97 protein-coding genes, 1 tRNA gene, 2 other RNA genes and 4 pseudogenes are annotated in these 114,025 nt (G+C 64.3%); 43 read left to right on the forward strand and 61 right to left on the reverse strand.

Features of this window, described 5'->3' with window-relative positions; genetic code table 11:
• Positions 1 to 694: pseudogene (locus NX05_RS23065) on the reverse strand (IS3 family transposase); the annotation flags it as partial.
• 116 nt (positions 695 to 810) lie between these two features.
• Here NX05_RS23065 and NX05_RS17575 point away from each other — a divergent pair.
• Entirely contained in the window at positions 811 to 1,410 is a 600-nt protein-coding gene (locus NX05_RS17575; protein WP_227480058.1) for a site-specific integrase, read from the forward strand.
• Positions 1,411 to 1,465: 55 nt separating this feature from the next.
• On the opposite strand, the gene NX05_RS17580 is transcribed toward NX05_RS17575, so the two are convergent.
• From NX05_RS17580 to dtd, 4 genes are all read right to left on the reverse strand, one after another.
• Positions 1,466 to 1,541: transfer RNA gene (locus NX05_RS17580), tRNA-Ile, on the reverse strand.
• A 521-nt stretch (positions 1,542 to 2,062) separates the two neighbouring features.
• The gene (locus tag NX05_RS17585) at positions 2,063 to 2,383 is read right to left on the reverse strand and encodes a hypothetical protein (protein WP_039432092.1); all 321 of its coding nucleotides are present in this window, start codon (positions 2,381 to 2,383) and stop codon (positions 2,063 to 2,065) included.
• A gap of 192 nt (positions 2,384 to 2,575) precedes the next feature.
• Complete coding sequence (gene rpoD / locus NX05_RS17590) at positions 2,576 to 4,450, reverse strand: RNA polymerase sigma factor RpoD (RefSeq protein ID WP_010376818.1); 1,875 nt, start codon at positions 4,448 to 4,450, stop codon at positions 2,576 to 2,578.
• A 108-nt stretch (positions 4,451 to 4,558) separates the two neighbouring features.
• On the reverse strand, positions 4,559 to 4,999 hold the full coding sequence (gene dtd / locus NX05_RS17595; RefSeq protein WP_017115097.1) for a D-aminoacyl-tRNA deacylase: 441 nt from the start codon (positions 4,997 to 4,999) through the stop codon (positions 4,559 to 4,561).
• Between dtd and NX05_RS17600 the strand changes: the two genes are divergently transcribed.
• Entirely contained in the window at positions 4,998 to 6,014 is a 1,017-nt protein-coding gene (locus tag NX05_RS17600; RefSeq protein ID WP_172645728.1) for a lauroyl acyltransferase, read from the forward strand. The two genes, dtd and NX05_RS17600, sit on opposite strands and share 2 nt — an antisense overlap.
• Positions 6,015 to 6,323: 309 nt before the next feature.
• Here the strand turns inward: NX05_RS17600 and NX05_RS17605 are convergent, their stop codons facing one another.
• Entirely contained in the window at positions 6,324 to 6,845 is a 522-nt protein-coding gene (locus NX05_RS17605) for a GNAT family N-acetyltransferase (protein WP_039431916.1), read from the reverse strand.
• 244 nt (positions 6,846 to 7,089) lie between these two features.
• Between NX05_RS17605 and ribA the strand changes: the two genes are divergently transcribed.
• From ribA to NX05_RS17620, 3 genes are all read left to right on the forward strand, one after another.
• On the forward strand, positions 7,090 to 8,223 hold the full coding sequence (gene ribA, locus NX05_RS17610) for a GTP cyclohydrolase II RibA (protein ID WP_039431917.1): 1,134 nt from the start codon (positions 7,090 to 7,092) through the stop codon (positions 8,221 to 8,223).
• Positions 8,224 to 8,361: 138 nt separating this feature from the next.
• Entirely contained in the window at positions 8,362 to 8,838 is a 477-nt protein-coding gene (locus NX05_RS17615) for a PH domain-containing protein (RefSeq protein WP_026112606.1), read from the forward strand.
• Positions 8,835 to 10,340, forward strand: coding sequence for a PH domain-containing protein (locus NX05_RS17620; RefSeq protein WP_039431919.1), 1,506 nt, complete (start codon positions 8,835 to 8,837; stop codon positions 10,338 to 10,340). The genes NX05_RS17615 and NX05_RS17620 overlap by 4 nt, the downstream gene beginning before the upstream one ends.
• A gap of 166 nt (positions 10,341 to 10,506) precedes the next feature.
• On the opposite strand, the gene NX05_RS23070 is transcribed toward NX05_RS17620, so the two are convergent.
• Together NX05_RS23070 and NX05_RS17625 are read right to left on the reverse strand one after the other, a co-directional pair.
• Positions 10,507 to 10,581, reverse strand: a non-coding RNA gene (locus tag NX05_RS23070) — sX9 sRNA.
• Positions 10,582 to 10,641: 60 nt separating this feature from the next.
• On the reverse strand, positions 10,642 to 11,700 hold the full coding sequence (locus NX05_RS17625) for a CDP-glycerol glycerophosphotransferase family protein (protein ID WP_017117662.1): 1,059 nt from the start codon (positions 11,698 to 11,700) through the stop codon (positions 10,642 to 10,644).
• Here NX05_RS17625 and NX05_RS17630 point away from each other — a divergent pair, their 5' ends adjacent.
• The gene (locus tag NX05_RS17630; RefSeq protein WP_039431924.1) at positions 11,701 to 12,525 is read left to right on the forward strand and encodes a glycosyltransferase family 2 protein; all 825 of its coding nucleotides are present in this window, start codon (positions 11,701 to 11,703) and stop codon (positions 12,523 to 12,525) included.
• 197 nt (positions 12,526 to 12,722) lie between these two features.
• On the opposite strand, the gene NX05_RS17635 is transcribed toward NX05_RS17630, so the two are convergent.
• From NX05_RS17635 to def, 5 genes are all read right to left on the reverse strand, one after another.
• Positions 12,723 to 14,000, reverse strand: coding sequence for an O-antigen ligase family protein (locus NX05_RS17635; RefSeq protein WP_010376841.1), 1,278 nt, complete (start codon positions 13,998 to 14,000; stop codon positions 12,723 to 12,725).
• Between the two features lie 302 nt (positions 14,001 to 14,302).
• The gene (locus NX05_RS17640; protein ID WP_039431926.1) at positions 14,303 to 16,024 is read right to left on the reverse strand and encodes an ArnT family glycosyltransferase; all 1,722 of its coding nucleotides are present in this window, start codon (positions 16,022 to 16,024) and stop codon (positions 14,303 to 14,305) included.
• Between the two features lie 50 nt (positions 16,025 to 16,074).
• The gene (gene rsmB / locus NX05_RS17645) at positions 16,075 to 17,385 is read right to left on the reverse strand and encodes a 16S rRNA (cytosine(967)-C(5))-methyltransferase RsmB (protein WP_039431928.1); all 1,311 of its coding nucleotides are present in this window, start codon (positions 17,383 to 17,385) and stop codon (positions 16,075 to 16,077) included.
• Positions 17,385 to 18,308, reverse strand: coding sequence for a methionyl-tRNA formyltransferase (gene fmt, locus NX05_RS17650; protein ID WP_039431930.1), 924 nt, complete (start codon positions 18,306 to 18,308; stop codon positions 17,385 to 17,387). The genes rsmB and fmt overlap by 1 nt, the downstream gene beginning before the upstream one ends.
• A gap of 382 nt (positions 18,309 to 18,690) precedes the next feature.
• Positions 18,691 to 19,203, reverse strand: coding sequence for a peptide deformylase (def, locus tag NX05_RS17655; RefSeq protein WP_010370045.1), 513 nt, complete (start codon positions 19,201 to 19,203; stop codon positions 18,691 to 18,693).
• A 131-nt stretch (positions 19,204 to 19,334) separates the two neighbouring features.
• Here def and NX05_RS17660 point away from each other — a divergent pair, with 131 nt between their 5' ends.
• The 9 genes from NX05_RS17660 (at position 19,335) to NX05_RS17700 (ending at position 29,209) form a co-directional block, all read left to right on the forward strand.
• Entirely contained in the window at positions 19,335 to 20,471 is a 1,137-nt protein-coding gene (locus NX05_RS17660; RefSeq protein WP_039431934.1) for a LysM peptidoglycan-binding domain-containing protein, read from the forward strand.
• Positions 20,472 to 20,542: 71 nt separating this feature from the next.
• Positions 20,543 to 21,688, forward strand: coding sequence for a DNA-processing protein DprA (gene dprA / locus NX05_RS17665; protein WP_039431935.1), 1,146 nt, complete (start codon positions 20,543 to 20,545; stop codon positions 21,686 to 21,688).
• 42 nt (positions 21,689 to 21,730) lie between these two features.
• Positions 21,731 to 22,204, forward strand: a complete 474-nt coding sequence (locus NX05_RS17670; protein WP_010370057.1) for a DUF494 family protein — start codon at positions 21,731 to 21,733, stop codon at positions 22,202 to 22,204.
• A 40-nt stretch (positions 22,205 to 22,244) separates the two neighbouring features.
• Positions 22,245 to 22,967, forward strand: coding sequence for a pilin (locus NX05_RS17675; RefSeq protein ID WP_039431937.1), 723 nt, complete (start codon positions 22,245 to 22,247; stop codon positions 22,965 to 22,967).
• 41 nt (positions 22,968 to 23,008) lie between these two features.
• On the forward strand, positions 23,009 to 24,289 hold the full coding sequence (locus NX05_RS17680) for an RDD family protein (RefSeq protein WP_039431938.1): 1,281 nt from the start codon (positions 23,009 to 23,011) through the stop codon (positions 24,287 to 24,289).
• A gap of 182 nt (positions 24,290 to 24,471) precedes the next feature.
• The gene (locus tag NX05_RS17685; RefSeq protein WP_039431940.1) at positions 24,472 to 26,964 is read left to right on the forward strand and encodes a DNA topoisomerase I; all 2,493 of its coding nucleotides are present in this window, start codon (positions 24,472 to 24,474) and stop codon (positions 26,962 to 26,964) included.
• A gap of 10 nt (positions 26,965 to 26,974) precedes the next feature.
• Positions 26,975 to 27,538, forward strand: a complete 564-nt coding sequence (tsaC, locus tag NX05_RS17690; RefSeq protein ID WP_039431942.1) for an L-threonylcarbamoyladenylate synthase type 1 TsaC — start codon at positions 26,975 to 26,977, stop codon at positions 27,536 to 27,538.
• 214 nt (positions 27,539 to 27,752) lie between these two features.
• Positions 27,753 to 28,538, forward strand: a complete 786-nt coding sequence (locus NX05_RS17695; protein WP_039431943.1) for a hypothetical protein — start codon at positions 27,753 to 27,755, stop codon at positions 28,536 to 28,538.
• Positions 28,539 to 28,561: 23 nt separating this feature from the next.
• On the forward strand, positions 28,562 to 29,209 hold the full coding sequence (locus tag NX05_RS17700) for a DUF4124 domain-containing protein (protein WP_172645780.1): 648 nt from the start codon (positions 28,562 to 28,564) through the stop codon (positions 29,207 to 29,209).
• A 226-nt stretch (positions 29,210 to 29,435) separates the two neighbouring features.
• Here NX05_RS17700 and NX05_RS17705 read toward each other — a convergent pair whose 3' ends face one another.
• Entirely contained in the window at positions 29,436 to 30,212 is a 777-nt protein-coding gene (locus NX05_RS17705; protein WP_010370081.1) for an SDR family oxidoreductase, read from the reverse strand.
• 105 nt (positions 30,213 to 30,317) lie between these two features.
• On the opposite strand from NX05_RS17705, the gene NX05_RS17710 reads away from it, so the two are divergent.
• Positions 30,318 to 30,533, forward strand: a complete 216-nt coding sequence (locus NX05_RS17710; RefSeq protein WP_010376871.1) for a hypothetical protein — start codon at positions 30,318 to 30,320, stop codon at positions 30,531 to 30,533.
• Between the two features lie 295 nt (positions 30,534 to 30,828).
• Here the strand turns inward: NX05_RS17710 and sppA are convergent, their stop codons facing one another.
• Together sppA and NX05_RS17720 are read right to left on the reverse strand one after the other, a co-directional pair.
• Positions 30,829 to 32,730 carry a signal peptide peptidase SppA gene (gene sppA, locus NX05_RS17715; RefSeq protein WP_039431947.1) on the reverse strand — a complete coding sequence of 634 codons (1,902 nt, stop codon included), beginning with the start codon at positions 32,728 to 32,730 and terminating at the stop codon, positions 30,829 to 30,831.
• Positions 32,731 to 32,814: 84 nt separating this feature from the next.
• Positions 32,815 to 34,191, reverse strand: coding sequence for an MATE family efflux transporter (locus NX05_RS17720; protein WP_039431948.1), 1,377 nt, complete (start codon positions 34,189 to 34,191; stop codon positions 32,815 to 32,817).
• Between the two features lie 185 nt (positions 34,192 to 34,376).
• On the opposite strand from NX05_RS17720, the pseudogene NX05_RS17725 reads away from it, so the two are divergent.
• Positions 34,377 to 35,595 (forward strand): annotated as a pseudogene (locus NX05_RS17725) (DUF3667 domain-containing protein).
• A gap of 188 nt (positions 35,596 to 35,783) precedes the next feature.
• Here the strand turns inward: NX05_RS17725 and NX05_RS17730 are convergent.
• Positions 35,784 to 36,386 carry a DUF3106 domain-containing protein gene (locus NX05_RS17730; protein WP_039431950.1) on the reverse strand — a complete coding sequence of 201 codons (603 nt, stop codon included), beginning with the start codon at positions 36,384 to 36,386 and terminating at the stop codon, positions 35,784 to 35,786.
• Positions 36,370 to 37,410 (reverse strand): hypothetical protein, encoded by a 1,041-nt coding sequence (locus NX05_RS17735; protein WP_039431952.1) that lies wholly within the window; start codon positions 37,408 to 37,410, stop codon positions 36,370 to 36,372. The genes NX05_RS17730 and NX05_RS17735 overlap by 17 nt, the downstream gene beginning before the upstream one ends.
• Positions 37,411 to 37,876: 466 nt before the next feature.
• On the opposite strand from NX05_RS17735, the gene NX05_RS17740 reads away from it, so the two are divergent.
• On the forward strand, positions 37,877 to 40,099 hold the full coding sequence (locus NX05_RS17740) for a primosomal protein N' (RefSeq protein ID WP_039431953.1): 2,223 nt from the start codon (positions 37,877 to 37,879) through the stop codon (positions 40,097 to 40,099).
• A 165-nt stretch (positions 40,100 to 40,264) separates the two neighbouring features.
• On the opposite strand, the gene NX05_RS17745 is transcribed toward NX05_RS17740, so the two are convergent.
• From NX05_RS17745 to NX05_RS25015, 3 genes are all read right to left on the reverse strand, one after another.
• Positions 40,265 to 40,888: a glutathione S-transferase family protein gene (locus NX05_RS17745; protein ID WP_017115183.1), complete on the reverse strand. Its 624-nt coding sequence runs from the start codon at positions 40,886 to 40,888 to the stop codon at positions 40,265 to 40,267.
• A gap of 35 nt (positions 40,889 to 40,923) precedes the next feature.
• Positions 40,924 to 41,754, reverse strand: a complete 831-nt coding sequence (locus tag NX05_RS17750; RefSeq protein WP_017117905.1) for an NYN domain-containing protein — start codon at positions 41,752 to 41,754, stop codon at positions 40,924 to 40,926.
• Positions 41,755 to 41,909: 155 nt separating this feature from the next.
• Complete coding sequence (locus tag NX05_RS25015) at positions 41,910 to 42,134, reverse strand: hypothetical protein (protein WP_236614360.1); 225 nt, start codon at positions 42,132 to 42,134, stop codon at positions 41,910 to 41,912.
• Positions 42,135 to 42,413: 279 nt separating this feature from the next.
• Here NX05_RS25015 and NX05_RS17760 point away from each other — a divergent pair, with 279 nt between their 5' ends.
• A complete protein-coding gene (locus tag NX05_RS17760) occupies positions 42,414 to 43,706 on the forward strand; it encodes an NAD(P)/FAD-dependent oxidoreductase (protein ID WP_026112204.1) in 1,293 nt (430 codons plus the stop codon).
• 52 nt (positions 43,707 to 43,758) lie between these two features.
• Complete coding sequence (locus NX05_RS17765; protein ID WP_017112674.1) at positions 43,759 to 44,373, forward strand: trimeric intracellular cation channel family protein; 615 nt, start codon at positions 43,759 to 43,761, stop codon at positions 44,371 to 44,373.
• Positions 44,374 to 44,450: 77 nt separating this feature from the next.
• Here NX05_RS17765 and rpoH read toward each other — a convergent pair whose 3' ends face one another.
• The 6 genes from rpoH to rhlB form a co-directional block, all read right to left on the reverse strand.
• The gene (rpoH, locus tag NX05_RS17770; protein WP_010370120.1) at positions 44,451 to 45,326 is read right to left on the reverse strand and encodes an RNA polymerase sigma factor RpoH; all 876 of its coding nucleotides are present in this window, start codon (positions 45,324 to 45,326) and stop codon (positions 44,451 to 44,453) included.
• Between the two features lie 200 nt (positions 45,327 to 45,526).
• Positions 45,527 to 46,252 carry a uracil-DNA glycosylase gene (gene ung, locus NX05_RS17775; protein WP_017117907.1) on the reverse strand — a complete coding sequence of 242 codons (726 nt, stop codon included), beginning with the start codon at positions 46,250 to 46,252 and terminating at the stop codon, positions 45,527 to 45,529.
• Positions 46,249 to 47,091 carry a response regulator gene (locus NX05_RS17780; protein ID WP_017117908.1) on the reverse strand — a complete coding sequence of 281 codons (843 nt, stop codon included), beginning with the start codon at positions 47,089 to 47,091 and terminating at the stop codon, positions 46,249 to 46,251. Before NX05_RS17780 ends, ung begins: the two co-directional genes overlap by 4 nt.
• A gap of 8 nt (positions 47,092 to 47,099) precedes the next feature.
• Positions 47,100 to 48,050 (reverse strand): permease-like cell division protein FtsX, encoded by a 951-nt coding sequence (ftsX, locus tag NX05_RS17785; RefSeq protein WP_010382514.1) that lies wholly within the window; start codon positions 48,048 to 48,050, stop codon positions 47,100 to 47,102.
• Positions 48,047 to 48,733: a cell division ATP-binding protein FtsE gene (ftsE, locus tag NX05_RS17790; RefSeq protein WP_010382511.1), complete on the reverse strand. Its 687-nt coding sequence runs from the start codon at positions 48,731 to 48,733 to the stop codon at positions 48,047 to 48,049. Before ftsE ends, ftsX begins: the two co-directional genes overlap by 4 nt.
• A gap of 75 nt (positions 48,734 to 48,808) precedes the next feature.
• A complete protein-coding gene (gene rhlB, locus NX05_RS17795) occupies positions 48,809 to 50,533 on the reverse strand; it encodes an ATP-dependent RNA helicase RhlB (RefSeq protein ID WP_039431957.1) in 1,725 nt (574 codons plus the stop codon).
• Positions 50,534 to 50,731: 198 nt separating this feature from the next.
• Here rhlB and trxA point away from each other — a divergent pair, with 198 nt between their 5' ends.
• Positions 50,732 to 51,073, forward strand: a complete 342-nt coding sequence (gene trxA / locus NX05_RS17800) for a thioredoxin TrxA (RefSeq protein ID WP_010370143.1) — start codon at positions 50,732 to 50,734, stop codon at positions 51,071 to 51,073.
• Between the two features lie 215 nt (positions 51,074 to 51,288).
• Complete coding sequence (rho, locus tag NX05_RS17805) at positions 51,289 to 53,178, forward strand: transcription termination factor Rho (RefSeq protein ID WP_026112593.1); 1,890 nt, start codon at positions 51,289 to 51,291, stop codon at positions 53,176 to 53,178.
• Positions 53,179 to 53,280: 102 nt separating this feature from the next.
• Here rho and NX05_RS17810 read toward each other — a convergent pair whose 3' ends face one another.
• The 3 genes from NX05_RS17810 to NX05_RS17820 are packed head-to-tail and all read right to left on the reverse strand — an operon-like array spanning position 53,281 to position 56,909.
• A complete protein-coding gene (locus tag NX05_RS17810; RefSeq protein ID WP_026112594.1) occupies positions 53,281 to 54,165 on the reverse strand; it encodes an energy transducer TonB in 885 nt (294 codons plus the stop codon).
• A gap of 60 nt (positions 54,166 to 54,225) precedes the next feature.
• Positions 54,226 to 55,965, reverse strand: a complete 1,740-nt coding sequence (gene aceK / locus NX05_RS17815) for a bifunctional isocitrate dehydrogenase kinase/phosphatase (protein ID WP_017119021.1) — start codon at positions 55,963 to 55,965, stop codon at positions 54,226 to 54,228.
• Positions 55,962 to 56,909: a LysR substrate-binding domain-containing protein gene (locus NX05_RS17820; RefSeq protein WP_039431960.1), complete on the reverse strand. Its 948-nt coding sequence runs from the start codon at positions 56,907 to 56,909 to the stop codon at positions 55,962 to 55,964. The genes aceK and NX05_RS17820 overlap by 4 nt, the downstream gene beginning before the upstream one ends.
• A 102-nt stretch (positions 56,910 to 57,011) precedes the next feature.
• Here NX05_RS17820 and NX05_RS17825 point away from each other — a divergent pair.
• A pseudogene (locus tag NX05_RS17825) lies at positions 57,012 to 57,264 on the forward strand (hypothetical protein).
• A 74-nt stretch (positions 57,265 to 57,338) separates the two neighbouring features.
• Here NX05_RS17825 and NX05_RS17830 read toward each other — a convergent pair.
• From NX05_RS17830 to NX05_RS17855, 5 genes are all read right to left on the reverse strand, one after another.
• Positions 57,339 to 59,570 carry an NADP-dependent isocitrate dehydrogenase gene (locus NX05_RS17830; protein WP_017123168.1) on the reverse strand — a complete coding sequence of 744 codons (2,232 nt, stop codon included), beginning with the start codon at positions 59,568 to 59,570 and terminating at the stop codon, positions 57,339 to 57,341.
• A gap of 361 nt (positions 59,571 to 59,931) precedes the next feature.
• Positions 59,932 to 60,486 carry a RodZ family helix-turn-helix domain-containing protein gene (locus NX05_RS17840; protein WP_039431967.1) on the reverse strand — a complete coding sequence of 185 codons (555 nt, stop codon included), beginning with the start codon at positions 60,484 to 60,486 and terminating at the stop codon, positions 59,932 to 59,934.
• A gap of 108 nt (positions 60,487 to 60,594) precedes the next feature.
• On the reverse strand, positions 60,595 to 60,888 hold the full coding sequence (locus tag NX05_RS17845; protein ID WP_039431968.1) for a LysM peptidoglycan-binding domain-containing protein: 294 nt from the start codon (positions 60,886 to 60,888) through the stop codon (positions 60,595 to 60,597).
• Between the two features lie 100 nt (positions 60,889 to 60,988).
• Positions 60,989 to 61,804, reverse strand: coding sequence for an NADPH-dependent 7-cyano-7-deazaguanine reductase QueF (gene queF, locus NX05_RS17850; RefSeq protein ID WP_039431970.1), 816 nt, complete (start codon positions 61,802 to 61,804; stop codon positions 60,989 to 60,991).
• A gap of 158 nt (positions 61,805 to 61,962) precedes the next feature.
• Entirely contained in the window at positions 61,963 to 63,279 is a 1,317-nt protein-coding gene (locus NX05_RS17855) for a M20 family metallopeptidase (RefSeq protein ID WP_039431972.1), read from the reverse strand.
• 258 nt (positions 63,280 to 63,537) lie between these two features.
• Between NX05_RS17855 and NX05_RS17860 the strand changes: the two genes are divergently transcribed.
• From NX05_RS17860 to NX05_RS17885, 5 genes are all read left to right on the forward strand, one after another.
• Positions 63,538 to 64,782: an efflux RND transporter periplasmic adaptor subunit gene (locus tag NX05_RS17860; RefSeq protein WP_039431974.1), complete on the forward strand. Its 1,245-nt coding sequence runs from the start codon at positions 63,538 to 63,540 to the stop codon at positions 64,780 to 64,782.
• Between the two features lie 93 nt (positions 64,783 to 64,875).
• A complete protein-coding gene (locus NX05_RS17865; protein ID WP_039431976.1) occupies positions 64,876 to 68,124 on the forward strand; it encodes an efflux RND transporter permease subunit in 3,249 nt (1,082 codons plus the stop codon).
• A 115-nt stretch (positions 68,125 to 68,239) separates the two neighbouring features.
• A complete protein-coding gene (locus NX05_RS17870) occupies positions 68,240 to 71,368 on the forward strand; it encodes an efflux RND transporter permease subunit (protein WP_039431978.1) in 3,129 nt (1,042 codons plus the stop codon).
• Between the two features lie 393 nt (positions 71,369 to 71,761).
• Entirely contained in the window at positions 71,762 to 72,190 is a 429-nt protein-coding gene (locus NX05_RS23075; protein ID WP_080764615.1) for a VOC family protein, read from the forward strand.
• Between the two features lie 83 nt (positions 72,191 to 72,273).
• On the forward strand, positions 72,274 to 72,603 hold the full coding sequence (locus NX05_RS17885; RefSeq protein WP_039431980.1) for a VOC family protein: 330 nt from the start codon (positions 72,274 to 72,276) through the stop codon (positions 72,601 to 72,603).
• A 46-nt stretch (positions 72,604 to 72,649) separates the two neighbouring features.
• On the opposite strand, the gene hglS is transcribed toward NX05_RS17885, so the two are convergent.
• From hglS to NX05_RS17935, 10 genes are all read right to left on the reverse strand, one after another.
• The gene (gene hglS, locus NX05_RS17890) at positions 72,650 to 74,017 is read right to left on the reverse strand and encodes a 2-oxoadipate dioxygenase/decarboxylase HglS (protein WP_039431981.1); all 1,368 of its coding nucleotides are present in this window, start codon (positions 74,015 to 74,017) and stop codon (positions 72,650 to 72,652) included.
• Positions 74,018 to 74,180: 163 nt separating this feature from the next.
• Complete coding sequence (locus NX05_RS17895; protein ID WP_039431983.1) at positions 74,181 to 74,780, reverse strand: hypothetical protein; 600 nt, start codon at positions 74,778 to 74,780, stop codon at positions 74,181 to 74,183.
• A 231-nt stretch (positions 74,781 to 75,011) separates the two neighbouring features.
• Positions 75,012 to 75,665, reverse strand: coding sequence for a hypothetical protein (locus NX05_RS17900; RefSeq protein WP_039431985.1), 654 nt, complete (start codon positions 75,663 to 75,665; stop codon positions 75,012 to 75,014).
• Positions 75,666 to 75,817: 152 nt separating this feature from the next.
• Positions 75,818 to 76,567 (reverse strand): HAD family hydrolase, encoded by a 750-nt coding sequence (locus tag NX05_RS17905; protein ID WP_010363742.1) that lies wholly within the window; start codon positions 76,565 to 76,567, stop codon positions 75,818 to 75,820.
• A gap of 37 nt (positions 76,568 to 76,604) precedes the next feature.
• Complete coding sequence (locus NX05_RS17910) at positions 76,605 to 77,012, reverse strand: EF-hand domain-containing protein (protein WP_026112116.1); 408 nt, start codon at positions 77,010 to 77,012, stop codon at positions 76,605 to 76,607.
• 244 nt (positions 77,013 to 77,256) lie between these two features.
• Positions 77,257 to 77,598 (reverse strand): EF-hand domain-containing protein, encoded by a 342-nt coding sequence (locus NX05_RS17915; RefSeq protein WP_010363744.1) that lies wholly within the window; start codon positions 77,596 to 77,598, stop codon positions 77,257 to 77,259.
• Between the two features lie 226 nt (positions 77,599 to 77,824).
• Entirely contained in the window at positions 77,825 to 78,202 is a 378-nt protein-coding gene (locus NX05_RS17920) for a membrane protein (RefSeq protein WP_010380034.1), read from the reverse strand.
• Between the two features lie 223 nt (positions 78,203 to 78,425).
• A complete protein-coding gene (locus NX05_RS17925) occupies positions 78,426 to 78,623 on the reverse strand; it encodes a CPXCG motif-containing cysteine-rich protein (protein ID WP_010380036.1) in 198 nt (65 codons plus the stop codon).
• 317 nt (positions 78,624 to 78,940) lie between these two features.
• Positions 78,941 to 79,687, reverse strand: coding sequence for a M15 family metallopeptidase (locus NX05_RS17930; protein ID WP_010380038.1), 747 nt, complete (start codon positions 79,685 to 79,687; stop codon positions 78,941 to 78,943).
• A 91-nt stretch (positions 79,688 to 79,778) separates the two neighbouring features.
• A complete protein-coding gene (locus NX05_RS17935) occupies positions 79,779 to 80,585 on the reverse strand; it encodes an N-acetylmuramoyl-L-alanine amidase (protein ID WP_039431989.1) in 807 nt (268 codons plus the stop codon).
• 348 nt (positions 80,586 to 80,933) lie between these two features.
• On the opposite strand from NX05_RS17935, the gene NX05_RS17940 reads away from it, so the two are divergent.
• A complete protein-coding gene (locus tag NX05_RS17940) occupies positions 80,934 to 82,346 on the forward strand; it encodes a C40 family peptidase (RefSeq protein ID WP_039431990.1) in 1,413 nt (470 codons plus the stop codon).
• Positions 82,343 to 83,440: a dipeptide epimerase gene (locus NX05_RS17945; protein ID WP_039431992.1), complete on the forward strand. Its 1,098-nt coding sequence runs from the start codon at positions 82,343 to 82,345 to the stop codon at positions 83,438 to 83,440. Before NX05_RS17940 ends, NX05_RS17945 begins: the two co-directional genes overlap by 4 nt.
• 4 nt (positions 83,441 to 83,444) lie before the next feature.
• Here NX05_RS17945 and NX05_RS23080 read toward each other — a convergent pair.
• A non-coding RNA gene (locus NX05_RS23080) (sX9 sRNA) lies at positions 83,445 to 83,518 on the reverse strand.
• Between the two features lie 634 nt (positions 83,519 to 84,152).
• Between NX05_RS23080 and NX05_RS17950 the strand changes: the two genes are divergently transcribed.
• The 4 genes from NX05_RS17950 to NX05_RS17965 all read left to right on the forward strand — a co-directional run bounded on the left by NX05_RS17950 (position 84,153) and on the right by NX05_RS17965 (position 87,450).
• Positions 84,153 to 84,929: a L,D-transpeptidase family protein gene (locus NX05_RS17950; RefSeq protein WP_039431994.1), complete on the forward strand. Its 777-nt coding sequence runs from the start codon at positions 84,153 to 84,155 to the stop codon at positions 84,927 to 84,929.
• Positions 84,926 to 86,242 carry an APC family permease gene (locus tag NX05_RS17955; protein WP_039431996.1) on the forward strand — a complete coding sequence of 439 codons (1,317 nt, stop codon included), beginning with the start codon at positions 84,926 to 84,928 and terminating at the stop codon, positions 86,240 to 86,242. The genes NX05_RS17950 and NX05_RS17955 overlap by 4 nt, the downstream gene beginning before the upstream one ends.
• A gap of 211 nt (positions 86,243 to 86,453) precedes the next feature.
• Complete coding sequence (locus NX05_RS17960; protein ID WP_010380047.1) at positions 86,454 to 86,951, forward strand: hypothetical protein; 498 nt, start codon at positions 86,454 to 86,456, stop codon at positions 86,949 to 86,951.
• 166 nt (positions 86,952 to 87,117) lie between these two features.
• Complete coding sequence (locus NX05_RS17965) at positions 87,118 to 87,450, forward strand: hypothetical protein (RefSeq protein WP_010363765.1); 333 nt, start codon at positions 87,118 to 87,120, stop codon at positions 87,448 to 87,450.
• Between the two features lie 54 nt (positions 87,451 to 87,504).
• Here NX05_RS17965 and yiaA read toward each other — a convergent pair whose 3' ends face one another.
• Positions 87,505 to 87,939 carry an inner membrane protein YiaA gene (gene yiaA / locus NX05_RS17970; RefSeq protein ID WP_039431998.1) on the reverse strand — a complete coding sequence of 145 codons (435 nt, stop codon included), beginning with the start codon at positions 87,937 to 87,939 and terminating at the stop codon, positions 87,505 to 87,507.
• A 182-nt stretch (positions 87,940 to 88,121) separates the two neighbouring features.
• Between yiaA and NX05_RS17975 the strand changes: the two genes are divergently transcribed.
• Positions 88,122 to 89,300, forward strand: coding sequence for a PQQ-dependent sugar dehydrogenase (locus NX05_RS17975; RefSeq protein ID WP_039432000.1), 1,179 nt, complete (start codon positions 88,122 to 88,124; stop codon positions 89,298 to 89,300).
• 393 nt (positions 89,301 to 89,693) lie between these two features.
• Here NX05_RS17975 and NX05_RS17980 read toward each other — a convergent pair whose 3' ends face one another.
• The 3 genes from NX05_RS17980 to tsaD form a co-directional block, all read right to left on the reverse strand.
• Positions 89,694 to 91,865: a glycoside hydrolase family 3 N-terminal domain-containing protein gene (locus NX05_RS17980; protein WP_039432002.1), complete on the reverse strand. Its 2,172-nt coding sequence runs from the start codon at positions 91,863 to 91,865 to the stop codon at positions 89,694 to 89,696.
• A 218-nt stretch (positions 91,866 to 92,083) separates the two neighbouring features.
• A complete protein-coding gene (gene folB / locus NX05_RS17985; protein ID WP_039432003.1) occupies positions 92,084 to 92,440 on the reverse strand; it encodes a dihydroneopterin aldolase in 357 nt (118 codons plus the stop codon).
• 63 nt (positions 92,441 to 92,503) lie between these two features.
• The gene (gene tsaD, locus NX05_RS17990; protein ID WP_039432005.1) at positions 92,504 to 93,568 is read right to left on the reverse strand and encodes a tRNA (adenosine(37)-N6)-threonylcarbamoyltransferase complex transferase subunit TsaD; all 1,065 of its coding nucleotides are present in this window, start codon (positions 93,566 to 93,568) and stop codon (positions 92,504 to 92,506) included.
• 279 nt (positions 93,569 to 93,847) lie between these two features.
• Here tsaD and rpsU point away from each other — a divergent pair, with 279 nt between their 5' ends.
• From rpsU to NX05_RS18020, 6 genes are all read left to right on the forward strand, one after another.
• Positions 93,848 to 94,063, forward strand: coding sequence for a 30S ribosomal protein S21 (gene rpsU / locus NX05_RS17995; RefSeq protein WP_002808376.1), 216 nt, complete (start codon positions 93,848 to 93,850; stop codon positions 94,061 to 94,063).
• Positions 94,064 to 94,332: 269 nt separating this feature from the next.
• Positions 94,333 to 94,779 (forward strand): GatB/YqeY domain-containing protein, encoded by a 447-nt coding sequence (locus NX05_RS18000; RefSeq protein WP_010380058.1) that lies wholly within the window; start codon positions 94,333 to 94,335, stop codon positions 94,777 to 94,779.
• Between the two features lie 591 nt (positions 94,780 to 95,370).
• Positions 95,371 to 96,333 (forward strand): YihY/virulence factor BrkB family protein, encoded by a 963-nt coding sequence (locus NX05_RS18005; RefSeq protein WP_039432007.1) that lies wholly within the window; start codon positions 95,371 to 95,373, stop codon positions 96,331 to 96,333.
• 84 nt (positions 96,334 to 96,417) lie between these two features.
• Positions 96,418 to 98,166 (forward strand): DNA primase, encoded by a 1,749-nt coding sequence (dnaG, locus tag NX05_RS18010; protein WP_039432008.1) that lies wholly within the window; start codon positions 96,418 to 96,420, stop codon positions 98,164 to 98,166.
• A gap of 109 nt (positions 98,167 to 98,275) precedes the next feature.
• Positions 98,276 to 99,325: a bile acid:sodium symporter family protein gene (locus tag NX05_RS18015; protein ID WP_039432010.1), complete on the forward strand. Its 1,050-nt coding sequence runs from the start codon at positions 98,276 to 98,278 to the stop codon at positions 99,323 to 99,325.
• Positions 99,326 to 99,487: 162 nt separating this feature from the next.
• Positions 99,488 to 101,068: a thioredoxin family protein gene (locus NX05_RS18020; RefSeq protein ID WP_039432012.1), complete on the forward strand. Its 1,581-nt coding sequence runs from the start codon at positions 99,488 to 99,490 to the stop codon at positions 101,066 to 101,068.
• A 312-nt stretch (positions 101,069 to 101,380) separates the two neighbouring features.
• Here NX05_RS18020 and cyoE read toward each other — a convergent pair whose 3' ends face one another.
• The 4 genes from cyoE to NX05_RS18040 are packed head-to-tail and all read right to left on the reverse strand — an operon-like array spanning position 101,381 to position 104,779.
• Positions 101,381 to 102,277 (reverse strand): heme o synthase, encoded by an 897-nt coding sequence (cyoE, locus tag NX05_RS18025; RefSeq protein WP_039432014.1) that lies wholly within the window; start codon positions 102,275 to 102,277, stop codon positions 101,381 to 101,383.
• Between the two features lie 2 nt (positions 102,278 to 102,279).
• The gene (locus NX05_RS18030) at positions 102,280 to 103,443 is read right to left on the reverse strand and encodes a COX15/CtaA family protein (protein ID WP_010374662.1); all 1,164 of its coding nucleotides are present in this window, start codon (positions 103,441 to 103,443) and stop codon (positions 102,280 to 102,282) included.
• Between the two features lie 10 nt (positions 103,444 to 103,453).
• Positions 103,454 to 104,029, reverse strand: a complete 576-nt coding sequence (locus tag NX05_RS18035; protein ID WP_039432015.1) for a hypothetical protein — start codon at positions 104,027 to 104,029, stop codon at positions 103,454 to 103,456.
• Between the two features lie 27 nt (positions 104,030 to 104,056).
• Positions 104,057 to 104,779, reverse strand: coding sequence for an SURF1 family protein (locus NX05_RS18040; RefSeq protein ID WP_039432017.1), 723 nt, complete (start codon positions 104,777 to 104,779; stop codon positions 104,057 to 104,059).
• A 60-nt stretch (positions 104,780 to 104,839) separates the two neighbouring features.
• On the opposite strand from NX05_RS18040, the gene NX05_RS18045 reads away from it, so the two are divergent.
• Positions 104,840 to 105,058, forward strand: coding sequence for a twin transmembrane helix small protein (locus NX05_RS18045; protein ID WP_010374668.1), 219 nt, complete (start codon positions 104,840 to 104,842; stop codon positions 105,056 to 105,058).
• Between the two features lie 95 nt (positions 105,059 to 105,153).
• Here NX05_RS18045 and NX05_RS18050 read toward each other — a convergent pair whose 3' ends face one another.
• Genes NX05_RS18050 through NX05_RS18070 form a run of 6 tightly spaced genes read right to left on the reverse strand, consistent with a single transcriptional unit; the run spans position 105,154 to position 109,916 of the window.
• Positions 105,154 to 106,029: a cytochrome c oxidase subunit 3 gene (locus NX05_RS18050; protein WP_039432018.1), complete on the reverse strand. Its 876-nt coding sequence runs from the start codon at positions 106,027 to 106,029 to the stop codon at positions 105,154 to 105,156.
• Between the two features lie 38 nt (positions 106,030 to 106,067).
• The gene (locus tag NX05_RS18055) at positions 106,068 to 106,664 is read right to left on the reverse strand and encodes a cytochrome c oxidase assembly protein (protein WP_010380069.1); all 597 of its coding nucleotides are present in this window, start codon (positions 106,662 to 106,664) and stop codon (positions 106,068 to 106,070) included.
• A complete protein-coding gene (locus NX05_RS24500) occupies positions 106,661 to 106,834 on the reverse strand; it encodes a hypothetical protein (RefSeq protein WP_010374673.1) in 174 nt (57 codons plus the stop codon). The genes NX05_RS18055 and NX05_RS24500 overlap by 4 nt, the downstream gene beginning before the upstream one ends.
• A complete protein-coding gene (gene ctaD / locus NX05_RS18060) occupies positions 106,815 to 108,419 on the reverse strand; it encodes a cytochrome c oxidase subunit I (RefSeq protein WP_039432020.1) in 1,605 nt (534 codons plus the stop codon). The genes NX05_RS24500 and ctaD overlap by 20 nt, the downstream gene beginning before the upstream one ends.
• Before the next feature lie 38 nt (positions 108,420 to 108,457).
• Positions 108,458 to 109,423, reverse strand: a complete 966-nt coding sequence (gene coxB, locus NX05_RS18065) for a cytochrome c oxidase subunit II (protein ID WP_039432022.1) — start codon at positions 109,421 to 109,423, stop codon at positions 108,458 to 108,460.
• Positions 109,424 to 109,439: 16 nt separating this feature from the next.
• A complete protein-coding gene (locus tag NX05_RS18070; protein WP_039432024.1) occupies positions 109,440 to 109,916 on the reverse strand; it encodes a DUF2244 domain-containing protein in 477 nt (158 codons plus the stop codon).
• A gap of 277 nt (positions 109,917 to 110,193) precedes the next feature.
• Here NX05_RS18070 and putA point away from each other — a divergent pair, with 277 nt between their 5' ends.
• On the forward strand, positions 110,194 to 113,394 hold the full coding sequence (gene putA, locus NX05_RS18075; protein ID WP_039432025.1) for a bifunctional proline dehydrogenase/L-glutamate gamma-semialdehyde dehydrogenase PutA: 3,201 nt from the start codon (positions 110,194 to 110,196) through the stop codon (positions 113,392 to 113,394).
• A gap of 427 nt (positions 113,395 to 113,821) precedes the next feature.
• On the opposite strand, the pseudogene NX05_RS25185 reads toward putA, so the two are convergent.
• A pseudogene (locus tag NX05_RS25185) lies at positions 113,822 to 113,899 on the reverse strand (DNA-formamidopyrimidine glycosylase family protein); the annotation flags it as partial.
• Positions 113,900 to 114,025: the final 126 nt, after the last annotated feature.

A 114,025-nucleotide genomic window follows, 5' to 3' on the forward strand; every position in this document is an offset into this window, starting at 1 on the left:
CGTGCGGATGAAGGTGAAATCGCTCGCCCAGGCCGTGTTCGGCTCAGCGACATCGAACTGCCGATCAAGCAGGTTGGCTGCGGCGACGTACTCAGTCCCGCAATGGAAGCGGGGTTTGCGCCCATAGTCCCCACATGCGCACGTAACCCTTCCGCACGCATCAACCGATGCACCCGATGGCGACTGCAGCGCTCCGCCAGATCGCGCAGATCCTTGGTGATCTTGCGATGCCCATAGACACTGCCGCTGGCCAGCCACTGGCGCTTGATTAACCCCAGCAGGCGTTCGTCTTCCTTGGCGCGCTCACTCTTGGGCGACTTTAGCCAAGCGTAGTCACCGGCCCGGTTCACCCGCAACACCCGGCACATCGCGCACAGCCTAAATTCCCCGCGATGGGTCTGCATGAAGGCGTACTTTGCCTTTACCCCTTGGCAAAGTACGCGGCGGCCTTTTTTAGGATGTCGCGCTCCTCGGTCACTCGGCGCAACTCGGCCTTCAGGCGCCGAACCTCGGCGCTCTGGTCCACCTCGGCGCGCTGCACGACGCCGCGCTTGCCGAACTTGCGCATCCAGGCGTACAGGCTGTGCGTGGTGACACCCAGGCGCTCGGCAACTTCTGCCACCTTGAACCTGTGATCGGTCACTTGCCGGACCGCTTCGATCTTGAACTCATCCGTATACCGCTTGCTGCTCATGGACACCTCCGAATTAGCCATTTTCCATGGCCTTGAGATGTCTAGAAAAGCCTGGGCGTATCAGATCGAATCCAGCCATCGGCGTGAGACAAGCACGCGAAGCAAAGAAACACCGGATGCCAACGCCGACCGCCTTCGAAAAGGTGCTGGCCTTCGCTAGAGAACGCGGCTCGCTTCCGCCGCATACAAAGGGAAGCTGCCCAAGCTATCTCGCGCCAGTCATGGTGCTGGCGTATAGCGCGCGCCTACGCGGCATCGAGGTGTGCACACTCAACGACACACATAAGCAGCCAACAGGCATCCATGCTCAACGGCGCAAGGGGTCACGCGACACGCTCACCGAGTGGGATCCAGAAATGATCGAAGCGTGGAATTTCCTCGTAGCACGACGCACCGCTATCTGGACTAAAAACGGTCGAAATTTTGCAGTGCCCATTAAGGCTGAGGATCGGCGCCTACTGGTTGAACAGTCAGGTAACCCGATGGCTAAGTCATCGCTGGATAGTGCCTGGCAGCGATTCATCACACTTGCAATGACAGACGGGATCATTTCGAAGCAGGAGCGCTTTTCGCTACACGGCCTCAAGCATCGCGGCATTACCGACACAGTGGGTAACCGGGGCGACAAACAAGACGCTGCAGGGCATGTGACAGCAGCAATGACAGGCCGCTATGACCATGCACTGCCGGTGGTAAAACCGCCAAAGCGCCGCTAATTTTCCCGGCAGCCTCGAATCAAGGCGCCTGGCGTGAGCTAAGCCTTTGATTTCATGGTGGGCCCACCAGGATTCGAACCTGGAACCAAAGGATTATGAGTCCTCTGCTCTAACCGTTGAGCTATAGGCCCGTGTGTCTGGCAGCGAGATGGCGAGCATGTCGGGCCGTGCAGCGGACGCGAAAGTTTACCTGTCTACGCGTCACCCTGTCTGCTGGGCGGCGTGTACCTACAACGATTCAAGCGTCTATAGCTGCAAGATCGTGTATCGGTAACCACAACGAAAAAGCCCAGCGGCGGCTGGGCTTTGAGAATCATATTTAAGAGTTACGTCCCGCCGCCGCTCTACAAACGCCTTTGACGGACCGATGCACCCGAGCAGATTACCGCATGGTGTGGAGCTTGGTGATGCCGAAGCTGGTTTAGTTAGCAGTCGATCGCAGCGCCATATGTGCGTCACCGTTAGCGCAAGCATGGCAATGAACACAATGTTGGCGGTCAATCGCAGCGTGACAATCAGCACGCTGTAGCAGCGGACGCGATGATCGCAACAAAGCGCGGGGTGGCCCTAGAAAGGCGGTACCTAGAAGCAACCAGCAGAACCTACCGATCCCGAATCACCAATCCCGCCCCCTACTCCCAATCCCAGCCCATTACGCATCGGCGGTCTCAAACTGCCCATCGATCAACTGCCGGCCCGCACGAAACCCGTGCGCGATCGCCTCCTGGTACGTCCCATAACCTGGCCCGTTACCGGCAATGCGCGGTTGGCGCTTGCCGCCGAGCGCGTACACATCCACCCACAGCGTCCACTTGGCATCCGGGGAAGCCTGCTCGACGCGTACGCGGACCTCGTGTTCGCGGTACGTGGTTGTTTCGAAGCGGCTTTGCCTACTCATAAGACGATCCCGTTTCCATTCGTCCGCCAACTTAGAAGTCACGGTCAGAACGCGACGTGAGGTTTGCAGAAACATCTGTTTAATGTTGCGTGGCCGTGTGGCTTCGTCGCCGCTGCGTGAACGCATCAGCGCGCCGTTCACAGCGCGCAGCGTCTTCCAAGCCTCATGCCGCCATAGGGCAAGCATAGCCAACTGCCCACGCCACAATGCAGCAGCCCCGCATGAGCGGGGCTGCTGTGTGATCACTGCACGGTTACGACTGAGGCATCAGTCGATATCCAGGAACGAGCGCAGCTGTTCCGAACGGCTCGGGTGACGCAGCTTGCGCAACGCCTTGGCCTCTATCTGACGGATCCGCTCGCGGGTGACGTCGAACTGCTTACCGACCTCTTCCAGCGTGTGATCGGTGTTCATGTCGATACCGAAGCGCATCCGCAGCACCTTCGCCTCGCGCGGGGTGAGGCCGGCCAACACGTCACGCACCGTCTCGGAGAGATTGATGTTGGTGGTGTTGTCGATCGGCGACTCCACATTGGTGTCCTCGATGAAGTCGCCCAGATGCGAATCCTCGTCGTCGCCGATCGGGGTTTCCATCGAGATCGGCTCCTTGGCGATTTTCATCACCTTGCGGATCTTGTCCTCGGGCATGTCCATTTCCTTGGCCAGTTCCTCCGGCGTCGCCTCGCGGCCGAACTGCTGAAGCATCTGGCGGGAAATGCGGTTCAACTTGTTGATCGTTTCGATCATGTGCACCGGAATACGGATGGTGCGCGCCTGATCGGCGATCGAACGGGTGATGGCCTGACGGATCCACCACGTTGCATATGTCGAGAACTTGTAACCGCGACGATATTCGAACTTGTCCACGGCCTTCATCAGGCCGATGTTGCCTTCCTGGATCAGATCGAGGAACTGCAGGCCGCGGTTGGTGTACTTCTTGGCAATCGAGATGACCAGACGCAGGTTGGCTTCGACCATTTCCTTCTTGGCCTTGCGCGCCTTGGCTTCGCCATAGGCCATCGCACGGCTGATCTCTTTGATCTCGCCCAGCGTCAGATAGCTGGACTTCTCCATTTCCATCGAGCCCTGCTGCTCGGAGATGATCTGATCCTTGACGTCGCGCAGCGCCGACGACCACTTCTGCTTGCGCTTGAGTGCGTCTTCCACCCATTCCAGGTTGGTCTGATTGCCTTCCCAGGAGCGGATGAAATCCTTGCGCGGCATACGGGCCACGGTGGTGGCCAGGTGCAGCACCTTGCGCTCGTGGTCCTTGATGCCGTTGACCACGCCACGCAGCTGGGTGACCAGCGCGTCGGTCAGCGGCAGCGGCAACTTGAGCGTGGTGAAAATGGCGGCCATGTCTTCGCGCGCCTTGACCACCAGCTTGTGCTCGGCGCCGTTCTTGGCATAGACCTTCTTGAACTTGGCGTATTCGTTGGCCAGGTTCTCCATGCGCGTGGCGACTTCCACCGGGTCCGGACCGGTCGGGCCGGCCTCTTCTTCGGCAGCGTCGTCATCGCCATCTTCGTCGTCGTCTTCATCCACCGCGTCCTCGTCGACAGCGACGGGGCCAGCGGCAGCCAGCGCGGCGGCAGCGGCGTCGGCTTCTTCGATCAGGTCGTTGAAGCCCACCACGATCTCGGCCAGACGCTTCTTGCCTTCCTTATGCGCTTCGTAATCGGCGAGCAGCATTTCGGTCGACAGCGGGAACACGCCCAGTGCTGCCTGGACCTGGCTCAGGCCTTCTTCGATGCGCTTGGCGATGGCGATTTCGCCTTCGCGGGTCAGCAGCTCGACCGTGCCCATTTCGCGCATATACATGCGCACCGGGTCGGTGGTACGGCCACCTTCGGTGTCGAGCGCAGTCAGCGCGGCGGCAGCTTCTTCGGCTGCGGTGTCGTCAACCTCGCGGTTGCCGGTGTTGCCATCGTTGAGCAACAGGGTTTCGGCATCGGGTGCAACTTCATGGACATCGATGCCCATGCCGTTGATCATGCTGATGATGTCTTCGATCTGCTCCGGGTCGACGAGGTCGTCGGGCAGATGGTCATTGACTTCGGCATAGGTCAGATAGCCCTGTTCCAGGCCCTTGCTGATCAGTAGCTTGATGTCGGATTGCTGGGCAGGACGTTCGTTGGCCATGAGTGCTCGCGCCACCGGCTTTGAGATTGGAAAGAGAACCTAGCATTATACCAGCGTGAAGCCCGGTCTGCCGGATTCAAGACGGGACCGCTGGTGGACGTGTTGTATCTAGGGTCTGAGAAGGAAAGTCACCGGGCCATCGTTGACCAGGTCGACAACCATATGGGCACCGAAGCGCCCCGTTTCCACCCCGCCGCGGTGTTTTTCGCGACAAATGCCCACTAATTGATTGAACGCCCGTTCAGCCTCTTCGGGCGGCGCCGCGGTGCTGAAGCCTGGGCGATTTCCGGAACTGGTGTCAGCGGCCAGGGTGAACTGGCTTACCAGCAGCAGGCCGCCGCCGGTATCGGTGAGTGAGTGATTCATCTTGCCGGCGTCGTCGCCGAAGACGCGGTAGCTGAGCAGGCGCTCGGCCAGGCGCCGGATCTGCGCATCGGTGTCGCCGGGCTCCACGCCGACCAGCGCCAGCAGCCCGGGGCCGATCTGCCCGACGATCTGGTCATCGACCGTGACGCTGGCGCGGATGACGCGCTGGATCAGTGCAAGCATGGGCATTCTCGGGCGGCAAACTGTGCCGCGCAGCATGCCCAGCGCTGCCGGCACTGTCACGCGCGGGCCTTCGCGGTCTGCGCTGTTTAGAATTGCGCCGATGACACCTGATGTTCGCGCTCGCCTGTTGTATGCCACCGCCGCCACCGTGGGACGTTTGCCGTGGCCGTTGCTCAAGCGCGTGGCCGACACGCTGGCCTGGAGCTGGGGCAAGCTCAACGCACGCGAGTCACGCGTGGCGCGCCGCAATCTGGAGCTGGCGTATCCGGAACTGAGCGCCGGGCAGCGCGCGCGCTTGCATGCGCAGGTCCTGCAATCGACCGCGCGGCAGACGCTGGAAGTGCTGCGCACCTGGACCCGCCCGCCGGCGGAGAATCTGGCCCGCCTGCAACGCAACGGCCAGGAACTCTACGACGCCGCGCTGGCCTCCGGGCGCGGGGTCATCGTGGCGGCGCCGCACTTCGGCAACTGGGAACTGCTCAACCAGTGGCTGTCCGAACGCGGGCCCATCGCCATTGTCTACCGGCCGCCGGAGTCCGAGGCGGTGGACGGTTTCCTGCAGTTGGCACGCGGCGGCGACAACGTGCGCCAGGTACGCGCCGAAGGGCCGGCGGTGCGGCAGTTGTTCAAGGTACTCAAGGACGGCGGCGCGGTCGGCATCCTGCCCGACCAGCAACCGAAGATGGGCGATGGCGTGTTCGCACCGTTCTTCGGCATTCCGGCCTTGACCATGACCTTGGTCAACCGGCTGGCCGAGCGGACCGGGGCGATCGTGCTGTACGGCTGGTGCGAGCGCGCCGGCGACGATCTGCAGTTCGCACTGCATGTGCAATCGGCCGACCCCGCGGTGGCCAATGCGGATCCGGCACGTGCGGCCAGCGCGCTCAACGCCGGCATCGAACAGATTGCCCGGCGCGACCCGGCGCAATATCAGTGGACCTACAAGCGCTACACCCTGCGCCCGCCGGGCAGCGGCGAGGCCAATCCGTATGCGACCGAGCGGCATCCGCATTAGCGACGGGCGGCATCTGCAGCGCGACCTGTCAAGCGAGCGCGGCGGCGGCTCGCAAGGCTGGTCCTTTGGTCCGCCAGGTGTTTCACGTTGCGGCTCGACCACTTGGTCGCTGCTGGCGTGGATGCCGGCAACGCAAGATGCAGCGCGCCCCAATCACGCCTGGTGCGTTTGCGTTCCACCCCTTCAGTACCTCCGTGCGACCGCGCAACCGCGCAACCGCACTGTTCGTCATGCCAGCGGACCATCCGGCCAGCGCAGTGCGACTGGCGCAGCGCAACCGAACCGTGTCGCGCGGTGCCCGCATCGCACTCAGTCGTCGTGCGGATCGGCAGGCGTGGCCAAAATGCGTTGATAAAACGCCAGATCCAGCCAGCGCCCGAACTTGAAACCGGCTTCGCGCACGGTGCCGGCATGGGTGAAGCCGAACTGTTCGTGCAAGGCGATGCTGACCTGATTGTTGGCATCGATGCCGCCCACCAGCACATGCACGCCGCGCGCTTGCGCCGCCGCGATCAAGGCTTGCAGCAGCAGGCGCCCCAGGCCTTTACCGCGATGGTCGCGGTGCACATAGATCGAGTGCTCGACGCTGTACTTGAACGCCGGCCAGGCGCGGAAGGTGCCGTAGCTGGCAAAGCCCATCAGGGTGCCGTCAACGTCCTCCACGCCAATCACCGGAAAGCCGCCCGCCTGCTTGGTGGCGAACCAGCCGACCATGCTCTCCGGTGGCCGTGGCCGGTAGTCGTACAGCGCAGTGGAATTGGCGATGGCTTCGTTGAAGATGTCCAGAATGGCGCTGGCGTGGCGCGCTTGGCTGCAATCGACAATGTGCATGGTGCCCGACGAACATGGAGGTCGCCCGATTAGAAAGCATTGCCAGGCGCTGAACAACGCGGGCCGCAGGCAACCAATCGGCACATGGCGCGCCACTCAATCGGCAGCGGCTGGATGCAGCGTTCTACCCGGTCGTGGCGACTGCCTGTTGCCAGGCGCGCGACAATGGACAGACGCGATCATGCAGTGACCGCGGCGGCGCCCGCCTTGAAGCGGCCGTGGCAATCCCCATCTGGAGTCGTGCATGAGCAGCCCCGTCCCCTCCCCCAGCGCACAGGCCTTCGGCGATCCGGCGGCGATCCGCTGTGAGCGCGCCGCTTCCGAGCTGCGTGCCGGGCGCCCGGTGCTGCTGACGGCGGCGCACGGTCAGGCGCGTGCGGTGCTGGCATTGGACAGCAGCACCGCGCAGTCGTACGCCGCCTTCGCCCGCGCCGCGCAGGGGCGCCACTATCTGTTCGTGACGCCCACCCGCGCCCAGGTGCTGGGCCTGAGCGCGCCGCAGGGTGCGCGCGTGGGCTTGGTCGATCACAGCTACGACCAGCTCGCCGCGCTGGCCTACCTGCGCGACACCCCGGTGCCCACGCAATGGACGGCCGGCGATGCGCTGGATGCCGGCGGCGCGGAGATCGCGCGGCTAGGCTTGCTGCTGCCGGCACTGCTGGCGGTAGAACTGCGCGATGTGCACGACCATGCTGCGTTCGCGGGCTGCCAGTCGCTGGCGCTGGACGATTTGAGCCGCGGCTGCGCCACCTCCGCAGCGGCCGGTTACGAGTTGGTGACCCGCACCCCGGTGCCGCTACGCGGCCTGGGCATGAGCGAATTTGTGGTGTTCCGCGGCGGAGTGGCGCAGCGCGACCAGGTAGCCATCGTGGTCGGCCAGCCAGACCTCACGAGTGCCGTGCCGGTGCGTGTGCATTCGTCGTGCCTCACCGGCGACCTGTTCGGCTCGCTCAAATGCGATTGCGGCGACCAGCTGCGACACGGCCTGGCCAAGCTGAAAGAACTCGGTGGCGGCGTGCTGCTGTACCTGGATCAGGAAGGCCGCGGCACCGGCATCGCCGCGAAGATGCGTGCCTACGGCTACCAGCATGCCGGCCTGGACACGATCGATGCCGACGCGCAGCTGGGCTTCGGCCCAGACGAGCGCCGCTACGGCAGTGCGGTGGCGATGCTGCGCGGGCTGGGCATTGGCCGGATCCGGCTGTTGACCAATAACCCGGCCAAGGCCGAGCGCCTGCGCGCAGCCGGCATTGCGGTCGAAGATCGCATCGCGATCACCGGCGACATTACCGCCGAAAACGAGCAGTACCTACGCACCAAGGCTGCACGCGCAGGCCATGCGCTGGATGTGGATGCGTTGATCCTGGCTGCGCAATAGCGCGCCCGGCGCCGGATGCGCCTGCACTCGGCGGCCGGCTATGCTTGCGAACCGCTTCTGCAGGCTCGCCTCGTGCACGACGCTCCACCGCCGCACCCCGACGTCATCGTCGCGCCTGCTTCGCCAGAAGCGCCAGCCGTGAACCACAGCCAGTGGCAGTCGCTGCCGCGCCGCGGTGCGTATGTGGCGGCGGTCAACGGTGCGCTCGGCGGCGGATGTGCGGGCCTGATCGCAGGCGGCGTGACGGTTGTCTGGCTGCACGCTTGGCATCAGTGGCCGGCGGTGCTGGGCGTAACCGTGGCCATCGCCCTGCTGGGTGCCTGGTTTGCTGTCAAACGGCATCGGCTAACGCATTGGAAACTCGATCAGTATGGCTTGGCGCTACAGCGCGGCCATCTGTGGCAAAGCGATACGCGCGTTCCGATCTCGCGCGTGCAGCACGTGGATCTGCGTCGCGGGCCGATCGAACGCGCGACCCGCCTGACCACGCTGGTGGTGCATACCGCCGGCAGCCGGCTCAATGCCGTGGCGCTGTCGGGGCTGGATCAGGACGATGCCGAACGCCTGCGTGATCGCCTGGCGCGACAGCTCGATCACGACGACGACGCGCTATGAGCGCCATCGAACATCCCGGCAACGACGAGCAGCGCCTGCATCCGTTGTCGTGGGTGTTCGTGTTGCTTCAGCAGATCCGTCAGTTCCTGATTCCGCTCGCCGCACTGGTGCTGTTTGGCAGCCGCGACGGCAGTAGCGATTTTGCCGACCAGATCGCCACTGGCGTGGTGATCGCGGTGCTGGTGGCGATTTCGGTGCTGCGTTACTTCACCTACCGCTACCGGATCGGCAGCGATGGCGTGGCGATTCGAAGTGGTCTGCTGGAACGCAGCCGGCGTGATATTCCGTTTGCGCGCATCCATAACGTGGTGGTGCATCAATCGCTGCTGCACCGCCTGGCCGGCGTGGCCGAGGTCCGCCTGGAATCGGCTGGCGGGCACAAGCCGGAAGCGGAAATGCGCGTGCTGCGGCTGGATCAGGCTCTGGCGCTGGAAGATCTGATCCGTCGCCGCGTGACGGACGCAGATGTCCAGGCAGCGCACATCGACGAAGACAGCGGCAGTCTGCTGCGCCTGTCGATGAACGAAGTGATCCGGCTGGGGCTGATCTCCAATCGCGGCATGGTGGTGGCGGCGGCCAGCTTCGGCGTGATTTACCTGATGATTCCGCGCCGCACGGTGTCCAACTTCGTCGAGCACAACGGCGAGCTGGCGTACCGCTACGTCAGCCAGACGCATCCCGGCGTCGCGGTCACGGCAACGCTGGTGCTGATCGCCACGCTTGCCGTGCTTGCGGCGATGCGCGCGCTGTCGGTGGCCCTGGCGGTGACGCAGTACCACGGCTTTCATCTAAGCGAATCCGAGCGCCGCCTCACCGTGGAGCGCGGGCTGCTGACGCGGATCCGCAGCAGCGTGGCCTTGCGGCGGATCCAGTCGTGGACGCTGTACGAAGGCCTGCTGCATCGTTTGTTCGGACGCCGCCAGTTGCGGGTGGACACCGCCGTGGCCGGCAGAGGCGATAACGAAGGCAGCGCACTGAAGGAACTCGCACCCATTGCCGACCCGCAGCACTGCGATGCCTTGCTGCAGCGCCTGCTGCCCGGTATCGCATGGCCGCCGGCGCAGTGGCAGTCGATCGCCACGCATTGCTGGTGGCGATTGAGTCTGCCCACGGCGCTCGTGCTGCTGCCGCTGGTGGGAGGCCTGGCATGGCAGTTCGGCAGCCAGGCCTTATGGTTGCTGGCATGGCTGCCGTGGAGCGCCTTCAAAGCGCAGCGCCAGGTGCAACGCATGGCGTATGCGATGGATGCGCGTTACGTTGCGGTGCGCGGTGGCTGGTGGAAGCGCTGGTGGCGACTGGCCGAGCTGGACAAGCTGCAGGCGCTGCAACTGCAACGCTCGCCGCTGGACCGGCTGTCCGGCACTGCCACGCTGTGGCTGGATACAGCCGGCGCGAGTGCAACCGGTCCGGCGCTGCGGCTGCGGTTTGTGCCGTTTGCCCAAGCGCAGGCGTTGCAGGCGCAACTCGGTGCCGCGTTGGCGCGGCGCAAGTTGCGCTGGTGATCAGCAACAGCGATCAGTCATGGCGCTGATCAGCACCGGCCATCAGCAGTTGTGCTGATTGACATTGGCACTCGGGTCGGTGACCTGATCAATGACGGCGATCAGCTGCGGCAATGCGTTGCCGGCAACCATCGCCGCGCTGGTTACGGCTGATGAAGCTTGGAGCGGCTCTCAACACGTAGCCAGCGATCGTCAGGCGGATGCGACGGCGCGGAGCAACCGCAGTGTACGCGTGGTATGTGCCGCACTGAGGACGGGCCGCACTCGCCTGGCGGCCGCGCAGTCGGTTGGGTAGCTGCGCTCAGCGTTGCGCCGGCCCCCAGTAGCCCAACTCACGACGGATCTGCAGCCCGCGCCACACCGCGCCCAGCGGTTTGCGCCGCAGTTCGCCGAGCTTGCCGACAATGAAATCCTCGGTGGCGGCAATCACCCGCTCGGAGGAATGCCCGTCGCGATACGGGTGGATCGCATCGGCGTAGCTGGCAAGTGCACTGCGCAATGCCGCATCCGGGGCCAGCGCGCGCGTCAGCTGTTGCGGCAACTGCTGGGCCTGTTGGAAGTCGAGCATGTGCGGCTGCGGCACGCGATTGCGAAAGGTCACCACCGGTTTGTGCTGCACCACGAACTCGGACACGATCGATGAGGTATCCGAGACCAACACGTCGGCCGCGCGCTGCGCCGCCATGACGTCTTCGGGCTCGATGAAGCGTGCGTTGGCTCCCGCCAGCGCGCGATAGCGATCGAACAACTCCGGCGCGCACTTCGGGTGCAAGGTCAGCAGCCAGTAATGCGCGCCGCGCGCGATATCGGCGGCAATCTCCTCATAGAGCGCAGGCGCCGCGCTCAGCCGCTCGGTAAAGGTGGAACCGAACAGGATCACCGGGCGGCCAGCGGCTCGAGCGCGCAAGCCGGCGCTGCGGCCACCATCGTCGCGAAACACCGGATCGAGCTTGGGCCAGCCGGTTTCCACCACCGCAAAATGCCCTTCGCGCTGCGCCAGTGCGCGGAACGGCGCGGTGGTGGCCGGACCTTGCGTGCAATACAGATCGAACAAACCGCGCACGCGGAAATGACCGCGATTGTCCTCGCGCTTTTGCACATTGAAGCCGTGGAACAGCTGCACTTTGGCGCCCGACACGAACGGCGGCACCCAGTTGGCCGCGCTGAATACCGCGCGCGGACGCAAGGCCAGCGCCTCGCGCAGGCCGACCTCGCGCACGCCCGGCAGCGCCAGCCCGCGCGCGCCACCTTCGAACCAAGCCGACACCGCGTGCCCGGAGGCCTGTAATGCCTGCGCCAATGGCGCCAGAATAGGCAACGCGTAACGCTCCGTTGCGAACAGCAGGTAATCGGCCATCACATGTCCTCTTCGACCGCACCCGACGAACGGCCTCGCATTTCGGCCTGCATTATCGCGTTCAACGAGGCCGATCGCCTACGCGACTGTTTGACCTCGCTGGCGTTCTGCGACGAGATCGTGGTGGTGGACTCCGGCTCCACCGATGCCACCGCTGCCATCGCCAGCGCACACGGCGCGCGCGTGCTGCAACGCGCTTTCGATGGCTACCGCAGCCAGAAAGCGTTCTGCGTGGCACAGGCCAGCCACGACTGGGTGTTGTGTCTGGACGCCGACGAACGCGTCAGCGATGACTTGCGCGCCTCGATCATCGCTACACGCGATGCTGGGTTCGTCACGGCGGCCGGCTACCGCTTCGCACGCTTGTCCGACTACTTCGGCCGCTTCCTGCGCCACGGCAACGCGTATCCGGACCGAGTGCTGCGCTTGTTCGATCGTCGCCGTGGTGGCTGGCGCGGCAAGCGCGAGATCCACGAAGCGGCCAGCGTGGATGGCGCGGTGGCGACGCTGGCGGGCGATCTGATCCATTACCCGTACCGATCGCTGATGCAGCAACTCGCCAAAACCCAGCGCTACGCGCAGATGATGGCCGAACACGAACACGCACGCGGCAAACGCGCCACCTGGAGCAAGCTGGTGCTGGCACCGGCCTGGCGCTTCTGGCGCGGCTATCTGTTGCGCGGCGGTTTTCGCGATGGCTGGCACGGGCTGATCTACGCCTACGTGCGCGCCAACTACGTGCGTCAGAAGACCATCATGCTGTGGTTGCTGCAGCACAACCAGCCGGTGCAGGATCCACCGCGCCCGCCGGATCATCGCAGCGAGTAAGTTCGGATAAAAACGTCGAAAGCAGCCGTAAAGCAACTACACATGGCGCGAACGCTGCTAGAAGCCGACATGTCCAAGTGACACGCGCCGATTCCAGCAACGGCTGCACATTCTGCTTCTGCGCAGGTATTTGATCGGCCACTCAATGCGCACGCTGCGGGCAAGTGCGCCACATGCAGCCGGTGGATCACCCGTCGCTACCGGGTGCTCGTCACACCTGACTCGGCCTGCTGCGCCTGACGCGCTGCCAGCCCCACCAACACGCCGACCATGGCCGTGTAAAAGCTCGCCGCCACTTGGTGCGCAAACATCGATTGAGTCAGCCCGCACAACGCATAACTGATCACGAGCATGACCCCGGCCGCAGCCGGGCCACGGAACTGCTTCTGCCCACTGCGCCGATGCAGCCGCACGAAGATCCACAGCGGCACACCATAGACGGCAAGCAGCAGCAACAGGCCGGGCACGCCCTGGGTAGCTGCCCATTCGGCCAAATCGTTGTGCGCATGTCCCAACTGGCAACGAAACAACGCCGGGTTGGCGGCACAGGCCGGCAGGTCGTGCATCGCATCGTCGAAACGACCAACGCCCACACCCGTCAACGGATGCGCCTTTACGGTATCCCAAGCCACATGCAGGCGTTCGATGCGGGCACCGGCCGACGAATCGGTGTCGCCCACTTCGTAACGTTGCAGGTCGCTCTGCAATTCGCCCAGGCGCATCTGGTCGGTCAGGGCCGGCACGCTGAGCGCAACGCCCACCGCCAGCACCGCGCCGCCGATGAAGGTCAGCAAGCGCGCACGCGCGCTATGCCAGGGTGCACCCCAGATCAGCACGCCCAGCGTCGCCAGCAGTGACAACAACACCCCACGGCTGCCGCTGAGCACGACCACCACCACGGTGGCCACCGCCGCGCTCACCAGCCAACGCACATTGCCGTCCGGGCGGCAGAACACCGCCACCACGAGCAACATCAGCGCGATGTCGGCAAACACAATGGCGTTGGTGAAGCCTTCGGCGCGGTCGGCACCGTTCATCACCTGCAGCAGCGCAATCAACATCGCCGCGAACACACCAGCCAGGGCACCGCGCCATAGCCAGACTTGGCGCGGCTGCAATGCATACGCCCACAGCGCCGCCCATGGCAGCACCAGGAAGCGTGATCGGTTGCCCACATCGCGCAGCCCGTGTTCGAACAAGGCGATCGACAGCAGCGACATTGCAATCACCGCCACCGTCAGCCAGCCCGCCACGCGCAACGACCACTCGCGCGCAGCAATGCCCTGACGCAGGCTGCGCCAGCCCACCAGCGAACCAAGCAACAGGCACAGGCCAAACGGCAGCAGCCCGCTCGGCATGCTGACAACCAGCGCGGTCAATGCGAACACGCCCAGCTCGGCAATACGCACGCCTGCCCGCGATGTGATCGGGGCAGACGGCGAAAGAGATGCGGGCTGGGTGTGCGAAGAATTCATCTAAAGATCGGTGGGAAAAGGGAGGCAACGCAGGGCCGGGCATGCGAACACTCCCAGCTCGGCAATACGCACGCCTGCCCGCGATGTGATCGGGGCAGACGGCGAAAGAGATGCGGGCTAGGTGTGCGAAGTATTCATCTAAAGATCGGTGGGAAAAGGGAGGCAACGCAGGGCCGGGCATCGGCAACGCCGGCCAAGCTAACGATGCGGCGCATGAATCCCTGCTAGACAGCCACTGACCGCTGCATGGTCACCGCGCCGCTGGCGCCTGGCACGTGCGCGTGCCTGTGGGGTCCGCTGGCTCATTCGGTGTCCAGGTTGCCCTGCTCTTTCGCTTCCACCGCACGCTCGCTGGAGCTGGCCACGCAGTCGCCGCGCACCGCATCGGCCGGCACCAGCCACCAGCGCCGGCGGTTAGCCACGCCCACCAACTGGCTGCGGCTGCGATCCACGCAGGCCAGCAATGCGGTCTCTTGCGCCATCAGCCAGCGCTGGCCGGGTTGTTCTGCCTGCCAGGCCACGCCGCGCTGCAATTGGGTTTCCCATGGCACCTTGAAGCCGAAGGTCTGCGCCGGGCGATCGGCCATCAGCAGGTTCTGCTCCTTCCACGCCACCAGCCCGAGTTGCGCATCCGGGCCGATGCGGCGCCCGGCCTCGCGCATCACCGCTCCGGCCGAACTGGAATCGTTGAAGATGGGGTAGCAGACCAGGCCGAACGCCACCCACCACGCGCCCAGCAGCGAGACCACCGCAAACGCGGAGCGACGCACGCGCATCAGCAGCAGGCTGGCGATGCCCCAGGTGCCTACCGCGAGCAGCAGCCAGCCGAGAGGGTCGGTGGCTTCGCTGCCGACCCCGCGGCTGTCCATGATCTTCTGCTCAAAACCCGGGTGCCCGATCAGCATCGCCGCGCCACCCGCACTGAACACCAGCGCCAGCAGCAACCCGAACCCGAACAGCAGCCGCTGCACACCAGCCCGGCGCAGCAGGCCTGGCACCAACGGCGCCAGCGCCAGGCAGAACATCGGCAGCGCCGGCAGGATGTACACATCGCGCTTGCCGCTGGGAATGGTGAAGAACACCAGCACCAGCAGCCACCAGGCCAGCGGCAGCAAATAGCGCGGATCGCGCCGCTTGAGCCGGCGCCTCCACGCTGGAATCGCCCACGGCAGCAGCAGGATGGTCGGCAACCACATCGTGGCCATGCTTTGCAGGTGGTACCAGACCGGCTGCGCATGATCCCAGGAGCTGGCGTAGCGCTTGGCGGTCTGGCGCAGCAGGATGTCGTTGAGATACACGCGGTATTCGGGCTGGCCGGCGGTGAGCGCGGTCACCATCATCGGCACGAACCACAGCAGGATCGCCACGAAGAAGAACAGCGGCCCCAACCAAAAGCGCCGGTCGCGCACATGCACGCGCACGCCCGGCCAGCCACGCGCTGCGGCAATCCCGGCCGGGATCAGCATCAGCAGCGCGATGATGCCCACGCCCTTGGTGATCACGCCCAAGCCGGCGGCGAACCAGCCCAGCGTCCACCAGCGCCAGGCCGGACCCATCAGCAGATGGCGCAGCAAGCCGTAATTGGCCAGGGTGATCCAGAACACCACCAGCGGATCGATCTGCGCTTTCTTGGCCTGAAAGGTGAAGTGCAGCGTAAACAGCAGCATCCAGGCCGCATAAACCCCGACGCGGCGTGTCCACAGCCGCCGGCCCAGATCGTAGACGCAGGCCAGCGTGCCCAACGCGGCGAGCAACGAGGGCAGCAAAAACGCCACCCGCCAGTTGCCCAGCAGCGTGTAGAACAACGCCTGCAGCCACATCAGCATCGGCGGCTTGTCCGAATACAGCTCGTTGCCGCGATGCGGGAACAACCAGTCGCCGCTCACCACCATCTGCTTGGCGACCAGCGCAAAGCGCGGCTCGTCCGCCGGCCACGGGTCACGCAAGCCCAAGCCCGCGCCGATCACCAGCACGGCGGTGATGGCCAGCAACCAGACATCGGTGGAAGCGCGGTTCTTGAGCATGTTGGGCCGCAGTCGGACGCAGAGGGTGGAGCGCTGAGCTCAGCGCGCGATCAGGGGGCTTTTAGCAAAAGCGCGTAGAAGAATCCGTCGCAGTGCTGCTCGCCTGGAAACCGCTGACGTCCGGGGCCGGCCGCATGCCCGAACTGCGCACCCAAGGGCTGCGCCTGTGCGTCGGCGGTGCGTTGCAGGAATGCCTCGACCTGGGTCTGGTTCTCGCGCGCCAACAGCGAGCAGGTGGTGTACAGCAACTGCCCACCTTGGCGCAGCGTGCGCCAAGTCGCATCCAGCAGCCGCGCCTGCAGCGCACACAACGCATCGATATCGTCGGCACGCCGGTGCAACAGCACATCCGGTTGACGGCGCACCACGCCGGTGGCCGAACACGGCGCGTCCAGCAGCACCGCATCGAACGGCTGGCCATCCCACCACGCATCCGTGTCTGCAGCATCGGCCGCATGCAAGGCGACCCGGGCGTTTGGCACGGTACGCTGCAAGGTCTGCTGCACGCGCTCCAGGCGGCGCGCGTCCACATCCAGCGCAGTAAGCTGCAACCCGGGATAACGCTCCAGCAGATGCGCCGCCTTGCCGCCTGGTGCGGCGCAAGCATCGAGCACGCGTGCCGACGGCGCCAACGTCAGCGCATCGGCCACCTGCTGCGCAGAGCCGTCTTGCACCGAAACATCGCCTTCGGCAAAGCCTGGCAACTGGCTCACCGGCACTGCGCTGTGCAAGCGCACCGCATCCGGCAACACCGCATCGGTGTGTGCACGAATGCCCAATTCGACAAGTCGTGCGACATAGGCAGCCGGGTCGATGCGCGAACGCTGCACGCGCAGCCACATCGGTGCCATCTGCGCACTCGCGGTAAAAATCCCTTCGGCACGATCGCTCCAGTCGGCGCGCAACTGCTTGCGCAGCCACGACGGCCAGCCGGCATCATCCGATACCGCCGGAAATCCTTCGCGCTGGGCGCGCCGCAAAATCGCATTGACCATGCCGGCCTGACGCGGCCGCCCCAGCGCGCGGCATGCATCCACGGTGGCCGACAACGCGGCGTGCGCGGGCAGTTGCAGCACATCGAGCTGGGCGAAGCCGACCATCAGCAGCGCCTTGAGTTCGGCATCGCGGGGCGGCAACGGGCGCTCCAGCCATTGCCGCAGCGCGACGTCATACGCCGGGCGGCAGCGGATGACCGCAAAGCAGATCGCCTCCACCAGTGCGCGGTCGCGCGGATCACCGATCCCGGGCAGCGTCGCGGCCAGCTCGGTTTTCAGCGAGCGGCCCTGATCGAACACCGCTGTCAGCACGCGTGCGGCTGCCAGGCGCGAGGCAACGCCAGCGGTTGCGGTGTCGGCCGACATCAGCGCAGCGCCGGCAGGTCGCGCCGCGCGTTGAGGTAATCGGCGGCGGTGATCGCCTTGCCACCTTCGCGCTGGAGCACGCGCACCCGCAGTGCACCTTCGCCGCAGGCGATATCGATGCCCTGCTTGCTGGCCGCCAGCAGGGTGCCGGGCGGCTGCTGATGCGCCAGCTCCAACGCCACTGCGCCATGCAGGCGCACGCGTTCACCAGCCAGGATCGCCTCGGCCACCGGCCACGGGTTGAATGCGCGCACGCGCCGCGCCAGTTCCTGCGCCGGCTGCGCCCAATCCAACCGCGCCTGCGCCTTGTCCAGTTTGTGCGCGTAGGTCACGCCTTCGGCCGGCTGCGATTGCGCCACCGGGCGGATGCCGGCGCGCAACAGGCCCAGGCCGTCGGACAACACCTGCGCACCCAGCGCGGCCAGACGGTCGTGCAGCTGACCGCCGGTTTCCTGCTCGCCGATCTCGATGCGCTGCGACAGCAGCACCGGGCCGGTATCCAAACCGGCTTCCATCTGCATCAGGCAGACACCGGTTTCGGTATCGCCAGCCTCGATCGCGCGCTGGATCGGCGCCGCGCCGCGCCAGCGCGGCAGCAGCGAGGCATGCACGTTCCAGCAGCCGTGGGTCGGCGCAGCCAGCACCGCCTTGGGCAGGATCAATCCGTAGGCCACCACCACCATCAAGTCTGCATTGAGCGAACGCAGCGTGGCCAGCGCTTCGGGCGAACGCAGCGTCTGCGGCTGGAACACCGGAATGCCGCGCGCAATTGCCTCGATCTTGACCGGCGAAGGCGTCAACCCGCGGCCGCGCCCGGCGGGCCGATCCGGCTGGGTATACACCGCCACCACCTCATGCCGCTGCGCGGCAGCGCGCAACGAAGAGACAGCGAAATCCGGCGTACCGGCAAAGATGATTCTCATAGGGCTGGAATTCGGCATTCGGGAGTGGGGAGTCGCAACGGCAGGTGTGCTGCCCGGGGGCGAGAATGGCGTGGAGCTAAGAGGTAGGAGCAGATTTGTGGGGGGATTTGGAAACTTGGCGCCAGAACCGGCGTTGCCCGTCGCCATCGAGCGCAAGGCGGGAATCGCGGCCGGCAATTCGATGCCTGCGACGGCAATGCCTTATCCAATCCCGAATCCCGAGCTTCAAGACCATCCGTCTGCAGACTGGCCGGTATCGCGATGCGCGGGCAAAGCCCATGAGCCAGATCGCAGCAGACTTCGCATTCGAGGGTTCGACACCAGCAGATTCAAAACACTGCAAAAACCCGCTTTTGCCAATCCCGACTCCCCAATCCCGCCCTCAAGCCACATGCTTACGCTGTTTGGCCAGCTTCTTGCGCACCATTTCGCGCTTGAGCGGCGAGAGATAATCCACGAACAGCTTGCCATCCAGGTGATCCATCTCGTGCTGGATGCAGACGGCCAGCAGGCCATCGGTGTGCAGTTCCTGTGGCTGACCCTGGCGGTCGAGATAGCGCACCGTGATCGCATCGGCGCGGCTGACATCGGCATAGATGCCGGGCACGGACAGGCAGCCTTCCTGATACAGCTGCTCGCCCTGCTTGCTCACGATTTCCGGGTTGACGAACACCTGCGGCAGATTCTTCTCGTCGCTGACGTCGATCACCATGAAACGCTTGTGCACGTCCACCTGACTGGCAGCCAGGCCGATGCCAGGCGCCTCGTACATGGTCTGGAACATGTCATCCAGCAGCGTCTGGAACGCCGGGCTGGTGAGCTCGGCAGCATCAACCGGCACGGCCTTGGTACGCAGCCGCGGGTCGGGAAACTCGAGAATTGGTAGCAAAGCCATGGGGTTACCCGTCTGGGAACACCGGCGCGGCGCCGGCAAGACGGTGTCATTCTAGCGCAATGCTTGCGTGGCGCCCCTGTTTCTGGACTATAGTGCGCAGACCTGTTGGGGAATCAGGCAAGAAGGTACTCATGTTAATCCGACTTCGTACGGTCGTCGCTGCGGCGATGTTGACCGTCGCGACCTACGCTGCCGCGCAAGCGGTGGGCGAGCATCCAGACACCTATGTGGTCCGCAAGGGCGATACCTTGTGGGACATCGCTGGGCGTTTCCTGCAAAAACCATGGCTGTGGCCGGAAATCTGGCAAGCCAATCCGCAAATCCAGAATCCGCACCTGATCTATCCGGGTGACGTGATCAGCCTGGCCTATCTGGACCGCGTCGGCAAAGGCACGATCCAGCCCGGCCCACGCCAGGAAGCGCCGATCAATGCCATTCCATTGGCCGACGTCGAGCCGTTCCTGAAGAACCTGCGGGTGGTCGACCACTTCGACGAACTGCCTTACGTGGTGGGTCTGGAAGGCGGGCGTTCACGCGCCACCACCGGCCAGGTCGCCTATGTGGTCGGTCTGGAAAACGCACAGCCGGGCCAGCGCTTTGCTGTCGTGCGTCCGACCGTGAAGTTCAGCCTGCCCAAGCACAACGAAGACTTGGACGCGGCCGGTAACATCACCGCCGGCTCGGGCAACATCTGGAAGAGCTTCATCGCGCCGAGCACGCGCCGTGAGTTCCTCGGCTATGAGATGGCGCAGGTCAACATTGGCACCATCACCCGCAGCGCAGCGGGCGGCAACTCCAAGGCAGCGACGCTGCTGTTGCAGGACAGCGGCCGCGAAGTGCGGGCCGGCGATCGTATCGTCGCGGTCGAAGCGCAGCCGTACGACCTGCAGTTCATCCCGCATCCGCCGTCGGAACAGGCGCTGCAGACCGAACTACGCGTGCTGGCCATCTCCGATGCCTCCACTGTCAGCGGCACCCGCGATGTGATCGCCATCTCCGGCGGCGCCCGCGAAGGTATCAACAACGGCACGGTGTTCTCGATCTGGCGCAAGGGTCGCACCGTCAGCGATCGCGTCAAGCATTCGCGCTTCTCGCGGACAGACGACGACTTCAGCGGCCCTTCCGGTTCCACCGTCGGCCTGCCCGACGAGTACGCCTCGCATGCGATGGTGTTCCGCACCTTTGACAAGGTCAGCTATGCGTTGGTGATGGAAAGCGTCAAGCCGACAGGCCTGGGCTATTTCGTCAAGCATCCTGACGCGCAGTAGGCGAAAGTTCCGATGCATCAACGCGACGGCGCCCGAGGGCGCCGTCGTCGTTTACTGCCTAGCCTGGATGCATGGCCCTGACTGCTTCCGACGTGCGCGCATTCCTGATCCTGCTGCTGGCAGGTGGCCGCAGCCCACCGCGCCGAAAATTGCTGGCCTCGTACGGATCGGCGTCCGAGATGCTGGCAGCCGGGCCTGCTGCGTGGCGCTCCGCCGGCTGCGACGAGCTGCAATCTGCGCTACTGCGCACGCCTGACCCGCGTGCGCTGGACACAGCGCTGCGCTGGTGCGAGCAACCGGGGCACCACCTGATCGGCTGGCACGACCCGGATTACCCTGCCTTGCTGCGCCATATCGCCAACCCGCCAATGGCCTTGTTCGTGGACGGCGACCCCAATGCGCTCTGGCACCCGGGCGTAGCGGTGGTCGGCAGCCGCTCGGCCACCGCTGGCGGGCGCGACCATACCCGTGCATTCGCCTCCAGCCTGGCAAGCGCAGGGCTGAGCATCATCAGTGGCATGGCCGCAGGTGTGGATGCGAGCGCGCACGAAGCCGCCCTGGCCCAGCACGAGGGCATCACCGTGGCGGTGGTCGGCACCGGCACCGATGTGGCCTATCCCGAACGGCACCAGGGTTTGCGCGATCGCATTACCGAACGCGGCGCGGTGGTCAGTGAGTACCTTCCGGGCACCGCCCCGGTCGCAGCGCATTTTCCGGCCCGCAACCGCATCATCGCCGGGCTGGCATTGGGGACGCTGGTGGTCGAAGCGGCCATGCGCTCGGGCGCACTAATTACCGCCCGGCTGGCGGCCGAGGCCGGGCGCGAGGTGTTCGCCTTGCCCGGCTCCTTGCACAATCCGCTCGCACGTGGCTGCCATCACCTGATTCGGCAGGGCGCCACCTTGGCGCAAGAGCCGGCTCAGGTCATCCAGGGACTGGGCCAGCTGTCGGGCGAATTGGCCAGCGCCTTGCGCGAGCGCCTGGCCGCCCCCACTGAGTTGCCCAGGAAGACAAAGACCGGCGCTGGCGCCGGTCTTGCCCGCTCCGATCCCGACTACCAGCGCTTGTGGCAAGCGCTGGGCCACGACCCAACCTCTATGGATTCATTGGTGCAGCGCACCGGATTGACGGCCGCCGCGCTGTCCTCCATGCTGCTCATCATGGAACTGGAGGGAGACGTGGTCACCGAGCACGGTCGCTATACCCGCAATCCTTAGTTTCTTCACCTCCACAGCGTCGCGCGACGCAGGCCGAGGGCAATGAAAGAGAGCATTCTCGATGTACTGCTGTACCTGTTTGAACATTATTTCAGCGAAGACGCGGACCTGGTCCGTGACCGTGACTCGCTTCAGAACGGCCTGATCCAGGCCGGTTTCAGTCCCGCAGAAATCAGCAAAGCCTTCGATTGGCTGGACGCGCTCTCCGAGCAGCGGCCCAGCGTTGCGCGCCCGCATGTCGATGGACCGGTGCGTATCTATCACGGGCCGGAGCTGGACAAGCTTGATCTGGACTGCCGTGGGTTTCTGATGTTCCTTGAGCAACACCGCATTCTGGACGCCGATCAGCGCGAGTTGGTGCTCGACCGCGCCATGGCGCTGGACCAGGACGAACTGGATCTGGACGACCTCAAGTGGGTGGTGCTGATGGTGTTGTTCAACCAGCCCGGCGCCGAAGCTGCCTATGCCTGGATGGAAACCCAGATGTTCCTGGACGAACCTGAACCCGTACACTGAGCGTTGAAGTAGCCACGGATGTGCGTGCAAGGGGACGGGGATGCGCAGTTGGTATTACGCCGATGGTCACCGCCATCGGCACGGTCCGGTGGCCGACGACACCTTGGTGGGCCTCTATCGCGATCGCGTGATCACCCTGGATACGTTGGTCTGGCGCGAAGGGCTGGACCACTGGTTGCCACTGTCTGCCTGTGCCGACACGCTTGGCCCACCCGTTCCCACTGACGTGTGTGCGGCCGCGGTTCCGCCGTCGTTGCCGCCTGCTGCGGTACAGCCTCCGCGTACGCATTCTTCCGCAATTCCAGCACAGCCGCGCAGCAACTGCCCTGGCTGGCCGCTGGTTGCGGTGCTCGGCGCAGTGGTCGGGTTTTTTGTGCTGGTGGGCGTCATCGGCATCCTCGCCGCGATCGCGTTTCCGGCGTACAACGATTATCTGGGCCGGGCCAAGGTTACCCAAGCGGTCGGCGAGTTGGCAGCATTAAAGCCGCAGATCGCCGAATTTCTCGCGCGAGAAGGCCGCTGCCCGGTCAATGGCGACGCTGGCTTCAAGCCGCCCGAGCAGTACGCGAGCGAGCGCTTGAGCAGCGTGCGCATCGGCCGCTTCGAGGGCAGCGAATGCGGTATCGAGGCCGTCATCCATGCGCCCAAGTCGGCCAAAATCGACGGCAGGGCGCTGTGGCTGGAGCTGGACGCAGATGCCGGCAGCTGGCATTGCAGTTCCGAAATCGACGACAGCCAACTTCCACCGAACTGCCGCGGCTGACCGCCTGCTGCATGCCGATCGCTACACGTTTAGGGGACAACATGACGCAATGGTATTACGCCGACGCACAGCGGCAGCGCCAGGGGCCGGTGGACACGGACACGCTTCGCGCACGCCTGACGCAGGGCATCATCGACCGTTCCAGCCTGGTCTGGCGGGAAGGTCTGGCGCAATGGGTTGCGCTGCACGAAGTGGGGGCCGAACTGGGCCTGGACAGTGCTGCGTCTGCGGCTCCGGGGTCCGCCAGGTCAACGCCTGCGGATGCGCTGATCGATGCGCCGCTGCCGGCTGCGTACCCCGGCGGCAGCGCCTCAGCCACGGCGCCGCGAGCTGCGACCTCACCGTTACATGACCATGTGCCTGAGACATCGCCGTGGCAGCCGGCAGCAGCTGGCGGTGGCATCGTCACTGCCAGTGCCAGCGATGCCGCCGCGACTGACCGCGCCAACCACCACCCAGCCGTCGACTCCCCGCTACACCCGCCACACAAACAGGCTCCAACATCGGATGCGTCGGCGTGGTCCACCGCACCAGCAGACACGGCGACCACGCCGCTGACGTCAGGTCCAAGCCTGGCCAAGACCGCGGACGCGACATCGCCACCGGGTTACACCCCGGCAGCTGCGACCACGCCACTTCCAAGCGCCTGGGACGCTCCGGCCTTCGCCGCGCCCGCGGCAAGCGTCGCGCTGCAGGACGCGCCGGTGGTCTACGCCGGCCTGTGGCGGCGCGTGGCCGCCAGCATTCTGGATAGCCTGATCACCACCTTTGCGGTGTACCTGATCGTGATCCCGCTGGTGTTCGTGGTAGCGCTGATAACCACGCGTGGCGATTCGGGTTCGGCGCTGGACGATGGAAGTGCACTCGGCATCGCCATCGTGGTGATGTCCTACGGCATCGGCCTGGCGATCCCGACGCTGTATTTCGCCTGGATGCAATCCAGCCGGCATCAGGCCAGCCTGGGCAAGCTCGCCTGCGGCATCAAGCTGGTGCGCGCCGACAGCAACGGCGGCCGGGTCGGGTTCTGGCGCAATGTATTGCGCTATCTGGCCTATATGCTGATCAGCGTGCTCACCCTGGGCATCGGCGCGATCGTGGCGGCCTTCATGGCCGGCATGACCGAGCGCAAGCAGGCGCCGCACGACAAGGTCTGCGACACCCTGGTCGTGGACCGTTGGGCCTTCACCGAGTATCCGGAACGGCAATCCAGGGGTCTGGATACCGTCTCCATCGTGGTTCTGGCCATTTATGCGGTGATCCTGGTGCTGTCGGTAGTGGTCGTGGCCTTCATGCTGGCGGCGATCAGAATGAGCCAGAGCTAGCAGCTCACGGCGCTGGCCGCTTGACACGGCGGCGTCCGCCATGATCTTTCTAATAAGCGAACTGAACGCCCGGGAGCACTTCCCGGGCGTTAACGTGTGGGAAACGGCCGATCTGCTTCCCTCGACCGGCCAATTAGGCCACGCTACCCGCCCCCCGGGCTCCGCCCCAAGAAGTTGCCATCATGCCCAAGCACCTGCTCATCGTCGAATCGCCCGCCAAGGCCAAGACGATTAATAAATACCTCGGCAAGGACTTCACCGTCCTGGCCTCGTATGGGCACGTGCGCGACCTGGTCCCCAAGGAAGGCGCAGTCGATCCGGACAAAGGCTTTGCGATGCGTTACGACCTGATCGAGAAGAACGAGAAGCACGTCGAAGCCATCGCGCGTGCCGCCAAGGGTGCCGACGACATCTTTCTGGCGACCGACCCGGACCGCGAGGGCGAGGCGATCAGCTGGCACATCGCCGAGATCCTGAAGGAGCGCGGCCTGCTCAAGGACAAGCCGATGCAGCGGGTGGTGTTCACCGAAATCACCCCGCGCGCGATCAAGGAAGCCATGCTCAAGCCGCGCGCGATCGCCGCCGATCTGGTGGATGCGCAGCAGGCGCGCCGCGCGCTGGACTATCTGGTCGGCTTCAATCTGTCGCCGGTGCTGTGGCGCAAGGTGCAGCGCGGCCTGTCCGCTGGCCGCGTGCAATCGCCGGCGCTGCGTATGATCGTCGAGCGCGAAGAAGAGATCGAAGCCTTCATCCCGCGCGAATACTGGTCCATCGATGCGCATTGCCGGCATCCCTCGCAGGCGTTCAACGCGCGCCTGATCAAGCTGGACGGACAGAAATTCGAGCAGTTCACCGTCACCGACGGTGACACTGCCGAGGCCGCACGTTTGCGCATCCAGCAAGCGGCGCAAGGTGTGCTGCATGTGACCGACGTGGCCAGCAAGGAGCGCAAGCGCCGCCCTGCCCCGCCGTTCACCACCTCCACGCTGCAGCAGGAAGCCTCGCGCAAGCTCGGCTTCACCACCCGCAAAACCATGCAGGTGGCGCAGAAGTTGTACGAAGGCGTGGCACTCGGCGACGAAGGCTCGGTCGGCTTGATAAGTTATATGCGTACCGACTCGGTGAACCTGTCGCAGGACGCGCTGTCGGAAATCCGCGACGTGATCGCGCGCGACTTTGGCACCGCCTCGCTGCCCGACCAGCCCAACGCCTACACCACCAAATCCAAGAACGCGCAGGAAGCCCATGAAGCGGTGCGCCCGACCTCGGCGCTGCGTACGCCGGCACAGGTCGCGCGCTTTTTGTCCGACGACGAGCGCCGCCTGTACGAATTGATCTGGCGCCGCGCGGTGGCCTGCCAGATGATTCCAGCCACGCTCAACACCGTCAGCGTGGACCTGTCGGCCGGCAGCGAGCATGTGTTTCGCGCCAGCGGCACTACCGTGGTGGTTCCGGGCTTCCTGGCCGTCTATGAAGAAGGCAAGGACACCAAGAGCAGCGAGGACGAGGACGAAGGCCGCAAGTTGCCGCTGATGAAGGCCGGCGACAACATTCCGCTGGACCGCATCGTCACCGACCAACACTTCACCCAGCCGCCGCCGCGCTTCACCGAAGCGGCGCTGGTCAAGGCGCTGGAGGAATACGGCATCGGCCGTCCGTCTACCTACGCCTCGATCATTCAGACCCTGCAGTTCCGCAAGTACGTCGAGATGGAAGGCCGCAGCTTCCGCCCCACTGACGTCGGCCGTGCAGTGTCCAAGTTCCTGTCCGGGCATTTCACCCGCTACGTCGATTACGACTTCACCGCCAATCTGGAAGACGATCTGGATGCGGTGTCGCGTGGCGAAGCCGAGTGGATTCCGTTGATGGAGAAGTTCTGGGGCCCGTTCAAGGAATTGGTCGAAGACAAGAAAGACTCGTTGGACAAGACCGATGCCGGCAGCGTGCGCGTGCTTGGCACCGACCCGGTCAGCGGCAAGGAAGTCAGTGCGCGCATCGGCCGCTTCGGCCCGATGGTGCAGATCGGCACCGTGGAAGACGAGGACAAGCCCACGTTCGCGTCGCTCCGTCCGGGCCAGAGCATCTATTCGATCTCCATCGAAGACGCGCTGGAACTGTTCAAGATGCCGCGCGCACTGGGCCAGGACAAAGACCAGGATGTCAGCGTCGGTATCGGCCGCTTCGGCCCGTTTGCGCGCCGTGGCAGCGTGTATGCGTCACTGAAGAAAGAAGACGATCCGTACACCATCGACCTGGCGCGTGCAGTGTTTCTGATCGAAGAGAAGGAAGAAATCGCGCGCAACCGTGTGATCAAGAACTTCGAAGGCAGCGACATCCAAGTGCTCAATGGCCGCTTCGGCCCGTACATCAGCGACGGCAAGCTCAATGGCAAGATCCCCAAGGATCGCGAGCCGGCGTCGTTGACGTTCGAAGAAGTGCAGCAGCTGCTGGCCGATACCGGCAAGCCAGTGCGCAAGGGTTTTGGCGCGAAGAAGGCCACGCTTAAGAAAAATACGGTCAAGGACTCCTCGCCGAAGCAGCCTGCCGTCAAGAAGACCGCGACCAAGACGGCGGCCAGCAAGAACACTGCAAAGAAAGCGCCGGCCAAGAAGGCCGCTGCAAAGAAAGCCACCAAGCGCGTGGTCAAGAAGACCGTGAGCAAGGCGGCAAACTGAGAGACGCAGCATGGCCCACACACTCACCCTGGATAACGCCGTCGACACCCTGACCCAGGGCGGCGTGATTGCCTACCCGACAGAAGCGGTGTGGGGCCTGGGCTGCGACCCGCGCCAGGAAGCGGCCGTGATGCGGCTGCTGGAGATCAAGCGGCGCCCGGTCGACAAGGGCGTGATCGTGGTGGCGTCGAGCGTGGACGTATTGCGCAACTGGGTCGACATCGACGCACTGGAGCCGGCACGCCGGCAGGACGTGCTGGCCAGCTGGCCCGGCCCGCATACCTGGATTCTGCCGGTCACCGAACGGGCGCCGCGTTGGGTGACCGGCGAGCATGATGGACTGGCAGTCCGCATCAGCGCCCATCCGGTCGTGGCAGCGCTGTGCGCGGCCTGGGGAGCACCGCTGGTGTCGACCAGCGCGAACCTGGCCGGCGAGCCGCCAGCGCGCAGCCGCGCTGCGCTGGACCCGGCCTTGCTGGCAACGATCGACGGTGTGGTGGACGGCGAAGTGGGCACACTGGCGCAGCCCACCCAGATCCGCGACGCGCGCAGTGGCCAGATTCTGCGCGACTGAGCGCAGCTGACAAACCACTGCGCAGCCACTCGCTGCCTGCGGTCCTGCTCGGTGCGGTTTGTCTCCACTCGCACGCCTATTCTTCGCGCTGCCATCCCCTTTTGAAGGCTGTCGGCAGCAGAGCTCAGCTGAGTGCCGCGTTGTTGTATTCACGCCGCACGCCGTTCAGCCGCGCCCTCTTTGCGGCAGCCGCACAGACGCGCACACTGCGCCCATGCGTACCGTCCTGACCCTTCTGCTGCTGGCCGCGGCGCTGCCTGCCTCGGCCGCCAAGCCCGCGAGCAAGCCCGACCCGAACGTGCGAGTTTACCGCTGCGTGAGCAGCACCGGCACCGTCGCCCTGCAGGACGCGCCCTGCAGCAGCGGTCGCCAGCAGGTGCTGGACATGCAACGCCCGCAGGACCCACCGCCGCGTGCGGCGCGTGCCGAGCCACCGGCGCCGGTCGCCGCAGCGCCCGCGCGCGAGGTCCGCATTGTCACAGTGCAACCGCCGCAGCCGATGTACGAGTGCACCACCGAAGACGGCAACCGCTACACAAGCGACAGCCCGGAAGGCAATCCGCGCTGGGTACCGACCTGGGGGCCGGCCTATGTGGGCAATGGCGTTGGCCGCCCGGTGAATGGCGGCGGCATCCAGCGCCCGCCGATCTCGGTGAACCCGCGCCCGGCAATCTCGGTGCAAGGCGGCTCCGGACGAGGAAGCATCCGCGGCAGCGCGAGCTTCGGCGCAGAGACCTATCAGGGCAGCTACCAGGGCGGCTATCAGGGCGGTTACAACGACGGCGGCTACGGCGGCACGGTGATCGTGCCGTACGGCAATGTGCAGATCCGCGACGAATGCCATGCCCTGCCCGCGCAGGAAGTCTGCGCGCGCCTGGCCGACCGCCGCTGGGAGCTGATCCGCCGCTACAACAGCGCGCTGCAAAGCGAGCGCGAAGATCTCAGCCGCGAACAGCGCGGTATCGAAGCGCGCCAGCAACGCGACTGTGGCGGCGCATGAGGCGCTGGCAGCTGTTGGTCATGATGGCGTTGAGCATGACCGCGATGGGTTCGCTGGCCGACGCGCAGGAAGTGGCGATCTACCGCTGCACCGATCCCACCGGTGCGCTGACGGTGCAGAACATGCCGTGCCCGAAAGGCATGCAGCAGCAGAAGAAGCTGATGACCGCACCGGCGGCGGTGCCCTTCGCGCCAGGCGGAGTCACCGCATCGCCGGCACGTGCGACGCCGGCGACGCAACCACGCGCTGCTGCGCCAGCGGCTGCATCGGCGCCAGTGGCACCTGCCACGCCCGTCGCACCACCAGTACCGGCGGTGACCTCTACCTCGACGCTGCCGCCGCCACCGCTGTTCGAGTGCACCACGCACGACAACGGGCGTTACTTCACCGAAGACCGCGAACCCGCCACGCGCTGCTTGCCGATGCAGACCACGAATCTGGCCGGCGGGCCGGCGACCGGTGGCGGCAGCGCCTGCGAAGTGGTCACCGACCGCTGCGCGCCGGTGCCCGACCAGAGCCTGTGCGAGGCCTGGCGCAAACGCGCCGAGCAGGCCGAATCCACCTGGCGCTTCTCCGACGAAGCGCAAGCGGCCGAACGCAAACAGCGCTTTGATCAGATGCGCCGGGTACTCGATGAAAGCCGCTGCGCCAATCCGGCCGCAGCGCCCTGAGTGCGTTTGCTGCTGTGTCTGGGCACGCATGCAGGTGCAGGAATGTGACACGCTGAGTCGGTACGTCTGCGCTGCTGCACCGCCCTTTTGCAAGCGACTGACGGCAACCTGGCAAGCACTCACCAGATGGATGAAAACTGCGCGCTCAATCCGGCATGCGCAAGAACATGCCCGCTCAGCGCGCCTGTGAAGCCAATCGCGCGATGACGGTGATTGATTGGCCGCGCTAAAACCCGTAACGCAAGAATCCGCCATCCACCGCGATGCATTCGCCGGTGATGTAACTGGCGGCGGGCAGACACAGAAACCCCACCGCGGCGGCCACTTCTTCCGGTTCGCCGATGCGCCGCATCGGGGTGCGTTCGATCACCTGCTCGTAGTAATCCGGATCCGACAACGGCCCGGACGTGCGGCGTGTGCGGATGTACCACGGCGCCACCGCGTTGACGCGGATGCCGTCTTCGGCCCATTCCACCGCCAGGTTGCGCGTCATCTGCTGCAACGCCGCCTTGGTCATGCCGTACGGCGCGCCGCTGCGCACATGCATGATGCCGGAGACACTGCCGACATTGACGATCGCCGAGGCAGCATGTTGCGTCAGCAACGGATGCGCATAACGCGACAATTCGAAGGCGGAAAACACATTGGTTTCGAAGATGCCGCGCCACTCGTCCTCGGTGTAGTCGATCGCGGCGCGGGTGACGTTGCCGCCGGCATTATTGATCAGTAGATGCAAGCCATCAGCGTGGTCTTCCACCCAATCCAGGATCGCGCGGCGCTCTTCATCGTCGGACACATCGGCGGCAAGCCCGTGCAGTTCGCGCTCGGGAAATTCCTCGGCAAGTTCATCGCGTGCCTGCGCCAGAGCATCGGCATCGCGCGCCACCATCAGCAGGTCGGCGCCGAAGCCGAGCAGTTCGCGCGCAATGGCCAAGCCAATCCCGGCGCTGGCGCCGGTGATGAGGGCGGTCTGTCCATCCAGCCGCCAACGGTGTGTTGTCACGTGGGTGATCCTCTTCAATCCGCAGGAAACGGCCGCTGCTGCGCAACTGACGCGCACGCGTGGCCCGAGCGTTAGGATACCGCCACCCCAAGCGAGGTCACGACGATGAAGATGCAGTGGATGCTTGCAGCGGGCCTGGCATTGTCGCTGAGCGCCTGTCAGCGGCCGCAGCCCGCGCCCACCGAACAGAAGCCCGACCCGCAGGCCACCGCGCTGCGCGACCACATCCAGGAACCGTTGAACAAGGCGCACGCGGTGCAGGCCGCAACCGACCAGGCGGCCGACGATCAGCGTAAAGCGATCGATGCCGCCACGCAGTAGCGAAACCTCGGTAACCGGGTGAACTGGCGCCCTGAAGCGCCTGCTTTTGGTGCCAATCAGCGCACGGATGTGCCAATACCTGTCGGTGAACGCCTGCCAAGGCTGTAGCTGTGCTCAGCACAACATGCGCGATGGCGAGTGGCTGATGGTTGCACGCTCGACGATTCCTGCATGGGTCTTGCAGCCTGCTTCGTTCGTTCGGCCGTTCAAACCATTGCATCACCCGCGCGCGCACAACAACGCCGGCACATGGCCGGCGTTGTCGATGCATCACTCGCTCACTGAGCGCGCCGCATCAGAATCCGCAGAAGCAATACGCCAGCGACTTGACCGGCGTGCCGCCTGCCTTGCTGTCGTGCACGGCGCTTTCGACAAAGCGCAGCTGCGTATCCACTTCCGGCAACGAGCGGGCCACTAATGCGCGTGCCATGCCCGAGTCGCTCAGCATCCAGGCGCCCATGCGGCTGCCGGCAAACCCGCTCATCAACTGCGAGAACGGCGTAGCCGGCTTTTCCACATAGCGCACGCGGAACTTGCCGCGGCTCAGCTTGGCGCGGTCGGCCGCATCGGCTACCGCTTCCTGCATGCCGCCGAAGGCATCCACCAACCCACGCTCCTTGGCCTGCGCGCCGCTCCACACACGCCCACGCGCAACCTTGTCGATCGCATCCACCGACTGGTGACGCGCCTGCGCCACCTTGCCGGTGAAGTCGGCGTAGCCCTTGTTGATCACCGCCTGGATGACCTGGCCGGCCGCCGGATCCAGCGGACGGGTGATGTCGAACGCACCGGCGAACCGCGTGGTGCCCACGCCGTCGGTGTGCACGCCAATCTTGTCCAGCGCGCGGGTCAGGTTCGGCACCATGCCGAAGATGCCGATAGAACCGCTGATGGTCGACGGATCGGCGTAGATGCGATCGGCATTCATACTGATCCAGTAGCCGCCGGAAGCGGCCAGATCGCCCATCGACACCACCACCGGCTTACCGGCCTGCTTGAGCGCGACCACTTCGCGGCGGATCTGCTCAGAGGCGAACACTTCGCCGCCGGGCGAATCCACGCGCAGCACCACCGCCTTCACTTTCTCGTCGTCACGCGCCTGGCGCAGCAGCGCCGCAGTGGACTCGCCACCGATGCGTCCGGCCGGCTGTTCGCCGCCGCTGATTTCGCCGGTCGCCACCACCACGGCCACCTGCGGGCGGCTGTCCATCGGCGAACCCTGGGCCTGCAACTGGCTCAGATAATCGTTGAACCCGATATTGCGGAAACCGCTGTCGGCATCGCTGTCGGCCACGCCGCGCTCGACCAGCAACGCATCGACTTCTTCGCGGGTCTTGAGCCCGTCCACCAGCTTCTGTTGCAGCGCGAACTTGGCCAGGTCGCCACCGGCGGCGGCCACGCCTTCGGGCAGCGTATCGATGCCGGCGGTCAGCTGCGCCGGGCTCAGCTTGCGCGCGGTGCCGACGTCGGCCAGATAGCGCTGCCATACATCGTTCATCCAGAACAGATCCGCTTCCTTGGCATCGGCCGAGGCCGCGTCGAGGATGTACGGCTCGGCCGCAGACTTGTACTCGCCCACGCGGAACAGATGAACGTCCACGCCGAGCTTGTCCTGCAGGCCTTCGCGGAAGTACTGGCGATAGCGGCCCAGGCCTTCCAGCATCACGCTGCCCATCGGGTCCAGATACACCTCGTTGGCCTGCGCAGCGAGCAGGTACTGGCCCTGGCTCATGCTCTCGCTGAAGGCCACGATCTGCTTGCCGGAGGCACGCAGCTTCTGCAGCGCAGCGGCCACTTCGCGCTGCGAGGCAAAACCGGACGGCTGGAACTTGTCCAGATTCAACAGCACGCGCTCGATCTTGCGGTCCTTGCCAGCCGCCTCGATCACCCGCACCAGGTCGCGCAGCTGCACTTCTTCAGCGCTCTTGTCGCCCACTGCCTTGGCCAGCGACCGGCTCACCGGGTCAGCGCTGAACTGCTCGACCAGCGTGCCTTCCGGGTTGATCACCAGGGTGGTGCGCTCGGCCAGCGGCTTGGTGCCGTCGCCACGCGCGAGCGCCACCACGAACAACAGCAGCAGCAAAAACAGGAAACCGAAGAACACCAGGTTGAAAATGAGGCGCCGGGTGAAATTCATCACATCCCACAGGCCGACGAAGAAGCTGGCGATGGGACTGCGACGCACGGGGTGGTTCATGGAAAACTCCGTCGAAAGACGCTGCATATAGATCGATGGTGCCCAGCATACCGGCTGCGCAGCGCGCGCGGCATGCGCAGGAAGTCAGAGTGTCGCGGTGGCGGTCAGCCGCCGGCTGGTCTGGCGGAAGCGCAGCCCCATCAGGATCGAGGCCACCGTCAGGCCCAGGATCAGGCCGACCCACATGCCCTTCGGTCCCCAGTCCAGCCCCAGGCCAAGCCCGGCGCCGATCGGCATGCCCACGCCCCAATACGAAAAAATCGCCAGGAACATCGGCACGCGGGTGTCCTTGAGCCCGCGCAGCGCGCCGGCCGAGAGCACCTGAATGCCATCGGGAAACTGGAATGTGGCGGCAAACAGCAGCAACACCGAAGCTAGCGCGGCCACCGCCACATCGTCGGTATAGACGCCGACGATGGCATCGTGGCCCAGCAGCAGCGCACTGGCCGATAACGCTTGAGTGCCCAGCACGATGGCATAGCCGGCCCAGGCCGCGCGCCGCATGCCCAGCGGGTCGCCGCGCCCCACCGCATGGCCAACGCGCACGGTGGTGGCCTCGGCCACGCCCATCGGGATCATGAAACACAGCTGCGCAACGTTGATCGCAATCTGGTGCGCGGCCGCTTCGGTGGAGCCCAGCCGACCGATCAACAACGCGGTGACGATAAACAGCCCGCCTTCCATCAACACGGTGATGCCGATCGGCAAGCCGGTGCGCAGCAACTCGCCGATGGCGCGCCAGCGCGGGCCTTCCAGGTGGGTGAACAAGTGCAGATGCGCAAAGCGCCGCGCGCGCCCCAAATACAGCGCGAATACGCTCGCCTGCACCCACATGGTGATGGCCGAGGCCATGCCCAGCCCTTCAGCACCGTGCTCGGCAAAGCCGAACTTGCCGTAGGTCAGCGCATAGCCCAGCGGCGCCAGCACCAGCAGACCGCCAAAGCCCAGCAGCATGGTCGGCAGCGTCCAGTGCATGCCCTCGCTGAGGTAGCGCATGCAGAAGTAGAACGTCAGCGCGGGTACGCCCCAGCGCACTGCATGCAGAAAGTCGGTGGCGCCAGGCACGATGTCCGGCGCAATCCCAAAGGTAGGCAGTAGCGGCGGCACCACGCTCAGGAATGTGAACATCAGCGCACTCAGCCCCAGCGACATCCACAGCGCCTGCCGGAACAGCGGCCCGATCTCGCGCTCGCGGCCGGCGCCCATCAGCTGCGAGACCGAGGCGGTCAATGAGATCAGCGTGCCAATCGGCACCAGCATCGGCAGCCACAATAGCGAGGTGCCGATGGTCACCGCAGCCAGCGTGGCGGTGCCGTGGTGGCCGGCGATGACGTTGTCGACAAACCCGATCAGGCCGGTGGAGACGTGGCCGAGCACTAGCGGCAACGCAAGCAGGCCAGTGGTGCGCACTTCCGAGGCGAGGCCTGGCGTCGCAGACGGGGGTGCAGAAGAAACAGACATGAAAACCAATCGCTGCGCGGACTACGGCCGTGCCGGGAGGCGCTGGCACCGGGTCGCGTGGGCCGTCTATCTTACCCGGACTTTCCGACTGCGCCCTTGTCGCCCAAGTGGGTAGCGCCTGCTGCGCGTAAGCGCGTGCGGACAAGACGCGAAGGCTGCTGCCACCGGGCCAGCGCGGGATACCGTTGCACGCGTGCGCCAACGCTGCTCCTTCGGGATCACATCTTCGGCAACGCGCCCTTCCCACGACCCGCCAACCGGACCTGGCTCATGTCACTGCATTCGACCGCGCACCACCGCACGGATTGCGAAAACTGTTCGACTGCATTGCACGGCGCGTTCTGCCACGCCTGCGGGCAAAGCGCGCATAACCGGTGCGCAGCGTCGCGCATGCGGTGGAAGAAGTCTTCGAATCGTTCTGGCATCTGGATGGGCGCATCTTCCGCACCCTGCGCGATCTGCTGGTGCCCGGACGCCTGGCACTGCGTTTGCTGAGCGGCCAACGCGTGCGCTATGTGGCGCCGATGCGGCTATTCCTGATCCTGAGCTTGTTGACGTTCTTCATCGCGCGCATCGCCGTGCACGCGTCCGACGCAGACGACGACGCCACGGCGCCCGGTACCAGCCAGACCACGGTGCCCAAGGATTTCGCGCACGCACGCACGCCGGCACAGGTGGAAGCGCTGCGCAGGCAACTGGTCGACATACTCACGCAGACGCGCACAGTGGTGCCGACCGGCATCGCGCGCACCAATGCCGAAGCGCAGCGCCGCTTGACGCAGTTGCAGGCCGATGCGCGCCCGACCAGCGCCGTGCCTACCGCGGAGACAGAGAACGACAGCACGTTCTTTTCAGTGATGGGCAAGCCGTGGGATCCGGTGAGCAACCCGCTGCACTATGCGGCGCTACCGCAATTGGCCAACCGCTGGATCAACACGCAACTGAGCCACATCCGCGACAACGTGCCGCGCCTGCGCAGCAATCCGCAGCTGCTCTACAACGCATTCTTCGCAGCGGTGCCGTCTGCGTTGCTGATGCTGGTGCCGCTGTTTGCGCTGCTGTTGCGGGTGTTTTATGTCCGCAGCGGGCAGGTGTATCTGGAGCATCTGGTGGTGGCGTTATACAGCCATGCATTTTTGTGTCTGAACCTGCTGGTGCAGCTGTTGTTGTCGCTACTCAGCGATGCTTTGGCGCATATTGCCAGCCCGATCATCTGGAGTATTGGACTGGTGCAGTTCGGCCTGACGGTGTGGATGCCGGTGTATCTGCTGTGGATGCAGCGACGCGTGTATGCGCAGTCATGGTTGATCCGTGCTCAAGTACGTCGGACTGAGCGGGGTGTATCTGGTGTTCGTGACGGTTGCCGCGGCGCTGTTGATGGTGGCGAGTCTGGCGCGTCTTTGATGCGGCGCCGATGTGGATGCGACTTAGCGATAACAGCCGCGTTGCAGCGTGACGCATCGTTGGGCCTGCGCGCGTGATTCGCAGTACGTGGCGGCGCTATCTGACGCCAACAGCCGCTTGAACCAATGCCGCGCGCAATCCGCAACATCACGCGCACGCTTACCGCAGCGAAATCGTGCCGTGACCGATCAGCGCGCCAGCTGCCGCTTCAACCAGGTGCTGCGCGTGGCCGGCGCTTCGGCCAGGAAAGCATCGCGCAAACCATCGCGTTCCTGGGGCGGGGTGCGCTGTGCCAACACCGCCAGTTGCTCTAGCTGGCCGGCATCCAGGCTGCGCAGCGCGGCGAGCATGGCGTCGCGCTGGGCCAGTGGCACGTAGCCGATCAGCGGCTGCAATTGTGCATAGAACGCCCCCACCTGCGAGCCCAGGCGCCAGCCATCGCGATGCAGGCGATCCATCGCGCCGAACTGCGTGCGCAACGCGCGTTGCTGATCCTTAGGCAAAGCCTGCAGGCGCTCGCGAGCCTGACGCAGCACCACGCGGTCCGTCGCAGTCAGCCCCTTCCAGGCGGCGTAGCGGGCACGCAACTCGGCCTGCTGCGCGGGCGTCATCGCCTCCCAGCGCGCGCGTTGCTGCGCGGCGCTCGGGGTTGTACTCGCCGTTGCGGCAACCGCCGTGGATGCGAGGGGCGCAGCGGCGGATTCTTCCAGCGGCGTCGGCAAGGTCTGCGCGCCGGCAATGCCGGCAATGGCGCAGAGCAACAGGCCCCACCAGTTAGTTGGCTTCATCATCGACCGTCTCCAGAGGGGCGGAAGGCTGCTCGGCCGCGGTGGCATGCGCGCCAGATTCATCGACCGGCACCGGGTGGCCGGCGGCATACCAGGCATAGAAGTCTGCAGCACGTGCCAGCTCCAGATCGGGGTCGGCCAGCATGGTCTGGTCGCGCGGGTCCAGGCCCGGCTTGGCCACTGCTTCCGGCAGGTCGGCCGCGGGCAGTTCTTCCACCAAGACCGGCGCCGCGTCGGTCACATGCAGCACGCCAGCCGGCGCCTGCGACACGGGCTCGGGCGGTAGCGCCGGCCGGCGGTGGGTCCACCACCAGCCCAGCACCGCCAGCAGCAGCGCCACCACCAGCACGCCCAGCGCCATGCCTGCGTGGCGGCGCTCCAGCTGCGGCCACTGCCATTGCCGCCTGGGACGCGTGCGTGCGGTGGCCGGACCCGGACGATGCGGCGCCGGTGCTGCCGCGGCCGGCGCGGCCGTCTGTAGCGACATCCCGGCCAAGGCCGAATCGCGCAGCTGGCTGAGCCGGGTCAACTGGGCCGGGGTCAGGTCGCGCAGTTCCACTTGCGCCGCCTCGGCCAGGGCCCGCCAGGCCTGTGCATCGGGGTTGCCGGCAGCATCGCGCGGGCAGGCGCGCGCCAGCGACTGTCGGTAGTCCGCCGCCTCGACACCCTGCACCTCGCTGGCCACTACCTCTTCCAGCCCGGCCACGATCCGCAGCAGCAGGGCCAGGCGGTCGGCGGTCTGCATCTGGCCCAGCGCGGTGAATGGGGGCAGCCAGGTGCCCGGCATTGGCTCGCGTCGCAGCGGTGGCGCGGTGGCCAGCAAGCTCCAGAAGCGCATCGGCCAGCCAGCCATCGGCCGACCTGCCGCCTGGCTGCTGAAGGCGCGCAGAGCCGCTGCGAGGGTGCGCTCGGCGGTGGCAACGTCGCCGCATTGCAATTGGGCGAGTACCAGACCCCGGCGCTCGACACCGCGCAAGAAGGCAGATAGCGCGGCAGGGGTCACGGGGGCGTCGGGGACTACGGTCATGAGAACTCCAGCATCGGCCGGCATGATACCGACGCGATTGGCCACCGCCGATGGCTTGACAGATCGGCCCGGCCCAGCTCCGCCTTCACGCCAGCCGCGCCCATCACCGCTGCGGGTTGTGCACAGCGGCAGACATACCGATACGCGGGCATCTGTCAACTGTTGTTTTTTCTTTGTTGCAATCGTGTTTCACGCCTAAGTGATTGAAATTTATTAACTTATGCATGTTGGCTAAAAAATGTCCAAGGGGTTGAAGAGACTAGTGAATCCGTCGTCATAGCGTGGAGCACGAGACTAATTCACAGGTTTATCCACAGGCGGTGTGGATAAACCCGTTTCCTTAACCCTCACATAGGTTTACGTCGGATTTATCACTTCCGTCACAGAACGCGGCGCCGCTCCGGCGCCGATTTGAACCGGCTCGGGTCGGCTGCCGGCCTCTGGACAGGGTCGGTAGACTGGTCGGATGTCTTCGACCGTCGCCACCCTGCGCGTCGCCTTGCCGGTGCCGCTGCCTCAGTTATTCGACTATCTGCCCCCGGCCGATGCGCCGCTGACCGATCAGGCACGGGTCGGCTGCCGGGTGCGGGTGCCGTTTGGGCCGCGCGAGCTGGTCGGCGTGGTGGTGGAGATCGGCCAACTGCCAACGGCCGACGGCCTGCGCCTGGCATTGGCCTGGTGCGACCAGGCGCGGCTACTGGTCGATGAACTGGCACGCTCGCTGCAGTGGCTGGCCCGCTACACCCATGCGCCGCTCGGCGAAGCCCAGGCCAGCGCCCTGCCCGGCCCTTTACGCCGCGGTGAGCCCTTGGCCGACACCCACGCCTGGGCCTGGCAGCTGACCGAAGCCGGCCGCAGCGGTGCCGCCAGCCTGCGCGCGGGCAGCCGCCCCGCTCTGTTGGCGGCTCTTCTGCTCACCGGTGCAGTCGGCGAAGAGCAACTGGACCCGCTCCTGCCGCAGTGGCGCGAGGCCGCGCGCAGCCTGGCCAAGCGTCACTACGCCGAGCGCGTGGCGATGCCGGCGGACACCATCTCACCGCGCCCGGGCAGCGGCCCCCAACTCAACGACGAACAACAGGCGGCGGCCGCCGCGATCCGCGCGCACAGCGGTTTTGCCACCTATCTGCTCGATGGCGTCACCGGCAGCGGCAAGACCGAGGTCTACCTGCAGGCGATTGCCGATTGCCTGGCCGCCGGCAAGCAGGCGCTGGTGCTGGTCCCCGAGATCGGACTGACCCCGCAGACGCTGGGCCGCTTCCGTGCACGCCTGGGCGTGCCGGTGCACGCGCTGCACTCAGGACTCTCCGATGGCGAACGCGCACGGGTGTGGGCAGCGGCCTGGCGCGGGGAGGCCAAGCTGATCGTCGGCACCCGCTCGGCGGTGTTCACCCCATTGCCCAACGCCGGCCTGATCGTGATCGACGAAGAGCACGACGGCAGCTACAAGCAGCAGGACGGCATCCGCTATCACGCGCGCGATTTCGCGCTGGTGCGCGGCAAGGCGCTGGATGTGCCGGTGATCCTGGGCAGCGCCACCCCATCGCTGGAGAGCCTGCACAATGCCTACTCCGGCCGCTACCAGCATCTGCGCTTGTCGCGCCGTGCCGGCGAAGCGCGCCCGCCGCGGGTACGTGTGCTGGATGTGCGCAAGCGTCCGCTCAAGGACGGCCTGTCGCCCGAGGTGCTGGCCGGCATCGGCGCCACCCTGGCGCGCGGCGAACAGGTCCTGGTATTCAAGAACCGCCGCGGCTATGCGCCGGTGCTGCTGTGTCACGACTGCGGCTGGACCGCCGCCTGCCAGCGCTGCAGCACGCCGCTGCATCAGACCCCGATGACCGTGCATGCCGGCGGCCGCCGCCTGCAGTGCCACCACTGCGGCGCGCGCCAACCCGCACCGCTGGCCTGCCCGGCCTGCGCCAGCCTGGCGCTGCAACCGCAGGGCATCGGCACCGAACGGCTGGAAGAGCGTTTGACCGAGGCGTTCCCGGACTTCCCGGTGGTGCGCATCGACCGCAGTACCACCCAGCGCCGCGACGCACTGGAAACTCAGCTCGCCCGGCTCGGCACCGATGCCGGCATCCTGGTCGGCACGCAGATCCTGGCCAAGGGCCACGATCTGCCACGGCTGACCATGGTGGTAGTGGTCGGCATCGACGAAGGCCTGTTCTCGGCCGACTTCCGCGCCGCCGAAAAACTCTCCCAGCAGTTGATCCAGGTGGCAGGACGCGCCGGGCGTGCCGATCGCCCGGGTGAAGTCTGGCTGCAGACCCACCACCCCGAGCATCCCTTGCTGCAGACCCTGGTCAATGGCGGCTACCACGCCTTTGCCGATGCCGAACTGCAGCAGCGCGAAGCGGCTGGATTCCCGCCCTTCGCGCACCTGGCCTTGTTCCGTGCCGAAGCCAAGGATGTGACGGCGGCCAATCAGTTCCTGCTGGCGGTGCGTGGCTTGACCAGCGCCGACCCCAGCACGCAATCGCCGGCATTTGCTGCAGTGGAATGCTACGGCCCGATGCCGGCACCGATGCCGCGCCGCGCCGGTTTCCAACGCACCCAGCTGCTGTTGTCGGCGCAGCAACGCTCGGCATTGCATCGGCTGCTCGATACGCAACTGCCGGCGATCTATGCATTGCCGCAAGCCCGCCGGGTGCGCTGGTCGCTGGATGTGGACCCGATCGACTTGTATTAGCGCATGGCGTATCAAACACGGCCGCTGGCAGCCCCACGCATGTTTTTGCGCGGTGTGCTCACGTCGTGGAGGAGCGCGCTTGCGCGCGATGGGGCATTACCGGCAATGCCCTCGCGCATAAGTGCGCTCCTACCCGCAACTGCTCACCACGTTGTGTTAGCCGCTTTACGTCAATGCCGTCATTACGGCGCGCTGGTACGCCGGCCGCGCACGCAGGCGCGCGTACCACGCCTGCAGATGCGGCAATTCCGGGCGCTCGATCGGCATTTCGAACCACGCGTAGATGAAGCTCCCCAGCGGAATATCACCCATCGCGAACTGCTCGCCGGATAGATACGGCTGCTGCGCCAATGCCGCATCCGCGCGTGCGAGCAGATCGCCCGACTGGCTCAACGCCGCATCTATGCGTGCGTGATCGCGCTCGGCCTCCACTGTGCGCACAACGCCCCAGAACAGGTCGCGAAACACACCGGCGAACGTGGAGGTAGTCCAATCCATCCAGCGGTCGCCCAGCGCGCGTTCGGCCGGTGCCTGCGGATACAACGCCGGCGCATAGTGCGCGGCCAGATAACGCACGATCGCATTGGATTCCCACAGCACCAGCGCGCCATCCTGCAAGGTCGGCACGACGCCATTCGGATTCAAGGCGCGATAGGCCGGCGTGTCGTTGCCGCCGAACGCACCGCCCACCTCGATCGAGGTGTAGACCACCCCGGCTTCTTCGGCGCACCACAACACCTTGCGCACGTTGCTGGAATTGCGCCGTCCCCAGATCGTGATGGCGGGCATCGCTGCGGCGGGCAGATTTGCGTCCTGCGTCATGCTCAGCCCCCTGCTGCAGGTTTGGCTGGCGCACGCGCGGGGCGCTTGGCAGCCGCTGCCGGTTGCGCCTTCGCAGCGGCCGGCTGCGCCGGTTTGGCGCGCCCACCCTTGGGCGTGTCGCGCACCCACAACGCCTGTTCGTCCTGCTTGATCTCGAACAAGCCGATCGCGCGCACCAGATCGCTGAGCTTGCGATAGCCGTAGTTGCGTGGATCGAACGAGGCCTGGTTGGCGACCTGTTTACCGACTGCACTCAGCAATGCCCAGCCATCGTCTTCGCAGGCGCTGACGATCGCGTTGCGCAGCATTTGCACCAGGCGCGTATCGCCGCGTAATGCGGTGGCGTCCTTGCGACCGACAGCGGTCTCGCTGGCAGCCGCCGCCTGTTCGCCGAGCGCTTCGACATAGGTGAATTTGGAGCACGCATTGACGAACGGCGCCGGTGTTTTCTTCTCACCGAAGCCATACACTTTCACGCCGTCGGTGAGCAGGCGCATCACCAGCGGCGTGAAGTCGGCATCGCTGGAGACAATCGCAAATCCGTCCAGATTGCGCGCGTACAACAGATCCATCGCGTCGATCACCATCGCCATGTCCGAGGCGTTTTTGCCGGAACTGTAGGCAAACTGCTGGATCGGGCGGATCGCGTAATCGTGCAACGCTGCTTCCCAGCCTTTCAGATGCGGGCTCTTCCAGTTGCCGTAAGCGCGGCGCACGTTGGCCACGCCGTAGCGCGCCACTTCGGCCAGCACCACGTCGATCTTGCCGGCCGGCGCATTGTCCGCGTCGATCAGCAGCGCGATGCGTTTGTCGGGATTGTCGATCATGCTCATTGCTCCAGGGACGCGGCAGATTCAGCAGATTCGGTCTTGATATCGGTGTCGGTGTCGACGTCCGCCTCGGCCTCGACCGGCAAGGTGTACTAGGTGACATCGCGCAGCGTGAGCACGCCTGTGCTCAGGATCTCGCGTTCGGCGCGGTCACTGATCTAAGTGGCATGCACGCGTCCAGTGCCGCGATCGCCTTCCACATCGAACACGAACTCATCGCCACTCGGTGCCAGACTGGTGCGATAGAGATCCACCCGCATGTCGCGGATCTGCCCGATATGTTCCTGCACGACTGCATCGTCCTGCAACGCGCTGCGCGCCTGATCGGCAAACAACGACCAGCCGATCGATATCAGCCAGACGAGTGCGCCGAGCACTAGCATCCCGAACCGCACCACACAGGTCACCACGACGACCAGCCCGATCGCAACGCCGCTGAGTGGCTTTTTGGCCGCGGGCGCGGATGGGACCAGTGGCGGCGCAGCGCACGATGCAGCTGGCGGCACAGACGACAATGGCGGCAACGGGGGCGGTAGCGACGACATGCGGTCACCGGAAGCAAGGATGCGACATGATGCCGCAGCAGGGCCGCGCTGACGCGGCATGTTCATTGCCGATGCGGCATGCTGTGGAGCCCGCGTCGCAATCCATCGGACCTTACGATGACCCCTCCCCCCTCCCAAGCTCCACTGCACCTTGTTGTGGTTGGTGGCGGTTTCGCCGGCTTATGGGCGACCCGCGCGCTCGATGACCCCAATATCCGCATCACCTTGATCGACCGCCAGAACCATCATCTGTTCCAGCCACTGCTGTACCAGGTCGCCACTGCCGGCCTGTCGGCGCCGGACATCGCCGCACCGCTGCGGCACATCCTGCGCGAGCAACGCAATGTCGAAGTGCTGCTCGGCGATGTCACCGACATCGCACCGGCCCGCCGCGAAGTGGTCCTGGCCGACGGCAACACGCTCGGTTACGACATGCTGCTGCTGGCCACTGGCGCCACGCATGCCTATTTCGGCAACGACCACTGGGCCGAACACGCACCGGGCCTGAAAACGCTGTATGACGCGCTGGTGCTGCGGCGCAAGCTGCTGCTCGCCTTCGAACGCGCCGAAGCCGAATCCGACCCTGCCGCACGCGCCGCCTGGTTGAGTTTTGCGGTGGTCGGTGGCGGGCCGACCGGCGTGGAACTGGCCGGCACCCTGGCCGAAATCGCCCGCCACACGCTCAAGAACGAGTTCCGCCACATCGACCCGCAACAGGCGCGCGTGCGCTTGGTTGAAGCCGGCCCGCGCGTGCTGCCGTCGTTTCCGGAAGATCTCACCGACAAGGCGCGCAAGCAGTTGGAACGCCTGGGCGTGGAAGTGCACACCGGCACGCCGGTCACCCACATCGATGCGCTGGGCTACCAACTCGGCGACACCTTCGTGCCGGCGCGCACCGTGGTGTGGGCGGCCGGCGTGGCTGCCTCGCCGCTGGCGCGCACGCTGGGCGTGCCGCTGGATCGCGCCGGTCGCGTACTGGTGGAGCCCGACCTCAGCGTGCCGGGCCACCCGGAGATCTTCGTCGGCGGTGACCTGGCGTCTGTGCAGCAAGACGGTCGCCCGGTGCCGGGCGTGGCGCCTGCCGCCAAGCAGATGGGCAAGCACATCGCCAAGGCGATTGGTGCACGCCATCGCGGCCAGACGACGCCAATCTTCCGTTACCAGGACTTCGGCAACCTGGCCACGATCGGCCGCATGGCGGCCATCGTGCATGTCGGCAAACTCAAGCTCTCCGGGATCGTCGCCTGGTGGTTCTGGCTGGCCGCGCACGTGTACTTCCTGATCGGCTTCCGTAACCGGTTCGTGGTGCTGGTGAACTGGGCGATGGCGTACTGGAGCTATCAGCGCGCTGCACGCATCATCTTCGGCGGCGCCACCGACGACCCGCCGCCCAGCAGCAAGGACGGGTGACAGCGGCGCAGGCCGTGCGCGATGCTGTGCGGCCTGAGTCGATGGCCTGATCGTGGCAACTGTCCTGTTCCTGCTGGATCTGCTTGGCACCTTCGTGTTCGCCCTCAGCGGCGCGACCGTGGCGGTGCGCAACCGCCTGGATCTGTTCGGCGTGCTGGTGCTGTCCTGCGCGGCCGCGGTGTCCGGCGGCATCGTGCGCGATGTGCTGATCGGCACCACCCCGCCGGCCGCGCTGGTGCAGCCGCAGTATTTGCTGGTCGCCTGCCTGGCCGGCGTTGCCGGCTTCTACTGGCATGCAGCAGTGGAACGCCTGCGCAACCCCGTGCAGATCTTCGACGCGGCCGGGCTGGCGCTGTTTGCGGTGTACGGCACCAGCAAGGCGCTGGACTACCACCTCAGCCCACTGAGCGCGACGCTGCTGGGCATGCTCAGCGGCATCGGCGGCGGTATCGCGCGCGATCTGCTGGTGGCACGCACGCCAGTGGTGTTGCAGGCCGAATTGTATGCCGTCGCCGCGCTGGCTGGTGGCGGGCTGGTCGCGGTCGGGCACATCTTGGACGTGCCGCAGGCCTGGTCGCTGGCAACCGGTGCCGGCGTGTGTTTTGGCCTGCGCTTTATGGCCATCCGTTACGGCTGGCATCTGCCGGTAGCGCGCGCGCCGGAGTAGCGATTGCGTAGCACCTCATATGCAAACGGCCCGGAAAACCGGGCCGTTTGCGCAACAACTCCTGCGTCATCGCAAGATCAGGCGACGAACAGCGCCTTCATCTTCTTTAGCGCATTCGCTTCGATCTGGCGGATACGCTCGGCCGACACGCCGTACTCGTCGGCCAGCTCCTGCAGCGTCACCTTGGAATCCGAATCCAGCCAGCGGCGCTTGACGATGTCACGCGAACGCGTGTCCAGGCCAGCCATGCCTTCACGCAGCAGCTGCAGCTGATTGTCTTCACTGTCGTGACGCTCGTACGCCTGCGACGGATCTTCTTCGTTGGCGACCAGGTAGCTCACCGGCGACGGCGGGCCGTGATCGTCGTCTTCATCCGACGACGCATCGAAACCGATATCGCGACCGGACAGACGCGACTCCATCTCCATCACTTCACGCTCGGAGACGTTCAAGTCTTTGGCGACCGCAGTCACTTCCGACGCATTGAGCCAGCCCAGGCGGGTCTTGGACTTGCGCAGATTGAAGAACAGCTTGCGCTGCGCCTTGGTCGTGGCGACCTTGACGATGCGCCAGTTCTTCAGGATGAACTCGTGCATTTCGGCACGAATCCAGTGCACCGCGAAGCTGACCAAACGCACGCCCATGTCCGGGTCGAAGCGCTTGACCGCCTTCATCAAGCCGATATTACCTTCCTGGATCAGGTCGCCCAGCGGCAGGCCGTAGCCGTTGTAGCCGCGGGCAACGTGCACCACGAAGCGCAGGTGGGAATGGACCAGTTCGCGCGCGGCGTCCAGATCCAGCTCGTCGCGGAAGCGGCGGGCCAGATTCTGTTCCTCATCGACCGACAGCACCGGAATCTGGTGCACGGCACCGATGTAGGCGTCCAGCGAACCGAGCGCACTGGGAATCGGGAGATTGTTTGCCACAAGGGCAGTCGAGGTAGTCTGGTTCATAGGCACCATCTTAGCAGTCGAACTATTGGACTGCCGGGTATAGAAAGAGTTCCCAGAATTCTATTTATAGAACATTCGGGCTTTTTATGCCGCCGGTGTTCTACAGTCCGGCAATCCGAATTCGACACCTACGTTACCACCCAGCCCCTCTGCAAACCATGACACATTGGTTGCGAAAACGAGGCTGTCGGCAACGCTGTTCAGGCACCGGCGGAGGTAGTGTCCAACTCATTGCGCGGCGGCAGCGACCAGTCGATCGGGCTGATCCCGCGCCGTTGCAAATGCGCGTTGGTCTTGGAGAAATGCTGGCAGCCCAGGAAGCCGCGGTGCGCCGACAACGGCGAGGGATGCGGCGCCTTGAACACGCGATGGCGCGCCTGGTCGATGACCTTGCCCTTGGACTGCGCGTAGCTGCCCCAGAGCAGGAACACCAAGCCTTCGCGCTCGCGATTGAGGGTTTCCACCACATGATCGGTGAAGCCTTCCCAGCCCTTGTTCTGGTGGGCGCCGGCGCGTCCCTGCTCCACCGTCAGCACGGCATTGAGCAGCAGCACGCCCTGGCGCGCCCAGGGCATCAGGTAGCCATGATCCGGCCGCGCGATGCCCAGATCGTCCTGGATCTCTTTGTAGATGTTGAGCAGCGACGGCGGCACCGGCACGCCCGGCAGCACCGAAAAACACAGCCCGTGCGCCTGGCCTTCGCCGTGATACGGGTCCTGGCCCAGGATCACCACCTTGACCTGATCGAACGGGGTGGCGTCGAAGGCAGCGAAGATCTGCGGGCCGGGCGGAAACACCCGCGCACCGGCAGCCTTGCGTTGGCGCAGGAATGCCGACAGCTCCTGCATCTCCGGGCGTAGCAGCCAGTCGCCCACCTTTGCCTTCCACGACGGTTCCAGCTGGATACGTGCTTCCACTTCAGTCATAGCGTGACAGCCTGATCCTCTAAGCGTGCCAGGCGCAGCTGGAACAACACCTTGGTCACCAGCAGGCGCTCTTCGATCGGCTTTTGCACCAGATCGTTGGCACCGGCGCGCAGCAATTCGGACTGATTGCGCGGGTTGGTATCGCCGGTCATCACCAGCAGCGGCAGACGGCGCTTGCCGTAGGCGAAATCGATGCGGATACGCTCGACCACATCGCGGCCGTTGAGCTCGCCTTTCAGGGTCACGTCGGTCAGCACCACGTCGATACGGCGCTCGGTGCGGCCCAGCGATTCGGCGGTAAGCAGTGCAAAGGCATCTTCGGCGGTGAGTACGTGCACCACTTTCAGGCTCTGGCGCTCGAGCATGCGTTTGGTCGCCTCGGCCACCACGCGACTGTCTTCGATGTAGAGCACGGTCGCGCCCACCACCGGCTCGGGCTGCACGTAGCCGCGGATGAAGGTGGCAAGGGCTTCATGCCCCAGCGCCTTGTCGAAGTAGTCGGTGACGTATTCGGTAAAGCGACGCTCCACCAGATGCTGCTGCGCATCGCCGGAAACCACGATCACCGGCACATACGCCTGCCCGGCGGTTTCGCGCACGCTGCGCGCCAGAGTCAGGCCATCGCCATCGGGCAGCGAGAGCGAGGTGGTCACCAGATCCACTGCCCCAGCTTCCAATGTCTGGCGCGCTTCGGCAATGCTGGAACAGCCGATCACCTGCACGTTGGGCAGGTCGCGCTTGAGCACGTCGGCAATCAGCTTGCGTACCAGCTTGGAGCCATCGACCACCATCACGCGCGGCGCGTCGCTGATCAGGTGTTTGAGATCTGGTGAATGCATGGCAGGTCTCAGGTCTCGGTGGGGCGGGTCTGGCGAAGGAAATGGCCGGTCACCAGCCAGGCGCCCAACCATCCCAGCACCAGTGTGCCGACCAGTACCATCGCAGAATGCAACAGATCTAGCCCGTGCAGGGTAAAAGAACTACCGTAGCTGTCGGCTAATGTCGCCAGTGGCGCACGCAACGCCAGACCCGAGGCAGCAATCAAAGCGAGCGCAACGGCGCCGGCACCGAGCCCGTACCACGCGCCCAGATACAGGAACGGGCGACGGATGAAGCCATCGCTGGCGCCAAGCAACTGCAGCACGCCGATTTCTTCGCGCCGCGACTGGATATCCAGTCGCACGGTGTTGCCAACTACCAGCACCGCACCGATGCCGAGCAAGGCCGACAACACCTGCACCAGGCGCTCGCCAAAGTGCAGCCAGCCATCCAGACGCTTGCGCCACAGCGCGTCGTGCTGCACTTGATCGGTCTGCGGCAGCGCCTGCAGCGCGCCGGCCAGTTGCGCATCGTCGGCCGCATCGGCGGGGGTGACGATCAGCAAGGTGGGCAGCGGGTTTTCGCCCAGCGCATCGGCGGCTTCATCGAGCTTGGCGCTCTCGCGTAGCTCGGCCAAACCCTGCTCGGGCGTGCGCAAGGTGACCTTGGCAACGTCCGGGCGCGCACGCAGCTCGCCAGCCAGCGCCTGCGCCGCGTCGGCGGCCACGTCCACCTTCAGAAACAGATTGATTTCGCGCGACTGCTGCACGCTGCCTGCCAGCAGCTTGACGTTGTCCAACGCAATCGACAGCCCCAGCGGGAGCGCAAGCGCCAAAGCCATCACAACGATGGTCAGCAAGGTGGCCCACGGCTTGCGCATCGCACGGCCCAGGCTGAAGGCGATGCTGTGCAGGTGGTGGTCGATCCATACGCCGAATCGCGACGGCGCGACGGCTTCGGTATTGGCGGGCTTGCTCATTCGGCCAGGTCCTGCGGCGAGATGTCGTCGACCAGGCGGCCGTGATCCAGGATCAGCACGCGTTTGCGCATCTGCTTGAGCAGGGCAAGGTCGTGGCTGACCACCAGCACGCTGGTGCCACGCGCAGGAAGTTCGGCGAACAACTGCATGATCTCTGCGGCAAGCGCCGGGTCGAGATTACCGGTGGGCTCATCGGCCACCAGCAGGCGCGGTTCACCGACGATGGCGCGCGCGATGCCCACGCGTTGCTGCTCGCCCGCAGACAATTGCGACGGCAAGGCTTTTTCGCGATGGGACAGACCAATACGTTCCAGCGCAGAGCGCACGCGCTTGCCGATCTCGGCACGCCGGGTGCCGCGCAGGATCAGCGGCAACGCCACGTTCTCGGCGATGCTGCGGTCGTTGAGCAGACGGTGGTCCTGATAGACCGCACCGACCTGGCGCCGATGCAGCGGAATCTGCCGGCCGCGCACCTTGAGCAGGTTGCGTTCGCCCAGCAGCACCGCGCCCTGGCTTGGCCGCTCGCTGAGGTGGATCAATTTGAGCAAGGTACTTTTGCCGGCGCCGGAGTGGCCGGTCACGAACAGCATCTCGCCATCGGCCACTTCGAAGCTGACATCGGTCAGCGCCTGGTGGCCCCCGGCGTAGTGCTTGCTGACGTTGTCGAAACGCAGAACGGTCATCTAACGATTATGCCGGAGCGCCAGTGCTTGCGTCGCATCGCCGATGCTCGGCGATGCGATCGATACCGCAAACGGTCAGTTGCCCGAGACCAGCGAGCGTAGTCGGCGACCGATCCGGCTGAGCAGCGACGGGCTGCCCGACGGCTTATTTGCAGCGCGCACTGGCGTGGCAACCACCTGGGTGGGCTTGCGCGGTGCGGCGGGAGCGGCAACCGGCGTGGATGCCACTGCCGGCTCGGCACCTTCAACCGGACGACCGTTGCGACGACGACGGCGCTTGCGCGGTGCGCGCTCGGCATCGGCCACGCCCGCGGAAGGCGCCTGCGCCGCTGCGGCAGCAACCACCGGATGTTCGGTCGGCGCGGAAGTTGCGGGCGCTTCGCCTTCCACACGCGGCTTGCGGCGCGGACGCGGCTTGCCGTCGGCACCGGCGCTGGCACCATCGCGGCGACCGCCGCCACTGCCGCTGCGCGATGCGCCGCCGGGGCCACTGCGCCCGCCACCGCGACGCTGTTCTTCGGCAGCACGCTGTTCGCGCGCTTGGCGGAAGATCGTGCCCACGCTGTCGCCAGCGTCGTCATCGACCTCTTCGCCTTCCACCGGCACGCGTGCTGCACGCGGCAACGGCGTCAGTAGCTCGGAGGTCACCGGCTCGACCGGGATCTTCTGCTCGATGTAAGCCTCGATGTCCGGCAGGCTCATCGCGTAGCGCTCGCAGGCAAAGCTGATCGCATCGCCTTCTTCGCCCAGACGCGCGGTGCGGCCGATGCGGTGCACATAGTCTTCCGCGTCGAACGGCAGGTCGTAGTTGTAGACGTACTTGACGCCGTCGATGTGCAGACCGCGCGCAGCCACGTCGGTGGCAACCAGGATTTCTAGCTGGCCCTTCTGGAAGCGGTTGAGCAGCGACTCGCGCTTTTTCTGCGGCACGTCGCCCGACAGCACGCCAACGCGGTAGCCATGCCGCTCCAGGGCACGCGCCACGCGCTCGACGAATGCCTTGGTGTTGACGAACACCATCGTGCGGGCGCCTTCGCTACGCGACAACAAACCCAGCAGTAGTGTCTGCTTCTCTTCGTCGGACGGGAAATAGATGCGCTGGCGCACCCGCGCGGCGGTGATGGTCTCGGTCTCGACGACGAGCTTTTCCGGCTCGTTCATGTGCTCGTAGGCCAACTCCAGCACGCGGTGGCTGAGGGTGGCCGAGAACAACAACGTCTGCCGGGTGCCGCGCTCGGGCATGCGCCGCAGCAGGAAGCGGATGTCCTTGATGAAGCCCAGGTCGAACATGCGATCGGCTTCGTCCAGCACGCAGATTTCGCAGGCGTGCAGCGACACCACCTTGTGCTGCTTGACGTAGTCGATCAGGCGGCCCGGGGTGGCGATGATCACGTCCACGCCCTGCTGCAGCAGCTCGCGCTGTTTGTCGTAGTCCACACCGCCGTAGACCAGCGCAAAGCGCAGGCCCAGGTCGGCGCCAAACTTCACTGCGTCCTTGTGGATCTGGATGGCCAGCTCGCGGGTCGGCGCCAGGATCAGCGCGCGCGGGTCTTCGGGCTTGCGGTCGGCCAGGGCCGGGCGATTCAGCAGGCGGTTCACCACCGTCACCAAGAACGCCAGGGTCTTGCCGGTGCCGGTCTGGGCCTGGCCGGCGACATCGCCGCCCGGCAGCGCGACCGGCAAGGTCAGCGCCTGGATCGGGGTACAGCGGGTAAACCCTGCGCTCTCCAGGCCGGCGATCAGCGCCGGATGTAGGTCGAACGAGGAAAAGGTCAAATCGGTTAGCGGTTTGTCGCTCATTATTCCGTCTTCGTGGGGCGCCCTGGGCAGCCCGGGCGCGGCTTGCATCGATGCCGACAGCGTCGCAAACTGCGGCTCTTGTGGCGGACAGCGCGGCTTCAGGACTGACACTTGATTCAGTCGCGCAATGCCCCAGTTTAACGCAATGTAGCGGCCTGCCCGTTCGGGTGGGCCGTTTTGGTTTCCAGGAGACCCAACGTGAGCGATAAGGTTCAACATGTCGGCGATGCCGACTTCGATACAGCGGTACTGCAATCCGGCGAACCGGTTCTGGTGGATTTTTGGGCCGAGTGGTGTGGCCCGTGCAAGATGATCGCGCCGGTGCTGGACGATCTAGCTGACACCTACCAGGGCCGCCTGAAGGTTGCCAAGGTCAACGTGGACCAGAACCGCGCGCTGGCCATCAAGTACCACGTGCGCTCGATCCCGATGCTGTTGCTGTTCAAGGACGGGGAAGTGCAGGCGACCCAGATCGGTGCAGTCGGCAAGGGCCAGCTGACCCAGATGATCGACAAGACCCTGGGCGGCGCAGCCGCCTGAGCAGACGGGCGTCCAGCGATGGGCGCCCGATGGGCGCCGGCAGTTAAATCCTGCCCCGGAAGACGCTTGCGCGTTAACGCGCCGCGGTGATAGTGTCAGTTGGTCCGGCACACGTTCGTGCGCCGCCGTACCCCTCTAGAAACTCTTCTAGACTCCCATCTACCAATAGTTCGCCCCCTAGCTGGGCGCTCGCACCTTAGCGAGGAATCACGCACTTGTCCGATCATCCTTCCTCCGATACCGGGAGCAGCGTCGACGCTCCCGTCGAGAAGCGCGTGCGCAAGCCGCGCGTGAGCAAGACCGCCGTCGCCAATGAAGACGGTGGCGCACAGCAGCCCAACCTGCCCTTGCCCGCCAGCCCCCCACCCGAAGCACCCCGTGCCCCGCAGGCACCGTCGCACGCTGCCGATCCGGCACCGGCGCAGACGTCCAGCGATAGCGCACACGCCGGTCAGGCGCCCAGCGCCAACCACGGCGGTGACACCCACGGCGAGCCCCGCGAGGGCGGCCAGTCGCGGCAGCAGCGCTTCAATCAGGCGCAGCAACAGCAGAACCAGAATCAGGCCCAGAGCCAGGGGCAAGGCCAGCAGCAGGGTCAGGCCCAGGCACAAAGCCAGAACCAGAGCGCCGGCCAGAATCAGCAAGGCCAGGGCGGTCAGGGTCAGGGACAAAACCAGCAAGGCCAGAACCAGCAGGGCAATCGCCGCGATCGGTTCCGCAACCGCCGTGACCGCGGCCCGCGTGATCGTTTCGGTAACGAAGGCGGCGGCATGCCCTCGTCCGATGGCAGCAACGAGCCGTTTATCGCACGGCCGCATCCGGCCGTGCCGGAAGGCTTCCCGGTGTATTCGCTGAGCGATCTCAAGCGGATGCCGGCGCAGAAGCTGCTGGATATCGCCGATCAGCTCAATATCCAGGAAGGCGTGGCGCGTGCGCGCAAGCAGGACGTGATCTTCGCCCTGCTCAAGGTGCTCACCCGTCATGGCGAAGGCGTTGCCGCCGACGGCGTACTGGAAATCCTGCCGGACGGCTTCGGTTTCCTGCGTGCTGCAGAAGCCAGCTACCTGGCCGGCCCGGACGATACCTATATTTCGCCCAGCCAGATCCGCCGCTTCAACCTGCGTACCGGCGACCATCTGTCCGGCCGCATCCGCTTCCCGAAGGACGGCGAACGTTATTTCGCGCTGTCGATCGTCGACACCATCAACGGCGAGCCGCTGGAAGCGAGCAAGGGCAAGGTTCTGTTCGAGAACCTGACCCCGCTGTTCCCGCGTCGCCGCTTCCGTCTGGAGCGTGGCGATGGCTCCACCGAGGACATCACCGGCCGCATTCTGGATCTGATGGCGCCGCAGGGTAAGGGTCAGCGTGCGCTGATCGTCTCCCCGCCGAAGGCCGGTAAGACGATGATGATGCAGCAGGTGGCCACGGCCATTACCACCAATCATCCCGAAGTGCACATGATTGTGCTGCTCATCGACGAGCGCCCGGAAGAAGTGACCGAAATGCAGCGCACCGTGCGCGGCGAGGTCATCTCCTCCACGTTCGACGAGCCGGCTGCGCGTCACGTGCAGGTCGCCGAGATGGTGATCGAGCGGGCCAAGCGCCTGGTCGAGCACAAGAAGGACGTGGTGATCCTGCTGGACTCCATCACCCGTCTGGCGCGCGCCTACAACAACGTGGTGCCCAGCTCCGGCAAGGTGCTCACCGGTGGCGTGGACGCCAATGCGTTGCATCGCCCGAAGCGCTTCTTCGGTGCGGCACGTAACGTGGAAGAAGGCGGCTCGCTGACCATCATTGCCACCGCGCTGGTGGAAACCGGCAGCAAGATGGACGAGGTGATCTACGAGGAGTTCAAGGGCACCGGTAACAGCGAAGTGCATTTGAACCGTCGCATCACCGAAAAGCGTGTGTACCCGGCCATCGACATCAACCGTTCGGGCACGCGCCGCGAAGACCTGCTGATCGAGCCGGAGCTGCTGCAGAAGATCTGGATCCTGCGCAAGCTGCTGCACCCGATGGACGAAATCGCGGCAATGGAATTCCTGCTGGACAAGATGAAGACCACCAAATCCAACGACGAGTTCTTCAGTTCGATGAAGCGTTGATTTCGGTCGGTTTTATCGAAACAAAAAAGCCCCGCGTTGCGGGGCTTTTTTTATAAGTGAGGTGACTATCGTGCAGCCGTTAGCCGCTTCGACCAACGGCCCTCAACTCTCTTGCAACGGTGTTACCAGGCGAACACCTTCTCCGCGTGCGGAGAACAATCCACTGCCAGGCAGAGCATCCGGGCTATCGTTCGATGTCCCTGCGCCGCGCTGTTCATTCCAGGGAGCGCTCTGACGCGGACCAGGCAGATACGACCGCCATTTCTGGACCTGCTTTGCGGCGATCAGATCGCGTGCCGAGGTTTCGAGGTCAAAGCTGACCGGGACACGCATGACCCAATAAGGCGCATTGACATCCGACCCCTCTGTCGGCGGCAAAAACTTCCACTCACGCGCCTTTGCAGACGCTGCATCGGCTAGCACCTGGCGTACCCGTGCACGTTTGGATTCCGGCACCAGCGACGTGAGGTTGACCTGCTCTGCGATCAGATCTTCGACCTTGCCATCGCGCCCGATCTTGAGCATTAGATAGACCACACCGGTGGCGCCGGCCCGAAACGCCGCTTCCGGGTAGCGCGGTGGTTGCATGTCCTTGGTCCGCACACTCGTTGCGTCTTGCGCTTGCCCGCCGAAATGCGCGCTGCGGATCGACACCAGATAGTTTTCTCCCTCCCCTTGCTTTGCAACCAGCAGCAGGCTCATCGGCAACTGCGCGGGCAAAGCGCTGCCGTCCCCGCGCAGAGGGTCGAAGCGCCACGATGCGACCGAGTGCTTGATCCGCTCGCGCACTGCCAGCGGCAAGCTCGCTTCATCGGTAAGTTTCACTGCCGTGACGACGCCGTCCGGGGTCAATGTCAACTCGCCTGTGACATTCATGCTTGCCTCGGTCTGCGTTTGCACTTGCGCTGCGCTTGTACGCGCCTGCGCAACTCCAATACTGGCTAACGCCAACAAGATGCCAAGACTAAAACGCTGCTTCCGCTTCATGACCACACTCCTTGAGGGTTGAGTGCGTGTTGTACCAGTCTTGCCACTGCCGGTAAATCGCTACGCCAAACGCCGCGATTCCGCATAAGGCGGGGTGTCGGGATAATCGTCTTCGCGGAGGCGGCTCTGCAGGTCGCGCCACCATTGTGGGTTGAACAGTTCCGGGTGCTGGTGTTTGACCGCTTCCAGTTGCGAGGACGGCAGGCCCATGAACAATACGAAACGCTCGGGAAAGACGTCGCGTGGTCCGACATGGAACCAGGGTTCTGCGGCCATCTGTTCTTCGTAGGTGGTGGGCGTGGGCCAATCGCGAAAGGTGCATTCGGTGATCAAGCACAGCTCGTCGTAGTCGTAGAACACTGCGCGCTGATGGCGGGTGATGCCAAAATTTTTCAGCAGCATGTCGCCAGGAAAGATGTTGTTGCGCGCCATGTCCTTGATGGCCTGGCCGTAGTCCAGGGCTGCGGCATGCGCGGCTTCGGGCAATTGTTCACGCAGGTACAAATTCAACGGACGCAGACGGCGCTGCACGTAGCACAGTGCGATCAGCACATCGTCGCCATCTTCGCTCAGGCTCATCGCGCAGCTGGTCTGTAGCTCTTGCAGCAACGCCGGTGAAAAGCGTGCTTTTGGAAACCGCAGGAAACGATAGGGCTGCGCATCGAGCAGGCGGCCGATGCGGTCGAGCTGGAAGACCAACTCGTATTTGCCTTCCACCTGCGCGCGGCTCATGGTTTTGGGATACGCAAAGCGGTCGCGAATGAGCTTGAACACCAGCGGGTAACTGGGCAGCGTAAACACCACCATGACCATGCCGGGCGTGCCATCGGCGTGCACCAGTTGTTCGGACGGATGCGCCTGAAAATGGCTAAAAAACGTGCGATAGCGCTCGGTCTTGCCCTGCTTGGCGCGGCCCAGCATCGTGTACAGCTCATCGACCGGTTTGTGCGTGAGCAGGCTGCGTAGAAACACCACCGCATCGCCGACGGTGGACAGGTCGGCCTGGAAATAGCTGCGTGAATTACTGAACAATTGCGCGACATCGCTGCGCCGCGTCAGCACTGCTTCGGCGCGCATGCCGGCATCATCGTTGATCAGGGCAATCACGCACGGCGAGAAGCGATGTTCGCCGAATACGCGTCCGACCAGATAGGCGCGACGCTCGCGATAGAACACGGTCTCCAGCAATTCCACGCTGCGCACTGGATGTTCGCCCCAGTGCGCAAGGTCGTCTAGCAAGCGCACCGCAATCGCAGCCGCGCAGCGGGTGCGGTGCGCATACGGCACCGCGAACGCATAGTCGCCCAGCACCCGCACCAGCATGTCGGTCAAGCGGCCAGGCGAGACGGCATAGGTATGGCGCGCCACCGGCACAGTGATGGCATCGGTGGGTTCGATATCCAGCGCGATGAATTCGATCTCGGCATCGACGCCGTGGGTGCCGAAGTAGCGCCGGGTCAGGGTGTTGTAGAAGGTCTTGTACAACTCCTGATCGATCAACCCGCTCAGCAATGCGGCGTAGTGATCGCGGGCGCGCATCCACAGCGCGCGATCGTGCGCCTGGCCCAGCAGCACGGCACGCAAGCGCGACATGCATTCGGCAATGTAGTGGTCGTAAAGCGCGATACGTGCCACTGCGTCGTCGCGCGCACCGCTCCAATCGCGCGTTTCGAACCGCTGCTTGGCACGTGCGGTAATCGCGGAAAAGTGTGCGTGATAGTCCTCGAAGGCTTCATACACGGCCTGCGCGATGGCCAGTGCGCGACGCTCGGATTGCGGTGGTAACGATGGCTGACTCATGGCGGCAGTGTCCTTGAGCGCTTGCGACGGCGCACCGCGGAGGGCACGGTAGTCAGCTGCTGCGCGTGCGCGGCGTGTTCGCGCGCCTGCCCCTGCAGCCAGGCACGGAACGCGAGAAGCCCGCCATGCGTGGTGGAACGCGGCGGATACACCAGGTAATGCGACCAGCTGGTCTTGAGACGTTGCGTGGACAACGCCACCAGTTGCCCGGACTCAAGCAACAGGCGTGCGCGCGTCACACGCCCCAATGCAACGCCGACACCATCCAGGGCGGCACGGTGGTGCGCCTCTGATTCGTCGAGCACGGCGACATACCGCCGCGGCGCATCGCCGCCGAACGCAGCAAACCAGCGCAACCACGCGTCATCCGGGTCACCCAGCAATGGCCACTGATGCAACGGCGGCGCCTCCCTGCCGCCCATGCGTGCGATCAAGGCGGGGCTTGCCATTGGCACCAGCCAGTCGTCGAACAACGGTTCGGCGATAACGCCCGACCATTGTCCGGCACCGATGCGCATGGCGGCATCCACGTGCTGCTGGCGCTCGAAATCGACCAGTCGCTCGCTCGACAGCAGATTGATTTCGATGGTGGGGTGGATGGCCAGAAATTCGCCCAGTCGTGGCACCAGCCAAGCCGATGCCATCGACGGCGTCAGGCTCAGCGTCAACGTGTCTTCGCGACGCGCACCGAATGGCTCGAACGCTTCGGCAATCGCATCCAGATGCGGTGCGATGCGATCGAGCAGTTGCTGGCCCTGCAGCGTGGCGGTGACGCCACGCGCGTGCCGCTGCAGCAGCGGATACCCCAGCCGTTGTTCAAGCGCGCGCATCTGGTGGCTGAGCGCGCTGACGGTGAGATGCATCGCGCTGGCGGCACGCGACAGGTTGCCCAGGCGCACCGCGCTGACGAAGCCCTGCAATGCGTGAAGCGGCGGACGCGCCATGGCTCACCCTTGAACGGAATTCAACACCCACTTGTAAAAGCCTCGCTTTTACGTCCCCTAGCCTGCGCCTACTGTGGATTCCACTCAAGTGGAGGCAGGGTCATGCGCATCTTTACCGAGCTGTTGTTCCAGCATGGCCACATTGCCGATGTGGCGCTCGCGCAGCGTCTGGCGGAGCCGTACGCGGCTTTGGAGCCAGTGGAACAAGTGAGGCCGCGGGAATCCATCGCAACGGCCGCACAGGACCCACAGACTGCCGGCGATACCACGCAGCAGACCCGCGCGAGCGGCGCATGGCGCGGCTGAGCCGGCGCCTGGTACGCGAGAGATCACGGCATTGTCGCCATTACGCTGAAACGACAAGGCCCGCCTCTAACGAGACGGGCCTTGATGGCAGCGCGTCGATGCACTGACACGCGGTGCGTTGGTTCAGGCCTTCAGCGTGGCCAGGATGTCGTTGAAGGTCTTGCTTGGACGCATTGCTTCGCTGACCTTGGCCAGATCAGGATGGTAGTAGCCACCGATCTCGACCGGCTTGCCCTGCGCGCCGTTGAGCTCGGCCACGATGGTGGCTTCTTTCTCGGTCAGGGCCTTGGCCAGCGGTGCGAACTTGGCCTGCAGCGCGGTGTCTTCGGTCTGCGCGGCCAGGGCCTGCGCCCAGTACATTGCCAGATAGAAATGGCTGCCGCGGTTGTCGAGCTCGCCAACTTTACGCGCCGGCGACTTGTTGTTATCGAGGAACTGGCCATTCGCGACATCTAGCGCCTTGGCCAACACGGTGGCCGACGGGTTGTCGTAGCGGTTGCCCAGGTGTTCAAGCGAAGCGGCCAGCGCCAGGAATTCACCCAGCGAATCCCAGCGCAGGCAGTTCTCTTCGACGAACTGCTGCACATGCTTGGGCGCCGAACCACCGGCACCGGTTTCGAACAAGCCGCCGCCCGCCATCAGCGGCACGATGGAGAGCATCTTGGCGCTGGTACCCAGCTCCATGATCGGGAACAGGTCGGTGAGGTAATCGCGCAGCACATTGCCGGTGACCGAGATGGTGTCCTGGCCTTTGCGGATGCGCTCCAGCGAGAAGGTCGTCGCGTCCACCGGCGGCAGGATGCGGATATCCAGGCCGTTGGTATCGTGATCCTTCAGATACTGCTCGACCTTGGCGATCACCTGCGCATCGTGTGCGCGTGCCTTGTCCAGCCAGAACACCGCAGGCGTCTCGCTCAGACGTGCGCGCTCGACGGCGAGCTTCACCCAGTCCTGGATTGGCGCGTCCTTGACCTGGCACATGCGCCACAGATCGCCGGCTTCCACTGCGTGCTCGAACACCGTCTTGCCATTGCCATCGGTGACCTTGACGGTGCCCGCAGCGGACATCTGGAAGGTCTTGTCATGCGAGCCGTATTCTTCGGCTTTCTGCGCCATCAAGCCCACGTTAGGCACCGAGCCCATGGTGGACGGATCGAACGCGCCGTGCGCCTTGCAGTCATCGATCACCGCCTGATACACGTCGGCGTAGCAACGGTCCGGAATCACCGCCTTGGTGTCCTGTAACTTGCCTTGTGCATTCCACATCTGGCCGGAGTCGCGAATCATCGCCGGCATTGATGCATCGACGATCACGTCGCTGGGCACATGCAGGTTGGTGATGCCCTTATCCGAATTGACCATCGCCAGACCCGGACGCTGCGCATATTCGGCCTGGATATCGGCCTTGATCTGCGCTTGCTGGTCTTCCGGCAACGTGCCAATGCGTGCGTACAGATCGCCGATGCCGTTATTGGGATCGAAGCCGACCGACTTGAGCGCATCGGCATGCTTGCTCAGCGTGTCCTTGTAGAACCCGCCGACGACCACGCCGAACAGCACCGGATCGGAGACCTTCATCATGGTGGCTTTCAGATGCACCGAAAACAGCACATCGCGGGCCTTGGCATCGGCGATTTGCGCGTCGATGAAGCTGGCAAGCGCGCGCTTGCTCAACACCGCAGCATCGACGATTTCGCCAGCCTTGACCGCGACCTTGTCCTTCAACACGGTGCTGCTGCCATCGGCACCGACGAATTCGATCTTCAGCGTGCCGGCGTCGGCCAGCGTGGTGGACTGCTCGCTACCGAAGAAGTCGCCAGACTCCATGTGCGACACGTGCGACTTGGATTCGCTACTCCACTTACCCATGCGGTGCGGGTGCTTGCGTGCATAGTTCTTCACCGACAGTGGTGCACGGCGATCGGAATTGCCTTCGCGCAGCACCGGGTTCACCGCACTGCCCTTGACTTTGTCGTAGCGCGCCTTGACTTCTTTTTCGGCTGCATCCTTCGGCTCGTCCGGATACGCCGGCAGCGCGTAGCCCTGGCCTTGCAGTTCCTTGATCGCCGCCTTGAGCTGGGGCACCGAGGCGCTGATGTTGGGCAGCTTGATGATGTTGGCTTCCGGCGTGGTAGCCAGCTCACCGAGTTCGCCGAGGTCGTCGGCAATCTTTTGCGTCTCGCTCAGATACTCGGGAAACAGCGACAGGATGCGCCCGGCCAACGAAATATCGCGCGTTTCGACCACAATGCCGGCGGTATCTGTGTAGGCATCGATGATCGGCAGCAGCGACTGCGTGGCGAGGTAAGGTGCTTCGTCGGTGAGCGTGTAGAGGATCTTCGGTGTCTTCGACATGAGGTGTGCGATGGCTCTTGTGGTCGGGAGGAGCGCCGGCATTCACGGACGATGGCTGTGGTGCGCGCGACGGGGGTCGTTGATGGCACACCGGTTGGCCAGCGCGTTGGACGCGGCGATGGATCAGCACGGCATTGTCGCGTCTGAGCCGCGCCTGGGTAAAGCGACCACAGGCGGATGCTTCGTCCCGTCACACGGCCAATCGACATGGATGCAGCTGTAACGAATACGGCACGCAGCAAGAAGGGCGCGGCCTGATGGTCGCGCCCTTCTTGTATGACTCGATGAACTATCGAGCTCCTGACTGACCGCGTGATGTTGCGTATGGCCAAGGCCATCGTCATCACTGCGCAATACGCACTTACTTGACCGTGATGGTCTGCGGGTTGCCCGCCGGCTTGCCGTCCACCATCACCTGCGCGGTGTAGGTGCCGGCCGGCCAGCCGTCGGGCTTGCTGAAGCTGAGGTTGGTGGTTTCGGCGCCAGTGGTATTCAAGGTGGCGTTCTGCTCGCCTGCCACCTGACCATCCTGATACGTGAGCTTGGCCGAGACGGCAACATTGCTGGCGCTTCCATCCGTCTTGACCGACACGATGATGGTGTCCTTGGTGCCAACGCTGGACGCTGGGGTGACCGTCTTATCGGCTGCGGCCTTGGTGCCGACGGCCACGCTGGAAACCGTTACCGTACTGCCCATTGCAGCGCCGCTATCGGTGCTGGCTGCGCCGGTTGCGCTGCTCTGGCCTGCTTGATCGCTGGCCGGCGGTGTAGCAGCCGGGCCAGGCATGGCCTCGGTGGGAGCACCGGAGGTTGGATCCTTGGACACGCTGTCGTCGGTCTTCTTGCTGCAACCCGACAACGCAAGGACGCCGGCTAACGCAATAACGAGGCTGCTGGAAACGGATGTCGTGCGCATAAATAATTTCTCCGATAACGAACACCAGCATTTCATGGTGCCCGAATGATTTTCTGAATTTAGGTATTGGTAATCGGCTAGAAGCTAGCTCTTAGAAACCAGCTACCTTCACGATTTCGCAGGAAGACGCAGTACCTGACCCGGAAAGATCTTGTCAGGATTTTTCAGCGTTTCGCGGTTGGCTTCGAAAATACGTGTCCACAAATTGCCGTCGCCCAGATGGCGCTTGGCGATACTGGAAAGGCTGTCGCCAGCTTGCACGGTGACCGATTCTTCTACGAGTTGCGCGGTGCTTTGCACACTGGTGCGCACATTGGAAAAATCGGGCGCAGGCGTCACCGCAGCGGTACTGTCGACCGACGAGGTGACGTTGGAAAAATCTGCTTTCTTGTCGACACTCATTGCTGCAATCCCTGTGCATCGCGGTGTCAGCAGGGTGCGCGGGGCGCCGTTAAGCGTGGATCGCGCCACTGTGAAGCTGGCGCGATTCCATCAGTGGCGCTTACTGGCGCAGGTCCCGAAAAAACGACAGCGGCGTCGGCACGCTCGGCGAGCTGCGCAGCGGATTGATGTCCAGGCCGCCACGGCGCGTATAACGGGCCTCGACTACCAACCACTCCGGTGCGCACTGCGTCAGCACGTCATTGAAAATGCGCTCGACGCATTGCTCATGAAATTCGGCGTGGTCGCGGAAACTCACCAGATAGCGCAGTAGCCCTTCGCGGTCGATCGGTGTGCCGCGGTAACGCAGGGTGACGCTGGCCCAATCGGGCTGACCGGTGACCGGGCAGTTGGATTTGAGCAGGGCCGAGGTCAGCACTTCTTCCACCACGGGCTGGGCGTGTGCGGCGAGGTACGCGGCATTTGGCGGGCCGTAATCGTCGATGCTGACATCCAGCGCATCGATCGATTCACCCTCGCCTACCGCGTCGATCGGCGGCAGTCCGAATTCCACCGCCACATCGGCACCCGCGCGCGTGGACAGATCGGTGGCAATACGGGTACGCACCGCTTCGGCGCTGTTGAAGCGGGTGGCGTTGAGCGAATTGAGATACAGCTTGAGCGATTTGGATTCGATCAGCGCCGGCGAGTCGCACGGCACATGCAAGGTGGCGGTGGCCACGCAAGGCTTGCCTTGCGCATCGAGCCAGCTGAGCTCGTAGGCATGCCAGCGATCGCGGCCGATAAACGGCAAGTCGCCGCTCAGCCCGATCGCCTCGCGCCCGGCCGCACGCGGAATCGGAAACAGCAACGACGGGTCGTAGCCGCTTGGATAGGCGACCTCACGACCGAGGGTGGAATCTTCTGGGGTATTCATCTGCCCATTTTAGGCCGCACGGGCTGGCCGTGAGGTGTATGGGCAGGCGCATCGCGGAGCCAACGAACCACTTGCAGTTCACCGCGCGTACCCAATCATCCCGCACCGCCGCAGGAGGAGGGAATCGCCGAGCCCGCAGACGATTCCCTATTCCCGATTCAGCCCGCTTCACCCTGATGCAGATAATCCAGCGACACCTGCAGCAGCGCGCGCAAGCCCACATCCAGCGACGACTCGTCCAGCAGGAACTGCGGCGAATGGTTGCTGGGCGCGGTGGCCGGGTCGATGCCCTTGGCGGTGGAGCCGACGAAGAAGAACATCGACGGCACCTGCTGGGCGTAGAACGAGAAATCTTCCGCGCCCATCTGCAACGGCGGTTCGTACACATTGTCGGCGCCCACCACGGCCTGCAGGCTGGGCAGCATCTTGGCGGTCAGTGCGGGGTCGTTGACGGTGGCCGGGTTGCCTGGCTGATCCGGCACCTGCGCCTCGACCTTGGCCCCATGCGCGGCGGCGGTGTGTTCGGCCACGTTCTTGAGATCGGCAAAGATCTGCTGGCGCATGCCTGCGTCGAAGGTGCGGATGGTGCCGACCATTTCCACATCGTCGGGGATGATGTTGTAGCGGATACCGCCCTTGATCGCGCCGAAACTGAGCACGGCCGGCTGCTTGGACAGGTTGGCGCGACGGCTGATCACCGTTTGCGCGGCGCCGATCATGTCGGCGCTGGCCACGATCGGGTCGATGCCGTTCCACGGCGCCGAGCCATGGGTCTGGCGGCCGATCATCTTGATCGCGAAGCGATCCGACGCCGCCATCAGCGGGCCGCCGCGCACGGCGATCTTGCCGGCCTGCACGCTGGAGAACACATGCAGGCCGAACACCGCCTGCGGCTTGAAGTCGGCAAACAGGCCTTCCTTCAGCATCAGCGAGGCGCCGCCCTCTTCGTTGCCGGGCGCGCCTTCTTCGGAAGGCTGGAAGATCAGCATCACTTCGCCCGGTAACTGGTCGCGCATGCCGACCAGCGCCTCGGCCACGCCGAGCAGGATGGCGGTGTGGGCGTCGTGGCCGCAGGCATGCATCACCCCAACCTGCTCGCCGCGGTAATCGGCGGTGGCCTTGGAGGCGAACGGCAGCCCGGCCTGCTCTTTCACCGGCAGCGCGTCCATGTCCGCACGCAGCGCGATCATCGGGCCGGGCTTGCCGCCCTTGATGATGGCCACCACGCCGTGATGGGCAATGCCGGTGCGCGGCTTGAGGCCCAACTTGCGCAGCTGCGCGGCCACCGTGGCGGCGGTGCGCTCTTCGCGGTTAGACAGCTCGGGGTGCTGGTGGAAGTTGCGGCGCCATTGCACCACCTTGGCCTGCAGCGGGGCGGCGGCGGCCTGGACTTCGGGCCGTTGCGCGGTCTGCGCAGCGGCGAGCGTGGGCAGGGCGAGCAGCAGCGCGCTGGTCAGCAGATGGGAGGGGCGCATCGGCAATCCTCGACAGGTGGTTTCTTAATGTAGTGCAGGCGCGCGCCGGATGGGCTGCAGTGGGGCCCGATTCAGCCCGGCGGTCAACCGCGGTAGCCGTGGCGCGTTGCCGCTGCAGTGCAAGTGTGAACGTTGCGGCCGTTTCGCCGGCCGAGCCGTTACTTCAGTAACGTCCAATCGGTAGAGCGCAACGATATGCTTTGCACAGCCGCCCCACGGTCGCACCCACGCGGCCGGCCCGCCCTCAGGAGTTGTCGCATGTCGCGTTTTTGGAAGATCACACTGCTGGTTATAGCGGTGTTTGTCGTGATGTTCGTCGCAATGCGGATGATGGGTGGGGGCAATCATGGCAAGCGCGCAGGCACGCCGGACGGCAATGACCCGGACAACAGCGGCCCGGTACCGGTGACGGTGGTGGCGGCCTCCACGCAGGATGTGCCGGTCTATGCCAGCGCGCTGGGCACGGTCACCGCGCTCAATACGGTCACCGTCAGCCCGCAGGTGGGCGGCCAGTTGATGAGCCTGAACTTCAAGGAAGGCCAGGAAGTGAAGAAGGGCGATCTGCTGGCGCAGATCGATCCGCGCACGCTGCAGGCCAGCTACGACCAGGCGTTGGCGGCCAAGCGCCAGAACCAGGCGCTGTTGGCGACCTCGCGGGTGAATTATCAGCGTTCCAACGACCCGGCCTACAAGCAGTACGTCTCGCGCACGGATCTGGATACCCAACGCAACCAGGTTGCCCAATACGAGGCCGCGGTTGCGGCCAACGATGCGCAGATGCGCTCGGCACAGGTGCAGTTGCAGTTCACCCGCGTCACTGCGCCGATCGACGGCATCGCCGGCATCCGTGGCGTGGACGTGGGCAACATCGTCAGCAGCAGCTCCACGATCGTCACCCTGACCCAGATCCGCCCGATCTACGTGTCTTTCAACCTGCCCGAGCGTGAGTTGCAGGCAGTGCGTACCGGGCAAACGGCGGCGCCGCTGGCGGTGGCGGCGCTGGATCGCGGCGATGCGCATGTGATCAGCAGCGACGGCAAGCTGGATGTGATCGACAACCGCATCTCCGCCGACAGCGGCACTTTCGGCGCGCGCGCGATCTTCGCCAACACCGATAACGCGCTGTGGCCGGGTCAGTTCGTCAACGTGCGCCTGCAGCTGCGCACCATCACCGGCGGCACTGTGGTGCCGACCCAATCGGTACAGCGCGGCCCTGACGGCGATTACGTCTACGTGGTGGGCAGCGACAACACCGCACAGATGCGCACCGTGGTGCAGGGCGTGGAGGTGGACGACAGCCATGTGCAGGTGACCAAGGGCCTCAAGCCCGGCGAGCGCGTGGTGACCGAAGGCCAGTTCCGCCTGAAACCGGGCAGCAAGGTCAGCGCGCTCAAGCCGGGCGAAACACCGCCGGAGCCGACCGAAGCCGAACTCAAGGCCGCGAAGGACAAACAGAGCCGTGCTGGTGGCGCCGGCGGCCGCCGTGGCGGCGGTCCGCGCTAACTCTCGACCAACGGCGACGGAACCTCCGCCGCCGATGTGCGTCGGCGCTGCATGCGCCGGCTTCGCTTGACGTCTTCAGCAAGGACACCCCCCGTGGGCTTTTCGACCATCTTCATCCGCCGCCCGATCGCCACGTCGTTGTTGATGGCCGGCGTCCTGCTGTTAGGCATCCTGGGCTACCGTCAACTGCCGGTCTCTGCATTGCCGGAAATCGACGCCCCCAGCCTGGTCGTCACCACCCAGTACCCCGGCGCCAATGCGACCACCATGGCCTCGCTGGTGACCACGCCGCTAGAGCGCCAGTTCGGGCAGATCTCCGGCCTGCAGATGATGACCTCCGATTCGTCGGCAGGCCTGTCCACGATCATTCTGCAGTTCTCGATGGAGCGCGATATCGATATCGCCTCGCAGGATGTGCAGGCGGCGATCCGTCAGGCCACCCTGCCCTCCTCGCTGCCATACCAGCCGGTCTATAACCGGGTCAATCCGGCCGATGCGGCAATTCTCACGCTCAAGCTCACCTCCGATTCGCTGCCGCTGCGCGAAATCAACCGCTATGCGGATGCGATCCTGGCCCAGCGCCTGTCGCAGGTGCCGGGTGTGGGCCTGGTGTCGATCGCCGGCAACGTGCGCCCTGCCGTGCGCATCCAGGTCAACCCGGCGCAGCTGTCGAACATGGGCCTGACCATGGAGTCGCTGCGCAGCGCGCTGACCCAGACCAACGTCAGTGCGCCCAAGGGCTCGCTCAACGGCAAGACCCAGTCCTACAGCATCGGCACCAACGACCAGCTCACCGACGCGGCGCAGTACCGCGAGACCATCATCAGCTACAAGGACGGCCGCCCGGTGCGGCTTGCCGACGTGGCCAACGTGGTCGATGGCGTGGAGAACGATCAGCTTGCCGCCTGGGCCGACGGCAAACAGGCGGTGCTGCTGGAGATCCGCCGCCAGCCCGGCGCCAACATCGTGCAGACGGTGGAGCAGATCCGCAACATCCTGCCGCAGCTGCGATCGGTGTTGCCGGCCGATGTACATCTGGAGGTGTTCTCCGACCGCACCGAAACCATTCGCGCCTCGGTGCATGAGGTGAAGTTCACCCTGGTGCTGACCATTGCGCTGGTGGTGGCGGTGATCTTCGTGTTCCTGCGCCGGCTGTGGGCTACCATCATTCCCTCGGTGGCGGTGCCGTTGTCGCTGGCGGGCACCTTCGGGGTGATGGCCTTCGCGGGCATGTCGCTGGACAACCTGTCGCTGATGGCGCTGGTGGTGGCGACCGGGTTCGTAGTCGACGATGCGATCGTGATGATCGAGAACATCGTGCGCTACATCGAACAGGGCAAGAGCGGGCCGGAAGCGGCCGAAATCGGTGCCAAGCAGATCGGCTTCACCGTGTTGTCGCTGACCGTGTCGCTGGTGGCGGTGTTCCTGCCGCTGCTGCTGATGCCGGGCGTGACCGGGCGGCTGTTCCACGAGTTTGCGTGGGTGCTGTCGATCGCGGTGGTGATCTCGATGCTGGTGTCGCTGACGCTGACACCGATGATGTGCGCCTACCTGCTCAAGCCCGATGCCCTGCCCGAAGGCGAGGACGCGCACGAGCGCGCAACCGCCGCCGGCAAGCGCAATCTGTGGACGCGCACCGTGGGCACTTACGAGCGCAGCCTGGACTGGGTGCTTGCCCACCAACCGCTGACCCTGGCCGTGGCGATCGGCGCGGTAGCGTTGACGGTGGTGCTGTATGTGACGATCCCCAAGGGCTTGCTGCCCGAGCAGGACACCGGCCTGATCACCGGCGTGGTGCAGGCCGACCAGAACGTGGCGTTCCCGCAGATGGAACAACGCACCCAGGCGGTGGCCGCCGCATTGCAGAAAGACCCGGCGGTGACCGGCGTGGCCGCCTTCATCGGCGCCGGCACCATGAACCCCACGCTCAACCAGGGCCAGCTGTCGATCGTACTGAAGACACGCAGCGACCGCGAGGGCCTGGACGAGGTGCTGCCGCGCCTGCAGAAAGCCGTGGCCGGCATTCCGGGCGTGGCCTTGTTCCTCAAGCCGGTGCAGGACGTCACCCTGGACACGCGCGTGGCCGCGACCGAATACCAGTATTCGATCTCGGACGTGGACAGCAGCGAGCTGGCCACCTGGGCAGGGCGCATGACCGAGGCAATGCGCAAACTGCCCGAGCTGGCGGACGTGGACAACAACCTGGCCAACCAGGGGCGTGCGCTGGAACTGAGCATCGACCGCGACAAGGCCAGCATGCTCGGCGTGCCGATGCAGACCATCGACGACACGCTGTACGACTCGTTTGGCCAGCGCCAGATCTCCACCATCTTCACCGAACTCAATCAGTACCGCGTGGTGCTGGAAGTGGCGCCGGAATTTCGTACCAGCACCGCGTTGATGAATCAGCTGGCAGTGGCCAGCAACGGCAGCGGCGCGCTTACCGGCACCAACGCCACCAGCTTCGGCCAGGTGACCTCGTCCAACTCGTCCACGGCCACCGGTGTGGGCGCGCAGAACACCGGCATCGTGGTTGGTGCGGGCAGCATCATTCCGCTGGCCGCGTTGGCCGAAGCCAAGGTCACCAACACACCGTTGGTGGTGAGCCACCAGCAGCAGCTGCCGGCCGTCACCATCTCGTTCAATCTGGCGCCTGGGCATTCGTTGTCGCAGGCCGTGGCGGCAATTGAGAAGGCACGCGAAGCGCTCAAGATCCCGACCCAGGTGCATGCGCAGTTCGTCGGCAAGGCCGGCGAATTCACCGGCAGCCAGACCGACATCGTGTGGCTGCTACTGGCCTCGATCGTGGTGATCTACATCGTGCTGGGCGTGTTGTACGAAAGCTACATCCACCCGTTGACGATCATCTCCACGCTGCCGCCGGCCGGTGTCGGTGCATTGCTGGCCTTGATGATGTGCGGGCTAAGCCTGTCGGTGGACGGCATCGTCGGCATCGTGCTGCTGATCGGCATCGTCAAGAAGAACGCCATCATGATGATCGACTTCGCCATCGACGCACGCCGCGAAGGGGCGAACGCGCACGATGCGATCCGGCGCGCCTGCCTGCTGCGCTTCCGTCCGATCATGATGACCACCGCAGCCGCCATGCTGGGCGCATTGCCGTTGGCGCTGGGCACCGGTATCGGCTCGGAACTGCGCCGCCCGCTGGGTATCGCCATTGTCGGCGGCCTGCTGCTCTCGCAGCTGGTGACGCTGTACACCACCCCGGTGATCTATCTGTACATGGAACGCGGCGGCGAGCGGCTGCGTGCATGGCGTGCGCGACGCGCGGCGCAGCGTGACGGCATCACCGCAGCATCCACGTCGGAGCGCTCGGCATGATGACCGGTGACGTCATCGCTGTTGGGTCTGCTCGTCCTCAGCATCGTCTGCTCGCACGCAGCGTTGGCTTTCGCCGATTCCCGAATCCCGATTCCCGATTCCCGGCAGTCACCCCATGAACATCTCTGCGCCCTTCATCAAGCGCCCGATCGGCACCTCGTTGCTGGCGATCGGTTTGTTCGTGATCGGATTGATGTGCTACCTGCGGCTGGGTGTGGCGTCGCTGCCGAACATCCAGATTCCGATTATTTTCGTGCATGCCACGCAGTCCGGTGCCGACGCCAGCACCATGGCCTCCACCGTCACCGCACCGCTGGAACGTCACCTGGGCCAATTGCCAGGTATAGACCGCATGCGCTCCTCCAGCTCGGAGAGCAGCAGCCTGGTCGTGCTGGTGTTCCAGAGCAGTCGCAAAATCGATTCGGCCGCGCAGGACATCCAGACTGCGATCAATGCATCGCAGTCGGACCTGCCCTCCGGGCTCGGCACGCCGATGTACTCCAAGGCCAACCCGAACGACGACCCGGTGATCGCCATCGCGCTCACTTCGGACACGCAATCGGCCGATGAACTCTACAACGTTGCCGATTCGCTGCTGGCGCAGCGGTTGCGCCAGATCACCGGCATCAGCTCGGTGGATATCGCCGGTGCCTCCACGCCCGCAGTGCGAGTGGACGTGGATCTGCGTGCGCTCAACGCGCTGGGCCTGACCCCGGACAATCTGCGCAATGCCGTGCGCGCAGCCAATGTCACCTCGCCGACCGGATTCCTGTCCGACGGCAATACCACCATGGCCATCATCGCCAACGATTCGGTATCCAAGGCCGCCGATTTTGCGCAGCTGGCAATCGCCACCCAGTCCAACGGACGCATCGTGCGGCTGGGCGATGTGGCCACCGTTTACGACGGTCAACAGGATGCCTATCAAGCTGCCTGGTTCAATGGCAAACGGGCAGTGGTGATGTATGCCTTCACCCGCGCCGGCGCCAACATCGTCGAAACCGTGGACCAGGTGAAGGCACAGATTCCCGAGCTGCGTAGCTATCTGCAGCCCGGCACCACGCTGACGCCCTACTTCGACCGCACGCCCACCATTCGCGCCTCGCTGCACGAGGTACAGGTAACGCTGATGATCAGCCTGGCGATGGTGATCCTGACCATGGCGCTGTTCCTGCGCCGGCTGGCGCCAACGCTGATCGCCGCGGTGGCCGTGCCGCTGTCGCTGGCTGGTTCGGCGCTGGTGATGTACATGCTCGGCTTCACCTTGAACAACCTCAGCCTGCTGGCGTTGGTGATCGCAATTGGCTTCGTGGTCGACGATGCGATCGTGGTGATCGAAAACGTCATGCGCCATCTGGACGAAGGCATGTCGCGCATGGACGCCGCGTTGGCTGGTGCGCGCGAGATCGGCTTCACCATCGTCTCCATCACCGCCTCGCTGGTGGCGGTGTTTATCCCGATGCTGTTCGCCAGCGGCATGATCGGCGCGTTCTTCCGCGAGTTCACAGTGACCTTGGTGGCGGCAATCGTGGTCTCGATGCTGGTGTCGCTGACGTTGACGCCGGCACTATGCAGCCGCTTCTTGTCGGCACATGCTGAGCAAGAAAAGCCCAGCCGTTTCGGTGCCTGGCTGGACCGCATGCACGACCGCATGTTGCGTGCGTACACGGTGGCGCTGGACTTCTCGCTGCGCCACGCGCTGCTGCTGTCGTTGACGCCGTTGTTGCTGATCGCCGCCACCATCTTGTTGGGTAGCGCAGTCAAAAAGGGGTCGTTTCCCGCGCAGGACACCGGCCTGATCTGGGGCCGCGCCAATTCCAGTGCCACGGTGTCGTTCGCCGACATGGTCAGCCGCCAGCGCCGCATCACCGACATGCTGATGGCCGACCCAGCGGTGAAAACCGTTGGCGCACGCCTGGGCTCCAGCCGTCAGGGATCGAGCGCATCGTTCAATATCGAGCTGAAAAAGCGCGATGAAGGCCGTCGTGATACCACCGCAGACGTGGTTGCGCGCCTGAGCGCCAAGGCCGACCGTTACCCGGATCTGGACCTGCGCCTGCGCGCGATCCAGGACCTGCCCAGCGACGGCGGCGGCGGTACCAGCCAGGGCGCGCAATACCGCGTCTCGCTACAGGGCAACGACCTGGCGCAGTTGCAGGAATGGCTGCCCAAACTGCAGGCCGCGCTGAAGAAGAATCCACGCCTGCGCGATGTCGGCACTGATGTGGACACCTCGGGCCTGCGCCAGAACATCGTGATCGACCGCGCCAAGGCCGCGCGCCTGGGCATTACGGTCGGCGCCATTGATGGCGCGCTGTATGGCGCGTTCGGTCAGCGCTCCATTTCCACCATCTATTCCGATCTCAATCAGTACAGCGTGGTGGTCAATGCGCTGCCGTCGCAGACCGCCACGCCCAAGGCGCTGGACCAGATCTTCGTGCCCAACCGTGCCGGCCAAATGGTGCCGATCACCGCCGTCGCCACCCAGGTTCCGGGCCTGGCGCCGCCGCAGATCATCCATGAAAACCAGTACACCACGATGGATCTGAGCTACAACCTGGCGCCGGGCGTGAGCACGGGCGAGGCGGATCTGATCATCAAATCCACCGTGGACGGCTTGCGCATGCCCGACGGCATCCGCCTCAGTGGCGATGACAGTTTCAACGTGCAGCTCAGCGCCAATTCGATGGGCATTCTGCTGCTGGCGGCGGTGCTCACCGTCTACATCGTGCTGGGCATGCTCTACGAGAGCCTGATCCACCCCGTGACCATTCTGTCCACCTTGCCGGCTGCCGGCGTCGGCGCGCTGCTGGCCTTGTTCATCACCAACACCGAACTGTCGGTGATCTCGATGATCGCCTTGGTGCTGTTGATCGGCATCGTCAAGAAGAACGCCATCATGATGATCGACTTCGCGCTGGTGGCGCAGCGCGTGCACGGCATGGATGCGCGTGCGGCCGCACGCGAGGCGTCGATCGTGCGCTTCCGCCCGATCATGATGACGACGATGGTGGCGATCCTGGCCGCCGTGCCGCTGGCGGTGGGCCTGGGCGAGGGCTCGGAGCTGCGTCGCCCGCTGGGCATCGCAATGATCGGCGGGCTGGTGTTCTCGCAGAGCCTGACCCTGCTCAGCACCCCGGCGCTGTATGTGATCTTCTCGTGCCTGAGCGAGCGCTGGAAAGCACGTCGCGCACGCCGTGCCGAACGCGCTGCGGCGCGGCGTCCGGCGGCACAAGCGCACTGAGGGTTCGCCGCAATCGGTCGCACGGCCCGGTTGCGGTCTTCAGAGCGTTCGGCGCAGCCGCGCAGACGCGTTCGCCTGCGTGGTGATCCATGAGTGGTCTTCGCACGTATTTGCACGCAGACACATCCGCATGCGATCCGCCCGCGCAGCAATGTCATCGGCAATCGCTGAGCGCGGCCGGTGCGCCGCGCGTGTTCAAGCGATCGCGACTACTGGACATGGGCGTGCCGGGAGGTAGGCTGCGCTGGTTGCGGCGCATGCCCACCCCGGCAATGCACGCAGCGATCTCGACCTGCACCGGACCTGATGGCCGACGACATCGGCCTGCTATGGCTGGACAGAACCGCACGCAGCACTCCGCGCCGTAGCCCACCTGCTTCCAAAGGACTGCCGATGCACATTACGCCCTATCTGTATTTTGAAGGCACTTGCCGCGCGGCCTTCGCGCACTACCGGCACGTGCTGGGCGGCGAACTGATGCTGACCACTTACGCACAAATGCCGCCACACGCTGGATCTGACACGTCGATCGACGCTGCGGCAGCGGACCTAGTGATGCATGTGACGCTCGCTGGAGCGAATGGCCCATTGCTGATGGGTTCGGACATGCCACCGGGCCAGCAGTTGCAGGGCGCCAAACCGGTGTCGGTCGGGCTTGGTTTCGACGATAACCTTGAGGCCGAGCGCGCGTATGCGGCGTTGGCCGAAGGCGGTCAGATCCAGATGCCGTTTGGCGAAACGTTCTGGGCCGAAGGCTTCGGCATGTGCACCGACCGCTTCGGCGTCCAATGGCTGGTCAACGGCCGTGACCGGAGTCTGTGATGACCACGCCACGTCACGCCGCAGAAGACCCCGCATGATCACGCAAATTTTCGTCAACCTGCCGGTCAGCCTTCTTCACCGCCATGGGTTTTGCGTTCAACCCGGCCTATGCCGATGAGAACGCCACCTGCCTGATCCTGGGCGAGAATGTCTTTACGATGCTGCTGGTCACACCGTTCTTCCAGGGTTTCAGCCACAAAGGTATCTGCGATACGGCAAATGCTACAGAAACCATCACGACATTGGCGGTGAGCAGCCGCGCCGAGGTGGATGCGCTAGTGAGTAAAGCCCGCGCAACCGGTGGGCGGGCCGACGGCGAAGCGAAGGATGATGGCTTCATGTATCAACACGGCTTTGCCGACCCGGACGGCCACCTGTGGGAAGTCTTCCACAGCAGCGGCGCGCCGGGCTGAGGCGACGGTGAGGCCGCGCGCAATGCAACACTGCGCGCGGCGCCGGCTACACCAGCAAGCCCTGCAAGGACTCGCGCTCCAGCTGCGCATACAGCGCGAATTCGTCGTGTACCTGCGCACCGAGCGCCTGCTCGAAACTGCGCTTGCTCGAATGGGCGGCATAGGCGCGTTGCTCGGCACCACCGAGGTTGGATTGGAAGATGCCGGCCGCGCTGACCGGCAAAAAATCTTCGTAAATGATCGGGTCGGCGCTGACCAGGCCGAGCGCGATCGCGGTTTCTGCCGGCATGCCGGCCACCTGCGCGGGGTCGGCGCGGCCGGCATCGGTGAGCGCGTAGCGGAAATAGCCCAGCCCTTCCTGCCGCAGCAACGCCTCGTCGTCGGGGAAGGCCACGAAGGCAGTCTGCAGCCGGGTGGCGTAATCGGTGCCGGTGCTGCCGGCGCCATCGGCATCGCGCGCCTGCGCCAGCAGCGCGTCGTACAGCGCGCGACCCTTTGGCGTAAGGGCAAGGCCGCGCTGCTCGATCTCGCCGAAGCGTGCGGTATGCGTGCCGTGTTCCGGTTGCCCGCCATCGCCGACAAAACGCACCGGCTCTTCCAGCGCCTTGAAACTGGTCTGCCGCAACAGGATCGGTACGCGCCGACGCGGCGGCCCCTCGATCACCGCCTTGGCATCGATACCGGCGCGCTGCATCTGTTCCTGCGCGGCATCGATGTCCAGCGTGCGTGGCGTGAGGTGATTGATGTGCGGGCCGTGGAAGCTCACCACATCGGCAATCAACTTATGCGCCTGGCTCAGCGCGCGATAGGTCGGCAACGACACCGTGGCATCGCCATGCCAGCGGAAGGTTTCCAGCGCTTCGGCCACGAACTGCCGTGCCTGATCGGCATCCAGCCCGCCCTGCTGTTCGTAGCGCTCGATCAACTGCAAGGCGCCGGCGGTAAAGATCTGGCGCTGCTGCAGGATCTGCTCGGCCTGTGCGCGCAGGGCGGCGTCTTCGATCAGTTCCAGCCGCAGCAGCGAGGTGAACACGCGAAACGGATTTGCCGACAGCGCCGCCTCGTCGATCGGGCGGAATGCGGTGGAATGCACCGGCACGCCGGCCACCGACAGGTCGTAATAGCCCACCGGCTGCATGCCCATCACTGCGAACAACCGACGCAAGGTCGCCAGTTCGGCCGCCGTGCCGACGCGGATGGCGCCGTGCCGTTCCAGATCCAGCCGCGCGCGCTCGTCGTTGCGCTGCAGCCGCTGCGCCAGCGCCGGATTGGCTTGCAGCGTCTGCGCGTTGACCTGCGCCACCAGCGACATCAGGTCGCCATACAACGGCACCTCGGTGCGATACATGTCCGACATCGCCTGGGCGAACCAGCTGCGGATCTGATCGGGAGAGACAAAGGCGGTATCGCGCATGGGCTGGTCTTGGGCAGGTGCCGGCCGAAGGCCAGCGGTAGCGCATTCTCGCCGACCGCGGCCTGGGTCGACCAGCGGCACGGCAGCATCGCAGGCGACGTGTTGTTGCGCAGACAGCCGCGCCATGCCGGCAAGTGCATGGCGTAACGACGCAGCGACCGCGTCAGAGCCCGGCCTGCACCGCCGCTTCGGCCGCTTCGCTCGCCTGGCGCGCCGCTTCCAGGCGCTGCGCATGATCGCCGAGCTGACGCCGCAGCAACGCGTCCAGGGTGATCGGACGTTCCCAGCGGTCGTAGCTGGCCACGATGGCATGCCGCAGTGCACGCATGTGCAGGTTGTCCGGTGCCACCGACAGCCGCGTGACCACACCCTCCCAGCCATCGCGATGGTCGCGGCTGTAAGCGCGTACCGTGTCCCGGCACGACAGCTGCACGGTCTGCGCCCAGAAGCACGCGAAATAGATGTCGCCTGCATGCCAGCCGTGCACTTGCAGCAGCGCCTGCACATACGCGCGCGGCGTGCCGGTATAGCGCGCCACCTCATCGATGAAACTGGCCGGATAGCGCTGCGCATAACTGCCCATATCGGCCAGATGCTGGTCCACCCAGGCATCACCGGTGCCCGGGATCACCCTCGGCGCCGGTTCTTTCGTTGCAGCAGTTGCTGTGGAGACCGGCGAAGCCTGCGCGGCACCCAGCGCCGGCCACAGCAATGCCACCAGCAATGGCAGAGAGCGCAACACGAATGAGCGGGACGCAGGCATGCCCCGATGATGCCGCATGCGTGCGGTGCTGTCAGGCAACGGTGCATCAAGACCCGGTGGCGGGGGCGCAAGGCGAGCCGTGCGCTCAACGAGCGATGTCTGGCAAGGAAGCGCCGTTAGAGCGTCCAAAGTTCAAGATCCGGCACAGGTGTGCGCGCAATTCGCAGCAGGTGCCTCACTCTGATTTCAACCTACTGCTGTCATCAGAAACGGCGCGCAGTCTGTAGAGGTCTAGGCACCGTCGCCATCAACAGCAAGGTGCGCCGACAAGATAGTTCTGTGATATCTGCGCCCACACAATGCACGGATGCACTCCTTGCATGAGCGCGCGTTTCCGGCCCTTAGCGCAGATCGTAAACCCGAACTGGTAACCTCGCGGCAGCCGCTCAGAGCGCAGGAGCCGATGTAGCCGGGACCGACGTAACGCTGGCGCGCGTCGCGGTTTTGCGGGCTGCTGTGGGGATCCGGACCATACAGGCCATTGCCATAGTAAACCTGGCCATAGGGACGCTTGCGCGAGGCACCCAGGCGGATGGGTCCACCAAACCCTCGGTATCCCCCATAGCCCGCGTAGCGGTCGTCAGCATCGTAACGGTCGCCCATTAACTCGGCGCTGCGATCACGCCCGCTCGGTCGAGCCTGCAACCTGGCGATGCTCTCGCCCTGCGCATCGACATAGCCCTGCTCGCGATCGAAGCGCACCTTACGGAAATACAGACGCGTTTGCAGGCGCACGTAATCGCCGCCGTCGTCGTCGTAAGGCTGCCCGTCACGAAAGATGACTTCGCTCGGGTTGATGATTTCGTCTTCCAACTCGGCGGCAGCCGGCGGTGCGGCGCTCGTTAGCAGCCCGAGCAATAACGCCACACCGGCACGCTGGGGCAACGGACAACATGGTCATCGGCACTCCCTCCAAGCTCGGCCGCGCACGCATGCACAGCCGTCAACATCCTGTCGTTGGGCGCATGAGGCGCCCGCGCGTTGACGTATCAAGTTACCAAACCAGTATCGCCGCAACAACGGCGACCTAATCCAGCTTAGCGCTGCTGCGCCAACGCATCCAACCCATGCACTGCTGCCGGCCAGCCGGCGGCGTCGGGCACTTCGCGCATGCGCGGTTCGTCAGCGGCCACACCATGTTCCTGCTCGTGCGCCCAGGTCACGGCATACGGGGTGTAGATGCCCCAGCCGCCGATGGCCAGCACCGGTTCCACGTCCGAGCGCAGCGAATTACCGATCATGACGAACTGCTGCGCCGGCAGATCGAATTCACCGAGCACGCGCGCATAGGTCTGCGGATCCTTTTCAGACACCACTTCCACCCGCGGAAACAGATCCGCCAGGCCGGACTGCTGGATCTTCTGCTCCTGGTGAAACAGGTCGCCCTTGGTGATTAGCACCACGGCGTAATCGGCGGCAATCGCACTGACTGCCTCGCGCACGCCGGCAATTACCTCCACCGGATGCTGCAGCGTGGCACGGCCGATCTCGACGATGCGCTGGATATCGCTGGCTGCAATGCGCGCCTGCGTCAGTTCGATTGCGGTTTCGATCATCGACAGCGTCATGCCCTTGGCGCCGTAACCGAACACCTTGAGGTTGCGCCGTTCCACCGCAAGCAGATGCTGCTGCATGCGGCTATCGCCCAGATCCAGATAACCGGACAGGATCGCTTCGAAATCCGCTTCGGCAGTGCGGTAATAGTCCTCGCTTTTCCAAAGGGTATCGTCGCCGTCGAAGCCGACCAGTTGGATCGCCTGGCCGTCGCGTTGTGCAAGTGCGCTCATCGCGCAAGTTTAGCAGCGCACCGATCTGGCGCCGTGCTCAATCGCCTGCAGCATCGCCCGGCCCGGGCTGGTAGCTGGCGAATTCGTCGCGCGACAGACGCCCATCGCCATTGCTGTCGAAGGCGGCGACATTCTCGCGCAACACCGGATCGGCACTGGCCTCGGCCAGTGTCAGCGATCCATCGCCGTCGGTATCCAGGCTACGGAAACTGCGCGGCGCCAGGCTGCCGGCGGAGGGCGCAACGGATGCCTCGGCACCGCTCGTGGACCCGGCGGATCTGGGTGCGTCGGCAGGCAGCAAGGGCGTGGTCGCCGGTGCCGGGGGATCGATCGGCAAGGGCGACATCGCCGGAGCGGTGCCGCCAGCGGTCGTTGGTAAAGACGGTGCAGGCGTGGCCGGCCGCAATTCGGGCGGCGCGGCAACCGCACAGCACGGAATTGCCAGCCCGACTAAAAATGCAAGACGTGAGTGCGACATGTGGATAAGCGCCCGACGCGTAACGCATCACTTTAGCGCGATAGACGTCAATAAGACGGGAGCGACCCTGGCAGATCGCTCCCGCGTGACCATCCTGTTGTTATTGCGTACTACAGCGTGTGATCGAGCGTTGGCGTGGATCAATGCCAGCGCTCTCGAAGAAATACTTCCTCTCAGAAAGGCAGGGTGTATATCGAACAAACTATCTGCATTAATTACCCTGCGAGCCGCTTGCAGCTCCACCACCCTGCTGCTTGGCGACAAACGCCTTGTACTCGTCCGGGGTCAACTTTCCATCGGCATTGCCATCGGCTTGATCAAAGATTTGCGCAAGGCCGGCATTGACCTGCGCTTCCTGCTTGCTGATGGCGCCATCGCTATCGGTATCCACGCTGGCCCAGGTCTGGCCGCCACCGGATTGCGCGGAAGTGGCCGAACTACCCGACTGCGCCGCGGCATCCTGAGAGGTGCTTTGCGCCATTGCCGGCAGCGCCAGAGCGGCAGCAAGAGAGGCGGTTGCAGCGAGCAGCGAGGTGCGGTTGCGATTCTTCATTAGGGAGGTCTCCTTGGCTTGGGAATGCGCGGTGTCGCCGCACATGGCCTTACCCTACCCATCGCAAATGAACGTCCAACCCGGCGCAATTTTGCGCAAAACATTCTTTTAACCACAGCCTGAATGTTTGCGGTTAATCGCCTGTTAGGCATAGGTGAGTCAAACCGAAGCGACTCATTCAATGCATAAATTTTTTGCGACCTGAACCGCACTTTCACCGGCGATTTCACGCACTCGGCGCGTTATCGTCCCAGCTTCCGGAACTGAACAGTTTCCAACCGAGCACCACACCGGCAAGCGCACCGGCAACCTCAAGCACCACGCGCGAGCCCAATTCGTTGGGATCGTGGATCTTGGCCAGCGCCAAGCGGGCGTACAGCGGCGATTCCAGCCGCACGATACTGGTATAGACAAGATTCCAGATGTCGTCACCGGCGCCGATGGCCACGGTGAGCAGGCAGGCAATGCCGAGCGTCTGGCCATGGTTGAACTGCATACGCCGGGCGATGCGTTCCACTGCTGCAAAGACCAGCACCCCCAGGATGAGCGCGATCAGGCCAGCCTCCAGCGAACCGAGCAGGCCGAAGTGCAGGGGCAAATTCATCGTGACGATCCTGGCAGCAGGCGCATCAGTCTAGCGGCTGCTGCGTTTGAATCCGCGCGCGCGCCGCAACACGGGCGCTGCGAACGAACTGGATGCTAGCCGCGTCGATCGCAGCCGGGCGATGTGGAGATGGCAGGCGATTGCTGGCCTCAGTCCGCTACAGGGTGCAATGCCGTCGTGCATCGCGAAAACGGATTGGCAGGGTGCCGTGGCCGCGGGTGGCTCAGGCGTCGTCCTGCCCACGCGCACTCACCTGCGCCTCGCCCTCTTCATCCCAGCGCACGCTCACCGAAATGGGCTTGCAGCAGACCTGGCAATCTTCGATGTAGTGCTGGTCGCCGCCGGTCAAATCCAACGCCAGCGTGATCCACTCCCCGCAGTACGGGCAGGCGATATCCACAAAGCGTTCCGGGTCGGACATAGCGGTTCCTTGGATCTGTCGAAGCGGGTGATCAGGCGTTGCGGGCGACACCGGCGGGTGCGACGGCAGGCTGGCACTGAAGTGTACGACTGGCGCTGTGCTGGTGCTTGCGTTGTTGCCGGCGATGCGATGGCGACACGTACTGCCCAGAGCTGACGCATGCGCACTGCATTTCTCGCGCGTCCAACCTTCGGAAAAATTGCCGGCATCCAAGGTGGCCGCTTCCGCGTTGCAATGCACACCTGCCGCAAGCCGGCTACCGAGTGCGGGCACCACCTGATGGCCGAACGCCGACGCAGCTATTGATCGGTCGCCCGTCAGTCCACCGGAACATCGTAGGCGGTGTCAGGCCTGGGCTCGGGACGAAATGTGAAATGCCACCATTCCATCGGATAGTTGGCAAACCCTTCGGAAGCCATCGCACGCAGCAGGCGCTGGCGATGTGCGCGTTGCGCTGCACTGATGTCCGGCGCGTCGGTGTGCGCACGCGCATCGAAGAAATCAAAGCCGGTGCCCATGTCTACTGCGTGGCACGCGGCCGCCTTGCACTCCAGCAAGCCCAGATCCAGGGTCGCGCCGCGGCTATGTCCGGAGGTCGGGGCAATGTAATCGCCCAGCAATGCCCGCTTGTCCACCCGCGGGTAGTACTGTGCCTTGCTCGTCTGATCCTGCACATCAGCAGCCCAGGCCACGAATGCTTTCACAGACCGCACCGGCCGATAGCAGTCGAACACTTGCAACCTGTACCCCTCTGCCTTGAGCGTGCGCGCCACCCGCGCCAACGCTTCGGCAGGCGGCCGCAGCAGATAACACCGCGGCGCGTGATATCCCGGCACCACCTGCCCGGTGAAGTTGTTGCTGCTTGCATAACGCATGTCCAATGCGATGTTCGGCGCAAGAACATGCACGTCCACAAGGCCAGCCTCTGCGGCTGTCTTTACCGAGGACACATGCACGTCGCTGGCGACCAGGACAGATGGCGCCATGGCGATCATCAACAGGACGCCTCGAAGAAGAAGCTGTCGCCAGTAGCGACCTTTCCGAAACAGCAGGTTTCGTTTCATGTTTGTTTGCTTACAGAATGCAAAGTTCGCGCGGCGGATCACGCCGTGCCTCCTTCGCAACCATACACGGCGTGGCTTGATCACCATCGGCCTAGCGGCTATCGCTTTCGATTGGCTCAAGAGCCGGTCGCGGGCTAAAAGTTCTCGCGTCTTTGGTCAACGCAGCCAGAATGCGCAGATCATCGGCATCCAGCGTGGTGGCGCTGTTGCTGCGGTAGTGATGGTGAAACGCCTGCAAAGTGGCGGCTGGATCGTCGATGCTGTAGCCAATCAGGGCAAGCGCCTGCCATGGATCGAAACCGTCCGGGGCTGCAGGCGCGTCGGCCGCGGGCCAGCGGCCGAAGCCGGCTTCGGCCAGGCGCTTCCAGGGAAATAACGGACCTGGGTCGTTCTTGCGCGTCGGAGCAACATCCTCGTGGCCAACAATCTGCGTGCGCGGGATACGCAGGCGTTTACACAAGTCGTCCAGCAACACCAGCAGGCTGTCGATCTGTGCCGGCGCGAAGGGCTCGCTGCCGTCGTTGTCCAGTTCGATCCCGATCGAGGCGGAATTGATGTCGGTGATGGTGCCCCAGCGTCCGGCACCGCCGTGCCAGGCGCGCTGCGCATCGCTGACCAACTGGTAGCGCTGCCCGTCCTTGCCAATCAGATAGTGCGCACTGACCCGACCACCGCTGTTACGGCCGCGCAGCGTGCTCAGGCTTTGCTGCACCGAATGCTGGTCGGTGAAATGCAACACGATCAGGATAGGTCGCCGCGTGTCGTAATTGGGCGAGGGAACCCACTGCGCCAGCGGGTTGCGCTGCGGTGCGTGCGCACAGGCGCCCAGCGACAGAGCAACCAGGCAGACGGCTGCACGCAGCCAGGCCGATGACGAAAGAGGGACGCTGGGCAGCACGGATTTCTCCTGAAAAGGCCGGACGACCTGCGCAGCGTGTCCCGGCTCGGCCACGCTGCGGTCGCCGTACCATTATCCGCCGAGTTGATGCTTGCGCGGCCCTCCGCACAGGGGAGCGCCAGCAGCATGGTGGCTCGCGCCCTGAGCTGATATGGCGGCGATGGCCATTAGCGTGGCCGTGGCGAAGATGGTGGTCAACTTTCTGCACACTCCGCACCGCAAGGCCTGCACTTAGACTGCCAGCGTGCGATCGCATTGCGGCGAAAACGCATGGATGCGGTCTGCGCCGCATGCCACTATCAACGTTCCTTCGCAGCCGCCAGCGGCTGCCTTCACCCTGAGTTCTGCATGCCATTGTCGCGCCGCCTGCTGATATTGCTGCTGATCGCACTCGCCCTGCCCTGCAGCGCCGTGTCCGCACCAACCGGCGCGCCGATTGCACACGCGCCGCCTTTCGTCGTTAGCGATGCACAGCTAACCGCAGAGTATTGGATCAAGCGCAGCCGCAACGCGCTGACGCCACGGATGACTCCCGCGCAGATCGCTGACTTCAATGCGCGCCTGCTACGCGAGGATGCATCGATGCACGACATCGCGCAGTTGCCCGACATGCTGGCCGCAACCGAAGTGCGCGCGCGCATCGAGACCGTGTCGGCCACGCCGACACGGCCGCTGTACGACGCAGATGGGCGGCTTCTGGATGCTGCACGCTTGGCTGCATTGCGCAAGGCCTTGGCGTTGGATGCGCTTCCCACACAGGTGCCACCGCGCTTTGCGCTGGTCGTCACCCGTGCAGCATTGCGGACCTTTCCCACTGCGCAGCGTGTGTTCACCAGTACCGACGACCACGATATCGACCGCTTCCAGGAATCGGCGCTGTATCCCGGCACGCCGGTCACGGTCCTGCACAGCAGCGCAGATGGGGCGTGGAAGTTCGTGATTGCCGCAAATTACGCCGCGTGGATCGCAAGCGCACAACTTGCCGAAGGTAGCCGCGCCGAGGTGCTGGATTACGCACGACGCGGGCCGCGCGTCATCGTCACCGCTGCCCGCACGCAGACCGCCTACACACCCGAAAACCCACCGATTTCTGCACTGACGCTGGACATGGGCACCAGCCTGCCATTGCTCGGTGACTGGCCGCAGCAGCAGCCGGTCAACGGACAGTTGCCGCTAGCGGCCTATGTGGTGCAACTGCCACTGCGCAGCGCCGATGGCCGCTTGCAGCTGGTGCCTGCATTGATCCCACGCGCTGCCGATGTCCGCATCGGCGCCTTGCCCGCTACCAATGCCGCAGTGTTAAGGCAGGCATTCAAATTCCTCGGCGAACGTTACGGCTGGGGAAACGATTACCACGCGCGCGATTGCAGTGGCTTCGTGCTGGATGTCTATCGCAGCCTCGGTATCGCATTGCCCCGCAATACCGGCGACCAGGCGCGCAGCCCGGTGTTGCACAGCGTGCCGTTCGATACAGCTGCACCATTGCCGAAACGTTTGCGGCAGCTCGCAAGGCTGCAAGTCGGCGATCTGATCTATATCCCCGGCCATGTGATGCTGGTCATCGGGCATGCAGATGGCGCGCCATGGGTAATCCATGATGTGGCCGGTGCCAGTTACCGCGCGGCCGATGGCAGCGTGCAGCGCGCACGTTTGAATGGCGTGTCGGTGACACCGTTGCTACCACTGCTCGCCAGCGATGGCTCCGCATTCGTCGATCACATCACCCGCATCCAACGTGTTGCGCTAACGGACACCCCATGAAGATCACTGGCTTCCGGCTTGGCATGGTGCGCGTGCCGTTGAAAACGCCGTTCAAGACGGCCGTGCGCACCGTGCAGGCCATCGAGGATGTGGTAGTGCTGCTGCAGACCGATAGCGGCCATATCGGCCATGGCGCAGCGCCGGCCACCGCACCCATCACCGGCGATACCCATGGCAGCATCATTGCCGCAGTCGAGCACTGCATCGGCCCCAAACTGATCGGCCAGGACGTAGCCGATCTCAACCGGCTATGTGGCCTTGTGCAACACGCACTTGAGCGCAACACCAGCGCCAAGGCCGCCGTGGAAATCGCGCTTTACGATCTGTGGGCACAAGCGTTCGGCGCGCCGCTGTACCAGCTGCTCGGTGGTGGCACGCCGCGTATCACCACCGACATCACCATCAGTGCCGATGCCATCGACACCATGGTGACGCAAGCGCAAGCGGCGCTTGCAAGCGGCTATCGCGCACTGAAGATCAAGGTCGGCAAGGACATCGATTCGGATGTCGAACGTGTCACTGCGATCCATGCGGCAGTTGCTGGGCGCGCATCGCTGCGACTGGATGCCAATCAAGGCTGGACGCCCAAACACGCGGTACGCACCATGCGCACGCTGGAAGATGGCGGCATCGTGCTGGAGCTGCTGGAGCAACCGGTCAAGGCTGCCGATGTCGACGGGCTCGCCTTCGTGACCGCACGCATCGACACACCGGTGATGGCCGATGAAAGCGTCTTCTCGCCCGCGCGGGTGATCGATCTGATCCAGCGTCGCGCCGCCGACATCATCAACATCAAACTGATGAAGACCGGCGGGCTGTCCAACGCCATCCGCATCGCCGATATCGCCGCGTTGTATGGATTGCCGTGCATGATCGGTTGCATGATCGAGTCCAGCATCAGCGTCGCCGCTGCGGTGCATTTGGCGGTCGCCAAGGCCGACAGCATCACCCTGGCCGATCTGGATGCGCCCGCGCTGGGACAGTTCGATCCAACCGAGTGCGGCGTGCAGTTCGACGAGGCGCAGATCCACATCGATGATTCGCCGGGGCTAGGCATTCGCCGCATTCGTGGGCTGGAGCTGTTGCCGGATTAAGATTGGCTTAAAAATTTAGCGGACGGCCATCAATCGGGTGTGGACGGCGCAGAGGAGACGCAGTGTACGAGTGGTAATTGCGGATTCCGCGTAACGGAGGCACCTGCCAGGCAGCTAAGCGGTCATTCTGTTTGGCGCTCCTAGTGAGTGTGCCCTCACCGCTCGCGGGACACGCCGTAAACCCGCCCATGGGGCTCGATGGCGACATCCATGCTGCTAACGGTCCCGCAATTGGTAAAAACACCGCACCAGACAGTTGGCTGGTGGTTTATTGGAGAAGCGAGCATCGCGCGACCGTTACTGGTTGCTTGAAAATGCTGCGCACCGCTTGACTCGACTGGTCCTTGCCCGCTCACCGTCGCGGGCCTCTAGGCGGCATGGATGCCGCCACGGAGCGTACTTGCAGCGTGTCCTGCGAAGGTGGGCGGGCAAGGACACTGCAACCAGCGCAAAGATCAAGCACTCCGCGCTAACTCCTACACGAAACTACGCCTCAAAAAACGAAAGCAACACGAAGCAAGGGTGTTTCCCGCGATAAGCCGGCACCAACAGGGCGCATGGACATCAGACGCACATGCACCATGCAACCGCATTGCTGAGTACAGTAGCGACAACGCGGCATCGATCACACAGCACCACCGTAGCGCGCCGTTTCCAGACAACCGTGATCGCCCACAGACTCATCCCGCTCGACCCAACGCCCGGAGCCTGCATGCACCTTGCCACCGTGTTTCGATCCATTGTGCTGCTCGCGCTGGCAAGCTGTAGCAGCCTTGCCGTCGCTGCCGATCCAATCGATGCCTTGAATCAGGCACGCACATTGATCGTGGTGACCACCCCGGACTGGAACAGCACGCAAGCGCATCTGCAGACGTTCACCCGCGTGGACCGCAAATGGCAACCGGCGGCGCAGAGCTTTGCGGTCGCGCTCGGGCGGCATGGCAGCGCCTGGGGAGACGGCCTGCATCCGGCGCAGACGCAGGGCCCGCAAAAGCGCGAAGGCGATGGCCGCAGCCCAGCTGGCATATTCGCCATCGGCCCGGCCTTTGGCTACGCCCCGAGTATCGACAGCGTGATGCCGTACCAGGCGATGAGCGCCACCCACCACTGCATGCATGTGCCCAGCTCGCCGCTCGACAACCGCATCGTCGATGCTGCGCAAGTTGGCGAGAAGGCCGTCGCCGGCTCGACCGAACCGATGCGCCTGGACCAGCGCCACGCAGGCGATGTGCGCTACAGCGAGGGCTTCGTGATCGCGCACAATCCCAAGGCCATTCCCGAGCGCGGCAGCTGCATCTTCGCGCATCTGTGGCGCACGCCGGGCCAGTTCACCGCCGGCTGCACCGCCATTGCAGCGGCCGACATGCAACGCCTGCTCGGCTGGTTGAAGCCGGAGGATCACCCGCTGTTCGTGCTGCTGCCACGCGCCGAATATGCACGTCTGCACACTGCGTGGCACTTGCCCGCACTGACCGAGGAGGCGCCATGAGCACACCGCAGCCTGCACCGGATGCAACGGGTTTGGTTCGCGTGGTCAGCCGCTGGCAGATCGTCGGCCTGTCGATCAACGACGTCATCGGCAGCGGTATCTATCTGCTACCCGCAGCAACCGCCGCCCTGTTGGGGCCGATGAGTTTGTGGGCGGTGATGCTGGCCGGCCTGGCGGTCGCCTTGCTGGTGCTGTGCTACGCGCAGGCAGCGAGCTATTTCGATACGCCCGGCGGCAGCTATCTCTACACGCGCGAAGCCTTCGGCCCGTTCGTCGGTTTTCAGATCGGCTGGATGATCTGGCTCACCCGCATCAGTTCGGCGGCCGCCTTGAGCAACGGTCTGGCCGACGCTGTAGCGCGGTTCTGGCCCACCGCCACTACCGATACCTGGGCACGCTTGCTAGTGGTGGTTGGCTCGCTGGGCCTGCTCACCGCGATCAACGTGATCGGCGTGAAATCTGCTGCGCGCACCGGCATCGCGCTGGTGATCGGCAAGTTGTTGCCATTGCTGCTGTTCGTGGCAATTGGCTTGTTCTATGTCGATTGGTCGTGGGCGTTTGCCGGCACCACGCCGGATCTGCACGACCTGGGCAATCTCGGCGAAGCGGCCTTGTTGCTGCTGTTCGCCTACGCAGGTTTCGAAAACATTCCCGCAGCCGCTGGCGAGTACCGCAACCCGCGGCGTGATGTGCCCTTCGCCTTGATCACCATGATCGTCACCGTGACCCTGATCTACGCCGCAGTGCAGGTGGTGGCCCAGGGGACGCTACCGAATCTTGCCGCCTCGCCCACGCCGTTGGCAGATGCCGCAAGCCGATTCGGTGGCGAAGCGTTGGCACTGATTTTGACCGTGGGCGCGACCATTTCCATCCTCGGCACCACCAGCAACACGGTGATGCTGGGCCCTCGCTTCTTGTTTGCGCTTGCACGCGATGGGTATGGCCCGGCGTTTCTGGCACGCGTGCATCCGCGCTTCCACACGCCTGCCGCAGCAGTGCTTACTCAGGGCGCACTGTCGCTTGCATTGGCGTTGTCGGGATCGTTTACGCAATTGGCATTACTGTCGATGGTCACGCGCCTGTTTGCTTACATCGGCACCGCAGCGGCGGTGATCGTGCTGGCGCGCAGATACCGGCAACGCACCGATACCTTGCGCCTGCCTGGCGGCCCAGCCATCCCCATCGCCGCCTTGGTGCTGTCGCTGGGTTTGCTGGCCAGCGCCAGTTGGCAGAATCTGGCCGCTGCAGGCGTGGCGCTGGTAGTCGGCTGGGTGTTCTATCTATTTCCGCGCAAGCAGGTTGAGAACAGCTGAGAGCAATACGGTGTCGTTATCAAGCGGAGTGGATAGCGCGCAGTAACCACAGCGCGCGCACTGATACAACGCGTCGGACATTTGCCGCGCTAGGCTAGAGGCCACGTTCGCTCAACCACAACAAACCGTTTCGCAGCACGCTCGCGCAGCGCTCACGCACACCTAACTGCATGCGTCCAACGCTGCGGCTCTCACCTTATGGGAGCTTGCGATGAAACTGCGCCATGTCTACAGCACTGCCGATCTCGACAGCGCGCAACGCGTGCTGCAGGCCGCACGGGGTGCGGGTATCGATAATGATGCGCTTTCATTGATCGCCCGCTCCGATATCGAACTGCAGGATGTGCCCGACGAACGCAAGGACGCCAAAACCGATTTCCTCCCCGCGGCCGCACGCGGCGCAGCAACCGGCGGTGCGGCCGGCCTGGTCGCAGGGCTGGTTGCCATTGCCGTGCCGCCGATCGGGCTGACCTTGGCCGGCGCAGGCGTCATGGCATTGGCCGGCGCACTGGTCGGCAGCTGGTCATCGGCATTAATCGGCGCAACCGTGCCCGACCCGGTACGCCGTCAGTTTGAAGACGAAATCCAGGCCGGGCGTGTGCTGGTCATCCTCGATGCCGAGCAGGCGGCATTGCAGAACGCCGAGCCAGCCATGGTGGCCGCAGGCGCGACACCACTGCCATACGAAGCCGCCTCGGCGACTACCTGATTGCCTACCACAACACTATGCCCGCTGCACGACGCTGCAGTGATAGCACAGCCGAATGTCCTTGTACCGCTTGGCCCTAACGCCTTGATGTCCCACTCACTCGCTTTGGCAATGAAATTAACAGCAAGCGATCTACGGTAAACGCACATCCACCACGGAGACGCGCATGAACGTGCCGTATCAGATTCCGGGCCGTGCCCCGGACGAAGACCGCAGTCAGAACGTATCGACGTATTGGCGCGAACGCTTCACCGAAGAGCCGTATTACACCGAAGGCGATCGCTACGAAGATTATGAAGGCGCTTACCTGGCTGGTCATGAGGCGCGCATCCGCGACAACGCGCGCGCCTACGATCAGGTTGAAGCCGAGTTGCATCGCGATTGGGAAGCCAAGCGCGGAACGTCGTCCCTAAGCTGGAGCAAGGCGCGACACGCGGTCAGACGCGCCTGGGAAAACGCAGCCGATTTCGTGACTGGCGACGATACACACAAGCGCTAAAACAACAACGCCACCGCCACGGTGGCGTTGTTGCATCGCACGATCTGCAATGTATCAGTCGAGTGCCGGTGGCAGGCTATGCGCACTGCGCGGTCCGTCATTGATCTCCATCGCATCGCGGGTATTCTTCTGCACCGCAACCGCACCAAACGGACTCAGCGCATAGGCCATTGCGTAAAAACCTTTTTCGCTCAGCAACAACGTGGCGTTGATCAGGCCGATGGTCAGCAGCACCAATGCCGCGATCAGCGAAAACCAGCAAATGGCATAGTACAAGCCGGTGACTGGAATTCCATCGGCGCGGTCACGCACGCTCTTCTGCAATGACACCGATGCGAACAAACCGAACAGCAGCAGCGTGAAGTAGTAACCCTTTTCGTTGAGCAATATCTGGGCATTCCACAACCCGATCAGATACGCCGCACCGCCCAGCAACAATGCGGCCCAGGATGCGGCGATAAAAGCAGGCGAGGTTTTTTGCGTGGCCATGGAAACTCCTTTTCATGGTGAAACGATGCATGACATACAACGATGTGAGACGCGGACGTCTTGCAGACAGTGATCTGCAACAAGGGCGACCTCGGCGGCGTCGTGTAAGGTATTGAAACCCGACGCGGGACACGTTGCGGGAGGTCTGCAGCGTCACCGCGCCCTATCCCCAGGAGGACCCCATGTCTGTCCGACGTCTGCTTGCTCTGGCCTGCTCGGCCACCCTGTTCACTGCCGGCGCTGCAGTTGCTGCGCCCGCAGCGGCCCCCGCGGCCTCCATCCCCAAAGCACAGTGGCCGTTCCAGGCCACTACGGTCGCCGACTTCGACGAACCCTGGGCAATGACTTTCCTGCCCGATGGCACCTTGTTGGTGAGCGAAAAGCGCGGCGCCTTGATGCGGCTGGACCCCAAGACCAAACGCAAAAGCGCCATCACCGGCGTTCCGGCCGTCGCCTACGGCGGCCAAGGCGGTTTTGGTGATGTGCTGGCGCATCCGCGCTTCGCCAAGAACGGCCTGGTCTACATGAGTTATGCAGAGCCGGGCGAGGGCGACACACGCGGCGCCGCGGTAGCGCGCGCCAAGCTCACGCTGGATGCAACCGGCGGCGGCACGCTGTCGGACCTGAAAGTGATCTGGCGCCAGGACCCCAAGGTCACCGGCAATGGTCACTTCGGGCATCGGCTCGCGTTCGGGCCGGATGGCAAGCTATGGATCAGTTCCAGCGAACGGCAGAAATTCACTCCCGCTCAGGACATGAAAGTCAACCTCGGCAAGCTGATCCGGCTCAACGACGACGGCAGCGTGCCGGCCGATAACCCCTTCGTTGCGCAAGGCGGCGTTGCCGGGCAGGTGTGGTCGTTGGGTCACCGCAATATTCTCGGGCTGGCCTTCGACAGCAAGGGGCGCCTGTGGGAACACGAAATGGGCCCACTTGGTGGCGATGAGTTGAACCTGATCCAGCGCGGTGCCAACTACGGTTACCCCATCGTCTCCAACGGCGACAACTACGACGGCACGCCGATCCCGGACCACAACACCCGCCCTGAATTTGCCGCGCCCAAGATCAGCTGGACGCCGGTGATTTCGCCCGCAGGCTTTGTGATTTACAGCGGCAAGCAGTTCCCGGCATGGCGCGGCAATGGCTTTATCGGCGGGCTGTCGTCGATGGCGCTGGTACAGGTGTCGTTGGGCGACCAGCCACGCGAAGTGGTCCGTTACGATATGGGCGCACGCATCCGCGAAGTGGAGCAAGGCCCGGACGGCGCGCTGTGGCTGCTCGAAGACGAGGCCAGCGGCAGTACCGGACGTCTGCTGAAACTCACGCCCAAGAGCAACGCGGCGGTCGAGAACGACGCTTGACCGATTTCCGCTGCATAAGCCGGTGTATCTGACGCGATGCACAGACACGCGCGATGGCGACAATGGACCGTCGTCATTGCGCTCAAGCGCTACATCAACTGGTGCTTCGTGTTGTAGCAGTGGTCACCCGGTTCGCAGTGTCGCCCCGCGCTGTTTGAGCGCTGACGATCATAAGGATGAATGCTTCACCGGCGGGCGAAGATGCACGCCGGTGTTATCGATGCGGTGCGTTGATGCATCGCCCTAGTTGGATGGAGCACCCGCAGCTGCGGTGATCACTCCTCAAGTTGCCCAACTGCCAGCACCACCGCAACTAGCGGCTTTTGGCCCAGCTCCCGCCACTCGCTCGATAGCGCAGCTCAGGATGCAATGGCGAGCCGAAGCCCGCCGCCGTCAGCTGTCCAGCAACTCGAACGTCACTGCCTCGCCGCTCTTGGCCGACGCGCATACCCACACATCGAACAGACCCGGCTCCGCACCGAAGATACCCTTGTGATTGGTAAACGCCAATGCATCACGCGCCAATGTAAACACCACGTCCCGGCTCTCGCCCGGCTGCAGCAGCACCTTGTGGAACCCCTTGAGTTCGCGCACCGGGCGCACGCGGCTGGCCACGCGATCGTGCACATACAGCTGCACCACTTCCTCGCCTGCGACCTTGCCGGTGTTGGTAACGCGCGTGGTAATGGTCAGCGTGTCATCCCAACCAAGTTGCGCCGCGCTCAACTGCGGCTGTGCATACGCAAACGTGGTGTAGCTCAAGCCATGCCCGAACGGATACAACGGTTCGTTAGGCATTTCGCGCCAACGCGCCTTGTACTCGGACAGGGCGGGCAACTCCGGCCGGCCGGTGCGCAGGTGATTGTAGAAATACGGCTGCTGTCCGGTGACCTGCGGGAAGCTGATCGGCAAACGCGCCGACGGGTTGTAGTCGCCGAACAGCACATCGGCCACGCCGGTGCCGGTCTGCGTGCCTAGATACCAGGTCACCGCAATCGCGTCGGCATCGCGCACTGCACCACTCAAGGCCAGCGCGCGGCCATTGCGCAGCAACACCACCATCGGTGTGCCGGCCGCTGCAACCGCTTCAGCCAGCGCCTGTTGCGCCGGCGGCAGGGTGATCTCGGTGCGCGATTGCGCTTCGCCACTGAAGCGCTGCGGCTCGCCCAGCGCCAGAACCACCACATCCGCCGCCTGCGCCGCATCGATCGCAGCGGAGATACCGCCCGGCAGCGCTTCTTCCAGGCCGCAACCTTGCACCACGCTCAGGTCTTCGGTGCCGACCACAGCACGCACGCCCTGCTCCAGGGTCACGTAGCGCTCCTTGTCGCCGAACAAGGTCCAGCAGCCCTCGATGTTCTCGCGGTCCTGCACGAATGGGCCAATCAACGCGATGCGTTGGCCGCTCTTTTTCAAAGGCAGCAGTGCGCCTTCGTTCTTCAGCAGCACGATCGAACGCCGCGCCGCATCGCGCGACAGCGCATCGTGCGCTGGCAGATGCGCGGTGTCGGCTTCGCGCGCCGGGTCCAGCGAGCGATACGGATTGTCGAACAAGCCGATCGCTTCTTTCAGCTGCAGGATGCGCCGCACGCTGGCATCCAGCGTGGCCATCGGCACCTCGCCGCTTTCCACCAGCGACGGCAGATGCGCGGCATAAAAGCCGCTCTGCATGCTCAGGTCCAGACCGGCCAGGAAGGCCTTCTTGGTCGCATCGCGCTCGTCGGCGGCATAGCCGTGCGCGATCAATTCCATGTCGGCGGTGTAATCGGAAATCACCACGCCTGGGAACTGCCATTCGCCGCGCAAAATCTCGGTGAGCAACTCATGGTTGGCGCTGGCCGGCACGCCATTGATGTCGTTGAAGGACGACATCACGGTCAACGCGCCAGCATCGAAGGCGGCCTTGAACGGCGGCAAGTGCACATCGCGCAGGGTCTGCGGCGCAATATCGACGGTGTTGTATTCCATGCCCGCAGCCACCGCGCCATAGGCGGCGAAATGCTTTGGCGTGGCCAACAGCGAATCATGCGCGGTCAGGTCGCTGCCCTGGAATCCGCGCACGCGGGCGGCGGCAAAGGCGGCGCCCAGCAACACGTCTTCGCCGGCGCCTTCGGCACCACGGCCCCAACGCTGGTCGCGGGCAATGTCCACGGCCGGTGCGTAAGTCCAGTGCAGGCCGGCAGCGGTGGCCTCAATCGCGGTGGCGCGCGCGGTGCGCTCGGCCAACTCGGGCTCGAAACTCGCCGCCTCGCCCAGCGGGATCGGGAACACCGTGCGCATGCCGTGGATCACGTCAGCAGCCAGGACAACCGGAATGCCCAACCGGCTTTCTTCCAAGGCGACTTTCTGGATCTGCACGCCCAGCGCGGCGCCAACGCCATTGAACAGCGAGCCGACCCGGCCGGCGCGCACCTGCTGCAATACCTCGTCGGCATTGAGCACGTTGGCTTCGGGATTCACGTCCGGCGCGAAGGGGCGCACCATGTCGGCGAACACACCCAACTGTCCGACCTTCTCTTCGACGGTCATCCGGGCAATCAGGGTTTCGATGCGATCAGCAGCCATGAGATCCTTGAGAAAACGTTTACATGGCCGTCAATTCTAGCCTGACGCGCCTGCGGGGATGCAAGTTTTGAGGCCCGGGAGTCGGGATCGGCGATGTGTAGCGCCCGGTTGCGTCGCGCGTGGGTGCGCCGGATTGGTAACCGCGCGGCTCTTGCTCCAGCACGCCGTGGGTCTCCATGCAGCGAAAGTGGCCAGCGCTGCATGCAGCCGGCGGGGAATCAGACCGCCCGTTCCCGCTCGATGATCACGCCCACTGCCTGCGCGCCGCGCACCGCACCGGGCTTGCTCAGCTTCAACCGCAGCCAGTGCACGCCGAATTCGTCCATCACGAGCGCAGCGCAGCGCTCGGCAAGCGTCTCGACCAGCCCGAAGTCCGACGCCCGCACGAATTCGATCAGGCGCTTGCTCACCGCCTTGTAGTTCAGCGTATCGGCAATGTCGTCGCTGGCCGCCGGAATGCGGTTGTCAAACCCTATCTCCAGATCGAACCGCAAGGTCTGGCGAATGCGCCGCTCCCAATCGTAGATGCCGATCAGCGCATCGATGTCGAGACCTTCAATAAACACTTTATCCATGGGAGCCGGGATTTGGGATTGGGGAGTCGGGATGAGCAAGAGCAGAGCAAACAAGAAACCGGGCTACGAATCCCCACTCCCCACTCCCGAATCCCGCGCCGCCGCCAACACCGGCAAGCTCGCCATATCCCACCGCGGCGTCACATGCACCGCTGCATCGGCGCGCTCGCCGGCTTGCAGCCGCAGCGCACCAGCGAAGGCGATCATTGCGCCGTTGTCGGTGCACAAGGCAGGGCGTGGGAAGCAGACCCGGCCACCACGGCGCTGCGCGGCCTCCTGCAGGCGCGCGCGCAAGCGCTTGTTCGCGCCTACACCGCCAGCCACCACCAACGTAGTGCACTCGGCTGCATCCAGCGCGCGCAGGCATTTGATGACCAGGGTGTCGACCACCGCGTCCTCGAAGCCGCGCGCGATGTCCGCCCGGGTGGTGTCGGACTGGTCGCTGGACCGCCAGGCCAACAGCACCTGCGTCTTGAGCCCGCTGAAACTGAAATCCAGGCCCGGCCGGTCGGTCATCGGCCGCGCGAACGTGTAGCGCCCCGGCGTGCCGGTTTCGGCCAATACCGCCAGCTGCGGGCCGCCGGGATACGGCAGGCCCATCATCTTGGCGGTCTTGTCGAAGGCCTCGCCGGCCGCGTCGTCCAGGGTCTCGCCCAGCACGTCGTAGCTGCCCAGCGCCTTCACCGCCACCAATTGGGTATGCCCGCCCGAGACCAGCAAGGCCACGAACGGCGGCTCCGGCGGATCGTCTTCCATCAACGGCGCCAGCAAGTGGCCTTCCATGTGGTGCACGCCGATCGCCGGTACATCCAGTGCCCAGGCCAGCGAACGCGCCACCCCGGCACCGACCAGCAAGGCGCCAACCAGGCCTGGGCCGGCGGTATAGGCCACGCCGTCGAGTTCGTCGATACCCACCCCGGCCTCGCCCAGGGTCTGGCGGATCAGCGGCAGCAGCTTGCGCACGTGGTCGCGGCTGGCCAATTCAGGCACCACGCCGCCATATTCGGCATGCAGCGCAATCTGGCTGTACACCGCGTGGGCGCGCAGCGCCGGCACGCCGGACAAGGCGGTGTCGTAGACCGCTACACCGGTCTCATCGCACGATGATTCGATCCCAAGGACTTTCACGGCAGCTCGGCAAGCATGGACATGTCACTATTTTCGCAGTTTTTGCGCTGCGCAGATCGGCCGATGGCGATATGCTGCGCCGCCCCGCCGTCGTAGCCGTATCCGGCCCAAGCGCACGCTTTATAAGAGTCGTGCCAGGAAATTCTGCAGGGGGCTTGCAGGTCGTTGGCAAGTCGTTATAATGCGCGGCTAGCCGGGGCAACCCGGAAATTCCGTCACGCGAGTCCGCTCGCACCCGCCCGGGGCTCCCGGACGGAAATCCCATTTTCTGGAGAACACATGCCCAGCGTTAAAGTCCGCGAGAACGAGCCCTTCGAATTTGCGCTCCGTCGTTTCAAGCGCACCTGCGAAAAGGCCGGCGTGCTGGCCGAAACCCGCAAGCGCGAGTTCTATGAAAAGCCGACCCAGGAGCGTAAGCGTAAGGCTGCCGCTGCCGTGAAGCGTCAGCTGCGTCGTTCCTCGCGCGACGTCACCAAGCGCCAGCGCTTGTACTGATCGAACGCGGTTCCTTGCCGGTGGGTCTGCGCTGAAGGCGCGTCTCACCGGGAACGAACCCAAGAGCCGGCACGCGCAAGCGTCGCCGGCTTTTTGTATTGGTCTGTCATGCGGTTTCGCGTCAGCGACATCGAGCAGCCCGCGCAAGACGCGTGCCGCCCGCCGTGCGCATTACGACGCGCATGCGTGCCCTACATTTCGGCCGACGCACCAAGCCCGTTCCGGCGCCTCGGTCACCATTGAATACCCACACACTCAGGAGTCACCGCATGCCCCTCAAGCAGCAGCTCACCGATGACATGAAGGCCGCCATGAAGTCCGGCGACAAGCACAGCCTGGGCGTGATCCGGCTGATCAATGCCGCGATCAAGCAGAAGGAAGTGGACGAGCGCATCGAGATGGACGATGCCGCGGTGATCGCCGTGCTCGACAAGATGGTCAAGCAGCGCAAGGACTCGGTCACCCAGTTCGAAGCCGCCGCACGCGAAGATCTGGCGCAGATCGAGCGCGAAGAGATCGTGGTGATCGAGCGCTATCTGCCGGCCAAGATGGGCGAAGCCGAAATCGTGGCCGCCATCCAGGCGGCGATCTCTGAGACCGGCGCCAGCAGCCCGGCCGATATCGGCAAGCTGATGGGCGCGCTCAAGCCCAAGCTGGCCGGTCAGGCCGACATGGGTCTGGTCTCCACCCTGGTCAAGCAGCACCTGGCAGGCTGATGTCCCCGCAGTGCCCTGCGCTAAGGCCAGGGCACTGCGAACAGCGCGCGGCGGCGACTACGGCACTGCTTTGTGAAGCGCCGAACGAAATTTCCAGTTGAAGTCACAAACGTCCCACGGGCTGTGGTGCGGCATGCCGATCCTCCAGGGGCAAGGCAGTCGCACATCTGCGACACGAAGTACCACGTAAGAAGCGACATCACGTCCAATGCTCCCTGCAGCTGTGCAGCTGTGCAGCTGTGCAGCGAAAGCGCTACACCGTCTGCGAGGCTGTAATTGCGCGGGCGTTCGTGATTGCCAAGCGTGCGTCCTGATGCCTGTACGTACGCACCTTGTGCCCACACCTGCTGCCCGTTGAAGTCGCTGTCTATACAAAGGCACGCGATGCGCCCGGCCGCTGGCAGACCACCCACGCCGGCTGCACACCACACCTCTTCACTGCTCCACACATGCGTGCTTTCACCCTTCCTTCGATCCAGCCCTGTTAGAAAGATTGCGCCAGCGCAGGCATAGGCAAGGTCTTTCCGCATACCGACTTTGCTCTGAGCTCACCTGCGCGCACAACGGTATGCGCCAAGGATTCTCCCGCCGGTGACGACGCTTTCATCCGCCTATCTGCACAAGCATCTGAGCCGTCTGCAGCGCAGCGTGCCGATGGCATTGCTAAACCGCTTTATCGAGATCGACGTGATGACGCAGGCGGCGTCGTTGTCGTTCTACGCGCTGTTGTCGCTGGCCCCGCTACTGGTACTGCTGTTGTGGCTGACTGCATCGCTTTATCCACCTGCGCAAGAGGCGTTGGTGCAGCAGGTCGCGCAATTGGCGGGCGGCAGCGCTGCCGAAGTGGCGCAGACCATCATTCGCAATGCTACCGACCAGCCTGGGGTTGGCTCGCTGGCTGGCCTGTGGAGCACGCTGTTGTTGTTCATTGGCGCCACGGCAGTGTTTGCGCAGCTGCAGAACGCCTTGAACCTGATTTTCCGCACCGACAAGCAACGCTTGGACGGCCTGATGGCGTGGCTGAAAAAGCGGGTGTTCTCGTTCGGCGTGATCCTGGCACTGGGCTTTTTGCTGATCGTGTCGATGATCGCCACCACTGCACTGCAGGTGGTGTTCGCACGCCTGCCCTCGGTGTTGCCTGCGGTCGGTTATGTAACGACGCTGGCGTTGTATTCGCTGGCATTCGCGTTCCTGTATCGCTATCTGCCCGATCGCACCGTCGATTGGCGCCAGGCGTTCCTGGGCGGCGTCATCACTGCGCTGTTGTTTGCGCTGGGCCGCTACGCCATTGGCGTGTACATCGCCACTGCGGCGCCAGGCAGCGCGTACGGCTCGATGGGGACGCTGGTCATCCTGCTGGTGTGGATGTACTACGCCTCAGTGGTGTTCTTCGTCGGGGCCTTGATCACTGCGGTGATCGACGAGCGCGTGCGCTCGCATCGCAAGCTGCGCGAGGCCGGCGTAGACCCCGAGCATCCGCCAGTGATCGTGCCGCCTGCCGATGCAGCGCCTGTGGCTTCAGCGTCGGAGTCGGAAGCGCTGCCGCGCGGCTGAGGTTGGCTGCAGTTCCTGCATCGTTGGTGTCCCCAGCGATCCCCAGGACAGGGCGCCGGCAGGCCGCTGAGATATCCTAGTGGGATGGCCCGCATCCCCGACGCGTTTATCGACGAACTGCTCGCACGCACCGACATTGTCGAGGTGGTTGGCGGTCGCGTGCCGCTCAAGCGTCAGGGCAAGGAATATTCGGCGCGCTGCCCGTTCCATGACGAGCGCTCGGCCTCGTTCACTGTGTCGCCGACCAAGCAGTTCTATCACTGCTTCGGCTGCGGCGCGCATGGCACCGCGATTAGCTTCTTGATGAATTATGACCGCCTCGAATTTCTCGATGCGGTCGACGAGCTGGCCAAGCGTGCCGGCATGGACATCCCGCGCGAAACCCAGCAACGCACGCCGCAGCAGCAGGACGACAGCCGCGAGCTGTATTCGGCATTAGAAGCGGCGACCAAGTTCTTCCAGCGTCAGCTCGAGGGCAGCGAACGTGCCCGAGACTATCTGGACGGGCGCGGCGTGGATGCCGACAACCGCGCGCATTTCCAGATTGGCTATGCGCCCGATGGCTACAGCGCGTTGAAGGACACCCTGGGCACCGATGCGCGGCGCATGAGTGTGCTTGAGCGCGCCGGGCTGTTTTCCAAGAACGATCGCGGCCACGTCTACGACAAGTTCCGCGACCGGGTGATGTTCCCGATCTTCGACCGCCGCGGCCGCGTAATCGCTTTCGGCGGACGCATCATGGGCGCGCCGACCGATGGCCGCGACCCGGGCCCCAAGTACCTCAATTCGCCGGAAACCGCGCTGTTCCACAAGGGCCGCGAGTTGTACGGCCTGTGGCAGGTGCGTCAGGCCAATCAGAAGATCGAACGGCTGATCGTGGTGGAGGGCTACATGGACGTGGTCTCGCTGTTCCAGTTCGGCGTGACCCAGGCCGTGGCCACGCTGGGCACCGCGACCACGCCCGAACATGCCGAGCTGTTGTTCCGCAACGCGCCGGATGTGTACTTCTGCTTCGACGGCGACAACGCCGGACGCAAGGCCGGCTGGCGCGCGCTCGAGTCGGTGCTGCCGCGCATGAAAGATGGCCGCCAGGCGTTTTTCCTGTTCCTGCCCGACGGTGAAGACCCGGACACCATCGTGCGCAAGGAAGGTGCGCAGGCCTTCGATCAGCGCCTGAAACGGGCCACGCCGCTGTCGCAGTTCTTCTTCGACGAGATGTCGCGCGAGATCAACCTGCACACGCTCGACGGCAAGGCCCGCCTGGCCGAACGTGCGCGCCCGATGCTGGCGCAGATCCCGGAAGGCGCGTTCGGGGATCTGATGAGGCAGGAACTCTCGCGCCTGACCGGGGTTGGTGCGAGTGCGTCCGCGCAGCAATCCGCACCCAAGCCGCGGCCGCCTGCACGCATGGGCGCCCCCACGCAGAAACGCAGCCTGGTGCGTGCATCGATCGCCATCCTGCTGCAACGGCCGTCATTGGCGGCGAGCCTGGAGGGCGTTCATGACTTTTCCGGATTGCGCCTGCCTGGTATCGACCTGTTGATGGAGTTGCTGGATCTGGTCCGGCAACGCCCGGAAATCAGCACCGGCGCGCTGCTGGAGCACTTCGCCGAGCGCGAGGAGCAGGTCGCTTTGCAAAGGTTGGCGGCGCAGGAACTGCCCGGCGACGAGCACAGTTGGGCAATCGAGCTGCACGACGTCGTTGCACAACTCGACAAGCAGCTGCTGCGGCAACGTGTGGAAGAACTACAGGCCAAACAGCGCGCGCAGGGGCTGGACGACACCGATAAATACGAAATGCGCGAGCTGCTCAAGGCGCTCGCAGCGTTGTGATGCAGCGCTGCCTGGATGAGGGAGGCGCAAGGCAACTGTGCACTGTTGCGCTGTTTCAGGCCTAGCCCGTAGTGGGGATGCTACAGGCTTGGTCCACACGCATCGTAGAATGGCGCATATCAGGCGCATGATCGCGCGCTACCGTTGGACCTCAATGAAGAAGCTGCTGGCGCGGTTGCGCATTGACCCTTTTACTCTCGCGTTGCTGTGCACGGTCACACTGGCCTCGTTTCTCCCGGTCTCGGGCGCCGCCGCTGCGGTCATGGACGATGTCACCGATGTGGCGATCGCTGCGCTGTTCTTCCTGCACGGCGCGCGGCTGTCGCGCGAAGCGGTCAAGGCCGGCGCGTTGCATTGGCGCTTGCATCTGGTGATTCTGGGCTGCACCTTCGTGCTGTTCCCGCTGCTCGGGCTGCTGTTCAAACCACTCGCGCATCTGGCACTGACGCCGGAGTTGTATGTCGGTGTGCTGTTCCTGTGCGCGCTGCCGTCTACGGTGCAATCCTCGATCGCGTTTACCTCGATGGCGCGCGGCAATGTGCCGGCTGCGGTCTGCGCAGCCTCGCTTTCCAGCCTGCTCGGCGTGTTTTTCACCCCATTGCTGATGGGCGCCCTGGTCGGAAGCCAGGGTGCCATGGCGCATCCGGCCGAGGCGATCGGCAAGATCCTGCTGCAGTTGCTGGTGCCGTTTCTGGCCGGCCATTTCATGCGTCCATGGATCGGCGGCTGGGTCGAACGTCACCGCGCCGTGCTGCGTTACACCGACCAGGGCACCATTTTGCTGGTGGTCTACACCGCCTTCAGTGCATCGGTGAACGAAGGGCTGTGGCAGAAGACTCCGCTGCCTGCGTTGCTGGCGGTACTCGGCGCTGCAGCGTTGTTGCTCGCCATTGCGATGCTCTCGATCACCTTCATCGCGCGGCGCATGCACTTCAGTCGCGCCGACGAAATCGCCATTGTTTTTTGCGGCTCGAAGAAAAGCCTGGCCACGGGCGTGCCGATGGCCAAGGTGATGTTTGCCGGTGGCGGCTTGGGCGCGATCGTGTTGCCGATCATGCTGTATCACCAGTTGCAGCTGATCGTGTGCGCCTTCGTGGCCGCACGGTATGCACGCAATGCACCAAGCGAGTCGCAAGGCGCAACCGAGCGCCATCGATGACGGGCCGCGCCAACGTCCGGCGGCTGCGTATCGCGTGACAGCAGTTCGCCTCACCCGTAGATCCGGTTTCTAAGCAGATATACAACGGTAATCACGCACGTCCGTATCGGCGCACCAGCGCTCGCTAGAGTACGTGATCAACCTCCTGCCCCGGTGATTACCATGACGCTGTCGCTTCGACGTCCCTCCCCGTCCTTGCTTGCGCTGCTGGCGGTACTGTCCGCGCTCACTGCCTGCGACAAGCCCGCCCCGCCTGCGGCGGCTGCACAAACCAACGCCACGTCCACGCCGGCGCCTGCTGCCAGCATCGCCTGGCGCGAGGGCGATGTGGAAGACGCCTTTGCCGAAGCCAAGGAAAGCGGCAAGCCCATCCTGTTGTACTGGGGCGCTGCCTGGTGCCCGCCCTGCAATCGCCTCAAGGCCACGCTGTTCAAGGACCCGGCCTTTATCGCGCGCACCCAGCAATTTGTCGCCGTGCACCTGGATGGCGACTCCGAAGGCGCGCAGGCCTGGGGCGAGCGCTTCGGGGTCAAGGCCTATCCCACCATCATCGTGCTACGCCCGGATCGCAGCGAAATCACCCGTCTAGCCGGCGATGCCGATAACGCGCGCCTGGCCGAGGTGCTGCGGGTTGCGGCCAAGAGCACCAGCAGCGCGCAGCAATTGCTCGACAAGGCACTGCACACACCGCAACAGCTCAGCGCAGACGATTGGGCCGTGCTCGGCAACTATGCCTGGGGCACCGACGACCGGCTGGTCAAACCCGATGATGCCGCCCACGTGCTCACCCAGCTGTCGACAGCGGCACCACAACCGGCACTGCAACGCAGCTTCGCCCTGGCCGCCATTAGCGCCGCCGAGCACCCGCCTGCTGCTAGTACCGCCAATCGCACCTTGCTGGAAGCGGTGTTGGCCGACCCGGCAGAAGTGCGCGCCAATCTCGACACACTGAGCTATGTGCCCGCGCGTCTGATCACGGCGGCCAGCAACGATGCCGGCGTGCGCACCACGCTCTCCAACGCATTGAATCAGGCCTTGGACAAAGTCTACGCCGATCCGTCCTTGCCGATTTCCGACCGGCTTGGCACCGTATATGCGCGTATCCAGCTGGCACGCCTGGCACAAGGCCAGCCCACTGAAACCGAGGCCAAGGGCCCGCAACCGCCGCTGCCGAAAGACGTGGTAGACGTCGTGCATCAGCGCGTGCAGTGGGCGACGAACACGGCCAAAACCGACGAGGAACGCCAATCCACCATCAGTACCGCCGGCACATTGCTGAGCGAAGTAGGCGATAGCAGCGGGGCCGAGCAATTGCTGTTGGCCGAGTTGTCGCGCAGCAAGGCGCCGTACTACTACATGCCCGAGCTGGCGGATCTGGCCGAACATCGCGGCGACAAGAAGACCGCGCTGTCGTGGCTCAAGAAGGCCTATGACAGCGCACAAGGCCCTGCCACGCGCGTGCAGTGGGGCGTGATGTATGTGGATGGGCTGATCCGGCTCAGCCCCGACGACACCGTCGGCATCGAGAGCGCCGCCACGCAGGTGATCGGCGAGCTGGCCGGCCAACCGGATGGTTACCGGCAACGCACACGTCAGCGCTTTGCCACGCTTGGCGCCGCATTGAAGACCTGGAGCAAGCAGCACCGCCAGGACGGCAGCGCAGTGCTGACGCGCCTGCAACAGAAAATGCAATCCAGCTGCGACAGCAAGAACACCAGCGAATGCGCCAACTGGTTGAGTTGAGCCGACACCGCACTGCCAGCAACCGAGGAATGACTCAACCCGGCGAGGAAACGGAACCCGCGGCGTCTGCTGATCTGGACGCCGCGCAATTTACGTGCATGTCCGAATACACCTGTATGTCGGAGCAAGGCCTGTCATGTTCGCGCCAAGGTCGCGCGCGTGCTTGGCTGCGCGTTTCGATGGCCGACCAGCCTGCCGGCCACTACCACCTTCAACGCCACCTACCTAGTGCTGTTGAGCGATGTCGGCGCGCACCTTGCGGAAAAGCGCCCGTTGAGTCCCGCGCCTGTCAGCCGATGCACACTGCTGCGACTAGCGCACCCACGGCAGCAGCAGATGGTCGACCATCAGGAAGGCGAACAGCGCCATCAGATACACGATGGAATAGCCGAACATCTTCATCGAAAACAATTCGTCCGGCGGGTTCAGCATGCGCCACGCGTACCAGAGGAACACCGCGTTGAGCACGACCGCACCGCCCAGGTAAAACACCCCGCTCATGCCCACCGCCACCGGCAGCAAGGTCACGATGGCCAGCAATACGGTGTAGACCAGGATCTGCTTGCGCGTATGCGGCACGCCGTGGGTCACCGGCAACATCGGGATCGCCGCCTTGGCGTAATCGGCGCGGCGAAAGATCGCCAAGGCCCAGAAATGCGGCGGCGTCCAGATGAAGATGATCAGCACCAGCAGCGAGGCGTTAATCCAGTCGGCGCTGGTCGGCAGCCCGGTCACTGCGGCCCAGCCCAGCATTGGCGGCGTGGCGCCTGCCAAGCCGCCAATCACGATGTTTTGCGAGGTCGCGCGCTTCAGATACACCGTGTAGATCACCGCGTACCCGATCAGCGATGCGAAGGTCAGCACCGCGGTGATGACATTCACCCATACCACCAGAATGGTCATGGAGATCACGATCAGCGCGCCAGCGAACACCAGCACCTGCCATGGCTGCACCTTGCCCACCACCAGCGGGCGCCATGAAGTGCGCGCCATCTGTGCGTCGATCTTGGCGTCGAGCAACTGATTGATCGCTGCCGCCGCCGAGGCTGCCAGCCAGATACCCAGAAAGCCCAGCGCGCCCGTGCGCACCTGCAGCCAGGTCGGCATGTCGGGAATGGCCAGGAACATGCCCACCAAGGCGGTGAACACGATCAGTGCCACCACCTTGGGTTTGGTCAGATCCCAATAATCGCGTGCGCTGACAGCCATGCTCACTCCGGCGCGCGCAGCCGCGCCAGTAGCGAGACCAGCACGAACAGCAACGCCACTGCGCCGCCGTTATGCATGACCGACACTTCCAGCGGCAGCGCCAGCTTCACGTTGAGCATGCCCAGCGTCACCTGCACGGCCACCAGCAGCGCAAGCGCCGCAGCCCACACCCGCATCCCCGGCGAACGCGACAAGCGCCAGGCCAGCCACCACAGATAGAGCGCAGTCGCAATCGCCCACAGCCGGTGCGCCATCTGGATTGCGATACGCGCCGCACCATCCAGCACGCCGCCTTCGTAATCCACTCCAATGCCGCGCCATAGCGTGAAGCCTTCGCGGAAATCGTGCGGCGGCCACCACTGGCTGACGCAACGCGGGAAATTATCGGCCGACCAGCTGCCCCCCCCACACGCCAGTGCGGCGTAGTTCGCGCTGACCCAGCCACCGAGCGCGATCTGCAGGCCCAGCACCGCCACGCCCAGGCGCAGCAGCCACTTCAAGCGCGAGGCGTCGGCCAGGGTGATCGGCAGATGCGTCGCACGCCAGGCCATCCACACCAGCAGCGAGAACATCAGCATGCCGCCCAGCAGGTGCCCCATCACCACGATGGGCTTGAGCAGCAGCGTCACCGTCCACATGCCCAACAGCGCCTGGAAGATCACCACCGCCAGCGTCAGCACCGCCGCGCGCGCCAGATCGATGTTGCTCCAGCGCAAAGCCGCCAGCAGCAGGATGGCTTCGCCGGCGATCGCCACGCCCAAGCCCACTCTGTGCCAGCCGGACATGTAGAGCGGGATCGACAACGCCACCAGCACGGCGGCCGACACTACCTGGGCAATGCCCATGCGGCGGCGACGCACCGCCAGCAACGACAGCACCAGCACTTCCACCCCCAGCGCGCCGGCCAGGAAACGATGCACCTGCTCACGCCAGGCCTTGTGCGATTCCAGCGGGCGGATCTTGCTAGCCACATGCGTGTTGGCTTCGTCGGTGGTCTGCGGCCAGGTCACACGGCCATAGCAGGTCGGCCAGTCCGGGCAGCTCATACCGGCATCGGACAGCCGCACGAACGACCCGAACAGGATCGTGCTCGCAGTGAACAACGCGGCCAGCCAGGCCATGCGATGGAAGTGACGGAACAATGCCGGTGGCGCAAACAGATTCATCGAAACGGGCTCACATCAGTTTCAGCAGCTTGACCAGATCCGACCGCAAGCCGGCCGGGTCGAAGCCGGGGGCATAACGCAGGATCACGAAGCCATTGGGGTCGATCACATACACTGGCACGCCGGCGGCATCGTTGCCGCGCGGCAATGCCTGGCGCAGGCGGGCATCGTCGCGCAGCACGCGCAATTCCGGCATCGGCGGCAGCCCGGCCGGCGGCGCGCCAATCCACAACACCTCCACCTTGTCGGCGCGGTGCCCGAGCAACTGCCACACCTTGTCCAGCTCCGCGGACAACATCACGCACTGCTGGGTGCAATTGGCCGGCGGCGCCACCGCAATGCGCCAGATGCGCTCGCTCGGCGCCCACGCATACGGCTGCCCGTTCGCACGCACCGGCACCAACGCCCGCAGATCCGCGGGCGGCTTCAGCAGTTCGCCGTTATTGCGCATCGATGCCGGCTGCCATCCGGAGAAGCGCAGCACGCCGGCCAGCAACATCGAGCCGAAGAACAGCACTGCCAGGGCAATCAGCATCCTGCGGCCGCGTTTGACCGAGTGCGGCGTGGCCGATGTGGATGAGGTCATACCGGCGATTTTCTCATGCCGCAGGCGTCAGTGCCCGCGGCGGCGGCGGCGCCCAAGCCCTGTCAGCAGCGCCGCGGTCGCCAGTACCGCTGCGGCCAGCCCGAACCATTGCACCGCGTAACCCAAGTGCCGCGCGGGTGGCAGCGTATTCGGCAGCATTTCCAGATCGCGTGCGTAGCCAACCGGCAGTGCAGGGTCCAGCCGCAGGACCTGCGACGAAATGTCGCGCCTGCCAAGCGCGCTGCGTAAGGCCTTCGCATCCAGACGCGTGGCCAACCAGGTCTGCGGAGCGGCACCCGGCGCCATTGCCGGCCCGATCGCCAGCCCTGCCGACGGCGGTGCGCTCAAGAGTCCCTGCACGACCTGCACGCCAGTCAGTGCGGCGATGCTGGGCAACTTCCGATCCGCCGGTAAGGGCAGCCAGCCCAAATCGACCAACATGCTTGTCGACACGCCGTCAGGCAACGCCAGTTGATACACGCGCACACCAGCACGCCCGTCATGCAACTGATTGTCCAGCAAGACCAGCTGCGGCAAAAACCGCACTGGCCCACGCACCCATGCCAAATCGTGCGGCGTCGCTAGCGCCTGCGCCAAGGGCAGCGTGGTATCGCGCACATGCGCGGCACGATCCAACAAGGCTTGCTTGCTATGCATGCGCTGCAACTGCCAATGCCCAAGCGCCGCAAAACCCGCGCTCACCAGCAGCGCCAGACACCAGCCGAACACCGCCGTGTGCTTGCGCGTCATGACAAGCGACGCAAAAAGGCGTGCAATGTCATCACCACGCCGACTGCACCCGGGGCTGTTGTGAACGATTCACTCAAGACGCTGCTGATTGTCGCCTTCCTGATCGTGATTCTGTGGAACCTTGGCGCCGGCCTCTACTACCTGCTCACCGACCGCGGTGAGACCAAGCGCACCGTCAACGCATTGACCTGGCGCATCGGGTTATCGGTAGCGTTGATCGCCATCGTGATCCTCGGCATTTATACCGGCTGGATCAAGCCGCATGGCATCGGCCGCTGAGCGGCTGGTAATTGGGGATTCGGCATTAGGGATTGGTACGAGCAAACGCGGATCGCTCTTGCGAATCCCAAATCACTAATCCCGAATCCCTGCACTCAAAGGACATATACGAACAGGAACAGCGCCAGCCACACCACGTCGACGAAGTGCCAGTACCACGCAGCCGCTTCAAAAGCGAAATGGTTATCGCGTGTGAAGTGTCCCTTCGCTGCGCGCAGCCACATCACTCCCAGCATGATGGTACCCAGTAGCACATGCATGCCGTGGAAGCCGGTGAGCATGAAAAAGGTTGAACCGTAGATGCCCGAGCCAAGGGTGAGATTGAGCTCGGTGTAGGCGTGGATGTATTCCTCCGCCTGCAGGAACAGGAACACGCAGCCCAGCAGCACGGTCAGGCCCAGCCACAGCAGCAATGCGCCGCGGCGTCCGCCTTTGAGTGCGTGGTGGGCGATGGTCAAGGTCACGCCTGAGCTGAGCAGGATCAACGTATTGATCAGCGGCAGACCCCAGGCCGGAATGGTCTGGAACTGCCCACCAATCGTGCCCGGGCCATTGGTCGGCCAGGCAGCGGAATAGCCGTTCCACAATAGTTCGTTGGTCATCACGCCATCGCCTTCGCCGCCCAGCCAGGGCAGCGTCAGCACGCGCGTGTAGAACAGCGCACCGAAGAAGGCGCAGAAGAACATCACCTCGGAAAAGATGAACCACACCATCCCCATACGGAACGAGCCATCCACCTGGCGGTTGTAATGCCCGGCATTGGATTCGCGGATGACATCGCCAAACCACATGAACAAGGTCGCCAACAGCATCGCCACGCCGGCGAAGAACGTCCAGCGCCCCCATGCCGCGTCGTTGAGCCAGCTGGCCACGCCGATCATCATCACGAACATCGCGATCGACCCGACAAAGGGCCATTTGCTTTGGCTCGGGACGAAATACGCGTCGGCGTTGGGACTGTGATCGGCCATGGCGTTGTTTCCGTGTCGTGGTGCGTGTGGATGAAGAATCAGGGTGCGGCGCGCGGCGCGGCCGACGTGCCACCGCCCTGCAGTTCCGAGGTCAGCGCGTCGTTGCGATAGAACGTGTAGGACAAGGTAATCGTGGTGACTTCCGGCGGCAGTGCGGGGTCGACGATGAAACGCAGCGGCATGTCGCGCGTTTCGCCAGCCTGCAAGGTCTGCGCGGTGAAGCAAAAGCATTCGGTCTTGTTGAAATAGCCCGACGCTCGCGCAGGTGCAACCGATGGCACCGCACTACCCACCACCGCACGCGCGCCATCGTTACGCGCGAAGTACAGCGCCTCGTTGAGTTCGCCCGGCACTACATCCATCGTCATCTGCTCGGGATGGAAGGTCCACGGCAATCTGGAATTGACACCGCCATCGAACTCAACGCGCACCGTGCGCCTGCCGGCGGCGGGCGGTGCGCCCGCGTTTGCACGGCTACTGCCGGGCGCGCGCTCCATGCGAATTCCAAACACTTTTTCGCAGGCGATGCGGTACAGCGGCACCAGGGAGAACGTCAGCACGAACACACCCAGCACCACGCCCAGCAGCTTGAACAAGCCTGCCGTCGGTGCGTGTGTGTGCGGGCGTGCATTCACCGCCCGATGACTCCCGAAGCGATGAAGCCTGCATAGATCAGCAATGCAATGATGCCGACCGTGATTGCGGTGCGACGCACGGCGCGGCGCTGCTGCGCTTGCCGCTCGGCTGCAGATAACAGACGCGTCACCGCCGGCTCCGAGGCGGATTCAGTGACCGATGTCTTCATGCGCAAGATCTCCAGGCTTGATCAACGGCGGTACGGTGAAGGTATGTGCCGGCGCCGGCGACGGCACCGTCCATTCCAGGCCCTTGGCGCCTTCCCAGGCGCGCGCATCTGCCCGTGCGCCGCTGCGCAGCGACGACAGCAGAATCGCAGCCATCAGGAACGGCGTGGCGAACATGCCGAACGCACCGATCGAACTGACCAGATTCCAGTCGGCGAACACCACGTTGTAATCGGGAATACGCCGCGGCATGCCGGCCAAGCCAAGGAAGTGTTGCGGGAAGAACAGCAGGTTGACGAAAACCATCGTCCACCAGAAGTGCACCTTCGCCCAGGTTTCGTTGTACATCCGCCCGGTCCACTTGGGCCACCAGTAGTACACCGCCGCAATCAGCGCGAACACCGCACCGGTGACCAGCACGTAGTGGAAATGCGCCACCACGAAATAAGTGTCGTGATACTGGAAGTCGGCCGGCACGATCGCCAGCATCAGGCCGGAAAAACCACCGATGCTGAAAAGAATCACGAACGCCACTGCCCACAACATTGGCGATTCGAAGGTCAGCGAACCCTTCCACATCGTGCTGACCCAGTTGAACACCTTCACCCCGGTCGGGATGGAGATCAGCATGGTGGCGAACATGAAATAGATTTCGCCACCGAGCGGCATGCCCACGGTGAACATGTGGTGCGCCCACACGATGAAGCTCAGGAACGCGATTGCCGCGATGGCGTACACCATTGCCTGGTAACCGAACAGCGGCTTGCGGCTGAAGGTTGGGATGATTTCGCTGACCACGCCGAACGCCGGCAGGATCATGATGTACACCTCGGGGTGCCCGAAGAACCAGAAGATGTGCTGGTACATCACCGGGTCGCCGCCGCCGGCCGCATTGAAGAAACTGGTGCCGAAGAATTTGTCGGTCAGCAACATGGTCACTGCGCCGGCCAGCACCGGCATCACCGCAATCAGCAGGAACGCGGTAATCAGCCACGCCCAGCAGAAGATCGGCATCTTCAACAGATCGATCCCGGGGGCGCGCATATTGAGCACGGTGGCGATGATGTTGATCGCGCCCATGATCGAACTGACGCCGGCCACGTGGATCGCGAACACGCTGAAGGCCACGTTGTAGCCGCCTTGCAGCGACAGCGGCGGGTACAGCGTCCAGCCGCCTGCCGGCGCGCCGCCCGGCAGAAACAGCGTCAGCAGCAATAAGGTGAAGGCCACCGGCAGCAGCCAGAACGACCAGTTGTTCATGCGCGGCAATGCCATGTCCGGCGCACCGATCTGCAACGGAATCATCCAGTTGGCCAAGCCGACAAAGGCAGGCATCACGCCGCCGAAGATCATCACCAGTGCATGCACGGTGGTCATCTGGTTGAAGAATTCCGGTTTGACGAACTGCAAGCCGGGCTGCATCAATTCGGCGCGAATCACCACGCTCATCGCCGCGCCGATGATGAACATCACGAAGGAAAACAGCAGATATAGCGTGCCGATGTCCTTGTGATTGGTTGAAAAGAACCAGCGCTCGACGAAACCGGGCTGGTGGTGTCCGTGGTGATCGACTGCGGTATGGGCCATGACGGAACGACCTCTGCGAAGCGAGCGGTTGCGAGCGACTAAAGAGCGGCGGTCGGTGTTGCAACTGGGGCGGGCGCTGCGGCAGGCGCAGTGTCACCTGCCGGCGTTGCCGGTGCAGCCGAAGGCGGTGCGGCAGTTGGACCCGCAGGTGCCGCTGCCGGAGCAGTGCCTGCCGCGCTGCGGCGCGACGCCAGCCAGCGCTGGAATTCGGCCTTGGGCAGCGCTTCCACCACGATCGGCATGAAGCCATGATCCTTGCCGCACAACTCGGCGCACTGCCCGCGATACACGCCCGGCTGTTCGATGTTGGTCCAGGCTTCGTTGACAATGCCGGGAATCGCGTCCTGCTTCCATCCCAGCGCAGGCACCCACCAGGCGTGGATCACGTCGTCGGCAGTGATCACGAAACGGATCTTGGTGTTCACCGGCAGCACCAGGCGATTGTCCGCATCCAGCAGGTAATGTGGCTGCGAGGCCGCAGTCGGGCGCTCGCCGCTTTGCCGGATACGATCGGATTCGCGTGCCAGGCGACTGGTGAATTCCACGCCCTGGCCGAGATACTCGTATTTCCACATCCATTGATAGCCGGTCACCTTGACCGTCATTTCCGATTCGCGGGTGTCGTACATTGCGATCAATTTGGCCGTCGCCGGCCAGGCCATCGCGATCAGCACCAGCACCGGAATCACCGTCCACAGCACTTCAGCAGTGGTGTTGTGACTAAATTGCGCAGCCACCGCGCCTTTGGATTTGCGGAACTTGAAGATCGCATAGCCCATCGCGCCGAACACCAGCGCGCCAATCACCACGCACACCCACAGCGCCACCATGTGCGCCTCGTAGGCCATGCGCGCGGTCTGGGTCACCCCACGGCCCATGTTGAGCTGCCATTCCTTCGGATCGGCCGATTGCGCCCAGGCGGCCGGTGCGCTCAGCAGCGCAGCCATCGCCAGGCCCACGTGTATGTAAGTGCTCATCGACTTCCAGCTGCTGCGTTGCGTCATTGCCTAGACCCTTACGTCATCGGTGACGGCCATTGGCGGCCGCGAGCAAGCGTTTCAGCGTAGTTGCCAGTTCCACACGTTCGGCCGGCCCGAGAAAACTTCCAATCTCGATCTGCTTGCCGCTGCTGACCAGCAACACCCTGTCGTCGCGCTCCATGCATAACCGCACCCAATGCGGATGTGCCTGGAACGCTGGTGGCGCATGCCCGGACGGAAACACCTCGACAACGGTCTCCCCCACCCGGATCGCTTCTTCGCGCTCGCCACTTCGCCACAACGTCCGTAGCGCCAGCGCCACCACACCACTGTGCACCAAGGCGAACACCGGCGCGAACGCATTGCCGGTCCACCAGCCCAGGCCTGCAAACAGCCACATCATTCCTGCCAACACTGCGAACAGCTGCACAAATTGCCTGGCCGACAGTGCCCGCGGAGGCCGCAACCGCAGCTGCGTCCCAACCCCTTCGGACATCAACGGCAGCACTTCGATCATAAACAGCACGCAGCGCACTGCGGGAATAGCCCGATGGTAGACCCGCGCCAACGCATGCGGCAAGCATTTCCGGCGATCAAAAATTTGCTGCAGTGCAGCTAAAAATGCGCGTAAATCAATCACTTCCGAATTACCCCGTCGAAAGCCGTGCCGAAACCCTGCGGCGCGCACGCATGACAACGACATGCACAAAACGGCGGGAAAGCCGCCGCTTCCACACAAGTGCGCATGCCATGCGGCTCACTAGAATGAGCACGGAATCCAAGGCACCTTTCGCATGAACGCTCAGCTCGACCCGCTTGCTTCCACCTCAGTTGCGCGCGCGCTTCTGGCGCCCGAACTGCCCGCCGCACCTGGCGCATTGCGTGCTGCCATTACCGCAGCCTGGCTCAAGGACGAAACCGAGCACGTGCGTAAGTTGCTCGACCAGGCCCGCCTGCCCGCCGCTGAGCAAGCCAAGGTGCAAGCGATCGCTGCCGATCTGGTCACCCGTGTGCGTGCACGTGCGCAGGACCAGGGCGCCATCGAAGCCTTCATGCGCCAGTACGACCTGGGCAGCGAAGAAGGCGTGTTGCTGATGTGCGTCGCCGAGGCACTGTTGCGCATTCCCGACCAGGACACCGCCGACAAGCTGATCCGCGACAAGCTCGGCGATGCGGATTGGAAGAAGCACATGGGCGGCAGCGATTCGGTGCTGGTCAATGCCTCCACCTGGGGCCTGATGCTGACCGGCCAGTTGGTGCAGCTCAACGACCTCACCCGCGCCGATGTGCCGGGTGCCTTCAAACGCCTGATCGGCCGCGTCGGCGAACCGGTGATTCGTCTGGCCGTGCGTCAGGCCATGAAGATCATGGGCCACCAGTTCGTCATGGGCCGCACTATCGGCGAAGCGCTGTCGCGTTCGCGCAAGGGCGATAACGCCAACTACCGCTACTCGTTCGACATGCTCGGCGAAGGCGCGCTCACCATGAAGGATGCGCAGCGCTATCTGCAGGCGTATCGCGATGCGATTCATGCGATCGGCCGCAGCGGCAAGTTCGTTGGTACCGACGTGTTCGCTGCGCCCAGCATTTCGATCAAACTCTCGGCACTGTATCCGCGCTACGAGCATGCAAAGCGCGCCCGCGTGATGGCAGAGCTTGTTCCCGGCGTGCTGGAGCTCGCCCAGTTGGCCAAGTCGTATGGCATCGGCTACACCGTCGACGCCGAAGAAGCCGACCGTCTGGAACTCTCGCTGGACATCATCGAAGCCACCTTCTCCGACCCGTCGTTGGATGACTGGGAAGGCTATGGCCTGGCGGTGCAGGCGTATCAAAAGCGCACGCCGTACACGATCGATTTTCTTGCCGATCTCGCGCGCCGTGTCGGGCGACGTATTCCGGTGCGTCTGGTCAAAGGCGCGTACTGGGACGCGGAAATCAAGCGCGCGCAAATTGAAGGGCACCCCGGCTACCCAGTATTTACCCGCAAGCAAAATACTGACGTCTCGTATCTGGCCTGCGCACGTCGCATGTTCGCGCACAATGACGCGCTCTATCCGATGTTCGCCACGCACAACGCGCAGACCATTGCGGCGGTGCGTGCGATCGCAGCAGGCAAGACCTACGAGCATCAGAAACTGCATGGCATGGGCGATGACCTTTATGCCGAAGTGATTCCAGCCGATCGTCTCGGCCTGCCATGCCGCGTGTATGCACCGGTCGGCTCGCACGAAGATTTGCTGCCGTATCTGGTGCGCCGCCTGCTGGAAAACGGCGCCAATTCCAGCTTCGTCAATCGCATCACCGATGAAGATGTCGCCATCGAAGACCTCATCCGCGACCCGGTCGAGGCGGTGTCGTCGTTCACCTCCATCCCGCATCCCAAGATTCCACTGCCGGCCGATTTGCTGCGTAGTCAGAACCAGAACAGGAAAAACTCCATGGGCGCCAATCTCGCCAACGACAACGATCTGCGCCAGCTGGCCGAGCAACTCAACGCCGCCATCAAACCCTGGAAAGCGACGCCTTTGGTGCCTGGTGCGCTGATCAGCACGCCCAGCCAGGCGGTGTTGAATCCAGCAGATCGCCGAGAGACGGTTGGGCAGTGGCACCCAGCTGATCCGGACACCGTGCAGAAGTCGTTGGTCAGTGCTGCGGCCGCGCAACCTGGCTGGAACCGCACACCTGCAGCGAGCCGCGCCACCATTCTGGAGCATGCAGCCGATTTACTTGAAGCGCGCATGCCCGAGTTCATGACGATCTGCGTCAAGGAAGCCGGCAAGACGCTGCCCGACGCAGTGGCCGAAGTCCGCGAGGCTGTGGATTTCCTGCGCTACTACGCCGGCCAGGCGCGCGCGCAGTTTGGTGCGCCTGAGCGCCTGCCCGGGCCCACCGGCGAATCCAACGAATTGCAGCTGCATGGCCGTGGCGTGTTCGTCTGCATCAGTCCCTGGAACTTCCCGCTGGCGATTTTCCTCGGCCAAGTTGCCGCGGCGCTGGCGGCCGGCAACACCGTCATTGCCAAGCCGGCCGAGCAGACCAATCTGATTGGCTTTGCGGCAGTCAAACTTCTGCACGAAGCCGGCGTACCCGAAGCGGCTGTGCAGTTCCTGCCAGGCGATGGCGCCACCGTTGGCGCCGCGCTGACCAATGACCCGCGCGTCGCCGGTGTCGCCTTCACCGGCTCTACCGAAACCGCACGCATCATCAACCGCACCTTGGCCGCGCGCGATGCTGCCATCGGCGTCTTGATTGCCGAAACCGGCGGCCAAAATGCCTTCATCGCCGACTCGTCCTCGCTGCCCGAAGCAGTGGTCAAAGACGCCATCTCCAGCGCCTTCATTTCCGCCGGGCAGCGTTGCTCCGCCGCACGCGTCCTGTTCGTCCAGGACGATATCGCCGACAAGGTCATGACCATGCTGGCCGGCGCGATGGGCGAGTTGAAGATCGGCGATCCCAGCCTGCTCTCCACCGACGTTGGCCCCGTGATCGACGCCGATGCGCTCAAGATTCTCGACCATCATGCTGCACGCATGGATCGCGAAGCGCGCTTGATTGGAACCACCACGCTGGACGGCGGCACCGCGCACGGCAGCTTCTTCGCGCCACGCGCCTATGAACTGACATCGCTGGCCCAGCTACAGCGCGAAATTTTCGGCCCGGTGCTGCACGTAATTCGTTGGAAAGCCGATCAGCTTGACGCTGTTATCGACCAGATCAACGCGACAGGTTATGGCCTCACCCTGGGTGTCCATTCGCGGATCGACGAAACCATCGACCGCATTACTTCGCGCGTGGCGGTCGGTAACGTCTACGTCAATCGCAACCAGATCGGTGCCGTGGTCGGCGTACAACCCTTCGGCGGCCAAGGCCTTTCCGGGACTGGTCCCAAAGCCGGCGGCCCGCATTACCTGCTCCGCTTCGCGACCGAAAAGGTCGTTACCGTCAACACCACCGCGGCAGGTGGCAATGCCTCTTTGCTGACGTTGGGTGACTGATCCTGTCTGCGGTCCACTGATAGGCCGCACTACCGGAGAAGCAAAAACACCGCGAGAGCGGGTTTTGGTTTGAAGGGTCCGGTATTGAGCCGTGCGACTTGTGCTGAACAATCCAATTAAACAGGCACCAGATCCAGTACAGGCCAATCAGGTGACTTATTCGCCGCAGCATTTGACACGCGTTCGCCCCCGGCTCTGTTCTCTACGAGAATTACCTTTGGCACGCCGATTCCTGAATTTCCTATATCTGTCCACTGCTACCTCATGACGTACGCCGATCGCTGAGTTCTCAATCCAACTGCTCGAACAAAAGTTCCAAGCCTTATCAACGCGTCGTTGAATAATTTGCTGCTGAACTAAGGCTTCCGCTTTAGGTCTTGCGTTGTTACGAAGCCTATAGGCGTCACAGCGGCGCGCTGTGTGATCAGACGCCATGGATGCGTTGCGCAACCAGGTGCGGCGACAAGCCGCGCAGCGTAGTTTCAACTTCGGGCAACTCGGGCATTAGCGCATCCAAAGAACTGCCGGTTACGCACCGGCAAAGCAGCATAGGGAGGCCGATGAGCTCGAATGCAATCGGCACGTTTCTGCAGATACTCTGCACCCACTGCACCCACTGCTTACACCTGAG

It is taken from the genome of Xanthomonas vasicola (genome assembly GCF_000772705.2).
Classification (GTDB): domain Bacteria; phylum Pseudomonadota; class Gammaproteobacteria; order Xanthomonadales; family Xanthomonadaceae; genus Xanthomonas; species Xanthomonas vasicola.

Excerpts from the sequence above, each read along its gene's own strand:
- NX05_RS17575 (WP_227480058.1), top strand. The coding sequence starts at position 811 with ATGCCAACGCCGACCGCCTTCGAAAAGGTGCTGGCCTTCGCTAGAGAA.
- NX05_RS17585 (WP_039432092.1), bottom strand. The coding sequence starts at position 2,383 with ATGTTTCTGCAAACCTCACGTCGCGTTCTGACCGTGACTTCTAAGTTG.
- rpoD (WP_010376818.1), bottom strand. The coding sequence starts at position 4,450 with ATGGCCAACGAACGTCCTGCCCAGCAATCCGACATCAAGCTACTGATC.
- NX05_RS17600 (WP_172645728.1), top strand. The coding sequence starts at position 4,998 with ATGGGCATTCTCGGGCGGCAAACTGTGCCGCGCAGCATGCCCAGCGCT.
- dtd (WP_017115097.1), bottom strand. The coding sequence starts at position 4,999 with ATGCTTGCACTGATCCAGCGCGTCATCCGCGCCAGCGTCACGGTCGAT.
- NX05_RS17605 (WP_039431916.1), bottom strand. The coding sequence starts at position 6,845 with ATGCACATTGTCGATTGCAGCCAAGCGCGCCACGCCAGCGCCATTCTG.
- ribA (WP_039431917.1), top strand. The coding sequence starts at position 7,090 with ATGAGCAGCCCCGTCCCCTCCCCCAGCGCACAGGCCTTCGGCGATCCG.
- NX05_RS17620 (WP_039431919.1), top strand. The coding sequence starts at position 8,835 with ATGAGCGCCATCGAACATCCCGGCAACGACGAGCAGCGCCTGCATCCG.
- NX05_RS17630 (WP_039431924.1), top strand. The coding sequence starts at position 11,701 with ATGTCCTCTTCGACCGCACCCGACGAACGGCCTCGCATTTCGGCCTGC.
- NX05_RS17635 (WP_010376841.1), bottom strand. The coding sequence starts at position 14,000 with ATGAATTCTTCGCACACCCAGCCCGCATCTCTTTCGCCGTCTGCCCCG.
- NX05_RS17640 (WP_039431926.1), bottom strand. The coding sequence starts at position 16,024 with ATGCTCAAGAACCGCGCTTCCACCGATGTCTGGTTGCTGGCCATCACC.
- rsmB (WP_039431928.1), bottom strand. The coding sequence starts at position 17,385 with ATGTCGGCCGACACCGCAACCGCTGGCGTTGCCTCGCGCCTGGCAGCC.
- fmt (WP_039431930.1), bottom strand. The coding sequence starts at position 18,308 with ATGAGAATCATCTTTGCCGGTACGCCGGATTTCGCTGTCTCTTCGTTG.
- def (WP_010370045.1), bottom strand. The coding sequence starts at position 19,203 with ATGGCTTTGCTACCAATTCTCGAGTTTCCCGACCCGCGGCTGCGTACC.
- NX05_RS17660 (WP_039431934.1), top strand. The coding sequence starts at position 19,335 with ATGTTAATCCGACTTCGTACGGTCGTCGCTGCGGCGATGTTGACCGTC.
- dprA (WP_039431935.1), top strand. The coding sequence starts at position 20,543 with ATGGCCCTGACTGCTTCCGACGTGCGCGCATTCCTGATCCTGCTGCTG.
- NX05_RS17670 (WP_010370057.1), top strand. The coding sequence starts at position 21,731 with ATGAAAGAGAGCATTCTCGATGTACTGCTGTACCTGTTTGAACATTAT.
- NX05_RS17675 (WP_039431937.1), top strand. The coding sequence starts at position 22,245 with ATGCGCAGTTGGTATTACGCCGATGGTCACCGCCATCGGCACGGTCCG.
- NX05_RS17680 (WP_039431938.1), top strand. The coding sequence starts at position 23,009 with ATGACGCAATGGTATTACGCCGACGCACAGCGGCAGCGCCAGGGGCCG.
- NX05_RS17685 (WP_039431940.1), top strand. The coding sequence starts at position 24,472 with ATGCCCAAGCACCTGCTCATCGTCGAATCGCCCGCCAAGGCCAAGACG.
- tsaC (WP_039431942.1), top strand. The coding sequence starts at position 26,975 with ATGGCCCACACACTCACCCTGGATAACGCCGTCGACACCCTGACCCAG.
- NX05_RS17695 (WP_039431943.1), top strand. The coding sequence starts at position 27,753 with ATGCGTACCGTCCTGACCCTTCTGCTGCTGGCCGCGGCGCTGCCTGCC.
- NX05_RS17700 (WP_172645780.1), top strand. The coding sequence starts at position 28,562 with ATGGCGTTGAGCATGACCGCGATGGGTTCGCTGGCCGACGCGCAGGAA.
- NX05_RS17710 (WP_010376871.1), top strand. The coding sequence starts at position 30,318 with ATGAAGATGCAGTGGATGCTTGCAGCGGGCCTGGCATTGTCGCTGAGC.
- sppA (WP_039431947.1), bottom strand. The coding sequence starts at position 32,730 with ATGAACCACCCCGTGCGTCGCAGTCCCATCGCCAGCTTCTTCGTCGGC.
- NX05_RS17720 (WP_039431948.1), bottom strand. The coding sequence starts at position 34,191 with ATGTCTGTTTCTTCTGCACCCCCGTCTGCGACGCCAGGCCTCGCCTCG.
- NX05_RS17730 (WP_039431950.1), bottom strand. The coding sequence starts at position 36,386 with ATGATGAAGCCAACTAACTGGTGGGGCCTGTTGCTCTGCGCCATTGCC.
- NX05_RS17735 (WP_039431952.1), bottom strand. The coding sequence starts at position 37,410 with ATGACCGTAGTCCCCGACGCCCCCGTGACCCCTGCCGCGCTATCTGCC.
- NX05_RS17740 (WP_039431953.1), top strand. The coding sequence starts at position 37,877 with ATGTCTTCGACCGTCGCCACCCTGCGCGTCGCCTTGCCGGTGCCGCTG.
- NX05_RS17745 (WP_017115183.1), bottom strand. The coding sequence starts at position 40,888 with ATGCCCGCCATCACGATCTGGGGACGGCGCAATTCCAGCAACGTGCGC.
- NX05_RS17750 (WP_017117905.1), bottom strand. The coding sequence starts at position 41,754 with ATGAGCATGATCGACAATCCCGACAAACGCATCGCGCTGCTGATCGAC.
- NX05_RS25015 (WP_236614360.1), bottom strand. The coding sequence starts at position 42,134 with ATGCTAGTGCTCGGCGCACTCGTCTGGCTGATATCGATCGGCTGGTCG.
- NX05_RS17760 (WP_026112204.1), top strand. The coding sequence starts at position 42,414 with ATGACCCCTCCCCCCTCCCAAGCTCCACTGCACCTTGTTGTGGTTGGT.
- rpoH (WP_010370120.1), bottom strand. The coding sequence starts at position 45,326 with ATGAACCAGACTACCTCGACTGCCCTTGTGGCAAACAATCTCCCGATT.
- ung (WP_017117907.1), bottom strand. The coding sequence starts at position 46,252 with ATGACTGAAGTGGAAGCACGTATCCAGCTGGAACCGTCGTGGAAGGCA.
- NX05_RS17780 (WP_017117908.1), bottom strand. The coding sequence starts at position 47,091 with ATGCATTCACCAGATCTCAAACACCTGATCAGCGACGCGCCGCGCGTG.
- ftsX (WP_010382514.1), bottom strand. The coding sequence starts at position 48,050 with ATGAGCAAGCCCGCCAATACCGAAGCCGTCGCGCCGTCGCGATTCGGC.
- ftsE (WP_010382511.1), bottom strand. The coding sequence starts at position 48,733 with ATGACCGTTCTGCGTTTCGACAACGTCAGCAAGCACTACGCCGGGGGC.
- rhlB (WP_039431957.1), bottom strand. The coding sequence starts at position 50,533 with ATGAGCGACAAACCGCTAACCGATTTGACCTTTTCCTCGTTCGACCTA.
- NX05_RS17810 (WP_026112594.1), bottom strand. The coding sequence starts at position 54,165 with ATGAAGCGGAAGCAGCGTTTTAGTCTTGGCATCTTGTTGGCGTTAGCC.
- aceK (WP_017119021.1), bottom strand. The coding sequence starts at position 55,965 with ATGAGTCAGCCATCGTTACCACCGCAATCCGAGCGTCGCGCACTGGCC.
- NX05_RS17820 (WP_039431960.1), bottom strand. The coding sequence starts at position 56,909 with ATGGCGCGTCCGCCGCTTCACGCATTGCAGGGCTTCGTCAGCGCGGTG.
- NX05_RS17830 (WP_017123168.1), bottom strand. The coding sequence starts at position 59,570 with ATGTCGAAGACACCGAAGATCCTCTACACGCTCACCGACGAAGCACCT.
- NX05_RS17840 (WP_039431967.1), bottom strand. The coding sequence starts at position 60,486 with ATGCGCACGACATCCGTTTCCAGCAGCCTCGTTATTGCGTTAGCCGGC.
- NX05_RS17845 (WP_039431968.1), bottom strand. The coding sequence starts at position 60,888 with ATGAGTGTCGACAAGAAAGCAGATTTTTCCAACGTCACCTCGTCGGTC.
- queF (WP_039431970.1), bottom strand. The coding sequence starts at position 61,804 with ATGAATACCCCAGAAGATTCCACCCTCGGTCGTGAGGTCGCCTATCCA.
- NX05_RS17855 (WP_039431972.1), bottom strand. The coding sequence starts at position 63,279 with ATGCGCCCCTCCCATCTGCTGACCAGCGCGCTGCTGCTCGCCCTGCCC.
- NX05_RS17860 (WP_039431974.1), top strand. The coding sequence starts at position 63,538 with ATGTCGCGTTTTTGGAAGATCACACTGCTGGTTATAGCGGTGTTTGTC.
- NX05_RS17870 (WP_039431978.1), top strand. The coding sequence starts at position 68,240 with ATGAACATCTCTGCGCCCTTCATCAAGCGCCCGATCGGCACCTCGTTG.
- NX05_RS23075 (WP_080764615.1), top strand. The coding sequence starts at position 71,762 with ATGCACATTACGCCCTATCTGTATTTTGAAGGCACTTGCCGCGCGGCC.
- NX05_RS17885 (WP_039431980.1), top strand. The coding sequence starts at position 72,274 with ATGGGTTTTGCGTTCAACCCGGCCTATGCCGATGAGAACGCCACCTGC.
- hglS (WP_039431981.1), bottom strand. The coding sequence starts at position 74,017 with ATGCGCGATACCGCCTTTGTCTCTCCCGATCAGATCCGCAGCTGGTTC.
- NX05_RS17895 (WP_039431983.1), bottom strand. The coding sequence starts at position 74,780 with ATGCCTGCGTCCCGCTCATTCGTGTTGCGCTCTCTGCCATTGCTGGTG.
- NX05_RS17905 (WP_010363742.1), bottom strand. The coding sequence starts at position 76,567 with ATGAGCGCACTTGCACAACGCGACGGCCAGGCGATCCAACTGGTCGGC.
- NX05_RS17915 (WP_010363744.1), bottom strand. The coding sequence starts at position 77,598 with ATGAAGAATCGCAACCGCACCTCGCTGCTCGCTGCAACCGCCTCTCTT.
- NX05_RS17920 (WP_010380034.1), bottom strand. The coding sequence starts at position 78,202 with ATGAATTTGCCCCTGCACTTCGGCCTGCTCGGTTCGCTGGAGGCTGGC.
- NX05_RS17925 (WP_010380036.1), bottom strand. The coding sequence starts at position 78,623 with ATGTCCGACCCGGAACGCTTTGTGGATATCGCCTGCCCGTACTGCGGG.
- NX05_RS17930 (WP_010380038.1), bottom strand. The coding sequence starts at position 79,687 with ATGAAACGAAACCTGCTGTTTCGGAAAGGTCGCTACTGGCGACAGCTT.
- NX05_RS17940 (WP_039431990.1), top strand. The coding sequence starts at position 80,934 with ATGCCATTGTCGCGCCGCCTGCTGATATTGCTGCTGATCGCACTCGCC.
- NX05_RS17945 (WP_039431992.1), top strand. The coding sequence starts at position 82,343 with ATGAAGATCACTGGCTTCCGGCTTGGCATGGTGCGCGTGCCGTTGAAA.
- NX05_RS17950 (WP_039431994.1), top strand. The coding sequence starts at position 84,153 with ATGCACCTTGCCACCGTGTTTCGATCCATTGTGCTGCTCGCGCTGGCA.
- NX05_RS17955 (WP_039431996.1), top strand. The coding sequence starts at position 84,926 with ATGAGCACACCGCAGCCTGCACCGGATGCAACGGGTTTGGTTCGCGTG.
- NX05_RS17960 (WP_010380047.1), top strand. The coding sequence starts at position 86,454 with ATGAAACTGCGCCATGTCTACAGCACTGCCGATCTCGACAGCGCGCAA.
- NX05_RS17965 (WP_010363765.1), top strand. The coding sequence starts at position 87,118 with ATGAACGTGCCGTATCAGATTCCGGGCCGTGCCCCGGACGAAGACCGC.
- yiaA (WP_039431998.1), bottom strand. The coding sequence starts at position 87,939 with ATGGCCACGCAAAAAACCTCGCCTGCTTTTATCGCCGCATCCTGGGCC.
- NX05_RS17975 (WP_039432000.1), top strand. The coding sequence starts at position 88,122 with ATGTCTGTCCGACGTCTGCTTGCTCTGGCCTGCTCGGCCACCCTGTTC.
- NX05_RS17980 (WP_039432002.1), bottom strand. The coding sequence starts at position 91,865 with ATGGCTGCTGATCGCATCGAAACCCTGATTGCCCGGATGACCGTCGAA.
- folB (WP_039432003.1), bottom strand. The coding sequence starts at position 92,440 with ATGGATAAAGTGTTTATTGAAGGTCTCGACATCGATGCGCTGATCGGC.
- rpsU (WP_002808376.1), top strand. The coding sequence starts at position 93,848 with ATGCCCAGCGTTAAAGTCCGCGAGAACGAGCCCTTCGAATTTGCGCTC.
- NX05_RS18000 (WP_010380058.1), top strand. The coding sequence starts at position 94,333 with ATGCCCCTCAAGCAGCAGCTCACCGATGACATGAAGGCCGCCATGAAG.
- dnaG (WP_039432008.1), top strand. The coding sequence starts at position 96,418 with ATGGCCCGCATCCCCGACGCGTTTATCGACGAACTGCTCGCACGCACC.
- NX05_RS18015 (WP_039432010.1), top strand. The coding sequence starts at position 98,276 with ATGGCGCATATCAGGCGCATGATCGCGCGCTACCGTTGGACCTCAATG.
- NX05_RS18020 (WP_039432012.1), top strand. The coding sequence starts at position 99,488 with ATGACGCTGTCGCTTCGACGTCCCTCCCCGTCCTTGCTTGCGCTGCTG.
- cyoE (WP_039432014.1), bottom strand. The coding sequence starts at position 102,277 with ATGGCTGTCAGCGCACGCGATTATTGGGATCTGACCAAACCCAAGGTG.
- NX05_RS18030 (WP_010374662.1), bottom strand. The coding sequence starts at position 103,443 with ATGAATCTGTTTGCGCCACCGGCATTGTTCCGTCACTTCCATCGCATG.
- NX05_RS18035 (WP_039432015.1), bottom strand. The coding sequence starts at position 104,029 with ATGACCTCATCCACATCGGCCACGCCGCACTCGGTCAAACGCGGCCGC.
- NX05_RS18040 (WP_039432017.1), bottom strand. The coding sequence starts at position 104,779 with ATGACGCGCAAGCACACGGCGGTGTTCGGCTGGTGTCTGGCGCTGCTG.
- NX05_RS18050 (WP_039432018.1), bottom strand. The coding sequence starts at position 106,029 with ATGGCCGATCACAGTCCCAACGCCGACGCGTATTTCGTCCCGAGCCAA.
- NX05_RS24500 (WP_010374673.1), bottom strand. The coding sequence starts at position 106,834 with ATGAAGACATCGGTCACTGAATCCGCCTCGGAGCCGGCGGTGACGCGT.
- ctaD (WP_039432020.1), bottom strand. The coding sequence starts at position 108,419 with ATGGCCCATACCGCAGTCGATCACCACGGACACCACCAGCCCGGTTTC.
- coxB (WP_039432022.1), bottom strand. The coding sequence starts at position 109,423 with ATGACGCAACGCAGCAGCTGGAAGTCGATGAGCACTTACATACACGTG.
- NX05_RS18070 (WP_039432024.1), bottom strand. The coding sequence starts at position 109,916 with ATGATCGAAGTGCTGCCGTTGATGTCCGAAGGGGTTGGGACGCAGCTG.
- putA (WP_039432025.1), top strand. The coding sequence starts at position 110,194 with ATGAACGCTCAGCTCGACCCGCTTGCTTCCACCTCAGTTGCGCGCGCG.